The following is a 113,634-nucleotide window of genomic DNA, read 5'->3' on the forward strand; positions in this document are numbered from 1 at the left end:
AGGGCAAACTGTAGTCGCGCTGACTACGCCGCGCACGCGGCTCAAACTCGGTTTTCATGACACCTTTTGGAAAAGCTGTCAACATATTTCCGGACCCGACAATGACACAAAAAAAGCCCCGCCAATGCTGGCGGGGCTTTTTTTATGGGCTGTAGGGTCAACTACTCAATTTTGCTCATGCGGTCCTTCACGGCTTCCAGCGCCACGCGCATGTTCACAATGTCGGCGCGGGCCGCTTCCTGCTCTTTCAGGTTCATGTCAATCAGGTTGTTGTACTGCAGCAATTCGGCGGCGTTGGCGGCCAGCTGCTGCTGAATCTCCTGCTTCTTGACCTTGTTCTTCTCGATGTCCTTTTTGATCACATCGGCCTTCGAAATCACGGCCATGTGGTTGTTCTGCGACGATACCAGCGCTTTCTCAGCTTCCGATACCTGCACGGCCAAGTCTTCGCGGTAAAGCATGCGGGCGAAATCCTTCAGGTATTTCTCCGACGACTTCCACTGCACCGGCGTGGCGTCCTTGCTCAGGTAAGCGTTGCCCAGGTCAATCGACCACCACACCGTGGTGCCGGTTGGCGTGGCATCCACTTTGCTGATCAACCGGATCGGCGTCTTGGAAATGTCTTCGATAACTACGGCATCCATCGTGTAGACGCCTTTGTCGGACTTGAACTTGCTGCCGAACTTTTCGCTCAGCTGCTTCTGCCACGAGTCGTCGACCCGCTTGCTATCCAGCTGAATCGTCACACGCTGACCTTTGCGGGGAATGCCCTTGATGGCCATGTCCGTCTCGTCTACGGGCGACTTTTGGGCGTAGCCCGTCACCGTCATTACACAAACCAACAGTAGGGAGAGAAGTACACCTGGTTTCATATTACAATGAAAAGGTTGAAATGAAAGAATTTACAAAAGAAGGGGGGAAGTGCCGGTACGGACTATCCAACTCACCAAATTTAACCATACTCCCTGATGTTGGTACATGTGCCGATTGATTTTTTTGAAGAAAGCAATATTTTATTGAATTAGTCATATGCTATATAACTTTCCTGCAAGAAATGATTTATCTGCCCTTGGAGGCGGCTGAAAGATTTGCCTGAGCGTATTTACAGGCCCTCAACCGGGCCAAACAAAACCAGCGGCGTGCTGTTGAAAGTCGACTATGCCAATCACCGTCTGCCGAAAAGAACACTTCAATGCCGCCCATCGTTTGCACAATCCCTTGTGGAGCAACGAGCAGAACCAACAGGTTTTCGGCAAGTGCAACAACCCCCACTACCACGGCCACAACTACGAGCTGACGGTACGCCTGACCGGCGAAATCGACCCGGAAACCGGCTACCTCTACGACCTCAAGCACTTGAGCGACCTGATTAAGCGCGAGATTCTGGATACCTTTGACCACCGCAACCTGAACCTCGATACCAGCGAGTTTCGCGACCTGAACCCGACGGCCGAGAACATTGCCGTCGTTATCTGGAATCGGCTGCGCGCGCACCTGGCCCCGCACCTGGCCTTATCGGTTACGTTGTATGAGACGGACCGCAATTTTGTAGAATACCATGGATAAATCCGTGCCCGCGGCTATTGCCGCCGCCCAGGGCCCCGGCCTTCCCGACACCCACCTGTCGGCGGACCTGCGCGCTCCGCTCCGCCCCGATGCCTTTGCCCTCACCGACGAAGCCAAAATAGCGGGCATTGCCGAGCACTTCCGCGAAATCATGCAGCTGCTGGGCCTCGACCTGACCGACGACAGCCTGCAGGGCACCCCGCGCCGGGTGGCCAAAATGTACGTGCAGGAGTGGTTCAAGGGCCTCGACTCCAAGCACCGCCCCGACGTGAAGCTGTTTGAGAACCGCTACGCCTACAAGCAGATGCTGGTGGAGCGCGACATCACGGTTTTCTCCTGCTGCGAGCATCACTTCGTGCCCATCATGGGCAAGGCGCACGTAGCTTACCTGCCCGGCGAGCATGTGGTGGGCCTGAGCAAGCTCAACCGCGTGGTGCAGTACTACGCCCGCCGCCCCCAGGTGCAGGAGCGCCTCACCCGGCAGATTGCCGAGGAGCTGAAGCAGACGCTGCACACCGATAATGTGGCCGTACTGATCGAGGCTGACCACCTCTGCGTGATGAGCCGGGGCGTGAATGACACCAGCAGCAGCACCCTCACGGCCGAGTATGGCGGCGCCTTCGAAACCGACGAAGCCCTGCGCGCGGAGTTTTTGCGGCTGATCGGAAAGTAAAAGCTGTTAGCTATTGGCTGATAGCTATTAGCTTGCACTCCGTTTTCCAATAAAGCTCCCAAAAGCCAATGGCTGACAGCGTCCAGCTAGCAGCTCCCCCACCATGTCCCGAAAAGTCCTCATTACCGGTGGTACCGGCCTCATTGGCACCCGCCTGGCCGACATGCTCATTGATGCCGGCTTCGAGGTGGCCATCCTGAGCCGCCACCCCAGCCAGAGTCGCTACCGCAGCTTCCGCTGGGACCCCAGCGCCGGCACCATCGACGAGGCCGCCGTGCCGTATGCCGACTACATCATCAACCTGGCCGGCTCCAGCGTCTCGGATGGGAAGTGGACCAATGAGCGCAAGCGCGACATCCTGACCAGCCGTCTGCTGGGCACCAGCCTGATAGCGCGGGAATTGGCCAAAGGCAACCAGCACGTGCGCACGTTTTTGTCGGCCTCGGCCATCGGCATCTACGGCGACAGCGGCGACCGGCTGGTAACGGAAGAATCGGCGCCGGGCTCTACCGACGACTTTCTGGTGGATGTGTCGCAGCAGTGGGAAAAGGCCGGCCAGCAGGTGCAGGCGCTGGGTATTCGCACCGTGCTGATGCGCATCGGCATCGTGCTCAGCCCCGAGGGCGGGGCCCTGGTGCCCCTGGCCCGCACGGTGAACATGATGGCCGGCGCGCCCCTGGGCTCGGGCAAGCAGTTTATGTCCTGGATTCACCTCGACGACCTGTGCCGTCTGTTTATCCAGGTTTTGGAGGAGCCGCAGTGGCAGGGTACCTACAACGCCGTGGCCCCGAACCCGGTAACCAACCAGCAGTTCACCGAAACCCTGGCCGAGGTGATGCACCGCCCGCTGGTGCTGCCCAAAGTGCCGGCTTTCGGGTTGAAGCTGATGATGGGCGAGATGAGCGAAATCGTGCTGGGCTCCCAGCGCGTGAGTGCCGAGAAAGTGCTTAAGCAGGGCTTCCGGTTTGAATACCCTGAGCTGAAGGCGGCGCTGGAGTCATTTTACGGACAGGAGGAATAAGGTGACCCGGCTATGCTTTGCTGGCCTGCTGCTGGCCACGGCCTGCACTCAGGAACCGAAGTTGCAGGCCCTGCCAGCCGCCGGGGCCTACATAGGCCTGGAAAGCATGGGGCCCAGTCACGACGACATCACGCCCGACGACACCACTGACCGGTGGTACCACGAAAACCGGCTGCTGATTCGCGGCGACTCGGCCTTCCTGGAGAAGATGCCCGTGGTTATCAAAGACGGGGAAAAGGGTTACTCCGCTTCCGACGGAGGCTTTTATACCTACAAGGGCCGGATCAACGCTTACCCGGACTCGTTGGTAACCCGCTTCCGGCTGGTCAACCATGACTACATGCTGACAAGGTTCCGGTACTTGCGCCCGCCCGGCAAGGACTCGACCCTGAGCCTGGGGGAAATGGTAGCGCGCGGCATAGCCGAAGTGGATTCCAGCCGGTTTAAGGTGTCCTACCAGCTCACAACTTCGCCCGGCGGCCTCAGCATGGACGGCGTGACGTACGAGCTGAAGAAATAGGATTTCCTTCTGAAATAGCCGCCGGACTGCCTTCAGCGCCAATGGCCAGAAAGCCGCGTTGCTGACTCAGAAGTAACTTCGGCTATGCTCAACAAGTCCATCAGCTCAACAACTACTCTATGAGGCTCCTGCTGCGCCGGCTGCTTGTGCTGCTCACCGCCGGAATGCTGCTGGTACTGGGCTATCTGAACTACCAGCTTTACTACGCTCCGCCGACGGAGCCCGCAAACCAGGAAGTGGTGCGGCAGCTCCGGTTTCTGCGCGCAACCCTGCATAACGGAGCCGGGCAGCGGATGCAGGAGCTGTATCCCGAGGGCTTCGTCTACCTCAATGCCCTCTACGCGCTGACCTGGTTGGAGCTGCTGCCGCGGGTGCCGGCCAACTCCCGGCTGGGCCTTGATGCCCGTGCGGAAGCCCGCTGGGCGCTGCGGGAAATTCAGTCTCCGGCGGCACAGAGCATTTTTGAGCCGGACCTGCCGCTGCCCCTGGGCGCGTTTTACCAAGGCTGGTCGGCGTACGTGCTGGGGCGGTATCTGGCCGCGCTGCCGCCTGCCGAGCGGGATTCGGCCGATGTGCGGCAGCTACGCCGGCAGTGTACGCTTATTGCCACCGCGCTGGCCGACGGCAACAGTCCTTACCCGGCTTCGTACTCCGGCGCGGCCTGGCCCGCTGACGGGGTGATGGCCCTGGCGGCCCTGGCTTGGCACGACCGGCTGCAAGTCCCGCGCTACCAGCCCCTCATCCGGCAATGGCTCCGGGCGGTAGATGCACACCTGGACTACAATGGTCTTATTCCGCACCAAGTGAGGGTTGGCAGCGGCGCCATGCTGGAGGCGGCCCGCGGGTCGTCGCAGAGCCAGTTGCTCAACTTCCTGTTCGAAATCGACTCGACCTACGCCCGCCGGCATTTTCAGCGCTACCGACCGCTGTTTCTGACCAGCCGTCTGGGGCTGCCGGGTATCCGGGAAGCAGCTTTGGGAGCCCCGCCAAGTGAGGACATCGATTCCGGCCCCGTTATCTGGAGCGTGGGTGGGGCGGCTTCCCTGGTGGGGCGGCGCACCATGCAGCGCTTCGGCGACAGCACCACCGCCCTGGGCCTGCGCAACAGTATTGAAGCCTTTGGCCTGCCCTGGCACGCCGACGGTGGCAAATATTACCTGCTGGGCAAGCTCCCCATTGCCGATGCCTTCATTGCCTGGGGCAACAGTCTGAATCCTCACCGCCCGCTTACCAGCTCTGCTTCCTGGCGCACTCCGTTTCAGCTGCTTTCGGCCCTGCTGGCCATTGGCTTGCTGGGGCTATTGCGCCGGCTGTAAGCCGGGCCGGCATCCTCCGGCTTTCGCAATGCATCATGCCCGACGCTAAGGATGACAAGAACTCTTCCGCAAGAGTTGTCCGACTGTTGCGGAGGAGTTGGGTAACTCTTCCGCAACAGTTGGCCTACAGCTTCAGGCTATCGGGCACCGCGGACCCTTCGTTGTTGAGCTGCTCCAGGAGGTTATCGGTGGCAATGGTATCCACGGCCTCCTCGCGCCGCCGCCGGGGCTCCGACTCCGACACGCAGATGTACTTCTTGCTGATCTTGGAAGTCGGCTTCGGAAACGGGCCCATGGTGATGTCCAGCTCGGGGTCCTGGTAGAGCTTTTCCATGTAGGCGCCGTAGATGGGCAGGGCCATGCGGCCGCCTTCGCCCTGCTGGGAGCCCTGGAAGTGGATGCTGCGGTCTTCGCCGCCCACCCACACGCCGGTCACGAGGTCTTTGGTCACGCCCATGTACCAGCCGTCGGAATAGTTGGAGGTGGTACCGGTTTTGCCGCCGATCTGGTTGTCCTTCTTCCACAGCTCGTAGTCCCACAGCGCCTGGGAGGTGCCGCCGGGCTCGTCCATGCCGCCGCGCAGCATGTAGAGCATCAGCCAGGCCGTTTCCGACGGAATGGCGCGCCGCTGCTTGGGGTCGAACTGCTTTATCACGTTGCCGTTGCGGTCCTCGATGCGGGTCACGAACTGGGGCTCACTCTGAAAGCCGCTGTTGACGAAAGTACTGTAGGCATCCACCATCTCGTACACGCTCACGTCGCCGCCCGAGCCCAGACCGATGCTGGGCACGCCGAGCAGCGGGGAGGTGATACCGACCTTGTGGGCGTATTTGGCCACGTTGTCCCACCCTACTTTCTCCGTCAGCTGGGCCGTCACGGAATTCACCGAGCGGGCCATGGCGTGGCGCAGGGTCATGTTGATGCCGGTGTACTCCCGGGTCACGTTGTCGGGCTTCCACTCCATGGGCTGGCCGTTCTCCACGTAGTTGATGGTCACGCGCTGGTCGCGGATCCGGTCGCAGGGCGTGTAGCCGTTGTCCAGCGCCGTCAGATACACGAAGGGCTTGAAGGTGGAGCCGGCCTGGCGGCGGCCCTGCTTCACGTGGTCGTACTTGAAGAAGCGGTAGTTGATGCCGCCCACCCAGGCCTTCACGTGGCCCGTGAACGGGTCCATGGTCATCATGCCCGCGTGCAGGAAGTGCTTGTAGTAGGCCAGCGAATCGAGGGGGGAAAGCACCAGGGTCGTGTCGCCGTCGCCTTTCCAGGTGAACACCTTCATGGGCCGCTTGGCGTGCAGGGCCGAGTCGAGGCGGGCGGGCTGGCCCTGGTAGCGGGCGGCCAGCAGCTTGTACTGGTCGGTGCGCTTCATCTGGGTTTCGATGAAGTTCGGAATTTCCTTGCCTTCGTCGTCCACCCAGGGGTTGCCGCCACGGTTGCGCCAGAAGGTATCGAAGTCGCGCTGCAGGCGCTTCATGCGGCTTTCCAGCGCCTCCTCGGCGTGGGCCTGCATGCGCGAGTCGATGCTGGTGTAGATTTTCAGCCCGTCGCGGTACATGTCGTAGCCGTTGGCTTCGCACCACTTGTTCACGTACTGGCTCACGGCCCCGCGGAAGTAGGTGTCGGGGCCGTCGATGTGCTTCTCGACGCGGTACTGCAGGGCAATGGGCAGCTGCTGCAACGAGTCGATGGCGGCGGCGGGCAGCACCCGCGACTGGCTCATGCGCTCCAGCACCACGTTGCGCCGCTTCAGGGCCGCCTCCGGGTGGAAGCGCGGGTTATAGGCCGTCGGATTGTTGAGCACGCCTACCAGCATGGCCGCCTCTTCGGGCCGGAGGCTGTCGGGGGAGGTATTGAAAAACGTCTTGGCCGCCACCTTGATGCCGAAGGCGTTGGAGCCATATTCGACGGTGTTGAGGTACATCCGCAGGATTTCCTCCTTGGTGTAGCGCCGCTCCAGCTCCACGGCCGTCAGCCATTCCTTGGTTTTGATCACCAGGATGTTGACCAGCGGAATATGGCCCAGCACGCCCTTGTCGCCGCGGCGGATTTTATACAGGTTTTTGGCCAGCTGCTGGGTGAGCGTGGAGCCGCCGCCGTTTTTGCCGCCGCCGGCCACGGCCCGGGCCAGCGCCGTCAGGTCGATGCCGGAATGCTCGTAGAAGCGCACGTCCTCGGTGGCAATGAGGGCCTTGATGAGCAGGGGTGAAATCTTGTTGTAGGCGACCGGGGCGCGGTTTTCGCGGAAGTACTTACCCAGCAGTACGCCGTCGGCGGTGTACAGCTCGGAAGCCTGCTCGACCCGGGGGCTTTCCAGCTCCTCCAGCCCCGGCGACTTGCCGAACAGGAACAGGAAGTTGCTCTTCACCAGAATTGGGTAGAGCAGGAAGATGCCCAGGAACACCACGAAAAAGCCCCAGACGGTGCGCGAAACGAGGTTGGGCCAGCGGCGCGGCGGGCGGGAGGCGGAGTCAGTTTTCAGCGGTTCGGGAGCGGACATTCGAAGCAGATTGAGTCGGGTGAGGCCGCAGCCCCGGCACCTGGCCCGCAAATATACCAGATAGGCGCGGCCCGGCCCGAACGAAAGTAGCAGCTCAGGCCGACTTGGCCGCCAGCCGGCTGCGCCAGGTAGCCAGCACAATCAGCAGGCCCTTGCCCGAATCGAGCAGCAGGTTGTCGAGGCGGCCGTAGCCAAAGTACAGCCCCAAGCCAATGCCGATCCACCAAAAACCCAGCAGATAGCACAGCGTGGCGTAGTGGGGCTGCCGCTGCCACACCTGCCACAGCGCCACGGCATCAACCAGCGACACGAACAGCAGCAGCCAGGCCAGGGCAAAGCCCATAAAGTGCGTGTCGTTGGAAATGCCCACGCCGAAGCCCGCCAGCAGCTTATCGGGCGCAAAAAATCCGCCGATGGTAAGGGTCAGCTCGATGATGAGGGCCAGAAAAAGCAGCGTAAGCAGCGCGGGGCGGGCCATAAAACGGAGGTCGGGAGGAGGCGTAAGCTAGCATAATTACCCCGCCCGGTTGGGTCGTCACCTTAGTTGCTGGCAATCCATTCGGTCCACATGAAGCCTATTGCCACCATGCCGCCCAGCAGGGAAAGCACTGCCCCGCCGTAGCCCGCCAGGGCCGCAAAGCGCCACACGGCTTTCCAGAAATAGCTTTCCACGGCATCGGACAGGCGCCAGGCGACGCGGGCGGCAATCCAGGGCAGCGTGAGCAGGCAGCCGAACAGCAGGGTCAGAACGACCGGCCGGGCCGCCGGCGTGCTGGGCCACAGCTCCGCGTGAAAGACGTTGTTGAGCAGGCTGAAGACCAGTCCGCCCAGGGCCCACCACAGCAGCGGCGGAACCAGGCGGAGTACCAGGCGCGCAAAGTGGAGCAGCGTTGTCATCCCCACGGCATCAGAAGGAGGCAGGCTGGTCGGCGTCGCCCAGCAGCGCCAGCCCGGCCAGCACCACGCCGCAGCCGCCGACGAGCAGATGAAACAGCAGGCCCAGGAGGAAGACGAAGGCGCCTTTCATCCCGCGCAGCTCCAGGCAGCGCCCCAGCCGCCACATGGGTCCGGTAGTGTAGCTACCCACCAGGATGTTGGCGGCCACAATCAGGACCAGCGCCGTCCATTCGTTGTACACCAGAGCGGTGAGCCACTGCCCGGAGTCGGGGGCGGCATGGCCGGCGCGGTACCAGGCGGGCAGCTGCAGCCAGAGCCAGAGTACGGCTACCACGGCAATCAGCACGCTCAGGCTGCGGCCGGCCGAGGGCCAGGCGGGTGGCGGGAAAGCGGACCGGGCGCTCATACCCGCTGGGCCTCGTAGAAGCCGATTTCCGCCCGTAGCGCTTCCAGGTTCCGGTCTGCCAGCGCCTGCAGGCTCCAGCGCAGCACCGGCAGGGTGCGGCGGCCGCGGCGGTAGTGTGCCCTCAGCTCCGGCCACAACTCGGGCGTGAGCAGGGCCAGGGCCAGAAACCCGAGGCAGGTGATGGAGCAGTCGCCGTTGCCGAACATGAAGGCTTTGAGCTTCAGCTCATCCTCCGGCGTCATGTCGTAGCCCAGCAGCACGTGCTTGAGGTCGTGGTTTTCGTAATGCGGAATCAGCTGCAGGTGATGGCGGCCCAGCAGGTCGGCCACGCCGCGGCCCAGGGTGCCGGGGGGCAGACTTTGCAGCGTTGCCAGCCGGTTCTGAACGTGCTGGGCCCCGTAGAGGCGCCAGAAAACAGGAATCAGCACCGAAGTGCGGGCGTGCTCAATGGTTTTGCGGGCCAGGCGCTGGTAGCGGTTCAGCGAAGCCGGCTGTTGGGAAGAAAGAAGCATCGACAGTTGGATTTGGAATGGCGAGGAAAAAGTGGCCTAGCGGCTGGCCAGCAGCGCTGCCCCCTGGGGCGACCAGACCATCAGGAGCAGAAATACGGCGCCCAGCATCAGGGCCAGCACGGCGCTGGCTACGGGCAGCACCAGCCGCAGCAGGCGGCGGCGGCGCAGGTCGGGGGCGGCGGCCCGCTCCTGCCAGGCCAGCACCAGGGCCAGCACGCCCACCCCCCCGGCGCAGAGCAGCACCATGGTCAGGCTAACGAACAGCTGCAGCATGGCCGGCGGCGGTAACGGGGTGAGCATCGAAGTAGCGGGCGGCCTGATAGTCGGCCCAGGTGTAGCTGGGCCAGTGGCGCCGGGCCTGCCGGGCGCGGGAGCCCCGGATGCGGGCGTGCAGCATTTGCCGGGCCGCCGGTTCGGGCAGCGGCACCCAGGTGTTGCTGCCGGCTTCCCGGTTCAGGGCGCGGCCGGTGAGGGTAGCTTCGCGGGCGGCCAGCTCGGGCAGTACCCGGTCGGGCATGGCGAGCAGGAAGCCGTAGTCGACTTGCCGGAAGCGCGGCTGCAGGTTGTAGCGGACAATCCAGATTTCCCAGTTGCCGGCCGCCAGCAGCAGCAGCACGGCGTAGGCGGCCAGCCCATTCAGCCGGAACAGAGCGTAAGCCGAGCGGCGCCGCCAGATTTTGAGCAGCACCGTGGCCAGCCCGAAGAAAGTCAGCAGCAGGAAGCCGTACACCCCGATACGCTTGTAGGCCAGGCCCGTGTGCTGGATGTAATAGTAGTTGCGCAGCCCCACCGACACGGCCAGCACCGCGTTTTGCAGCACCCACACCGTAGCCGCCCGGCGCAGCAGCGGCAGGCCGGGCTGGTAGAAGTTCAGGTTGCGGCGGAAAAACCACAGCACAATGCCCATAGCCACCAGAATGCTCAGGATCAGCACGTAGGTGCCCTCGTGCACAAACTGCGTCAGATCGAAGCCCGGGGTGGGCACGAAGCCAAACCAGATCCAGGAAATATCGATGGCATTGACCACCAGCAGCAGCACGTTCACCAGCCCGATCAGGCTCATAGCCATCAGGTATTCCTTGCGCAAATCGAGGACCCGAAAGCGGCGGACCCGGAAGTCGGGGCGGCGCACGGCGAAAGAGGCCACCTGGTCGCGGCGGCGGCGCACAAACTCCCCGAAGCGCGACTCGTGGTCGGCGAAGAAGTGCACCGGCATAATGAGGATGGCCCCGGCGGTGAGCAGCAGCCCCAGCCCGAAAAACAGCAGGTGGGGCACCGAAAGCCGGACAAACAGCCTCTCCAGCGCATCACCCAGCATTGTCAGCGCCCGGTCGGTCAGGGCGCTGTACCTCGGATTGGCCACCACGAACAGCAGGTGAAAAACCAGTAGCGCCAGCAGCGGCAGGCCCAGCAGGCGGCCGTAGTACCAGGTGCGGCTCACCCGGCTGCCCAAGTTCTGCGGCAGGCGCAGCAGCTGCGTCAGCCGCCGCACGGCCGGCAGCAGGTTGGCCAGACCGGTCAGCAGGGCGTGGCCGACCAGCTTCAGGTGCGCCTGGTTTACGTAGCCCAGCCAGATGGCCAACGACGCTACGCAGCTCAGCTGCGCCGCTCCCGAGCCGTGCACGGCCACCAGCAGGGCGCTGAGCAAAGTACCCAGCAGGGTGAGGCGGAAGTAGCCGGAGCGCCACACGGGAGAAGTGCGCGGCAGCCCGCCCAGCACGGCGCCCACCACAAACAGGGTGTAGAGCAGCATATTCAGGGCCGCCCGCTCCTGCCAGAACAGCCCATCGAACAAGATGGCACCCACCGGCAGCAGCAGCTTTTGCAGGGCCGTGAGCGGAACCGGCGGCGCGGCGGTAGCCCCGGCGGCCGGCCAGGCCGCGGCCGCGGCAGAAGGAGAAGTAGTCATATATTATTTTTGAAAGAACTTTGTATTTCAAAGTACAGGGGCAAAAAAAAGGCACCTCAGCCGCGCAGCAATTTTTCCAGGGCGCCCAGATGTTCCTGAAAGGCCGTTTTGCCTTCCCTGGATGCCTGGTAGGTGGTGTTCGGCTTCTTGCCCACAAACTGCTTGCTCACCAGCACGTAGCCCGCCTTTTCCAGCGCCGCCACGTGGCTGGCCAGGTTGCCGTCGGTCAGGTCGAGAGCCTCCTTGAGCTCGTTGAAGCTCACGGAGTCGTTGGCCATGAGCACTGCCATGACGCCCAGCCGCACCCGGTTGTCGAAAGCCTTATTAAGCGTATGGATGAGGTGTTTCACAGCGTGGGCCGGGGCGCGCGTTCGTAGCGATTGTACATGAGTAAGCCGTAGCCGATGTGGCCCAGCCCGAAACCCAGGGCGAAGAAAATCAGGCCCCAGCCGGGCAGCAGCACGGCTACCAGGCCCAGGGCCATCTGGGTGAGGCCCAGCAGGCGGATTTCGTCGAGGGTGTATTTGCTGGCGTTGAGCAGGGCCAGGCCATAAAACAGCAGCAGCCCCGGTATTACAAACGAAGCCGCGCCGCGAAGATACAACCCCAGGCAGAACAAGCCGCCCGCCGCCAGCGGCAGCGCCAGACTCCAGGCCAGCCGGCGCGCGGGCGCATCCCACAAGGGGCGGCCGGCCTGCACGGCCCGACGGCGCGTAAAGTAAAACGCCGCTGCCAGCGCCAGCACAATCATGCCCACGGCCAGGCCCAGCAGAAAGGGCAACGCAGCCTGCCGCTCGGCCACCGAGCCTTCCAGCAGCCGCAAGAAACCCTGGGCCTGGTAGTCGCCGGCGGGCAGCTGGGTGTCCAGGTACCAATGCCCCACGGCAGCGCCCGCCAGCGCCACCACGCCCGCCCCCACCCCGGACAGGCCGCTGAGCGATACAAAACGCGAGGACCGCTCCATGATAGCGCGAATCTCGGTGAGCTGGGCAAGCGGATCGGTGGCAGATTTCATATTTTTCAGAGCACTTTGTAATGCAAAGCTAATCTTAGTTAATCGACTTCCAAGCCCGCAGGGCAAAAAAGAATGTTCGCCCGCCAAGGCAGCCCCTGCCGCTGCCCCACCGGCCTGTCCCAAACCGGGAAAAGCCGTTTCATCCTGGGACGCAAATTCCCAAAAATACTTTGATTCCGGGCAATCTGAGGCGTTTTTCACTTCGTACATCTGGCCTCTCCCGCCCGCCCCCGACCTGCCTTGCCCTCCTATTGCTACTCTGCTGCCGTCTTTCATTTTTTCTTACTTCTGCTATTATGACCCACTCTTACGCCGCCATCTCGTCCACCATCAAGCGCACCTTCCAGCTGTGGTTTTTCAGCAATGTGGGCGGTACGCTGTTTCTGGCCGCCCAGTTTGCCCTCGACCGGCTCACCGACTACTCCATTGCCCTGATGGCGGGAGTGGTCGCGGCTATGATTTCGCTGTGCGTGGTGCCGCTGGTCATTCCGTTTTTCACCCTGATGGGCCGCTTTTATGCGGCCTGGTCGCGCCGCAGCATGGCCCTGGCCGGTGTGGGCCTGTTTTACGTGGCCGCCAACCAGCTCCTGCTCTTGTTCCTGCCTTTTGACTCACTGGGCAGCTTGCTGGGAATATCGTTTCCGTATCTGGCCGCCGCGCTGCTGACGGTTATGTGGCTGTACGGCCCGGCTTTGCACTCGCAGCCGCGCGCCTAAAAACCGGTCAACGCGGCTAACGGCGGGTTTTGTGCGTACTTACGCCCGTGAAATTCCGCCTCCAGCTGTTTGAGTTTGAAGACCTGCCCTGGTTTCCGAAAGTAATCCGGGCGGGCATGATGGACTACCTGCGCTTTACCATCTCGGTGCTGCGCATCTACCAGCCCATTGTGCCGCTGTTGCGCGCGGCGGTGCTCCAAGCCGGCCAGCCCAATCTGCTGGAACTGTGCGCCGGAGCCGGCGGCGGCACCGAGGGCGTGTGGCGCAGTCTGCGCGCGTCCGGGCTGCCGCTGGTGTCCGTTACGCTGTCGGACCTGTACCCGCAGCCCGCCGCCTGGCAGCTGCTGGCCGAGCGCACCGGGGGCGGCCTGCGCTACGAAGCGGCCCCGGTAGATGCCACGGCCGTGCCCGCAGCCCTGACCGGGTTTCGCACGGTTTTTTCCGCTTTTCACCATTTTCCGCCCGCCGCCGCCGAGGCCATGCTGGCCGATGCCGTGCGGCAGCAGGCCGGAATCGGCATTTTCGAGGGTGCCGGCAAGCACTGGTACGAGTTGCTGCTGGCCTGGCTGGTGCTGCCGGTGGTGCAGCTGCTGACCACGCCCTTCATCCGCCCCTTCCGCCTGAGCCGGCTGTTTTTCACCTATGTGGTGCCGCTGATTCCGCTGTGTACCATCTGGGACGGGACGGTGTCGGTGCTGCGCATGTACCCGCCGGAGCAGCTGCTGGCCCTGGCCCGCCGCGCCGATCCGTTGGGCCGGTTTGAGTGGCAGGCGGGCAAAGTCCGCAACCCGCTCACCCGCTCCGAGGTGACGTATCTGGTGGGAGTGCCAAAACGCAATTAGTGCTTAAGAATTAAGAGCCAGTAATTGCCGCCGCCACCGTTGGTACCGCAATCAGCCGCTTTTACCCACCTTTGGTCGTTCAACTTCCCATTCACCACCATTTCTGACGACTACTTGGTCATTACAAATTACAAAAAGGTGCTGCCGCTGCTGCGTATTCCGTTTTCGGTGTACCTGATGCCCATCTTCTGGTTTGGACTCAGCGCCCTGCGCGGGCCGGTTGACGGGTGGCGGGCGTTGGGCGTATTTGTGGTGCTCCACCTGCTGGCGTACCCGGCCTCCAATGGCTACAACTCCTACTACGACCGCGACGAAGGCAGCATTGGCGGGTTGAAGGCGCCGCCGAAAGTATCGGAAGAGCTGATTCACCTGGTCTGGCTGTTTGATGCGCTGGCCGTGCTGGGCGCCGCGCTGCTCTCGCCGCTGTTTGGGGCGCTGGTGGCGGTGTACCTGCTGGTATCGAAAGCCTACAGCTACGAAGGCATCCGGCTCAAGAAATACCCGTTTCTGAGCACTTTGGTAGTGGTGGTATTTCAGGGGGCCTTCACGTTTCTGATGACGCAGGTAGGGGTCGGCGCCAGCCAAGCCACGATGGCGGAGCCCACCAACCTACTGCTGGCGTTGGTAAGCACCTTATTTCTGTGCGGCTCCTACCCGCTCACCCAGGTGTATCAGCACCAGGAAGACCGGCAGCGCGGCGACCAGACGCTGAGCTTGTGGCTGGGGCTGCGCGGTACGTTCATTTTTGCCGGCCTGGGCCTGCTGCTGGGGGCCGGCGTGCTGGCCGCCACCTACTGGCTACGGGGCGAGCTGCGCAACCTGCTGATCTTCCTCGGGGCTACTGGGCCGGTGGTCTACCTATTCGGGCGCTGGGCCTGGGCCGTGTGGCAGAGTCCCGCCGCCGCCGACTTTGAGCACACCATGCGCATGAATCAGGTGTCGTCGCTGTGCCTGAGCGCGGCCTTTGTGCTGATGCTCTGGCTGGCGCACCGGTAGCCGCCCGGGCTCAACAGTTTGCCTCCGGTGTACGTATTGCTGCCCAATCTACTGCCTAACCCCAACCCCGTTGACCATGCGCTACGCTGCCCTGGCCCCTTTGCTGCTGCTTGCCAGCGCCTGCACCTCCCCCGAATCGGCCCAGACCACCACTGCCCCGGCAGCCGATACTACGGCGGCCCTGGAGCCGCTGGATACGGCCCGCGCCCCGGCTGTCACGGCGCAGTCGGATACGCTGAAGACGGTCCGGCGCCGCCACTTGTTTTCCTCCCCCACCGCGCCCGACCTGTTTATGCTGGTGCTGCGCGGTCCGGCCGTTACGGGCGGCGAAGTCACGCTTACCATCACCGACGCCGGCGGGCAGGTTATCTTCCGCGAGCTGCTGACCGCCGCCGACCTGGAAGCCTCGATGGTGTATGAGATGAAAACTACCACGGCCACGCCGGCCGAGCGCGAAGCGTTCATCCGGAAGCGCATGGACGAGTTTTTTGCCGATAAGAACTTCCGCACGCCGGCCCTCAGCGCCCGGGAAGCCTACCAGCCCGGTACGCTGGACCGGGCCACCTGGGACGACCTCCAACGGCAGCCCCGGGCCATCGGCTTTCACTACCTGGTGGGCAAAGAGGACGTACGCCGCGTGGTCTGGTTGCCCCGCACGAAGCAGGTGGTGCATTTGCCCGGTTTCGGCGGCTAATCGGCGTTACTTTCCCTGTTCTGCCCGGGCCTGCGCCAAGGCCTGCTCCAGGCCCTGGGCAAACTGCGCGTAGGGCTGGAAGCCGCGGGCCAGCAGGTAGCCCTGGTTGCCGACGCGCAGAATGCTGGTCGGAAAGCCCTGCACGCCGATTTTGGCGACGGCGGCAAATTCTTTTTGAGTAGCCGCGGCCGTTTCCGGCAACGCCCAGCGCCGCCCAAACTCAGCGGCATCGAGGCCGTAGCGGGTTATAAGGGGCAAGTACGTGGCCACGTCGTTCAGGTCCTGTCCGTCGCGGAAGTGGGCCTGCTGCAGGTCGTGGGCAAAGCTGGCGGCGCGGTGCTGCACGTCGTCGAGCTGGCGAAATACGGTGATGGCGCGGCAGGGCGGCTCCGAATCCTGGATGTTGCCGCCCGCGGCTCCCAACGCCCGGAACGCCGCGCCGAACTGCACGCCCGTCGCCTTTTCGACCTGCTGCAAAGCCCCGCTGATGTAGCCCCAGGCCTTGCCGATGGGCCCCACCCGCTCACCCGTCACCATGCCACCACACAGCACCGAAACCGTCACGCGGTCGGCGTATTCGGTTTGGATGCGCTGGATTACGGGGCTCATGCCGTAGCACCAGCCGCAGAGCGGGTCGAAGAGGTAGAGGATTTCGGGGAGGTCGGGGTTTTGTGCCATAAGCCGCAAAATACGCAGCCCCGGGCTTTGCGTTGGCCGGGCCTGCCTGGGGTACCGGAAATTTCGCCAAATTCCGCTACCAACTGACCCGCACTCCGATGGAAACTGTTTCTCCCACTGTATTGCCAGTGCCTGAGCCGGCAGTACTGGTTGGGGCGCCGGCAATTCCGGCCTGCGTCAGCTGCGGCACCGCGCTGGCCGGCCCGTATTGCCACATCTGCGGTGAAAAGCGCCTGCACCGCCACGACTATGCCCTCAAACATTTTCTGGAGCATGCCGTCGATACCGTCACCCACTTCGACCTGCGCGACCTGTGGCAGCAGCTGCGGCGCCCGGGCTGGTTGGCGGCCGAATGGCTGCGGGGCCGCCGGGTACGACACGCGCCCCCCGTGCAGCTGTTTCTGATTACGAACCTGCTGTTCTACCTGCTGGCCAGCGTGTCGCACTTCAGCCCGTTTGATACCCAGCTGCAGTATCATTTCGCCTCCAACAACGGCTACGGCGGCCTGGCCAAGGCTCTGGTGGCCCAGCACCTGCAGGAAACCGGCATCTGGTACACCGCTTTTGCCCGGGAATTCGATGCGCTGGCCCACGGCTATTCCAAAAGCCTGGTTTTTCTGTTTATTCCGCTGCTGGCCGGGCCGCTGTGGCTGCTTTTCCGGCGGCAGCGGCGCTACTTCGTCGAGTGGCTCGTGCTCAGCACCTACCTGTTTGGTGGCATGCTGCTGGTCTTTGCGCTGATGGCGCTGCTGTCGATGTCGGCCCGGGTGGTGCGGCCGCTGCTGTTCGTGTTCACCAACGACGACATCATTGCCCCCTTCATGCTGGCTCTGACCATCGCCTACGCCGCCGGGTTTTTCCGGACCAGTCGGCCTGGCAGCGCTGGGGCAAAGCCTTGCTGTTCAGTCTGGGTTTCGGCGTAGCCCTGATTATCCCTTACCGCTTCGTGCTGTTTCTGGTGTGCTACTGGGCGGCCTCGTAGCAGCAGGCGCTGAACTGTCAGTTCCAGGCGAGAACCCGGGAAAGGCTGAGTGGGCTTTATATTTGATATTACGCAGTGCGAGGTAGGTTGCCGGGTGTGAGAAGTCAGGATTTAGGAGGCTAAGAACCAGGGGTTAAAGGAGGAAGGAACGAAACGGGTGCCAGGGCAGACGCGCCTTACTTCGGCAATCGGCTCTTATGCTGCCTTCTGGCTTCCAGCTCCTAACTTCTCAAACAGGGTTGCCGCAATGCCCCGCGTAACAGCAGTACATAACCGTGGCGGGCAGCGGCGGCCGAAAGTATTTCTCCCGACTCACCAAACCTTCGGGCCCCTTTCCTTACTCTACTCGGTATGCTCCCTCTCATTCCTTACGCCCTGGCGCTGCCGCTGCTGTGGGCCACCGGCCCGACGGCCCCGGACAGCCTGATTATCTTCAATGCCAGCCGGACGTATCACTACCAGGCCATTTTTATCAGCCCGGCCGGCGACACCTTATCGCGGGAGCGGATAACGATGCAGCCTTCCGGCCAGCCCTGGGTGGGGCAGCCCAAGCGCCAAACGGCCTGCACCATCCAGTATCGGTATAATCCCGGCGATTCGCTGACTTTCGCGGCCCGCCCCAACCCGCAAAACCAGCCCGGCCGCCAGCCTCAGGCCTACGAGTGGCGCAAGTCGACGGTGACCGGGGTAATCGAAAACCCGCAGGAAATCTGGATGCACCCCATCCGTAGCAACCAGTACGCCTACACGGAGGTGGCGCCTTTTCCACAGGTAAGACCGGCTGATCTGCACCCAGGCGGCAGCTGGCAGGCCAACCGGCTTTTCATCATGGGTGGCTGGGGCGCGTTTAAAGGCAGCGTACGCCCCTTCTACCAGGTAAAAGCCCCGGCAACCCGCCGCTACGGCAACCAGAATCTGGCCGGCTGCTGGCTGATTGAGTCGGTAGGCCAGCATAGCCGGTTGGGCAACAGCTACCTCGACTTCTACTTTCACCCTCGGTACGGGTTCACCGAAATGCACTACCGCTTCTACGACGGCACCCAAATTTCGCTGGTGCTGGAAGGCCTGCCGACGGGCAACAAGTAGCCGTACCGACGCAAAAAAGCCCGTTTCACAGCGGTGAAACGGGCTTTTCGTTGTAGCGTCAGGCTGATATCCTAGCCGTTCATCGACACCAGGAACTCCTCGTTACTCTTGGTATTCTTGATGCGGTCCTTCAGGAACTCCATAGCTTCGATGGCCGTCATGTCGGCCATGAACTTGCGGAGCACCCAGATGCGGTTCAGTTCTTCCTTGCCCATGAGCAGATCTTCGCGGCGGGTGCCGGAAGCCGGAATGTCGATGGCCGGGAACACGCGCTTGTTGGCCAGCTTGCGGTCCAGCTGCAGTTCCATGTTGCCGGTACCCTTGAATTCCTCGAAGATAACTTCGTCCATCTTGGAGCCGGTTTCAATCAGGGCCGTGGCGATGATGGTCAAAGAGCCGCCATTTTCCACGTTGCGGGCCGCGCCGAAGAAGCGCTTGGGCTTGTGCAGGGCATTGGCATCTACCCCACCCGACAGGATTTTGCCGGAAGCCGGCTGCACCGTGTTGTAGGCCCGGGCCAGGCGGGTGATGGAGTCAAGCAGAATCACCACGTCGTGGCCGCACTCCACGAGGCGCTTGGCCTTGTCGAGGGCAATGCTGGCAATCTTGACGTGGCGGTCGGCGGTTTCGTCGAAGGTGGAGCTGAGCACTTCGGCTTTCACCGAGCGGGCCATGTCCGTCACCTCCTCGGGGCGCTCATCAATCAGCAGAATGATGAGGTACACTTCGGGGTGATTTTCGCTGATGGAGTTGGCAATTTCCTGCAGCAGCACCGTCTTGCCGGTTTTGGGCTGGGCCACAATCAGCCCGCGCTGGCCTTTGCCGATGGGGGCAAACAGGTCCATGATGCGGGTGCTGAGCTGGGTCGACTTGGTAGTCAGCTTCAGGCGCTCCTCGGCAAACAGCGGGGTCAGGTTGCTGAACGGAATCCGGTCCCGGGCTTCTTCCACCGTGCGGCCGTTGATGCCCTCCACGTGTACCAGGGCGAAGTATTTCTCGCCCTCGCGGGGTGGGCGGATGGTGCATTTCACCGTGTCGCCGGCTTTGAGGGTAAACTGCTTCACCTGCGCCGGCGACACGTAAATATCGTCGGGGGAGGCCAGGTAGTTGTAGAACGGGCTGCGCAGGAATCCGTAGCCGCCGTCGGGCATCATCTCCAGGGTACCTTCTCCCGGAATAGTAATATCAAACTCCTGCCGGGCCGGACGCTGCGGCTGACTTTGCGGGTTCTGCTCGCCCCGCTCCGCCCGCTCACCCTGCCGGGCCTGGCGCTGCTGGTCGCGGGCGGCAAACCGCTCGTCGCGGCGGCTTTGCTCGCGCTGCTCCCGGTCGGGGCGGCCTTCGCGGCCTCCCTCCCGCGGTTCGCGCGCAGCATCCGTGCGCAGGGGCCGGTCTTCGCGGCGCGGCTGGTCGCGGCCTTCACGGGGGGCATCGTTGCGGAACTCGCCGCGGGGAGCATCAGTCCGGGGCTGGCCCTCGCGGGATTCGCGGCTTTCGCGCGGCTCCCGGCTGCCCTCGCGCTGGTCCCGGCCGGTACCGTTTTCCGGGCGCGGCTCCCGGTACACAAACGGGGCCATGGTAGGCGCGGCGGCCGGCGTCTCGGTAGCCGGCTCCGCGGTGGGTTCGGCGGCGGGGGCTACGGCCGGGGCTTCGGGCAGCACCACCGCCGGAGCATCCGCGGCTTCATCGGCCGGCGCGGGCGCGTCGGCGCGGCGCTGGTCAGTGCGGGTGCGGCGCTCGGGGCGCTGGTACACTTTTACGGGCCGGGCCGGGCTGTCGGGAGCCTCTTCGGCCACCAGCGGCGCGGGGGCCTCGGCGGTCAGCACCTCGGCGGTTAGCACCTCGGCTATCGGCGCGGCCACGGCAGCGGGCTTCAGCGGCTGCACTGCCACCGGCGCGGGCGGTGTGGTGCGGGCTGCCCGGGGGGCCGCCGGCTCGCGGCGGGCGGCGCGGGCAGCCGGAGCCGCCACGGCCGCGGCGGGTGCCACGTCGGAAAAAGCCAGCGGGGTGGCCGCCGGCAGGTCGTCGGCTGGCTTCACTTTACTGGGGATTTTGTCGGCTGGGGTGATGGCCTGCTGATCAAGGATCTTGTAAATCAGATCCTGCTTGCTGAGTTTTTTGAAGTTGCCAACGTTCAGCTTCTCCGCAATTTCCTTCAGCTCGGAAAGCAAACGGTCCTTCAACTCTTCAATATTGTACATACACTAAAACGGGGGGGGGGGGAGAAAAACGAGCGGGTACGAGGCCGACACGGAGCAACACAGGCCAATCCGGACAAACGGGGGGCAGCCGCGGGGCGGCGCGTAGCACTTGGGAATTCGGAACGAGAAACGGGGGTAGTTTGGGGCGGTGCTGGAGATAATTCGGACCGTAGGCGAGCAGAGACTAACTCGGGGCCCGGCATCAGCGGCCGGTTTACTTACGCAATGTTAGCGTAATACGCCGGAACTGCCAAACAGGATGCCGATTTTTTAAGCGGCTGACCGGCAGCCGCTCCGGCCGGCGGCCCGCCAGGCCCCAACACTTTGACTGCTAATCAGCAAGCTGGCTTCTGCCCTACCCTTCGGTACGCTGCCAAACGGCAACCCGGGCCACATGGTTCGCCACTTCAGGGCGGGAAGGCCTTTTTTGCCGGGGACGGGGGCTGATTTACCCGGCCCAGGGCCGGAGTCCAGGTTTTCTCCGGGACGCTTCCCAAAAAAACCTACTTTTGCCCTTGTTCAAATTCGCGTTTTCTGCCTTATGCTGCAAGTTTCCATTCTCAAAGAAAACCCCGCGCTGGTCTTGGCCGGGCTAGCTAAAAAGCACTATAAAACCGCCGAAGCCGACGTGGCGGCCATCCTCGGCCTCGACCAGCGCCGCAAGGAGCTGCAAACCACCCGCGACTCGGCTCAGGCCGAGGCCAACGAGCTGGCCCGGCAGATTGGCGGCCTGATGAAAAGCGGCGACAAGGCCGGCGCCGAAACCCTGAAAGCCCGCACCGCCGAGCTTAAGCAGCTCACCAAGGCGGCCGACGACGAGCTCAGCCAGGTGGAAGAGGGCCTGCAGCAGCTGCTCTACAAGCTCCCGAACCTGCCCCACAGCAGCGTGCCCGAGGGCCGCGCGGCGCAGGACAACGAGGTGGTGCGCGAAGGCGGTACCAAGCCCGAGCTGCCCGCCGACGCGCTGCCGCACTGGGAGCTGATCAAAAAGTACGACATCATCGACTTTGAGCTGGGCAACAAGATTACCGGCGCGGGCTTTCCGGTGTACAAGAAGCAGGGCGCCCGGCTGCAGCGGGCGTTGATCAACTTTTTCCTGGATGAGGCCCGCGATGCCGGCTACGACGAGGTGCAGCCCCCGATTCTGGTGAATGAGGCCAGCGGCTACGGCACCGGCCAGCTACCCGACAAGGAAGGCCAGATGTACCACGACGCGAAGGACAACCTGTACCTGATTCCGACTTCGGAGGTGCCCATCACCAACCTGTACCGCGACGAAATCATTGCCGCCGACCAGCTGCCGATCCGCAACACCGGCTATACGCCCTGCTTCCGCCGCGAGGCCGGCTCCTGGGGCGCCGACGTGCGCGGCCTCAACCGCCTGCACCAGTTCGACAAGGTGGAAATCGTGCAGATAACCCAGCCCGAAAACAGCTATGCGGCGCTGGAAGGCATGGTGGCCCACATCGAAGGGCTGCTGCAGAAGCTGGAGCTGCCCTACCGCGTGCTGCGCCTCTGCGGCGGCGACATGGGCTTCACCTCGGCCCTCACCTTCGACCTGGAAGTGTGGAGCGCCGCCCAGGGCCGGTGGCTGGAGGTTAGCTCGGCTTCCAATTTTGAGACCTATCAGGCCAACCGCCTCAAGCTGCGCTACCGCGGCGAGGGTGGCAAAACCCAGCTCCTGCACACGCTCAACGGCTCGGCCCTGGCCCTGCCCCGCATCGTGGCCGCGCTGCTGGAAAACAACCAGACGCCCGACGGCATCCGGCTGCCCAAGGTGCTGCACTCGTACTGCGGGTTTGAGAAGATCGGGTAAAGCCAACTACGGCGAATCAGTCAGAAAGGGCCGGCATAGCGCACTATGCCGGCCCTTTCTGTTTAATCCAGTCTATGAAAATCTCCTCTCAGTTAGTCGGTCTTCTAACCCTTCTCACTTCTTGTGCTGGCTTGAGCGAAAAAGAAATAAGCAGCCCTTACTATGTAGCTCAGGATCCGGCAGCATCTTATAAAACGCTCTATTATCACTGCCCGAAGGGTTTGGGATGCGAAAGAATCCGAAACGTGCAACGAGTTGGCGACACTGCCGATTACATTTTCATCGAGTCAATCAGCGGCTTTTATTATATCATCCGAGCCCAAGACCAACCGTCAGATAGTGGTAATCCGGCCGTGCAAAAAGCTATACATGGGCCATTGACCCAATCCAACCTTAGAGCAGTCATGGCTAGCTTGGATGTCGCCGATTTCACTTTTCAATACTCCGCCATCTGACTATCCACGCAGCACCAGGCCCATTGCTCGCCGGGTTCGGCAGAAATAACTACCGGGTGCGTTGTGGCTTGGAAATGCCGGGTGGCGTGCTTATTTCTGGAGGAGTCGCAGCAGCCGACGTAGCTGCAGGCCTGGCACACGCGCAGGTGCTGGCAGAGCGCCATGGCGTCAGGCCGGGGGCATGTTCAGCTTCTGCATCAGCTCGTCGTTGAGCGGCTCCGAATACGGCCCGTAGGCGCTGATCAGCAGGCCCTTCACGCCCTGATCCGACTCAATGGCGTACACCACGCTTTCGTCGCCGGGGTCGGTGTTGCCTTCGAAGCGGTAAAACTCGCGCACGTGGAAGTGCTGCGGGTGCAGCTGCATGTCGCGGCCGGCGCAGTGCAGGTGGCCATCCACGATGTTGAAATCGTCGGTGTAGCCGCGCTTCTGCAGGTCGCGGGTGGCCTGCGAGAGGGTATCGTAGAAAGGATGACTCATGGCCAGAAAGTTAGAATACCGCTAAAAGGTAGCGCTTTTTACGGCCATTCGCCAGCCGCCCGGCCCGGCTCCGGCGGCGGCTAGCGGCCGTCGTGCGCGGGCGGCAGCTCGAGGTCGAAGCGCAGGTCGCGCATGCAGCGGAAGTGGCCCTGCGGACACTGCTCGTAGCCGATCTTGGAGCAGGGCCGGCACGCGAGGCCCCGCACTTCCAGCACCCGAAACTCGCTGCGGTAGGGGTACATGCCAAACTCCGGCACGGTGTTGCCCCACACGCTGAAAATCTCCTTGCCAAACGCGGCGGCAATGTGCATCAGCCCGGTGTCGTGGCTGACCACCAGACGGGCCTGCCGCACCAGCGAAGCCGACTGGTTCAGGGTAAACTTGCCGCAGGCGTTGTAGATGCTGGTTTGGGGCGCCGGCGGACTGGACTGCGGAAAATAATAGGGACTGTCGGGCAGGCGGGGCACGGGCGGGGCCGTCGGGGCCGCGCCCTGGTCGAACGCCAGCTCGATGGTGTGGCCCGCGCTTTCGTCTTCGGGGCCGCCGAGCAGCACCACGGGCTGCCGCAGCTCCCCGCACAGCTCGATGAGGCGCTCCAGGGGCAGGCGCTTGGTGGCGTGCTGCGCCCCGATGGCAAAGGCCACGTAGCCGCGCTGAAAAGCGGGCGGCAGCGTGGCGGCCACGTCTACCTCGTCCTGGGCGGGAATAAAGTAATCCAGCCCCCGGCCGTCGTTTTTCACCCCCAGCGGGGCCGCGGCGGCCAGGTAGCGGTCCACGATATGCACGCGGGGCAGGCGGTCAATCCTGAGGTTGACCAGCAGCCATTTCTGCAGGTTCAGCTTGTCGAAGCTGCTCGACTTTACCCCCAGCTGCAGCTTGATCAGCCGGGTGCGCAGGTTGTGGTGCAGGTCGATGATGTAGTCGAAACGCTCGGCGCGCAGCTCGGCCACCAGCTCCGCCAGCGGGCCGCTCAGGCAGTGCACCTGGTCGACGTGCGGGTTGCTGGCCACAATGCCGCGGTAGGCGGGCTTGGTAGCAAAATGCACCAGCGCGCCGGGCACCTGCTGCTTCAGCGCCCGCACCACCGGCGTGGTCAGCACAATGTCGCCGATGGAGGAAAAGCGCAGAACGAGAATTTTCATAAGTACCAGCAAGCCATAAGCGGCCGACGGCCAGCTCCCACCGCGGAAGCAGGCGGCCGCGCCATTTTACCCGAACAGGGAGTCTTTAAACTCCAGAGGCGGCTTGATTGCCGCTTTGCGCCGGTCGAAGTAGGCCGCCATTTCCCCGGCGCTCAGCGCGTTGAAGGTCATGTCCTTGGTCAGCCCCCCTTTGCGGCCCATCATCACGCCGTAGCGCATGTCGGCGTAGCCGTCGGTGTGGTGGGCGTCGGGGTTGATGCTGAGCTGCACGCCCTGGTCGAGGGCGTAGCGCACCCAGCGCCAGTCCAGGTCGAGGCGCCAGGGGTTGGAGTTGATTTCGATGATAACGTTGTGCTGGGCGCAGGCGTCGATGATGGCCTTGTGGTTGATCGGGTAGCCTTCGCGGCGCAGCAGCAGGCGGCCGGTGGGGTGGCCGAGCATGGTAGTGTAGGGGTTGGCAATGGCCCGCAGCAGCCGCTCGGTGGCTTTGCGCTCATCCATGCGCAGATTGCTGTGTACCGAGGCCACGATGAAGTCGAAGCTTTCGAGCACGGCGGGCGCATAGTCGAGGCCGCCGTCGGAGAGAATGTCGCTTTCGATGCCCTTGAAGATGCGGAAGGGCGCCAGCTCCTGGTTGAGCTGGTCGATTTCGCGCTGCTGCTGCCGGACCCGCTCGAGGGGCAGGCCGTTGGCGTAGTGCGCGGCCTGCGAATGGTCGCAGATGCCGAGGTACTCGTAGCCCTGGTCGCGCAGGAACTCGGCCATCTGCCGCAGCGTGTGGTTGCCGTCGGAGTAGGTGCTGTGGTTGTGCAGGGAGCCGCGCAGGTCGGTGTCCTCAATAAGCCGGGGCAGCTTCTGCTCCTTCGCCAGCGCTAGCTCGCCCAGGCCCTCGCGCAGCTCGGGCTCCACGTACTGCAGGCCCGCTTTCCGGTAGATGGCGTCTTCCTGGTAAAATCGCTCCCGCTGCACCAGCTGCCGCAAAGAGCCCACGGCCCCGCCCAGCGGCTCGCTCAGGTGGGTTTCGGTGGCCGTGAGCAAAAACAGCTGATTAACGAAATCCTCCTGGCTCACCAGATTCACTTCCACCTTCACGCCCGAGGCCGTTGCGGTGCCGCGCCAGGCCAGCGGGCCGGAGCGGGCCGGGTCGGCGGTGAGGTCTTCCATGGTGTTGAGCCGCTCGTGGGCCTGCCAGGGCCGGGCGGTAGCGGCTACCAGCCGCACGGTTTCCACGGTTTCGAGGCGGCGGCGCACCTCGCCGGCCACGGCCACCTGCTCGGTTTGCAGCGCCTCCCGCAGGGGCCCGGCCAGGTCGTTGGCCAGGGTTTCGGCCTGGGGGTAGAGCAGCTTGCCCCGGCTTTCCTGGTTGAATTCCAGGGCCGCCAGAATCATGTCCTGGGTCTTTTTGCCGAAGCCCTTGAGCTTGCTCACCTCGTCGTTTTCGGCCGCCTCCCGCAGCTGCCCGATGCTTTCCAGTCCCAGCTCCCGCCACAAGGAGCGGATTTTCTTGGGGCCGATGCCTTTGATGCCGAGCATTTCGACCACGCCGGCCGGGGTGGTATCGAGCAGCTGCTGCAATTCGGCGAAGGTGCCGGTATCGAGCAGCTCGGCCACTTTGGCGGCGGCCGTTTTGCTCAGGCCGGTGCGGTCGGGCAGGCCGGTGCGGTCCATGTCGGCCACGGGTCTTTCGAGGCGTTCCAGCACGGCGGCGGTGCCTTCGTAGGCCCGGATCTTGAACGGGTTTTCGTCGTGCAGCTCCATGAGCGACGCGGTGAGGCGGAAGGCACGAATAAGGGCGCGGTTGTCCATTGATTTTTGGCTACTGGCTTTTGGCTCCTGCTCTATGGACGGCGGCCATAAACCAATAACCATTACCTAAAAACCCAAAAGGGGGCGGGCGGCAAAGGTACGGGCCAATGTCGTACATTCGCTGCTACGGTCCACGGATGGACCAGGTCCTGGTTTTGCCCCACTTTCTGCGTTCTGCCTTATGCGTTTGTTTCTGCTGTTGGCTTGCCTGAGCCCGTTTCTGCTGGCCGGTACCTGCACCCCCGACCCGCGCTCCTCAGCCGCTGCGGCTGCCACCTCCCCCCAGATGAAACAGCTTGAACGCACCTGGCTGCACTCCCAGGAAGAAGACCAGGGCGACGTGCGCGTGTACCGCCCCAACACCTACGCCTTCCCGCCGGCCCGGGGCCGCACGGGCTTCCAGTTCGACCACAACGGCTTGTTTACCCAGTTCGACATTGCCCCCACCGATGGCCTGGAAGGCCGCAAGGGGCAGTGGAAAGCCGACGGCAGCACCAGAGTCAGCATCACCCTCGACGACAAGCGCGACCCGGATTATCAGCTCGAAATCGTGTCCCTCGACAAGGACGTGCTCAAGGTGCGGCGCGTGGAGTAAAAGCCGCGCGGGAGCCCCGCGTGCAACCTTCGGCCGGCCGCTATACTCGCTATTTTATATTCTCCCTCCCTGTTCGTTTACGCTATGCGCCTTTTCCTTGCCGGGCTGACCGCCCTGGCCCTGCTGACTACCGGCTGCCAGAAAGAAGCCACCCTGCCGGCTCCAACCACGGTTCAGTCCCGGATTCTGGGCCGCCTGTGGCTGGAATCCTACGAGGAAGAGCAGCCGGGCACCAACACGAAAGTGTTTCGCACCCAGACCTACGCCTTCGCCGTGTCCCGCCCCCGGTTCGGGTTTCAGTTCGATGCCGGCAACGTGTTTACCGGCTACCAGGCCAGCCCCACCGATGGCCAGACCACCGTGCCGGGCCGCTGGCTCACCACGGGCCCCGACCTGTTTCGCATCACGCCCAACCACGAGCCAAGCACTTATACGCTGCACCTGATTTCGGTGCAGGACGACGTGCTGCGCGTGCAGATCCTGCCGTAGCGGCCGCGTTTTCCTGCGTAGCTTGCGCCCATGAATTACTGGCTCGTAAAATCGGAGCCCGGGGCGTATTCCTGGGCTGATTTCACCCGTGACGGCGGCACCGACTGGACCGGCGTGCGCAACTTTCAGGCCCGCAACTACCTGCAGCAGATGCACCCCGGCGACCTGGTGCTGTTTTACCACAGTGTAACCGACAAAACCGTGGTCGGCATTGCCCGGGTAGCCGCCGCCGCGGCTGCCGATGCCACCGCCGAAACCGGCAGCGGCTGGGTGGCCGTGGCCCTACGCCCGCAGCAGCCGCTGCCCCGGCCCGTCAGCCTGGCTCAGATCAAGCAGGATGCCCGCCTGACCCAGATTGGCCTGCTGCGCCAGTCGCGGCTGTCGGTGATGCCGCTGCGGCCCGAGGAGTTTGATACTATTCTGGAGCTGGGCAGCTAGCCGGCTCCCGGCCCGCGGCCGCTGTTTGTAGCTGGGTCGCGCTGACTTTGCCGCGGCTTCGTCGTATCTTACTAGGCGCCATCCGGTATATGGCTTCTCCTGCTATGAAACACGCCTTACTCGCTCTCCTGCTGCTGTGGCTGGTGGGGCCGGGCCCCAGCCTGGCCCAGCGCCGGGCACGCCTGCTTCAGCCGCCGGCCAATGCGCCGGCGCAGCCCCTGCGCCTGGAGCTTGCCCTGGAACAGTTTACCAGTGAAGTTCACGTGCAGGTTCTGCCCGAAGACAGCAGCGCCGTGCTGCTGGTAGAAAAGGAAAACACAGGGGCACGGCGCAGCCAGGTGTCGTTTCAGAAGCTGGACCGGAAGCTGCAGCTCAGCTGGATAAAGCAGCTGGACGTACCCGAAGGCTATGACTTTGCCGCCATCTGTGCCGAAGAGCCCATGGTGTATGCCCTGTTTCAGGACAACCTGCGCGAGCAGCGCCTCTGGACGGCGGCCCTGAACAGCCGGACCGGCGAAATCCTCACTACTTCCTTCGACACCAAAAGCAGCCGCGACATCTACGAGCTCAAGGCTCTGGCCGGCAACCTGTTCGTTACGGTGCAGGTCGAGCAGCACGTGACGGTGCTGCTGCTGAACCTGCGCACGGGCCAGCAGCAGTTTCTGCCCTCCGTGTACGAGGAAATTCCGGCTCAGCTTACCTTCCTGGCCGACTCCGTCAGCCAGCGGGCCAAGTTTGTGGTGAGCCAGACCAACGGGGTCAAGTCGCGCCTGCAGGTCAAGCAGCTCTCCCCCCAGGGCCAGCTGCTGCGCACCGAGTACGTGCAGGCGGCCAGCGACCGGGGCCTGCTCACGGCCCAGATGAGCCCCGGCGACACAACCGAGCGGCTGCTCACCGGCACTTACACTCTGCGCGACCCACGCTATTCCCAGGGCCTGTTTGCCACCGACCTGGCCGCGGGCGTCACCCCAACCGGCTCGCGCGAGTCGCTGCGCTTCTACGACTTTTTCAACTTCAAGCACTTCTTCGACTTCATGCACCCGGCCCGCGAGGCCCGGTTCCGGCAACGGGGCACCCGGCGGCGGGCGGCGGGCCAGTTCCGCCTCCACTACCGCCTGCTGATGCACGACCTGGTACCGTTTCAGAACGGCTACGTGCTGGTGGCCGAAGTGTATTACCCGCACTACCGGTTCAATGGCTACGGCTACGGCTACACCCGGTTTATGAACTCCACCCGGGGCTTCGATGGCTACACCACCACCCAGGCCATCGTGTGCGGCTTCGACCGGCACGGCGCCTTGCTCTGGGACAATACCTTCGTGCTGAAAGACATGCAGCAGAGTGAGCTGCTGCCCACCGTGCGCCTGTGCCCGCTGCCCGATGGGCAGCGCCTGGCCCTGGCCTACCTCGATGACGACGACATTCACTACAAGGTTGTTGACCGCACCGTGACTTCCCCCAACGACCTGAGCGTGCCGCTCAAAACGTCGCTGACCATGCCCGCCGAGCGGCCGACCTCGACCAGCAACGCGGGCATGGTGGCGTGGTACGGCAACCGCCTGCTGGCCTACGGCTACCAGCACGTGCGCGTGGAGCAGGGCACCGACCGGGAAGTATTTTTTCTGAATGCCATAGCCTTTGAATGAGCCGAACGGCGGGGCCGGATCTGCGTAAAGGAGAAATCTTCGCACTTTCCCCTTCTCTGCACGCCATGAAAATCCGCTTTTTAACCCTGCTGCTCGTAACCGCCCTGCTGGCCGCCAGCAGCTGCCGCAGCACCGGCCCGGGCCAGCCCGCCAAAACGGTCGACCAGTTTTTTCGCAAATACGAAGGCCGCTCCGGCTTCAACGTCACCGACTGGTCGGCGGGGCTCACGGCCCGGCTGCTGCTGCTGAAAGTCGGCAGCCTGGGCGGCGACAACTCCGTTACCCAGGCCCTGTCGGCCGTGCGCAGCGTGAAGGTGCTCACCTTTGCGCCCACCACGGGCAGCTCCCGCGCGCTGGTGGCCGAGGGCCTCAACAAGGAAGTCGACGGCCTGCTGGCCAGTGAGCGGTACACGCCCGTGCCAGTCACCGAAACGGGGACGGCCGTGCTGCGCTACTCGGCCCGCCAGCAGGGCGACCAGGTGCAGGAAGTAGTGGCCACCGGCAACGTGGAGGGCGCGCCCGAATCGTTTATGCTGGTAGCCATTTCCGGCAACTTCACCCAGGAGCAGCTGCAGCAGCTGATTAAGTTTCTGCCTAAGGTAAAAAACGAAATCGGCCGGTAAAGCTGGTGTGAGGCCCAACAAAAAAGAGGTTCTGCCCCGGGCAGAACCTCTTTTTTGTTGGCTGCTTCCCGGTAGCCTAGCGTCGGGCTTCGCGCATCAGCCGCTCGATGTCGTCGGCTTCGAGCGGAATGTTCTTCATCAGATCCTCGGGCTGGGAGCGGGTGATGAGCACGTCGTTTTCGAGGCGGATGCCCAGTCCTTCGGCCGGGATGTAGATGCCCGGCTCGCAGGTATACACCATGCCCGGCTCGAAGGTGCGGTACTTGGCGCCCACGTCGTGCACGTCGAGGCCGAGGTAGTGGCTGGTGCCGTGCATGAAGTACTTTTTGTAGAGCGGGGCGGCGGGGTCCTGGTGCTGTACGTCGCTGGCGTTGAGCAGGTCGAGCCCGATCAGCTCCTGCTCCATGGTGCGGCCTACTTCGGCGTGGTATTCTTCGATGTTGTTGCCGGCCACGAGGCGGGAGGTGGCAAACTTCATCACCCGCAGCACGGCTTTGTACACGGCGCGCTGCCGCTTGGTAAACGTGCCGTTCACGGGAATGGAGCGCGACAGGTCGGCGGCGTAGTTGGCATATTCGGCGCCGAAGTCCAGCAGCATCACGTCGCCGTCCTGGCACTGCATGTCGTTGCTCACGTAGTGCAGGATGCAGGCATTGGCGCCCGAGGCAATGATGCTGCCGTAGGCCGGCCCGCGGCTGCGGCTGCGCAGAAACTCGTGGTAGAGCTCGGCTTCAATCTCGTATTCCCACACGCCGGGCTGCACAAAGCCCAGCAGGCGGCGGAAGGCCTTTTCGGTGATGTTGGCCGCTTCCTGCATCAGCCGGATTTCCTCCGAGCTCTTGATGGCCCGCAGCTGGTGCATCAGGGGCGCCACGCGCCGGTACTGGTGCAGCGGATACCGGGCCCGCAGCTCCTTGCCCAGGCGAGCGTCGCGGGTTTCTACCTCCACCACCGCCCGGATGTGCTCGTTGGCGTTGAGGTACACGTTTTCGGCCTCGTTCATGAGCGCGGGCAGCACCTGCTGAAAGGAGTCGAGCCACAGGATGGTGGCAATGCCGGTTTGGGCCCGGGCCTGGTCCTTGGTCAGCTTGTAGCCTTCCCAGACCAGGATATGGTCGCTGGTTTCCTTCAGAAACAGGATTTCGCGGTGCTGGGGCAGCTTGGCATCGGGAAAAACCACCAGGATGCTTTCCTCCTGATCCACGCCCGACAGGTAGAACAGGTCGTTGTTCTGGCGGAAGGCCATGTGGCCGTCGGCATTGGTCGGCATCACGTCGTTGGAGTGGAAGATAGCCAGCGAGGCGGGCGGCAGCTGCTGGACGAAGTTGCGGCGGTTCTGAACGAACAGATCGGGCGAGATGGGACCGTAGCGCATAGAAGGGGCTTGGAGGTGAAAGACAAGGGACGCGGCGGGCGCGGGGGGAGCTGCAAGTTAAAAGAAAGCCCGGCAGCACGCCCGGGGCCTTTGCCGGCCGATAAACCGCGCTGCGCTACCATTAACCCACCGGCCTGCGTAGTTTTGGGGCCTTTGCTCCCGCCCATGCCCGCTGCCCCCTCCGCCTCCCGCGCCGTCCTGCTGATTCAGACCGCCTTTATCGGCGACGTGATTCTGGCGACGGCCCTGCTGGAGCGCCTGCACCACACCGAACCCGGCACGCCCGTCGACTTTCTGGTGCGCAAAGGCAATGAGGGGCTGCTCAAAAACCACCCCCACGTGCGGCAGGTGCTGATCTGGGACAAGAAAAAAGACAAGTACCCCGGCCTGTGGCAGCTGCTGCAGCACATCCGCGGCGCGGGCTACGACCGGGTCATCACCCTGCAGCGCTTCGCCTCCACCGGCTTCCTGACGGCTTTTTCCGGCGCCCGGGAGCGGGTGGGCTTCGACAAGAACCCGTTTTCCTTCCGCTTCACCCGCGTTGTGCCCCACGTTATCGGGGCCGGCGTGCACGAGGTGTCGCGCAACCTGCACCTGCTCGACCCGGCCGCCGAGCTGCCCCTCACCCCGCCCCGCCTCTACCCCACTCCCGCCGATGAGGCCGCGGCGGCCCAGGCCGCTGGCGCCGCTCACGGCGGGCCGTACGTCTGCATTGCGCCCACGTCGGTGTGGTTTACCAAGCAGTTTCCCCAGCAGCAGTGGGTGAAGCTGCTGCGCGCCCTGCCGCCCCACTACCCCGTGTTTCTCATCGGCGGGCCGCCCGACGTGGCGGGCTGCGCCCAGCTGCTCACCGACAGCGGCCGGGCGGGCGTGGTGAATCTGGCGGGTAAGCTGTCGTTGCTGGCTTCGGCGGCCCTGATGCGGGGCGCGGTGCTGAACTACGTCAACGACTCGGCGCCCATGCACCTGTGCTCGGCCCAGGGGGCGCCCACCTGCGCCGTGTACTGCTCCACGGTGCCGTATTTCGGGTTCGGGCCGCTCAGCCCGTTTTCGCGGGTGGTGGAGCTGGCCGCCGAGCTGGAGTGCCGGCCCTGCGGGCTGCACGGCTACCGCAAGTGCCCGCTCGGCCACTTTCACTGCGCCCACGGCATCGAAACGAGCCAGCTGCTGGCCGCGCTGGTTGAGGCGGAGGTAGCGGCTGGCTAAACTTGCCATGGCGAGCATTCTGCGCATCAAGCAGAGCCGAAGCAATCCGTCCGCTGAAATGTGAAAGGCCCGGCTAACCCCCAAAGCCTCAATACAAAGCCGATGGCGGGGCTTTATGGGGGACCGAGGCTTCACTCATTGCCCGGGACGGGTTGCTTCGTTGTGCCTCCGCGCAATGACAGCTACCTCGTCGTACCTTTGCAACTACCTACCGGCTGGCCGGTTATACCGGGCCGGGACTTTGGATTCCAAGACCCTACGTCCCCAAGACCCCAAGACCCCACTCAATGTCTGAATACGATTTTCACGAATATCCCAACGGCATCCGGCTGCTGCACAAACAGGTGCCCCACACCAAGATTGCGCACTGTGGCTTTCTGCTCGACATTGGCTCCCGCGACGAGCAGCCCCACCAGCAGGGACTGGCCCATTTCTGGGAGCACATGGCTTTTAAGGGCACCGAGAAGCGCCGCTCCTTCCACATCCTGAACCGGCTGGAAACGGTGGGCGGCGAGCTGAACGCCTACACCACCAAGGAAAAAATCTGCTTTTACGCCTCCCTGCTCAGCACCCACTTCGAGCGGGCCTTCGAGCTGCTCACCGACCTGACCTTTCACTCCGTATTTCCGGAGCGCGAAATCGAGAAGGAGCGCACCGTGATTCTGGAGGAGATGAGCATGTACCAGGATGCCCCCGAAGATGCCATCATCGACGAATTCGACACGGTCGTGTACGGGCAGCACTCTTTGGGCCACAACATTCTGGGCACCCGCCAGAGCGTGACCGACTTCCAGCAGGCCGACTTCCGGCAGTTTCTGGCCGAAAACGTGCGCACCGACCAGCTGGCGTTTTCCTCGGTGAGCAACCTGCCCTTCGCGGAGGTGAAGAAGCTGGCCGACAAGTACCTGGCCCCGCTGCCGGCCCGGCTGGGCCCGCGGCCCCGCACCCCGTTTGCCAACTACCAGCGCACCGAGCAGCTGGAGCGCCGGCCCATCACCCAGGCCCACTGCCTGATCGGGGGCCCGGCCTACGCCATCCGGGACGAGCGGCGGGTGCCGTTCTTTATGCTGAACAACATCCTCGGCGGCCCCGGCATGAACTCGCGCCTGAACCTGGGCGTGCGCGAAAAGCACGGCCTGGTGTACTCCATCGACTCGACCTACAGCCCCTACACCGACACGGGCCTGTTCGGCATTTACTTCGGCACCGAGAAAAACCAGGTGAAGCGTACCATCGGGCTGGTGCAGAAAGAGCTGAAGCTGCTGCGCGAAAAGCCGCTCGGCACCAGCCAGCTGCACACGGCCAAGGAGCAGCTGATGGGCCAGCTGGCCATGGCCGAGGAAAGCAACGGCGGCCTGATGCAGCTGCTGGGCAAAAGCACCCTGGACCTGGGCCGCGTGGAATCCATCAATGAAATCTTCGCCCAGATCCGGCAGATTACGGCCGCCCAGCTGGGCGACCTGGCCAACGAGGTGCTGCACGAGGACAACCTGAGCGTGCTGCAGTATCTGCCCGAGTAGCAGGATGGCGCAACGGATTTTTGGCCACGTAGGCGGCTACCGACCCGGCGACTTATTTGCCGGACGGCTGGACATGAGCCTTACGCGGATACACCCGCCGCCGCGCAGTGGCGTGAGCGGGGCCCAGGCCGAAGGCGTGGACTCCATTGTGCTGGCCGACCAGTACGAGGACGACGTCTTTACCGAAGCCGAAATCTGGTACACCGGCCACGGTGGGCGCGATGCTAAGTCCGGCCGGCAGGTAGCCGACCAAACCCTGACCAGCCGCAACCGAGCTTTCCTGAAAAGCCTGAACACAGGCTGGCCGGTGCGCGTCCTGCGCAAGGTTACCGACGAGGTACGCGGCGAAGTCTATCGGTACGAAGGGCTCTATACCGTGGTCGACTCCCGGTATGGCCCGGGCAAGTCCGGCTTCAAGGTGTGGTTGTTTCTGCTCAGGCCTTTTAGACGGCTGTCATCCTTCATCTGACGTACGCCTGCGAAGGACCTTCCTCTTTCTGTCTACCAACACTTTTCAGAACCCAAAGCCCTTTCCCGCGCCAGCGGAAAAGGGCTTTGCTCATTTCACAAAGCTTGCGCTTTACGCTGACGAAGGTCCTTCGCGCTGCTCAGGATGACAGACAGATTCGAGGCAGACTACGCCGGGCTGATGCCGTTCAGCGTTGCCGTACCCTGGGCGGAAAACCGGATGGCGGCGGCTTTCCGGTTTTCCGCCCAGGTGCCGGACCTGGGAAGTGCCGGGAATGAGCAGGATGTTGGGCGAGTGGGGCAGCAGCCAGCTCAGGGCAATCCGGCAGTGGTACGCGGCGGCTCCCAGGTCGCGCAGGCGGCTTTTTTGCGGTATTATTAGGCCCGCCTTTCTCCCTACCCGTGCCTTTCACCCCCGCCCACCCGGCCCTGATTCTGCCTTTGCTCCGTCCCTGCCGGCGGTGGCTGTCGGCCACGGGGCTGGTGCTGGGCGCCATGGCACCCGACTTCGAGTACTTCCTGCGCCTGCGCCCCGACGGCATCTACGGGCACACGCTGGCCGGTATTTTCTGGCTGGATTTGCCGCTGATTATCCTGTTTACCGCCTTATTCCATAGCCTGGTGAAGCAACCTTTGGCGGCCTGCCTGCCCGCCTTGCTGCGCCGCCGCCTCGGCCCCCTCACCCGGCCACCCTGGCCGCTCCGGCGGGCTGTATCCGCGCCGGTGCTGCTGGGTGGCCTCGTAGGCACGGTGTCGCACCTGTTCTGGGATGCCTTCACCCACGAGGATGGCTTCGTGGTGCTGCGCTGGCCGGCCCTGCAAGTGCCGCTGCACCTGCTCCACGGCAGCTTCCCGATCTACACCTGGCTGCAGCTGGGCAGCACCCTGCTGGGCCTGCTGGTCATCCTGGGCTACCTGCTGCAGCTGCCCACCTTCCCCGAGCGGGCCGGCGTGCCCCCGAGCGTCCGGCTGAAGTTCTGGCTGGTGACGGCCGCGGGCCCGGCGCTGCTGTGGGGACCGTTTGCCAAGATTTCGGCGCACATCTGGCCCTTCAGTGTCAGCTCCCTGGTCGTGACGGGCATGAGTGCGGCGCTGGTAGGACTGCTGACCGCGGCCGCGCTTTTCCGGCAGCGGTGGGCCGGCGCGGCCGGGTAGCGCCCGGCGCGGTACCTTTGTCCCGTCCTGCCTCTTCTGCCCGTGCCACTCAACGACGACGAACTTCAAACCTACGCCGAGGCCCACACCAGCCCCGAAACCGACCTGCTGCGCCGCCTCAACCGCGAAACTCACGTGCAGGTGCTGGCGCCCCGCATGCTCTCGGGCCAGCTGCAGGGTCGCCTGCTGAGCATGATCAGCCACATGGTGCGCCCCGCCCGCGTGCTGGAGCTGGGCACCTTCACCGGCTACTCGGCCCTGTGCCTGGCCGAGGGCCTGCAGCCCGGCGGCGAGCTGCACACGGTAGAGCAAAACCCCGAGCAGGAAGACCGGATCCGGCGCTACGTGGCCGCGGCGGGCCTCACCGCCCGGGTACACCTGCACATCGGCGACGCGGCGGCCGTGGTGACGGCGCTGCCCGGCCCCGCCTGGGACCTGGTGTTTATCGATGCCGACAAAATCAACAACGCGGTGTACTATGAGCTGGTGCTGCCCCGGGTGCGGCCCGGCGGCTTTATCCTGATCGACAACGTGCTGTGGAGCGGCAAGGTCCTGCCCTCCTGCCTGCTTAAGCCCTCCGATAAGGATGCCCACGCGGTGCGGGCCTTCAACGACCTGGTGCAGCAGGATTCCCGGGTGGAGAATGTGTTTCTGCCCCTGCGCGACGGGCTGCTGCTGGTGCGCAAGCGCTAACGCCGGCAGCCACTCCCCGGATTCCTTTGTCAGCGCTTGAACATTCCCGTTGGCCCCGCGTCTAACCGCGTTATGTATCCTTCAAAGTTGGTTGTTATGAGGAAAGCACTGTGGCTGCTATTCTGCGTGTGTTCGTTTTCCGGGGCCCTGGCTCAGAATTTATCGGTGCGGGGCCGGATTGTGGATGGCAAGGACCAGGCTCCGCTCATTGGCTCCAACGTGCTGCTCATTCAGCTGCCCGACTCGGTGCGCCAGGGTACGGCGGCCGACGGGCAGGGTGCCTTTGCCTTTGAGGGCCTGACGACGGGCCGCTACGTGCTGTCCGTTTCGTTTCTGGGCTACACCACCCTGCGGCGGACGCTGGAGCTGAACAGCCAGTCGCTGAGCCTGGGCGCCGTGGCGCTGCAGAGCGGCGGGGCCGTGGCCCTGAAGGGCGTGGAGGTAGTAGGGCAGGCCGCCGCCTCGGTGCAGAAGGGCGACACCACCCAGTTCGACTCGCGCGCCTTCAAAACCAACCCCGACGCCAGCGCCCAGGACCTGATTACCAAGCTGCCCGGCGTGGTCGTGACCGACGGCAAGGTGCAGGCCCAGGGCGAGCAGGTGCAGCGCATTCTGGTGGATGGCAAGGAGTTTTTCGGCTCCGACCCGGATGCCGTGCTCAAAAACCTGCCCGCCGAAGCCATCGACAAAATCCAGGTGTTTGACCGCCGCAGCGACCAGTCGCAGTTCACCGGCTTCAACGACGGCAACACCGAGAAAACCATCAACATCACCACCAAGCCCGCCTTCCGCAACGGGCAGTTTGGGCGGCTGCTGGCCGGCTACGGCCCCGACCACCTCAACAGCCTGAGCAGCGGCAAGTACCGCCTGAGCGGCAACCTGAACTCCTTCAAGGGCACCCAGCGCCTGTCCGTGGTGGCGCAGTCCAACAACGTGAACGAGCAGAACTTCGGCACCGAGGACCTGCTGGGCGTCATCGGCACCTCGGCCCAGGGCGGCGGCGGGGCCCGCGGGGGCGGGCGGCCGGGCGGCGGACGGCCGGGCGGGCAGCAGGGCGGCGGCCAGCAGGGCGGCGCGGCCGGCAACTTCCTGGTCAACCAGACCGGCGGCATTTCCACCACCCACGCCGTGGGCCTGAACTACTCCGATACCTGGCGCAAGAAAACCGACGTGCAGGCCAGCTACTTCTTCAACCTGAGCGACAACACCACCCAGACCAGCACCAACCGGCTCTATAACGTGCTGGAGCAGGGCCGCAAGCTCGGCTACGACGAAAACTCCGACGCCACGGGCCGCAACATCAACCACCGCTTCAACCTGCGCCTGGAGCACAAGTTCGACACGGTCAACTCGGTGCTCTGGCAGCCGCGCTTCACCCTGCAGCGCAACACGAGCAACAGCAGCCTCGACGGCCGCACCTTCCTGGCCGGCTCCTCCGACGAGCCCCAGACCATCCAGAGCCTGAACAACAGCCGCTATACCTCGGCCCAGGACGGCATCACGCTCACCAACCAGGTGCTGTACCGCCACCGGTTTGCCCGGCGGGGCCGCACCTTCTCGCTGGGCGTCAATACCACCTACAACCGCCGCAACGCCGACAACTACCTCACCTCCCGGAACTACGACTTCGTGCGCGCCGACACCAGCGCCACCGACCAGTACTCCCGCCTCGACCAGCTGGGCTGGAACTGGAACGGGAGTGCCAACTACACCGAGCCGCTCAGCCTCAAGGCCCAGCTGCAGGCCAACTACACGGTGTCCTACGCCCCCAACGACTCCGACAAGCGCACCTTCGACCAGCTCGACGGGCGGCGCACGCCCAACGACGCGCTCAGCAACGTGTTTCGCAGCAACTACCTCACGAACTCGGCGGGCCTGACCTACCGCTACCAGTTCGAGAAGGTGGAGTGGGCCGTGGGTGCCGCCGTGCAGCAGGCCCAGCTGCACAACGAGCAGACCTTCCCCCGCGACCTGACCACCCGGCGCACTTTCTACAACGTGCTGCCCAACGCCCAGCTGCAGTATAAGTTTTCGCGCCAGCAGAACCTGCGCCTCAACTACAACATGCGCACCCAGAACCCCAGCATCAGCCAGCTGCAGGAAGTGGTCAACAACTCCAACCAGCTCCAGATCCGCACCGGCAACCCCAACCTGGTGCAGGAATTCTCCCACAACCTGTTTCTGCGCTACTCTGCCGCCCAGCCCGAAACGTCGCGCTCCTTCTTTGCCCTGATCGGCGGCTCCTATACCGACAACTACATCGGCAACAGCACCACCGTGCTGCAGCGGGCCCAGGACTTTGGCGGCGTGACCGTGCCCGCCGGCGGCCAGATTACCCGGCCCGTAAACCTGAATAAGCAGTACTCGCTGCGCTCCTTTGCCAACTATACCCTGCCGCTGAAGGTCATCAAGTCGAACCTGAACCTGAACGCCAACGCCACCTTCTCCCAGACGCCGGGCATCGTGAACCAGGGGCTCAACTACAACCGCGCCCCCAGCCTCGGGCTGGGCGCGGTGCTGAGCTCCAACATCAGCCCCGAGCTGGACTTCACGCTCTCGTCGAACTCCAGCCAGACCTACGCCCGCAACACGCTGCTGAGCCAGAACAACAGCAACTACTTCCGCCAGACCAGCACGCTACGGCTGAACTGGATTCTGGTGCGGGGCATCACCCTGCAGTCCGACGTGAACCACGTGGCCTACCGGGGCCTGACGGCGGGCTTCAACCAGAGCTACGTGCTCTGGAATGCCAGCCTGGGCAAAAAGCTCTTTGCCAAGCAGCAGGGGGAGCTCAAGCTCTACGCCTTCGACCTGCTGGGCCAGAACAACAGCATCAGCCGCAGCATCACCGACGCCTACACCGAGGACGTGCGCACCAACATCCTGCAGCGCTACCTGATGCTCATGTTTACCTACAACCTGCGCAGCTTCAGCGGCGCCGGCCCCGCCGATGTGCCCCGGGAAGGCGGCGAGCGGCGCTTCGGCCCGCCCGGCGGCGGCGGCAACCGGCCCGGCGGCGGCGGCGGCGGGTTCGGCGGCTAGAGCTCCGGGTCGGCGCTCCGGGGCAGCGGAGCCGCCCGTCGGCAGCTTGCCACTCCGTCCGGTGCGGCCTAACCCAAGCGTCCCCCAGTCGGTCCCATGTGCCCGGGGCACCTTGCACCTTTTCCACCGGCTCTGGTTTGTGACAACTTTAGCTGTGACAAAAAATATTGTCACAGCTAAAGTTGTCACAGCGCCTGCGCTCCAGCCGGCTACGATATACTTCCGGGCCTTGGCTGCCCGCATCCCCCGATTTTTCGCCTACTTTGTAACGGCCGAAAACGGGTTAGCCTCAGCCTTGAGCCCCGGCACGCGGCCTTGCCCAGTATGAAACGACTTTTGCTCACGCTGCTCTGTGTGCTGCCGCTGCTGGCGGCGGCCCAGCATGCCGCCGTCCCCAGCGACCTTTATTTTGCCGGCCTGCACCTGCGCCTCACCGAAGGCGGCCGCCGGGCCGTGCAGCAGAAGGCCGATGCCCTGCGCAGCCACCCGGCTTCCTTCCAGGCCCGCGTGGCGCTGGCCGATGCCTATTTCCCGCTGATTGACCGCACCTTCCAGGCCGAGGGCCTGCCGCTGGACTTCCGCTACCTCGTGCTCCAGGAAAGCGGCCTGCAGGGCGATGCCCAGTCGATTCACGACGCGGTGGGCTACTGGCAGTTCAAGCGCGGGTCAGCTACGGAGCTGGGCGTGCTGGTCAACGACGTGGTGGATGAGCGTAAGCACATTGTGGTAGCCTCGCGGGCGGCGGCCAAGTATTTTCTACGCAGCAACGCCACGTTTCACAACTGGCTCACCTCCCTGCTCAGCTACAACCTGGGGCTGACCGGCGCCAAGCCCTACACCCTGCCCACCGACTTCAACGCCACCGAAATGGAGATTTCGGAGCAGACCCACCCTTACCTGCTCACCTTTCTGGCCCACAAGGTGGCCTACGAGCCCGTGTGCGGCCAGAACCCCCGGCCGGCCCTGCTGCTGCAGGAGTTTCCGGCCCCGGTGGGGCAGCCCCTGGCCACGATGGCCACGGCCCTGCAAACCGACCCCACCGAGCTGGCCCGGCACAACCGCTGGCTGCTGCCCAACACGGTGGTGCCGGCCGATAAGGCCTACACCGTGCTGGTGCCCATCACCGACCCGATTCAGCTGACGGCCCTGGCGGCCCTGCAGAAGACCACCGCCGCCACCCAGCTGATTCATGCGCCCGTGGCCGACCCGCAGAACGCCGAGTTTGTGCAGGTCAATGGCCTGCGGGCCGTTATTGCCCTGCCCGGCGACACCAAGGAAACCATGGCCCAGCGGGCCGGGCTGAAGGTGCGCAAGTTCATGCAGCTCAACGACCTGTTTCCCTTCGACAACATCGTGGTGGGCCAGCCCTACTTCGTGCAGAAAAAGCGGGATAAGGCCGCCGTGGAGTACCACATTGCCCAGCCCGGCGAGAGTGTGGCCACCATTTCGCAGAAGTACGGGGTGCGCGCCAAAGCCATCTGGAGCAAGAACCGCATGCCCCGCAACGAGGAGCTGCGCACGGGCCGCATTCTGTGGCTGCAGCACACCCGCCCCCGGGAAGTAGCCATCGAGTACGCCCCGGGGCAGGATGCCGGCACCGTCGCCGCCTTCGAGCGGCCCGCCGCCGCCCCGGTAGCCGCTGCAGCGCCCGAGCGCAAGAAGGTGGTCAAGGTGAAAGCCAAGGATGAGGCCGAGCCCTACACCGGCCGCACCGCCGCCGACTCCCGCATCATCGAGGACGCCGGGGAAGCCGACTCGGTGATGACCACCACGACCACCTCCACCGTCACCCAGACGGCCCGCGCCACCGACGAGCACCTGGACAACCTCAACGAGCTGCCTGCCGCGCCCCGGACCCCGAAGGCCACCACCCGCCCCGCACCCGTCGCCTCCGCTGCCGACCGGGCCGCACCCACCCTGCAGCCCGCCAGAAAGATACTGCCCACCGCCTCCGCCATTGCCGATGAGCCCAATGACGAGTCCGAGCCCGTTGCGGCAGCGCCCCTCAGCAAGCCCGCCCCCGCGACTCCCGTAAGCCCGCCGGCGCCGGCCAAAGCGGCTCCGGTCCGTCCGGAAGCGCCCGTCCGGGTCCAGGAAGTGGTGAAAGCCCCGGCCGCCGCCGCTCCGCCGGCCCCGGCCCCGCTGCCCGCCCCACGCCCGGTGCCGCCGCCGCCCGCCGCCCCGGCCACGGAGCCGGTACCGGCCAGCGGCCTGCACATCGTGCAGAAGAGTGAGAGCCTCTACGCCGTGGCCCGCCGCTACGGTCTGCGCCCCGCCGACCTGATTGCCTGGAACAACCTGCCCGCCAATCCGTCGCTGCGCTTGGGCCAGAGCCTGCGCGTAGCGGCCCCCGCTGAGGCGGCAGCTGCGGCCAAACCTATGGCGGCCGCCGCCGACCCGGCCCTGCCGGCAACCGTGCAGCATAAAGTGGCCGTGGGCGAGTCGATGTATGGCATTTCGCGCCGGTATGGCGTTACCATCAAGCAGATCATGGAGTGGAACAGCAAAGCGGACTTCAACGTGAAGCCCGGGGAAGTGCTGACCATCACGCCGGCCAAGTAAGTTTCTATTACCCGTTTCGTTTTTTATGCGCTTCTTTTTTTGCGGCTCCCTGCTGGGCGCCGCCCTGCTCACGGCCGCCCCCGCCGCCCAGGCCCAGCAGCCGGTTCCCGTCCCGGCCCTTTCCGATGACTCCGTCCGGGTGATGGCCACGCTGGTTCAGTCCAGCGTGCGGCAGCTGCGCGGCATCTACTTTGAGCCCAACGACGCCCGGGCCGCCCAGCTCATCGACGCGGCACTGGTGGAGATACCCGGGCTCAACCAGCGCCTGAGCCGCTACACGGCCAGCCTGCCCCGGGAGCAGCAGCTGCTGCTGGCCCAGCGCCTGCGCCAGCAGCCCTGGCAGATCGAGCTGCAAACCCTGATGCGCAGTCCGCAGGTGCGCGGCTTCGACGCCCGCGCGGCCAAGCACCCCGAGCTGAAGGTGGCCGCCGAGCGGCTGCACGCCTCCGGCTTTGCGGGGACGGCCAAAGTAGCCCCTCCCGCCCCCGCGGCGGCCGAGCCGGTGGGCACCATCGTCTTCGCCCCCGCCAAAGTCCGCACGGCGCCCCCCGCCGGCGCCGTGACGGCCCCCAAAGCCCCCGGCCGTCCTCAGCCGACGACTGCCCCGCCCGCCCCGGCGCCGGCGGCCGCTGCGGCGGCCCGCCATACGGTGCAGAAGGGCGACACGCTGTTCGGCATCTGCCGGCAGTACGGCGTAACGCCGGCCCAGCTCCGCACCTGGAACAGCAAGCAGAATGACGCCGTCCGGATCGGGGAAATCCTGGTGCTCAGCGCCCCGCAGTAGCCTTGCCCGACTTACTGGCCACCCGGCCGGACATAAACACAAAAAAGGGCGCCCGGCGGGCGCCCTTTTTTGTGTTTATGTCCGGCCGGGTCCCGCGGCAGGCTAGGCCGCCTGGGCCAGCTGCACCGGCCGGCGGATGCGCCGGGTACGGGACTTTAGCAGCGCTATCACGGCCGCGTCATCGGCGTAGCGCCCGTCCAGGCTCACGAAGTTCTTCGCCAGCAGGTCGTAGCGCTTGGTCATCAGGTAGGCGAAGATGTGCAGGAAGTGGATGCCGTCGAAGACGATGGCCTCGTTCTGGGCGTACTGCGCCAGGTTCTGCCGGAAGTGGCCCGGGTGCTCAGTCCAGTGCATGGCCGGCTTCAGGTGGTGACTGATGTGGTAGCCGTCGTTCCAGCACTTGTGGTTGTAGTTGGTGTTGATGCAGGTCACGCTGTTGGTGTAGCAGTTGTCCGGCGTTTCGGCCGCAATAAAGGCGTGCTGGCTCCAGTTGCCGAGCATCATCACCACCCGGCCCATAATCACCGGAAACACGAACACGGCCAGCGTGGCGGGCAGGTTCACGAAGCAGAGCCCGAAGGTGACGACCAGGTACACCAGCTCGCCGCGCATGAGACGGTGGCGCAGGGTGAGCTTGTTGCGGCTGTGCAGGTAGCGCGCCAGGTTGGGCAGGCCGCGCACGAAAAAGTCGCCGAGGTAGTGCAGAAAGCTCCGCAGCGAGTCGCGCTGAAAGAACATGGTGGAGCTTTCGTCGTCGGGCAGGTTATTCTCCGGGTGGTGCATGCCCAGGTGGTGGGTGAAGTAGGTTTCCGGCGTCTGCCCAAACAGCGGCCCGATCACCCAGGGCAGGTAGTGGTTGAGGTAGCCGTACTTCTTCCTGAAAAACACCCGGTGGCTGGTGCAGTGCTGCATCAGCCCGTACGGCCCCCGGAAGCGGGCATTGCTCAGGCCCATGTACACGGCCAGCACCGCCCACCACAGCCAGCCCGTCAGGGCCGGCACAAACAGCAGCACGGCCAGCGGCAGCAGCGTGACGGATATCTTCAGGGTAAGGTAGGCGAAGGGCAGGTCCCGCTTGTCCTGGATATACTTCAGGAAAAAGGAATCGAGGCGGGAGGGGTTTTCGACGGCGGTATACTCCGGGTCGGTGCAGGCGGCAAGGTGTTTCATGGGCAAGTCCGGGCTTTTCACGTTGCCCACTACTGATGAGTATTCTGCCATACCCGCCTGACGGCCGCGAAATGGCAGAATTGAGGGGGAGGACAACGCCAGCCGGCGCCTGCAGTACCCGCCCCTGTAAAGAATCGGCAGGCCACTAATGTTCAATCAACGAGGCACAAGGTAACTAGTTCCCCGGGTTTGCTGCCCGGCTTACCAACGGCGCCTTTAATTTACCGTGCCCACCAGTAGAGTCAGGCGCGCGTACTTCCGTTGGCCTTTCCGGTTTCTCCCATGATTCTGCCCCCGGCCCGCCCCTACCTCTGCACCCGCCGCACCTCTGCCGGCCGCATCATGTTGGGAGCCGCGCCGAGGTCATCAGGCAGCTTACCTTTCAGAATATCCTGTCCGAAACCAAGGCCGACACGCTGGAAAAGCAGTTCCGGGCGCTGTTCGACCAGCCGATTCCCCTCACCCGCGACTTTGCCTGGGGCGTCTTCGGCGAAACCGCCGACAGCCTGCCTTACGTCGGCCAGCGTAAGGATTTCCTGCGGGCCTGGGCTATGACGGCCACGTTACTACCTCCAGTGTGCTGGCCGCCGAAATCATCTGCGCCGCCCTCCCCGCTACGCCGGCCCCTTCGGCGTCGACCGGGTCGGGGCCGCGCCGGAACCAAAGCAGCTGGCGTTGCCGTCTGGTCAGCAGACATTTCTTATCACCACCGCCATGAAATACCTTCTGCTTGCTGCCGGTCTGCTGCTGACCCCGCCTCTTTGGGCCCAAACCAGGCTGGCCGCCGGCAAACCGGCCCCTGCCCGCTTCGATGCCAGCGTGGAAGGCCGCGTCAACCAGTACTTCACCGACCTCAACCAGCGGCTGCGTGAAGTGTACCGGGCCCCCAGCGACGGCCGGGCCATTGCCCTGCTCAGCAGCACCATCACCGAATTCACGGCCCGCAAAAAGAGCCTGCTGCCCGAGGCCGGACAGCTGTACAAAAGCCTGAGCGCCGCTGACCGCCAAAAAGCCCGGACCCGCCTGCAAACCTCGGCCTGGACTACTGACCTGCAGGCCATCCTGGCCAGCAGCGCGGCTACCCAAATGACGGGCCGCCGCCAGCGCAACCCCGCCCTGGAGTATGCCTTCCGCCGCTTCGACGAGGCCCAGCTCACCAGCCTGGCTGCGCTCAAAGCGTTGGCTAACTAGTCCTACACCCGGCAAAGCGCAATTTTACCAGGCAAAAAAGGACGGCTCCCGTAGCTGGCCTTCTGCTGTCAATACGCAAAAATCCTTTGCCGCTCACTCTTTCCCGCCCGCTGTTTCGGCGGTAACTTTACTTATCGGTTCCGCTGTCATCACCCCTGCGCCGTGCCCCGCCCATGCCCGTCTTCTCGCACCTGCACTCCCACACCCAGTACTCCCTGCTCGATGGTCAGGCCAGCATTGCCGGGCTCATGAAGAAGGCGCAGGCCGACGGGATGCCCGCCGTGGCGCTGACCGACCACGGCAACATGTTCGGGGCGTTCAACTTCGTGGCCGAGGCCAACAAGTACAACGTGAAGCCCATCGTGGGCTGCGAGTTCTACATGGTGGAAGACCGCCACAAAAAGGCCTTCAGCCGCGAAAAAGGCGAGCGGGACAAGCGCTACCACCAGCTGCTGCTGGCCAAGGATCAGGCCGGCTACCACAACCTGAGCAAGCTCTGCTCGATGAGCTTCATCGAGGGCGTGTACAGCAAGTTTCCCCGCATCGACAAGGAGCTGCTGCTCAAGTACCACAAGGGCCTGATTGCCACCAGCTGCTGCATCGGGGCCGAGCTTCCGCAGGCTATCCTGTTTCAGAGCGAGGCCAGGGCCGAGGAGCTGCTCAAGTGGTGGCTGGATGTATTCGAGGATGACTACTACATCGAAATCCAGCGCCACGGGCTGATGAATTTCGACGGCACCGGCAAAAGCCAGGAAGACGTGAACCAGGTGCTGCTGAACCTGGCCCGCAAGTACAACGTGAAAGTCATCTGCACCAACGACTCCCACTACGTCGACCAGACCGACTTCGCGCCCCACGACATCCTGCTCTGCGTGAACACCGGCGAGGAGCACAGCATCCCGGTCGGCGACTTCCAGACCCAGTATTTCCGCCTGATTTCCCAGGACAGCAAGGTTCACTACGACCACATCGACAACCTGCGGCCCCTGGCCGGCCAGGATTCCTTTATCCGCCGCCAGCTCCAGCGCATCGACGAGGAAGCCCAGAGCCCCAAGCCCCGGGCCCGCTTCGGCTTCGCCAACGACCAGTTCTACTTCAAGACCCAGGCCGAGATGAACGCGCTGTTCGCCGACGTGCCGGAAAGCGTGGACAACACGAACGAAATTGTGGATAAAATCACGCCGCCCAAGCTGCAGCGCGACATCCTGCTCCCCAACTTCCCCCTCCCGCCCGAGCATCCCACCGCCGACGCCTTTCTGCGCCACCTCACCTACAAGGGCGCTTTTGAAGGCCCGAAATGCCGCTACTCCGACCGCACCCCCGAAATCGAGGAGCGCCTGGACTACGAGCTGCGCGTGATTGAGACGATGGGCTTTGCCGGCTACTTCCTCATCACCCAGGACTTCATCAACCACGGCCGCAGCATCGGCGTGGCCGTGGGGCCGGGCCGGGGCTCGGCGGCGGGCTCGGCGGTGGCCTACTGCGTGGGCATCACCAACATCGACCCGATTAAGTACTCGCTGCTGTTCGAACGTTTCCTGAACCCGGAGCGGGTGTCGATGCCCGATATCGACATCGACTTCGACGACGTGAACCGCCAGAAAGTCATCGACTACGTGGTGAATAAGTACGGCAAGACCCAGGTGGCCCAGATTATCACCTTCGGCACCATGGCCGCCAAATCGTCGATTAAAGACGTGTCGCGGGCTATGGAGCTGCCCCTGCAGCTGGCCAACGACCTGGTGAAGATGGTGCCCGAGCAGGTGGGCACCACCCTGGCCAAGGCCTTTGCCGAAAACCAGGAGCTGGACTCCATCCGCCGCGACGATGCGCCCGACAACCTGCGCGGCCACATCCTGCGCCTGGCCACCCAGCTCGAAGGGTCAGTGCGCAACACCGGCATCCACGCCGCCGGCGTCATCATCGCCCCGGACGACATCACCAAGTACATTCCCGTCTCCACCTCCAAGGACTCGGACCTGCTCATCACCCAGTTCGACGGCAAGGTGATTGAGAGTGCGGGGATGCTGAAAATGGACTTTCTGGGCCTCAAAACCCTGACCATCATCGTCGATGCCATCAACCTGATTGAGCGCAACCACGGCGTCAAAATCGACATCGACGAAATCCCGATTGACGACCTCAAGACCTACGAGCTCTACCAGCGCGGCGACACCATCGGCACGTTCCAGTTCGAGAGCGAGGGCATGCGCATGTACCTCAAGGACCTCAAGCCCACCAACATCGAGGACCTGATTGCCATGAACGCCCTGTACCGGCCGGGCCCGATGCAGTTCATTCCGAACTTCATCAACCGCAAGCACGGCCGCGAGGTGGTAGAGTACCCGCACGAGCTGCTGGAGCCGATCCTGAACTACTCCCAGGGCATCATGGTGTACCAGGAGCAGATCATGCAGACGGCCCAGATCCTGGCCGGCTACTCCCTGGGCGGCGCCGACCTGCTGCGCCGGGCCATGGGCAAGAAGGACATGAAGAAGATGGCCCAGGAGCGGGAGAAATTCTGCGAGGGTGCCAAAAAGCTGCACGGCATTGTGGCCAAGAAGGCCAACGACGTGTTCGACGTGATGGAGAAGTTTGCGGCCTACGGCTTCAACCGCTCCCACTCCGCCGCCTACTCGGTGGTGGCCTACCAGACCGGCTACCTCAAGGCCCACTACCCGGCCGAGTACATGGCCGCCGTGCTGACCAACAACATGGGCGACATCAAGAAGGTGACGTTCTTCATCGAGGAAGCCCGCAAGCAGGGCGTGGCCGTGCTGGGTCCCGACGTGAACGAATCCATCCTCAAGTTCAACGTGAATGCCCAGGGCCAGATCCGCTTCGGCATGGCGGCCATGAAGGGCTCGGGCGAGGCCGCCGTGGAGGAAATCGTGCAGGAGCGCGACAAGGGCGGCCACTACGCCGACATCTTCGACTTTGCCCGCCGCGTCAACCTGCGGGCCGTGAACAAGAAAACCTTCGAGAGCATGGCCCAGGCCGGTGCCTTCGACTCGTTTGAGCGCTACCACCGCCGCCAGTTTCTGGAGGCTCCTACCGGCGACCAGAACCTCATCGAGAAGGCCATGAAGGTGGGCCAGCAGCACCAGGCGGCCAAGGAATCGGCCCAGCAGAGCCTCTTTGGCGGCGGGGGCGGCGAGATGAGCATCCCGATGCCCAAGATTCACGACCTGGAGCCCTGGAGCCCCACCGAGAAGCTGCGCCGCGAAAAGGAAATCGTGGGCTTCTACCTCTCCGGCCACCCGCTCGACGACTTCAAGCTCGAAATCGACTCCTACTGCACCTGCGGGCTGGATAAGATTGAGACGTACAAGAACCGCGACGTGACCGTGGCCGGGCTGATTTCCAACGTGCTGTTCAAGACCACCAAGACCGGCCAGCCCTTCGTGTCGTTCAACGTGGAAGACTACGAGTCCAGCCTCAACCTGGCCCTGTTCCGCGACGACTACACCAAGTTTTCCAGCATCATCAACCCCCGCAACTACGACAAGGAGCAGGTACCGCCCATGTTCATCCGCGGCAAGTACCAGCAGCGCTTCCGCGACTCCGACCAGTTCGAGTTCAAGGTAATGACCATGGAGCCCCTGTTTCACGTGGCCGAGAAGCTGGCCAACGGCGTCCGCGTCCAGCTCGACCTGCGCACCATCACCGAGCCCTTCATGGACCGCTTCATGGAAGCCGTGGAAAGCGCCCCGGGCTCCAAGAAGCTCGAAATCAAGTTCGCCGAGCCCCACGAGCACCTCGCCGTCGACACCTATTCCCGCCGCTACCGCATCGAGCCCAAGGAGTTTATCCGCAAGATGCGCGAAATGGAAATCGATGCCTGCCAGCTGATTTAGACGGCGTCGGAAGTATTGCCGCAAACCCCGGAAAGCCCATCTGCTCATTCCTCAGGCCTGGGGAATGAGCAGATGGGCTTTCTGCTCATCAAGCCTCTTTTGAGAATGGCTTCTGCGCTACCAGCCGCACCAGCCGGTGCGTTTCTAGCGAAAAATCTGCCGGACCAATAGGTTCTTCGTAGCGAAGGATCTGAAAGCCGGCCGCGGCATAGTTGTCTTTCAGCTCCTCGCTGACAAAGCCAATGGCTTCGCCCGGCTTATTACCGCGGCTTTGGTTGATGTCGGCGTGAAGATTCTCGAACACGAGTAGTCCGCCGGGCTTGAGGGCAGCGTGTACCTGCCCTACGTGCATACTCTCATCCGCGTAGCAGAGCAGTAGCAGGTCCCATTGATTAATGCCCCAATCGAACGCATTCACGTCCTGCTCCACGGTGGTAAGACTGACTCCCAGTTGCCGGGCCTGTTGCTGAGCGAAAGCCAGGGCCTTGTCGGCAATGTCAATTCCCGTAACCCGCCACCCCTGTTGGGCCAGGTACAGCGCGTTGCGGCCCTCGCCCACGTTCACGTCCAGGGCCGTACCGGCGCGGCGGGTCTGCATCGTTTCCACGGGCAGCATATTGGGTGCCGCATTGAAGCGGGTGCGGCGCCAGATAGGGTCGAGCAGGTAGTGATTCCAGCGTGCCCGCTCCTGTTCTTGCCGCTGGGCGGGACTGACATCGTCAGGCAAAAGGAGAAGATTGGCACTCACTAGTCAACAGGTAACAGGAGCTGAGTGAAATGGCAGGAAACAGGGCCGGGAATAGGTCAGCAGTTTCGGCTAAAGGTATCCGAGGAAAGGGAAAACTGACCGGCAAAAATAAACTTTCATTTTTTATTGAAAGTTTGAAATACTCTCCTACATTTGAGCCATGCAACTCGACGAAGCCAAGCGCAGGTTCATTGAAGGCTGGGGCACCCTGGGCTCGGCCTGGGGCGTGAGCCGCACGATGGCGCAGGTGCACGCGCTGCTGCTGGTGTCGCCGGGGGCGCTGAGCACCGAGGATATCATGGACCAGCTCCAGATTTCGCGGGGCAACGTGAACCTGAACGTGCGCGCCCTGATGGACTGGGGCATCGTGCGCAAAGAGCTGCGGCCCGGGGAGCGGCGCGAGTTTTTTTCGGGTGAGAAGGACATTCATAAAGTAGCCACCCTCATTCTGCAGGAGCGGCGCAAGCGGGAGCTGCAGCCCATTATGCGCGTGCTGGGCGAAATCAGCCAGGTGGAACCCTCCGCTACCACCACGCCCGAGGAGGCGGCTGCCTTCAGCCACATGATTGGCAGCATCCAGAACTTCGCCGGCTTTGCCGACCGCGCCGCTTCCACCCTGATCAAGGCCGATGAGAACTGGTTTCTGAGCACTTTCATGAAGCTGATGCGCCCGGGACCGTAGACGCTTTTTTTTGCCTTGTATATTTCAATTATTATTGAAAGTTCTATATCCCCAAACTTTCGCTTTACGTCATGCCCGCTGCCTTTTCGCTCCTCCAACGATTTTCTGATTTTCTGATTATGCACAGCCACGCCAGTATTCCGCCCAAAATGGTCATTGCCGGGGGCAGCGGCTTTCTGGGCCAGCACCTGAGCCGCTACTTCCGGGCCCGGGGCTACCAGGTCGTCAGCCTGAGCCGCCGGCCCGCGGTTGGCCCCGACCACCGGCAGTGGGACGCCCGCACCCTAGGGCCCTGGGCGGCCGAGCTGGAAGGCGCCACCGTTCTGCTCAACTTGGCCGGCCGCTCCGTCGACTGCCGCTACACGGAGGCCAACAAGGGCGAAATTCTGGCTAGCCGGGTCGACAGTACTCTTGTGCTGGGGCAGGCCGTGGCGCAATGCCAGAACCCGCCGGCAGTGTGGCTGAACTCGTCCACGGCCACCATCTACGCCGATACCCGCGGCGACGCCCGCGCCAACACCGAAGCGGCCGGCACAATCGGCAGGGGCTTTTCCGTGGGCGTGGCCACGGCCTGGGAAGCCGCTTTGCAAGCTGCTGCCACGCCCCGCACCCGTCGGGTGGCCCTGCGCACCGCCATCGTGCTCGGGCCCGACGGCGGTGCCTTTCCGGTTCTCAAGCGGCTGGCTAAGCTGGGCCTGTGCAGCCCGCAGGGCCGCGGCGAGCAGTGGATCAGCTGGCTGCACGTGGAGGACTTCTGCCGGGCGGTGGAGTTTCTGGCCGTCGAAACCCAGGATAGCGGGGCCTTCAACGTGTGCGCGCCCAATCCGCTGCCCAACCGGGAATTCAACGCCCTGCTGCACCAGCGGCTGCGACCCTGGCTGCGCCTGCCCCAACCCGAATGGCTGCTGCGGCTGGGCGCCTTGCTCCTGCGCACCGAAACCGAGTTGATCCTGAAAAGCCGCAAGGTGGTGCCGGCGCGCCTGCTCGCGCTGGGTTTCGGGTTTCGCTACCCCACCTGCGCCCAGGCTCTGGATGCGCTGATCTGAGTTTTGTCCGGCTGCGCGGATGGAAGTCCGCGGGCTTTTTTTCCTTTTTTTTCCACTTTTCACCCCTTTCTGCCATGAACTACTATCTGCTGGTGTACGCCATTTACCTGCTCGTTTCGGTGCTGTTGACCGTGTGGGTGGCCCGCACGCTGTTTACCAACGGCCGCACCTTCCTCGTCGACATCTTTCACGGCAACGAGCCGCTGGCCGACTCCGTGAATAAGCTGCTGCTCACCGGCTTCTACCTCGTCAACATCGGCTACGCCACGCTCAGCCTGCGCACCACCGACGAAATTCACAGCTACCAGCAGGCGATGGAAACGCTCAGCATCAAGCTCGGCACCATCATCCTGACGCTGGGAGCCATGCACTTCTTCAACCTGTACGTGTTCTACAAGCTGCGCACCCGCGCCAAGGCCGAAGCCCGCACTCTGGATTTTGTGCTCGATAAATAAATAAATCTGGCCGCGGCCCGGCCGTCGGCGGACGGGTCCACGGGCTTAGGACGCAGAAACTTAGCCTGCTTCTGCCACTCTGTCTACTTTGAACTTTCCGGCCTGGGTCTTGTTGAACTCGCAATCTGCTACCTTGCGGCCCCGATGCTCGTAAGTAGCCGGATAACTCAACACACAAACCCCCTACTGTTATGGGACACAAAGCCATCGAAATCACCGATGCTAATTTTGACCAGATCATCAACTCCGGTAAGCCCGTGCTCGTGGATTTCTGGGCCGAGTGGTGCGGCCCCTGCCGCATGGTGGGCCCGGTAGTCGAGGAGCTGGCCGGCGAATACGAAGGCCGCGTGGTTATCGGCAAAGTAGACGTCGACTCCAACCCGCAGACTTCCGCCAAGTTCGGCATCCGCAGCATTCCCACGCTGCTCGTATTCAAAGACGGCCAAGTAGTCGACAAGCAGGTAGGTGCCGTTCCCAAGCACGTACTGGCCCAGAAGCTCGACGCCCAGGTTACGGCTTAAGCGAAGCCTCCAGGTCCGTAAAAAGCCCCGCTCCTAGCCGAGCGGGGCTTTTTGGTTGTAGCGGGCTGGTCGGCCCGGCGGCTTAGTAGGTATCGTCGGGGTTGCCGATCCGGGCTTCTGAGGGGGGACTCTGAGTAGCTTTCACCCCGCCGAAAATCTTGAAATTGGGGGCAAACATGATAGGCAGCGTGTAGGTCATAGCCGTGGGCACGTTGTACTCCTTGCCCGGCCGGAAGGCCGGCAAAGAGCCCACGACCCGGCGGGCCTCGGTATCTACCTCCGCCGACACGCCCCGGATGACGCGCACCTGGCTTACCCGCCCGTCTTCGCCCACCGTGTACGACACGTAGACCTTGCCCGTAATATTCTTCCGGCGGGCCGCCTTGGGGTAGATGGTATTGCGCGCCAGATACTGCAACAGGGCCGCTTCGCCCCCCGGAAACTGCGCGGACTGTCGCCGGTGGGGCAAACCGTTGTGAGCCGTGCCATCCGCATTGAAGAAGGTCACGCTCAGGCTCCGGCCCCGGTCGAAACGCTCGATGGCGCTGGTCTGGCCGGTATCGTAGTAGTAGCGCCAGTCGCCCTGCTGCTGCCCCGCCACATAATCACCGCGGGAGCGTTTCTGCCCGTTGCGGTGCACGCTGAGCCAGCGGCCGGTGCGCTGGCCATCCCCATATTCCCCGCGCTGGCTCACGTGCCCGTCTTCGTACCACGACACGTACACGCCGTCGGCCTCATCTTCGTGGTAATGCACCTGCCCGGCTTTGGCGCCGTTGGGATGAAACCAGGTCAGCGCACCGTTGCGCACGGGCGGGTCGATGGAAGAAAGCGTACCTCGCAGCAGCAGCGTCCCGGCCAGCGAATACTCGCGCATGGCATACCCACTTTCCCCTTTCTTCCGATCTACCAGGCGGTAATGAGTGGCGCTATCGGGTACCGTGGCTTCATCCCGGGCATTGAGGTATACCGCGGGCATACTCTGACTCTGGACGGCGGGTATACTAAGCGAAAGCAGTAGAAGTGCGACGAGACAGGCTTTCATAAGACGCTACGCAAGATATGATCGGCTCTAGGAAAGATACATACTTGCCTGCTGCCTGCCAAGCCAGAGCCATACTTTCTCCCTAAAAGTACCATATTCGATCAGTTGAGCATATTCCCTGAACCCGCTTTCCGTGCGCCGCCCGCAGCGACTGCAGCTGCCCGCACCGGCTCGAGCAAGCTCTATACACCGCGCTGGCTCCCTCAACGGATGAGGGAGCCAGCGCCTGTTTTTCTGCTTAGGTGAGTGGGTAGTCAGCTACTCGGTCGGCGCATCGCGTGCTGGTGGCTTATGCCGCCAGTCAGGGCCCGCAGGAGCTAAAGCAGCTGGACGGGACGGTTCAGGGCTTCTTCGAGCGAGATAAGCGTTTCGGTACGCTCAATGCCTTCAATGAGTTGCACGCGGTGGTAGAGCACGTCGCGCAGGTGCTGGGTGTCGCGGCACACCAGGCGGGCAAAGACCCCGTAGGCGCCGGTGGTGAAATGAATGCTGACCACTTCCGGGATTTCGCGCAGCTGTTCGGCTACACTGTTGTACACGGAGCTTTTGAGCAGGTAAATGCCCAGGAAAGCATTCACTCCGTAGCCCAGCTTCTGGTAATCCATCTTCAGGGTGGCACCCTTCACGATGCCCAGTTCTTCTAGCCGGGCCATGCGTACATGTACCGTTCCGCCGGAAACATGCACTTTTCGCGCTATTTCCGTGTACGGAATCTTGGCATCTTCTACCAAAAGGGCTAGGATTTTCCGATCGGTGTCATCAAGTTCGTAATTGCGAGCCATGTTTTAGTCTTTTGTTTGCCTATATTTCAATTAAAGGCGTATTAAATTAAAAGATTTGCAAATTTTTTCGTCATTGGCTGAAGATATTTTATTACTACGGCACAAATATTACATTTGTCATAATCCGACGCAAGCGGCGAGGGATATACTTTGTAGGATGATGGAACTGGCAGACATACCCTCCTCTCTCGGGGGTGGTGACTCGGGAGAAACTGGTCCGGCGGCCGGCTAACTGCACCGTGGAGGTTCGAACCCTTCTTCTACAGCTTTGGGTGGATAATGTGAGGAGGGAAAAACGGGAACGTATCTGGGTGGGTACGTTCTTATTGCTGAGTGGCTGTATCTGGGTGGGTACAGCCCTTCTATAAGAGGCTGCATCTGGGTGGGTGCAGCCTTTTTTTGTGCCTGCCCGACTGGTCCTGATAGTGTAAACTGAGCTGGCCACTGCTTTAATTTCGCGCAAAGAACGCCAATTTTGCCCATCTCTTTTAAGCTCAACCGTTAAATTCCCGGGGAGACACCTAGATGGGGCGGGGCAATTTAACGGCATAGTCTCGGCTTACTTGGCGGCCTGCACGGCCACCGGATTGCCTTGTTGCTGATACTGCCGCAGGCCCGCATCGAGAAAATTCACGAACTCCGTAACGGAAGGCTCATAGGCCAGGGGTGCCACCAGGGGTTGGTTCTGCCCCTCTTCCGGATTCAGCAGCACGTAGTAGGGCTGGGCATTCACGCCGTAGCGTGTCACCTGCAAATCGGCATTCTGCTTGCCTAGGGTGGTTTTCAGCTGCTGGTCCCGGGGCGAGGTATACCACTCGGCCTTGGGCAGCTCGGCCTTGTCATCCACGTACAGTGCCACCACCACAAATTTTTCGCGCAGCCGCTGTAGTACCTGCGGGTCGCTCCACACGGTGGCTTCCATCTTGCGGCAGTTCACGCAGGCGTGGCCCGTGAAGTCGATGAAGATGGGCTTGCGCTGCTGCCGGGCGCAGCGCTTGGCCTGCTCCAGGTCGAAGTAGCCCTGCAGTCCGTGGGGCAGCTCCAGAAAGTCGGCGTAGCGCGGCTCTTCGCACAGCGCGTTGCGCACGGGCAGCGGCCCGGCTTCGGCGCGGTTGAGGGAGAAGTCGTGGTTGCTCTGCGGGGGCAGGTAGCCGGCCAGCAGCGGCAGCGGGGCGCCGAACAGGCCGGGCACCAGATACACCATGAAGCCCAGCGCCAGCACGGCCATCATCAGCCGGCCCACGCTCAGGTGCCCCAGATCGGAGTCGTGGGAGAGGCGGTATTTGCCGAGCAGATACATGCCCAGCAGGCCGGAGAGCGTAATCCACAGCACGATGTACACGTCGCGGGGCAGCAGGTTCCAGTGGTAGGCCAGATCGGCCATGCTCAGAAACTTGAGGGCCAGCATCAGCTCAATAAAGCCCAGCACCACCTTCACCGTGTTCAGCCAGCCGCCGGAGCGGGGCAGGCCTTTCAGCCAGGAAGGAAAAATGGCAAACAGCGTGAAGGGCAGCGCAAAAGCCAGGGAGAAGCCCAACATGCCCACGACCGGCATCAGGGTCTGGCCGCGGGCCGCCAGTCCGAGCACGGTAGCCACAATGGGTCCGGTGCAAGAAAACGACACCAGCACCAGCGTAAACGCCATAAAGAACACTCCCAGCCAGCCACCCTTATCGGCCTGCGCATCGGCCTTGTTGACCAGCGCGTGCGGCAGCGTAATTTCGAACAGCCCCAGAAAAGACAGGCCGAAAACCACGAACACCACGAAGAAGATCAGGTTGGGCAGCCAGTGCGTGGCCATGAAGTTGGGGCCGTCTTCGCCCAGCAGCCGCGCCACGACCACGCCAATGATGGTGTAAATCAAAATAATGGACAGGCCATAGACCAGCGCTTTGAGGATGCCCTGCCGCCGGCTGTCGGAGCTGCCGGTGAAGAAGGAAACCGTCATCGGGACCATGGGAAATACGCAGGGCGTAATCAGGGCGGCCAGGCCGGAGAGAAAAGCCAGGAAGCCGAAGCTCCACAGGCCGCCGCCCTCCGGCGCGGCGCCGGCCGCAGTAGCCACGGCTACGGACGGCGGCGCAGCCGCTACGGCAGACGGGGAGGCCGGAGCCGCGGGGCTGGCCGGCTGAACTGCGGCGGCTGTCACGGCGCTATCCGCCGGGGCAGCCGGAGCCGGCGCAACGGCAACCGCTCCGGCTGGCGGAGCAATGGACTGCGCCGGGGCGGCCGGGGCGGCAACGGTACCCGTAGCTTGGGCCGGAGCCGCTACGGCGGTACCGGTCACGGTGAGCGGGCCGAAGCTCAGGGTTTCGGAGCCCGGCACGCAGCGGCCGTCCACGTCGGTGCAGGTCTGGTACTCGGCCTCGGCTTTGATGGTGAGCAAGCCGGGCTGCAGCACCCGGATGCGCTGGCGAATCTGGCCGGTTTTCTCGAAGTAGGTAATGTCGCCTTTGAAGACGTCGTCGTACTTTTTCCTGGTGCCCACGGACCTGGGCGGCCCCACCAGCTCGTAGGCGGGGCTTTTGGCAAAGGTCAGCGTGAACACCGTCGGCCCCAGGTCGGGGTCGAAGTCGGTGGCGTACAGGTGCCAGTTGGTATCGATGCGGGCATTGACCAGCAGCTCGACTTCCTCCCCCGCTTTGGCCGTAGGCTTGCTGAGCTCGACGCTGAGCTTGGTGGGCGTGAGCACCTGCGCCCCGACGACCCCGTGCAGCAGCCAGAAGAGAACGAGCAAAAGAATTTTTCTAGGAGCCAGCATACAGCAGCAAAAAGTCAGGGGGAAAGTCAGCAAACAAACAAAGTACGGCAGGAAGTGTCACAAACTTCGTACGCAGCCGATTTCGGGGGCTCCGCCAGCCGGGTTTTGGGGTCGGGCGGGCTGTGCATCGGCCCTATTTCTGACTCAGCCGGAACTGCTTGGCCGAAATCCCGTACTTTTGAGACACAAAGGAAGCTGTGCCGTCCGAGCCGAAGCTTCCGCACCTATGGCCTTAAAGATATTACTTACCGTTCTGCTGGTCTTGCTGAACGGGTTTTTCGTGGCAGCTGAGTTTGCCTTCGTCAAAGTCCGCATCTCCCAGATCGATATAAAGGCCCAGAGCGGCAATCGGCTGGCCAAGCTCGTGCAGAGCATGCTGCAGGACATGAACTACTACCTGTCGGCCACGCAGCTGGGCATCACGCTGGCGTCGCTGGCGCTGGGCTGGATCGGGGAGAGCGTGGTGGCCGAAGTGGTCATGGCCATCATCGCCAAGTTTGAAATTTCCCTGGCGCCGGCCACCGTGCACACCGTGGCGCTGGTCACCTCCTTCACCCTGATTACGGTGCTGCACATCGTGCTGGGCGAGCAGGCGCCCAAGGTGCTGGCTATTCAGAAGCCCGAGAGCATGAGCATGGCCATTGCCATTCCGCTGCGGGCGTTTGCCTTCATCACCTACCCGCTCATCGTACTGCTCAACACCCTGTCGAACATCGTGGCGGGCTGGTTTGGCGGACAGGTTACCCACGGTTCCGAAGCCCACTCGGCCGACGAGCTGCGGCTGCTGCTGGATCAGAGCAAGCAAAGCGGAGAAATTCAGGATTCGGAGCACGAGCTGATTGAAAACGTGTTTCAGTTCAACGACCGGATGGTGAAGCAGATTATGGTGCCCCGCACCAAGATTGCCGCCATCGACGTGCATGCGCCCCAGGAGCAGGTGCTCGAAATGGTGTACAGCGAGGGCTACTCCCGCGTGCCGGTCTACGAGGACAACATCGACAACATCGTCGGGATTCTCTACGTGAAGGATCTGCTGCAAATTATCCGGCGCAACGAGCCCATCATGCTGCCCAAGATTATGCGGCCGGCGTATTTCGTGCCCGAAACCAAGAAAATAAACCGCCTGCTGCGCCAGTTTCAGCGCAAGCACATGCACATTGCCATCGTCTCCGACGAGTTTGGCGGCGTGTCGGGTATCGTCACCATCGAGGACATCATCGAAGAGCTGGTGGGCGAAATTCAGGACGAGTACGATAATGAGGTGCCGGTGGTGGAGAAGGTGTCGGAAACCGAGTACCGCGTCAATACCTCCACCCCGATTCAGGACGCCAACGAGTACCTGCCCTTTCCCCTGCCCGAAGGCGGCGACTACGAAACCGTCGGCGGCCTGCTGAACGTGATTTACGGCAGTATCCCGGAAGTCGGCGACGTGGCCGTGCTCGACAACTACGAGTTCCGGGTGCTCAAACGCTCCCGTCGGGTGGTGGAGCTGGTGCAGGTGCGCGTCACCGACCAGCAGGAGCGCGAAGCCGCCGCCGCCGACGACGCATTGAATATGTAAAGCCCTGTTGGCTGCGCCAGGCAAAAAGGCCACCTTTTGCGGCCTCACCCATTTTTTCTCATGGAAGCTTCCAAAACCCGCCGGTTTCTCAATTGGCTGATTGACAGCATCGGGGTGTTTCTGCTGCTGACATTACTGGTCCGGTTCTGTAGTAGCCCCACTACCACCCGTCTTCAACTGCAGCTGGCGTCCATGAGCTTGCTGTTTGTGTATTATGCTGGGGCCGAGTTCTTCTTCCAACGCAGCGTGGGCAAGCTACTCACGCACACGCTAGTAGTGAGCCAAGACGACGAACGGCCATCACTGGGCGCGGTGCTGCTGCGCACAGTATGCCGCTTTATTCCTTTGGAACCTTTGAGCTTGCTGCTGACCGGCAAACGGGTCTGGCACGACACGCTTTCAGGGACGAAGGTTGTCTTTATAGACTATTAACTCTAGCTTTGGCTCATCTTTCCCTTTTTCTCTTCGTTTACCTTTTTCTCGTATGAAGCAATTCCGACAGTTTGTTATTATTGTCTTGGCTACCGCCACTTTGTCTAGCTGCGCAACCGTATTTGGCGGTCCGGTTACTACGTACCAGAAAACCAAACCTGCTGCCGGTCAGCCGAAGCGTGAACTCCGTGTGGGAGCCTTGGTGGCCGACATTCTGCTGTTCTCACCCGGTGCGATAGTGGATTTCGTTACTGGCGCGATTTATAAGCCGCAGGCCACTACCAAATAGTCATCTGCGCTACAACAAAAAAGGGCTTGCATCTACATGCAAGCCCTTTTTTGTTGTAGTCGGTTACTCAGGTCCCAAACCAGCTGGCATATTTCACATAGTTATCGGCCGTGCGCACCATGTTCTGCCGTTGCTCTTCCGTCACGGGTTTAATGCGGCGGGCTGGGACGCCGGCATACAGGTAGCCGGGCTCACAGATCGTGTTTTCCAGCACCACCGCGCCGGCGGCAATAAGGCAGCCCCGGCCCACCACCGCCTGGTCCATCACGATGGCACCCATGCCGATGAGCACGTCGTCTTCCACGGTGCAGCCGTGCACAATGGCCCGGTGCCCGATGCTGACCCGGGAGCCAATGGTGGTGGCCGCTTTCTGATAGGTGCAGTGCAGCACGGCCCCGTCCTGCACGTTGGTCTGGTCGCCGATGCGGATGCTGTTCACGTCGCCGCGAATCACGGCGTTGAACCACACGGTGCAGTCGGTGCCCAGCGTGACGTCGCCGATGAGGGTGGCATTGTCGGCCACGAAGCAGTTGGCGCCAAGCTGGGGCAGAACGCCGTGGACCGGCAGAATGAGGGCGGGCATCGGGAGAAAATGGTAGGGTGGTAAAATCGGGAAGCTTGGTTGGAGCCGGGCAATAAAGCGCGGACAACCGGCCTGGGGCAATATCTTTGGTCGTCTCTACCGCGTCAGCATCCGCTTCCAGGTGCCTTTGCTGAGGTTGTACTTCAGCGTGCTGGGCAACGCCTGCCAGAAGTACTTGTTGACTTCCACGGCGAAGCTGGGCTGCATGTAGCAGTTGATGGTGCAGCCCTCGCACTGGGGCAGCCGGCCTTCCAGCGCCACCAGCCGGCCGACTTCGGGCGCGTGGTAGAGGTCGAACAGCTGGCCGCCGATGGGGAATTTCTGCTCGCCCAGGTGGTAGCAGGGCAGCACCAGCTCGTTGGAGGGCGAAATAACCAGCGTGGTGCTGGCGGCCTTGCACACGGGCGCGGCCACGTGGTTGCCGCCGTCCTTGCGCAGCTGAATGAAGGCCTCGTTGAGGTACACGCCCTTGCGCTTGCCGAAGGCCGACAGGTAGTCCAGCTCGGCCGGGGTGAGCTGCTCCCCGGTTTCGACGGTGTTGTACTCAAAGGCCGGATTCAGAATCAGCACCAGGCCGTTGGGCCGGGCAATGTTGCGGTACACGGCTTCCAGGTCGTGCAGGTTTTCGCGAAATACGGTGAACAGAATGTCGGGCCTCTCGCCCAGCTCCTTGGCCACGCGGATGCTTTCCAGCACGAAGTCGTAGCAGGCCACGCCCCGGCCCTTGTCGTGGACTTCCTTCTCGGAGGCATCGAGGCTGAAGTGCAGCATGTCGACCTTGCCGCGCAGCTTTTCCGCGTACTTAGGATACAGCAGGCAGTTGGTGGTGAGCGTGGTGATAAAGCCCATGTCGTGGGCCAGGCCCACAAACTCGTGAATCTGCCGGTGCAGCAGCGGCTCTCCGCCGGTGAAGTCGACCACGCTCACGCCCAGGCGCTTCAGGTCGCGCAGGTTCTGCTCCACGTCGGCCAGCTGAATGTAGGGCGAGGGTTTTTCCCAGATGTCGCAGAAGGAGCACCGCGCATTGCACCGGTAGGTGACGTAGTAATTGCACAGAACCGGATGACGAACTAGACGCATAGTGGGTAAAGATAGGCAACGGTCCGGGACGGAACTGGAACATACCATGCAGCCCGGCGCGGCGTTGAAGGCTTCTACGGTCTAATGGACTCCTTTAACCACCTGATTATGCCTTCCTTCAAAATCCTGCTGACTATTACCGCCCTGGCGGCAGCCGTTCTCACCGGCTGTAAAGAGGAAAGGGTGATGCCGGGCCAGGACTACCTGGTTTTCGGCTGGTACCACGGCGCGTGTCAGGGGGAGGGCTGCGTTGATATCTTTAAGCTCGACAAAAACGCCGGCCTGCTGTACGAAGACAGCACCGACCGGTATCCGTCGTCGACGGCACCCTATGAAGGGCAGTTCGGGCTGACATCGGCGGCCCAGTACCAGCTGGTGCAGGATCTGCCCGCGCTACTCCCCCACCAGCTGCTCACCCAGCCCATTGGCACCATCGGCCAGCCCGACTTTGCCGATGGCGGCGGCTACTACGTGGAAATAACTAACAACGGGCAGCGCAAGTTCTGGCTTATCGACACCAACAAGGACAACATCCCAACCTACCTCTACCCGTTTGTCGACGCGCTGCAGGCAAAAATCATCCACCTGCAGTAGCCTGCGGGCGGCGGGCGCCGCCGTTAGTGCAGCAGTACGCCCCAGCTTTTCTGCCAGTGCGTGGGCGTGGCGGCCAGGGCTTCGAGAGTCGGCGGACCGTAGTGTTCCAGGTAATAGGTGCAGAAGCCTTTGAGCGGGCAGCGGCCACAGTCCGGCTTGGCAAAAAAGCAGATGTGCTGCCCGTGCCAGTAGTTGTGCTTGTGAAAGTTGAGCAGCACCACCGCGTCCTTGGGCAGCTGGGCCAGCAGCAGCTGGTGCGCCTTGTCCACCGACGTCTTGGCTCCGATCATGCCCACCCGCTGGGCCACGCGGTGCACGTGCGTATCGACGGGCAGCACGGGCTTCCGGAAGTTGAACAGCAGCACCAGGGAAGCCGTTTTCAGGCCGATACCGGGCATATCCGTCAGCCACGCCAGTCCTTTCTCCACGGGCCAGTCTGCCAGAAAGTCCAGGGTGAACGCGCCCTGCTCGGCTTGGATGCGCCGCAGAATCTCCTGAATGCGCGGGGCCTGGGTGTCGGGCCAGCGGGTGGTGCGAATGGTGTGGGCCAGGGCTGCCGTAGGCGCGGCCAGCACGCCTTGCCAGTCGCCGAATTCTTCCAGCATCCGGGCGTAGGCCAGCTCTTCGTCGGCGTGGGTGGTGCGGTGCGAAAGCAGCGTGGAAATCAGCTCCCGCATGGGCGGGCGGCGGGGCTCCAGGGGCAGCGGACCGTAGAACTCGTGCAGAAGCAGGTGGTTCTGCCAGGTTTTCTGCTCCGGCGTGAGCGTGGTGGCGGCGGTAGTCATGCCCGGGTGTACCGCCCGGCGCGGCGGCGGGTTGCGCACCTGCCCAAATTCAAGCTGCGTCTGGCTGGCCCGGATATCCAACAAAAAAAGGCGGCCCCCATCCGGGAGCCGCCTTTTCAGCTTTAGCATTTTGGGGCTTAGATGGTGCCTTTCTCAGCAGCCTTCTTCAGCTTCTCGTTGGCGTAGATGGCCACTTCCACGCGGCGGTTGGCAATGCGGCCGGATTCGGTCGAGTTATCGGCAATAGGCTGCTTGGAGCCGTAGCCGGATACCGTGAAGCGGGAAGCGTCCACACCCTGACCCTGGGCATAGTTGGCCACGGCCTGAGCCCGGCGCTGCGACAAAGGGTCGTTGATGGCGTCCGAACCGGAGGTATCGGTGTGGCCTTCTACCAGTACTTCCGTGTCCTGGTATTTGATGAGGGTCTTAGCCAGATCCGCAATGTTGGCCTGCGCCGACGAGGTCAAAGCCGAAGAGTTTTTGCCGAACAGCAAACCCGAGTCAAAGGTGATTTTGATGCCTTCACCAACGCGCTCTACGCGAGCACCCGACATTTCTCTCTTCAGCTCAGCCGCTTGCTTATCCATACGACGACCGATCAGGGCCCCGGCCCCACCACCTACGGCAGCTCCGATGATGGCTCCACCGGCGGTGCTGTTTTTGCCGCCGATTACGCGGCCCAGCACACCACCTACTACGGCACCGCCACCGGCACCGATAATAGCGCCCTTAGCGGTTTTGCTCCAGGGCTTCTTGGTCGTGGTAGTTGTGGTAGTCGTTTGCGCTTCCGCGGCGTTGGAGCCGAGCAACAGTACGGCCAGCATAGCGGCGAAATACGAACGGAGATTTTTCATGGGGTTTTACTTTTGAGGTTTTGGTCTGGGTAAGAGCAGTTGGTTGCGGCGCTAAACTATAGCAGAGTTTTTAGACCACCGTTACCGTTCTGTTGGAAGCAGAATTGCAACCACCTTGCCAAAACGATGAATACTGCGTTAAAATTGCCAAAAACTTCATTCCTGAGCTGTCTAGACCTATTTCTCAGGAAGAATTATTTTTGTTTTTTTCTTTCTGCCGCCGCCTGGGCCTGTTGAAAAGGCGGGCTGAATGCCTCTTCTCTTGCATGGCGCCCTTGCGGCCGGCAACAACCGCAAGCCGCTTGGAGCAGCCCCAAAAAAAAGGGCCATGCTACCAGCACGGCCCTTTTAAAGACTACAGCTCGAAAAGGCTTACAGACGGCCTTGCTCGGCAGCCTTCTTCATTTTCTCGTTGGCATAGATGGCAATTTCTACCCGACGGTTGGCCTGCTTGCCTTCCATCGTCGTGTTGTCGCCGATGGGCTGCGACGAGCCGTAGCCCTGGCTGCTTACGCGGCTGGCATCAACGCCCTGGGTAGTGGTGTAGTTGGCCACGGCCTGGGCCCGGCGCTCCGACAGCGGCTGGTTGATGGCATCGGTGCCGGAAGCATCGGTGTGGCCTTCAATCAGGACGTTGGTATCGGGGTATTTTTGCAGCACGGCGGCCATTTTCTGGATTTCCGACATCGAGGCAGCACGCAGCGTGGCGCTGTTGGTATCAAACAGGATGCCCGAGTCGAAGGTAATTTTGATACCCTCACCCACGCGCTCCACTTTGGCGTTCTGCATGTCGCGCTGCAGGTCTTCGGCCTGCTTGTCCATTTTACGGCCAATCAAAGCGCCGCCGGTACCACCTACGGCCGCCCCAATGATAGCGCCGTATGCCGTACCCGACTTGCCACCGAGCAGACGCCCCGCTACGGCACCCACAGCAGCGCCCGTACCGGCCCCAATCAGGCCCCCCTTAGCGGTTTTGCTCATGCCGGTTTTGCGGGCACCGGTGCCATTGGCATCCGGGATGTTGGGGTTGCGTGTAGTGGCACACGACCCAAAGATCAGGGTCAGGGCCATGAAAAAGGCGAGCAGAGAAGTGGAGGATTTCATCAGACTGAAATTAGTGAAAGGGAAAAGCTGAATTGCGTTTTGGGGTACTTACTGAACTTTCCGACAAAATGTTTGCCTAATATAGGTTTCTTGCTATACCCATTTGAGGGCGAGGCCGGTACTTTTGGGCGGTACTAATGAAAAGCCCGTTCATTGCGCCAGCTGCGCAGTGAACGGGCTTTTCCAAAAAGCTTGCCGGAAATAGCCGGAAATAGGCGGCCGGCTATTGGCGGCTGCGCTGAATCCGCACGGACTCGGCGGCGGCTACGGCCGCGGGCTGCAGCATCGTCAGCAGGTCAGTGAGTTGCTGCTTGAGGTCTTTGCGGTCCACAATAAAGTCCAGGAAGCCGTGCTCCAGCACAAATTCTGCGCTCTGGAAGTCTTTCGGCAGATCCTTACCGATGGTTTCCTTGATAACGCGGGGGCCGGCAAAGCCGATCAGCGCGCCGGGCTCGGCAATGTTGAAGTCGCCGAGCATGGCGAAGGACGCCGTGACGCCGCCCGTGGTAGGGTCGGTGAGCATGGAAATATACGGGATGCCCGCCTCGGAGAGCATGGCCAGCTTGGCCGAGGTCTTGGCCATCTGCATCAGCGAGTAGCCCGCTTCCATCATGCGGGCCCCACCCGACTTGCTGATCATCAGGAACGGAATGCGGTGCTGGCGGGCGTAGTCGATGGCGCGGGCAATCTTCTCGCCCACCACCGAGCCCATCGAGCCGCCGATAAACTTAAAATCCATGCACGACACCACCAGGTCCAGGCCGTTCAGGCGGCCGTGGGCCGAGCGGACGGCATCGGTGAGGCCCGTACTCTTCTGCGTGGCCTTCAGGCGCAGCGGATACGGCTTGGTATCCACGAAGCGCAGCGGGTCGGCGGAGCTCAGGTCGGCGTCGAGCTCGGTAAACTCGTTGCCGTCGAAGAGCAGCTCGAAGTACTCGGCCGACTCAATCCGGTCGTGGTGGTTGCACTTGGCGCAGGTGTAGCGCAGCCGCTTGTGCTCGGCCATCGTGGCCACCGTTTTGCACTCCGGGCACTTGTACCACAGCCCATCCGGCGTCTCCTTCTTCTGCTCCGTCGGCGTGACGATGCCTTTCTCTACGCGTTTAAACCAAGACATTTCTTATTTCGCTTTTAGCCAGCCGCCGGGGCCGCTGGCTGATGTTCCGTTGATTTTGGGGCTGGCCCGCCACTACTGCAGCAAACCGGCCAGCTTCATGACACAAAGCTAACAGCTAATAGCCATCAGCAAACGGCTTCCCTCACGCGACGGTAATGGAAGCGTCGAGGTAGACGTCCTGTACGGCGTTGAGCAGCTGCACGCCTTCGGCAAAAGGCCGCTGAAAGGCTTTACGACCCGAAATCAGGCCCTGGCCGCCGGCGCGCTTGTTGATGATGGCGGTACGCACGGCCTCGGCCTGGTCGGTGGCCCCGCGGCTTTCCCCGCCCGAGTTGATGAGGCCGATGCGGCCCAGGTAGCAGTTGGCCACCTGGTAGCGGGTCAGATCGATGGGGTTGTCGGAAGCCAGCTGGTCGTACATGGCCGGGAAGGTCTTGCCGAACTTGAGGGTCGAAAAGCCGCCGTTATTTTCGGGCAGCTTCTGCTTGATGATATCGGCCTGGATGGTCACGCCGAGGTGGTTGGCCTGGCCGGTGAGGTCGGCCGACACGTGGTAGTCTCTGTCCGTGGTTTTGAAGGCGTCGTTGCGGGTGTAGCACCAGAGCACCGTGGCCAGGCCCAGCTCGTGGGCCCGCTCAAAGGCCTGACTGACTTCCAGGATCTGGCGGTTGGACTGCTCGGAGCCAAAGTAGATGGTGGCACCGATGGCCGTGGCGCCCAGGTTCCAGGCTTCTTCCACCGAGCCGAACAGCACCTGGTCGAACTTATTGGGGTAGGTCAGCAGCTCGTTGTGGTTGATTTTAACCAGAAATGGGATTTTGTGGGCGTATTTGCGCGCCACCGTCCCGAACGTGCCAAAGGTGGTAGCCACGGCGTTGCAGCCGCCTTCCAGGGCCAGCCGGAGGATGTTTTCGGGGTCGAAATACATTGGATTGGGCCCGAAAGCGGACCCGGCGGTGTGCTCAATGCCCTGATCGACGGGCAGAATGCTCAGGTAGCCGGTGCCCCCCAGCCGCCCGTGCCCGTAGAGCTGCCCCAGACTGCGCAGCACCTGCGGCGAGCGGTTGGAAGGCCCGAAGCAGCGGTCCAGAAAGTCGGGCCCGGGCAGGTGCAGCAGCTCCTTGCCGATGGTTCGGCACTCGTGCTGCAGCAGGGCCTCCGTTTCGGCCGTCAGGTGGGGAAAGATGGAAGCCATTCGCGAGGTAGGGGAAAGACTGGGCCGGAAGGAAAGCAAATATAGGCCGAAAATCGGTGCGCCGCCGGGGCGTGGTTGCAAGTTGCGGCGGCGGGGCGCTACCTTGCCGCGGGATAGTGGGCCGCCCCGGGCCGCTGCTGCCCCTTCGCTTTTTTTAACCTCTGCCTCTCGTGAAGAAACAATCTATCTGGCTCCTGACCACGGCGGCCCTGGCGGCTTCGACGCTGCTGCCGGGCTGCGTGGCTTCCAAGAAATACGACGACCTGCGCGCCCGTCAGACCGCCACCGAGCAGGGCAAGGCCGAGGCCGAGCGCCAGCAGCGCCAGGCCGTGACGGAGCTCAAGAAAGCCAGCGACGAGCTGACCGAGCTGCGCCTGAACAACAAGCGGCTGATGGCCGACTCGACCCAGAACGGCAACGCCCTGCGCCGCACCCGCACGCTCTACACCCAGCTCACCGACAGCTACGACAAGCTGCTCCGAAACTCCGACCGCGCCATGGCCGATAAGTCGGCCGACTACAACAAGGTGGCCAAGGACCTAGCCCGCCGCGAGGCCGAGCTGGGCGAGCTGGACGCGTCGCTGAAGAAGAACCGCACTGAAATCGACAAGCTCAACGCTGACCTGCAATTCCGGGAAGCCAAGCTGACCGAGCTGACCAAGGCCTTGGCCGACAAGGACAAGGCCGTGAATGACCTGCGCACGAGCGTGAGCAACGCCCTGCGCGGCTTCCAGGGCACCGATCTGCAGGTGAAGATGAAGGACGGCAAGGTGTACGTGTCGCTTTCCGAGCAGCTGCTGTTTAAGTCGGGCTCGACCAAGGTGGACCCCAAAGGCCAGGAGGCGCTCAAGCAGCTGGCCGCCGTGCTCAAAACCCAGCCCGACGTGAACGTGGTGGTAGAAGGCCACACCGACAACGTGGCCTTCAGCCGCCCGGCCGGCGCCATGCAGGACAACTGGGACCTGAGCGTGCTGCGGGCCACCGAAATTGCCCGGCTGATTACGGCCGGGGGCGTAGAGCCCCAGCGCATCACCGCCTCGGGCCGCAGTCAGTACATTCCGGTAGCCGCCAACGACTCGCCGGCCAACAAGGCCCTGAACCGCCGCACCGAAATTATTCTGACGCCCAAGCTCAACGAGCTGTTCAAGATTCTGGACTCGAACTCGACAACGGCCACGCCGGGCAAGTAGCTATCCTTATCCGGGGCATCGGCCTCTATACCGTTGCCGGCAGCCATTCCGGCTGGTGGCAAGTCAATCCATTACCGTTTCCCTTCCCCTATTTTTTCCGATGATTCCATCTGCCTTTTCCCGTCTGCTGCCTCTACTGGGGCTGCTGCTGCTGCTTGCTCTCCCAACTCAGGCCACGCACATCGTGGGCGCCGAAATAAGCTACGCACCGGTGGCCGGTGACCACCGGCGCTATCTGGTCACGGCCAAAGTATACCGCGAAACCGTCAACGGGCAGGTGAATTTTGGGCCTGAAATAGAGTTGCATTGCCGCCTTAATGGCTGCAGTGCCGGTAACCCAACCAATTTCAAGGACCGGCTGACCCGGATCAGCACTTCCTTTCTGAGCTACACTGGGTGCACTGGAGGCCCCACGATAGAGCAGCAGGTATTTGTAGGGGAGGTGAACTTTCCGAATGTAGGCCTGTGGACGATGAGCCTGTTTGAAGCAAACCGCACGCGCAGCATTGTGAATCTAGTCAACTCAGATTTCTACACGATGTATGCCGAAGCCCAGGTGAATGTGCTGTCGGCCATGCCCGCCAATACGTCCCCGGTTTTTTCCTCTACGCTGCTGCCCTCCATCTGCGGCAGCCAGTTTCACCGCTTCAGCTTCGCCGCGTTTGATGCCGACGGTGACTCGCTGGTGTACCACATGACCGACCCGCAGGGTACGCCGGCCGGTGGTGTTGACTTCTGCCCGGCCCCCATTCCGGCTACGCCCTCGCCCCATTTCACCGTCAATAGTGCCTCCGGCGAGCTGGCTACGGGGCCCTTCACCCTGACCATTGGCAACTACATCATGGCCGTTCGGGTGGATGAATACCGGCGCGTGGCCAGCCAGTGGACGAAAATCGGCAGCGTGATGCGCGACATCATGTATCCGGTCCGGAGTAGTTCCGGCAACCTCAACCCGACCTTCACCACGCTCACCGTAAGCGGCACCACGCAACCCGTCGGCCAGCTGGTGCGCGTCAACCCGGGCCGGACAGTTTCGCTCACGCTGACGGCCACCGACCAGAACGCCGGGCAAGCGCTGCGCTTCAGCACCGACGCCCTTATTCCCGGGGTTACGCTGCAAACCCTGTCGGCCACCCAGGCCCGGCTGACGTGGCAGATACCGGCCAATCAGCCCCTGGGGCGGTATACCATTCCGGTGGTGGTAGCCGACAATGCCTGCCCGATTAACGGTACCGAAACCCGGACTCTTACCGTCCAGGTAACCAACCTGGTGTTAAGCTCCCAACCACCGCAGCCCCGCTTCGAGTTGTCGGCTTATCCGATGCCCTTCCGGGAGCAGGTGCGATTTCAGCTAGCGGGCCCGGGTGCCCAGCCCGTGCAGATTCTGGACGGCCTGGGCCGGGTAGTGGCCGAGTTGCGCAGCCAGGCCGACGGCACCGTGAGCTGGCGGCCGGCCGCTTCTTTGGCGCCGGGCCTGTACCTGGCCCGCACTCCCGACGGACGGCAGGTAGCACGTTTGCTGCGCGAGTAGCCGCCTACATTCCAAAAGCACAAGGGTCAACTCCGGTACTGGAGTTGGCCCTTGTGCTTTTCGAGCGAAGCCGATCCATCCGCTTTGATCCTGCCGGATGATTTACGGCTGCCACCACCCCGAGTCCAGGGCGCCGGCCGCTATGTCGGCCCGCTGCCCGGGGCGGGGCAGCACCAGGCGGATGCCCTGGGCGGCCGCGGCGGTGCGCAGGCGCTCCACGGGCTCAGTCCAGCCGTGAAAGGCCAGGTTGAACGTACCCCAGTGCAGAGGCAGCAGGAGCTTCCCGCCCAGAACCTGGTGGGCCACCAGCGCGTGGTCGGGCCCCATATGAACATCAGCCCACATTTCGTCGTAGGCCCCGATTTCGAGCATGGTCAGGTCAAACGGCCCGTAGGCCGCGCCGATTTCGCGGAAGCCGGATTCGTAGGGGCCGGAGTCGCCGCCGAAGAAGGCGCGGTGGGTGGGTCCCAGCAGGCACCAGGAAGCCCAGAGCGTGTTGTCGCGGGAGAGGCCGCGGCCGGAAAAGTGGCGGGCGGGCGTAGCGGCCAGCGTGTGCGTGGCGCCTACTGTTACCTCCTGCCACCAGTCCAGCTCGGTTATCTGGGCGGCTGGCACGCCCCAGCGCCGCAGGTGGCCGCCCACGCCCAGGGGGCAGTAAAACGGCACCCCGGTCCGGCTTAGCACCTTGATAGCAACCGGGTCGAGGTGGTCGTAGTGGTCGTGGGAGAGGATAACGGCATCCAGGGCCGGCAGCTGGGCCAGCGGCAGCGGGGCCGGGAAGAAGCGCTTGGGCCCAACCAGGGCCGAGGGCGAGGCCCGGGCAGCCCACACCGGATCGGTAAGAAACCGCTTGCCGTCCAGCTCAAGCAGGGTGGAGGAGTGCCCGAACCAGGTCACGCGCAGGGCTTCGGCGGGCACGGGCCGGGCCAGGGCCTGGGCATCCGCTTTGAACGGCCCCAGCGGCGGCTTGGGCTCCCGCTCTTCCGGGCCCGTGAGCCAGCGCCGGGCCATGCGGCCGTACTCGGCCGACATGCCCGTGGGCAGGGTGTTGAAGTATTTTTTACCGCTGAAGCGGGAAGGCGTTTTCATCAGCCAGGAGATGACAGGAAGTGGGCTAAGAGACAGATACCCCGTTAGCCAGGCTGCCAAATTCTTCCCCGGCAGACTTACCAGCGACGTACAGCCTGACGGGAAGAACGCGGCAGTGGCCACAATACTTTACGCCAGCGGCCTTTTCCCCAACAAAAAGCCGCCTGCTCCGGGCGGAACAGGCGGCCGCAACCCCAACCGATAAATTACCAGGGCATTCGTAGCGCGTCTTCCAGCTTGGTAAGCGCACTGAACCGGACTTTGGCCCGACCATAATGCAGCGTGCCCCGCGGTACGGCCCGGGCGGCGGCTTCTACTTGCCGAAAAGCAACTTTCGCCGGCGACCAGTCGAACCCGACAAACTCGGCCGGAAACGCGGTATGGCCATCAGCCAGCGCACTCCCAATAAGGTAGAGGCCCGTAAGCTTCCACCCATCGGCCACGCGCACCGCCCGGATTTTCATCTGCTCCTGCAGTATCTGCCCCGATTCCTGCACCTGGGTGGTGATTAGGCCCCGGGCCGGATCCAACGTATCAAGCATAAAGCCGTTGCTATCCAGATAATGGCGCAGCTCGGCCAGTACCGAATCCGGCCGGGCAGTAGTTTTTACCAGCACAACGTTGGCCCGGCCGAATGGTACCGTGGCCGCCGGGGGCTGCTGTTGGGCCGCGGCCGAAAGCGCCATGACCAGCAATGCGCTCAAGACGCCGGCAAGCTCACGGCCCCGCATTACCCGATGGCCTGCTGCAGGTCCTCAATCAGATCCTCCGCGTCCTCAATGCCCACGCTCAGGCGGATGAGCGAATCGGAAAGGCCGGCTTTGCGGCGCTCCTCGGCCGGAATGCTGGCGTGGGTCATGGTGGCGGGGTGGCCGCTGAGGCTTTCCACGCCGCCCAGGCTTTCGGCCAGCGAAAACAGCTGAAACTTCTCCAGCACGGCAATAGCGTCTTCCTTCACGTCGCCCTTCAGCACGAAGGAAATCATGCCGCCGAAGTCGTTCATCTGCTTGGCCGCCACATCGTGGTTGGGGTGGTCTGCGAAGCCGGGCCAGTACACTTTGCCCACTTTGGGGTGCGCCTTGAGGTACTCGGCCACTTTCCGGCCGTTTTCGCAGTGGCGCTGCATGCGGATGTGCAGGGTTTTGAGGCCGCGCAGCACCAGGAAGCAGTCCTGGGGGCCGGGCGTGCCGCCGCAGGCGTTCTGGAAGAAGCTCAGCCGCTCGTGCAGCTGGTCGTCGTTGACGACCACGGCACCCATCACGGTATCGGAGTGGCCGGCCATGTACTTGGTCAGCGAGTACATCACCATGTCGGCGCCCAGCGCCAGCGGGGTTTGCAGGTAGGGCGTGGAGAAGGTATTGTCGACCACCAGCAAAGCGCCGGCCTTTTTGGCCACGGCCGAGGCGGCGGCAATATCGATGACGTTGAGCAGCGGATTAGTCGGCGTCTCGACCCAGATAAGCTTGGTGCGCTCGGTCACGGCGGCTTCCACGGCCGTCATGTCGTGCATGGGCACGAAGTGAAATTTGATGCCGTAGGTGGCGTATACCTTCGTAAACAGGCGGTAGGAGCCGCCGTACAGGTCGTTGGTCGAAATCACCTCGTCGCCGGGCTGCAGCAGTTTCACGATGCAGTCGATGGCGGCCATGCCGGAGGCGAAGGCCAGGCCGTGCTTGCCGTTGTCGAGGGCGGCCAGGGCATCCTGGAGCTGGGTGCGGGTGGGGTTGTGGGTGCGCGAGTACTCGAAGCCTTTGTGGTCGCCGGGGGAGCGTTGCACGTAGGTCGAGGTCTGGTAGATGGGCGTCATGATGGCCCCGGTGGTGGGGTCCGGGTGCACGCCGGCGTGGATGGCTTTGGTACCGAATTTCATAGGAAGCGGGTGAAGAGCTGGGAAGGCGGGAACTTGGGGCCGCAAGTTAGGAATGTCAGAGAAGCTTTGCCGAACCGGGTTTGTTTGGAACTTGCGCGGCTGAACGTAAGACTGAAGCGTACGTTGAACCGGCTACTGCCGTCATTTTTCCACTGCCTATGGCTTTCCTGAAGGAACTGCTCCAAAAAAACGCTTCCACCCTGTTCTCCATGGTGCTGCTGGTGGCCCTGCCGGTGCTGGGCAGCTCGTCGCTGTCGTACATGCTCTACCGCAACCAGGCGCTGCTGCAAAATCTGTCCTTGGGGCAGGCGCTGGCGTATTTCGTGGTCATTGCCTTCACCATGGCCTTTGCCCTCACGCCCACCACCTTTGTGGCCCTGGCGACGGGCTTCTACCTGGGCTGGGCGGGCCTGCCGGGCATGGTGCTGGCCTACGCGCTGGCGGCCTTCGTGGGCTACGAGGTGGCCTGCCGTCTCGACCACGGCAAGATGACGACCTTCCTGCACCACTTTCCCAAAGCCGACGCCGTGATGCGGGAGCTGAAAACCGAAAGCTGGCAGCTCATCGTCCTCACGCGTATTTCCCCGGTACTGCCCTTTGCCCTGATGACGTTCGTGCTGGCCGTGATGCGCATCGACCGGCGGCGGTTTCTGCTGGGCAGCGTAGCCGGAATGCTGCCGCGCAGCCTGTTTTTCTACTGGCTGGGCACCAAAGCCCAAGACGTGTATGCCCTGCTCAACAACCCCGACTCGGGCACGGCCGGCAAGGTGCTGCTGATCGGGCTGGTGGTCGTGTCGCTGTTCGGCCTGTACTACATTTTCAACCGCGCGCTGCAGCGGGCCCTGGGCCGCAGCACCGGAACCAGCGAAAAAAATTAAAACTGACTTTCAGTCGCTTGCGTCCGTTTCGGGAGTTTTTTGCGGGAAAACCTGGCCCAAGGTTGGGCAACTGGAATGTTTGCCCCTATATTTGCATCTCCAAAACGGAAAAGATGGTTGTGTAGCTCAATTGGATAGAGCATCTGACTACGAATCAGAAGGTTTAAGGTTCGACTCCTTACACGACCACAGATTACTCCTGAAACACCCTGCAAGTCAAGCACTTGCAGGGTGTTTTCGTTTACAGGTAAAACAGCTGCAGGTTTCTCCTCAGGATGACGAAGTCAGCGGCCTGTTTGCTCCTTGTACGTTCAGCCCTGAGCCGGCTCTGTTGGGGCAGTTCAAAGCGATACCTGAATAATCTCCTCAGTAGCTGCTCAGCCCCTGACTGGAATCAGCGGTGTACGGGCGGTTTAAATCCAGCTTGACTCAGCAGCAAAAAGCGCCCCCGCCGGTAGGACGGGGGCGCTTTCACGGAGCAAAATACCGCGGCTACTGTCCTTTGTAGCGCAGCCGCCACACGGTACCGCCCGCGTCGTCGGCAATCAGCATGGAGCCATTGGCGCCTTGCACGAGCCCGAGGGGGCGCCCAAAAACCTGGGGCGTCCCGGGTTGGCCGGGGTTGACGTGCCAGCCGGTCACGAAGTTTTCGTAGCCGCCCACCGGGGCGCCCTGCGCGTTCATGCGCACCCGCACCACCTTGTAGCCCGTCCCGATTTTGCGGTTCCACGAGCCCCGGATGGCCACGAAGGCGTCGTTGCGGTACTCGGCGGGGAAGGTCGTCCCCCCGTAGAACATGACCCCGATGGCCGTTTCGTGGGCCTTAAACAACACCGAGGGCGTGCGCGTGGAGGCCGTGAGCGGGCTCGTAGCTTTCACCCGCGGGTCGCGTAGGGTGGGCGTGAGGTACACGTAAGGGTAGCCGTAGAAGTCGCCCGGGCGCACGGCCGTGAGGTAGTCCGGCACCAGCTCGTCGCCCAGGCCATCGCGCTCGATGCAGGTAGTCCACAACTGGTTCGTCACCGGGCTCAGGGCCAGGCCCTGCGGGTTGCGAATGCCGGCCGCGTAGGTGACGCGGCCCGTGCCGTCCAGGTTATACTCTTCAATCGTGGCCCGGCGGGGGCTGTCCTCCGGGCCGTGGTCGACGGCCGAGCCGATACCGACGTAGAGCTTGTTGGGACCAATGACCAGCGCGCGGGCCGCATGCTGCCCGCCCCCCAACAGCGGAGCCAGCACGGTGGGGGCACCGCTGGCCTTGGTCTGCCCCGACGTATACGGGTAGCGCAAAAGGGCATTGGTCGACGTGACGTAGAAGAAATTGTCTTTGAACGCCATGCCGTAGGGCACGAAGAGCATGCCGCCCACGTCCCAGACAAAGGTTTCGTCAACGGCGCCGTCGTTGTTGGTGTCGCGCAGGACGCTAATCTGATTCATGCCGCTTTGGGCCACGAATAGGTCGCCATTCGGGGCCACGGCCAGCGCGCGGGCATTGGGGACTTTGGCGAACAGGTTGATGGCAAATCCCTGCGGCACCTGAAAGCGGGCCCCGGCCGGCTGCTCCATGAGCACCTGCGGCCAGTTGACGGCCCCGGCCGTAGTGTCGGGGGCGGGCAGGTCGCTGACGCGCACGGTGACGTTGGGCGCGCTGATGACGTCGGTCGGCTGGTCGGCGTTGGTCAGGTCGGGCTCAGTAGGGTCGTCGTTATTATCGTTGCAGGCCGCCAGGCTCAGCAACAGGGAAGCGGTGAGGAAGTGGTTTCGCATGGCATGGGACGATAAGGCAGGCGTGAAAAACAACTGTTTAGTGCCCGGCCTCCTCTCCTTGAGCTGAAACAACCTTCGCCGGCAAAGCTTGCTTGCACTTACTTGGGTACGCCGGCCTACGGGAGAAAGTTGCCGACATTTCCGCCTGACAGCCTGGGTTTTACAGCCTGCGTCAGGCGGCCCCGGGTGCCCGGCAGCCAGCGGCGGGGCATCTCCCGTTGTGGCTCCGCCCCCGTTCCCCGTCTGTCTCTGGTGTTCTCGCTCGGGCAACCACCTCCGCTGACCGCCCTGGCCGCCCTGCTGAGCAAAAAGCAACCTGTACACTTTAGCCCCGAAGCTCACCTGGGCATCATCTCCGGCATGGAGGAGGCGTGGCGGCAAGGCAAGAAAACGGGCCGACCGCCGGGGGCCACGAAAGAGCAGGCGGCTTTTCTGAAAAAGCTATGCGGCAGTGGCCCGGCCGCTACCTTGCCGGTCATGGAGGACGGCGCGCCCGTAGTAGTGAGCTGAGGCCGGGCGCCCGCCCGAGCTGGCCCGTTTCTTCCCCACCGCGTTACCTCGCTCATGACCCTCGCGCTCCGCCCCGTGACCCCGGCCAACCTGGCCACGCTGCTGCCCCTGATGGCCGCCTTTTACCAGCACTTCGGCTACGCCCACCACCCCGCCGCGCAGCAGGCGCTGGCCGCCGAGTTCGTGGCGCACCCCGAGTGGGGGGCGCTGTATCTGCTGGACGAGGCCGGCCAGGCCGTGGGCTACGTGGCCCTTACCTACGGATTCACTTTTGAGCGGGGCGGGCGCTACGCCCTCGTGGATGAGCTTTATGTGGAAGGCGCGGCCCGCAGCCGGGGCGTCGGGCGCGCCGCGCTGCAGCTGCTGCAGCACCAGGCCTGGTCCGCGGGCCTGGTGGCCCTGTACCTGCAAACCGAGCCGTACAATGCCCGCGCGCAGCAGCTCTACGAGTCGGTGGGTTTCGTGGACGACGGGCGCCGCAACCTGGCCTGGTTTAGCGGATTAGGCTTATCCAAGGAGTGAGTACTCGTACCGCCGCTGCTTAAACCGGAAGATAGTTGTCTGTCGGCAGCGCAGGCTGCGCGTGAATTAACGGCCTTTGGGGCCAGGAAAACGCTCGTGAGGCGGGTAAAGAGGGCAAGCACCCGTTGCTGCAACCCGGTGAGCATGGTCAGGAGCCCGCACTTCGACCCAAAGACGGTTCGGCGGCCAGGGCCAGCTCCATGGGGTCGCCGATGTCGTGTACGACCGGGCTGCGGTAATACTCATACGGGACAGGGAAAGCGGGCGGGTAAGTTTAGGACTTGGGCAAATCGGGGCGCAGAGGCGTGTCCAGGTTCAGGCCCTGCTCCTGCTGGGCCGCGGGCGACGAGCCGGCGGGCGGCACGCCCAGGGCCATTTGCGCCGTGCGCCAGCCCAGCTTCACATCGGCCCAGAGGTGGCCGGGGGCCTCGTGGCCGTAGGCGCGGTAGCGGCCGGGCAGCACCGGCCCCTTGGCCTCCACGGCCTCGCGGATGCGGACGGCCCACTGGTCGAACTGCGCCATAAACGGGTCGTCCTGCACCATGTCTTCGGCCTGGTCGTCGGAATACTTTTTGCCGTAGCCGGTTTCGGCGTATTGCCAGAGCTGGTCGGGCACTTCCACGCCGCCGTAGCGGCACTGCCACACCAGGGGCGCGTAGGTATCGCGCATATTCTCGAAGGGTTCGTGCGCGGGGTCGAAGTACTTTTTGTGGCGCAGGATTTTGGGGCGGCCCGTCTCGTCCAGCTCGTCGCCGCCCCCGTCGCCGTAGCAGAAGAAAGCGGCCGTGCGCCCCTCCAGGTGATTGAGGCTGAGCTTTTCCCACTCCGGCGTGTGCTCCAGCGCCATGGCCTTTTCGGGGTTTTTGTGGTCGATGAGGCTTTCGTCGGGGTTGCCGCCGTTCATGCACACCAGCCTATCGAACATGAGCTTGAGCGTAGACGAAGGACCGTACCAGTTCACCGGTCCGATGATGCACCAGGCATCGGCCTGGTCGAGACGGCTGTACAGGTCCAGGTCCCACATCAGGTCGGGCTCGCGCCGGCTGTTTTTCTCGTAGCAGTTGCAGGGCCACACGCACAGGGCCATGCTGGTACTCACGCAGGCATTGCAGCTCTGAATTTTGGGCCGGCCGTACACGTTGCCCAGGTCTTCGGTGTCGATGTCCCAGGTGGCGGGCAGGCGGTCGGCCAGGCGGTTGAGCAGTGTACGGGCTTTGCTGTCCACGCCGGGGCAGTTGTACTCGCGGCGGTTGGAGCCGGCAAGGAGCAGCACACGCAGGCGGCGCGGCGGGGAGGCGTTCTGGTCAGTTGGGGTGGGCATGGGGCGAGTACAAGCTAAAAAATTAACGTGGGCCGCGCTAGTGCTCCGGTTGGTGGGCGGGGCGGGCAATCGGCTGGACTCCTGCTGTTACGGGCCGGCCGGAGCTGGGGCCGTAACTAGCATGGGTTTTATCAGGCGGCCGTCAAGTTGCCTGAAAAAGCACCCGCATTCGCGCCGTTTGGGCACCGTGCGGGGGTCAATTCCGGTATTTGGTGCAGCTTTGTTCGCTAGTTCAGCTATTCCTAAGACTCTCCTACCCGCCCATGTCCACTCCCCTCGTTGCTCCCCTGGCCGCCGATGCCAACCCCGAAGTCGCGCAGCTGGCCACTTTCTTCAACGAAACGCTGGGCTTCTGCCCCAATAGCGTGCTCACCATGCAGCACCGCCCGGCCATTGCCAAAGCCTTTATCGAGCTGAACAAAGCCGTGATGGCCAACCACGGCCGCGTGACCAGCGCCCTGAAGCGGCTTATCGGCTACCTCAGCAGCCATGCGGCGGGCTGCCAGTACTGCCAGGCCCACACCATTCTGGCCGCCGAGCGCTACGGCGCCGAGCAGGAGCAGCTCGACCACATCTGGGAGTTTGCCACCCACCCTGCGTTCAGCCCGGCCGAGCGGGCGGCACTGGCCTTGGCCGTGGCCGCCTCGGCCGTACCCAACGCCGTCAACGACGCCCTCAGCAATGACCTGCGGGCGCATTGGAACGAGGGCGAAATCGTGGAAATTCTGGGTGTGGTGAGTTTGTTCGGGTTTCTCAACCGCTGGAACGACTCGATGGGCACCAGCCTGGAAGACGGGGCCGTGGCGGCCGGCCAGCAGCATCTTTCCGGCCGGGGCTGGCTGCCCGGGAAGCACGCCTGAGGCGGCGTCTGTAGCGCGGGCAGGGGCTGGTTAGAGAGAGGGTGGCCTGCCGACAACCGGGCGCATGGCCGCCAAAAAAGACGAGGCCGACCGGCTGCGTCCCAGGCGGCTGCGTAAGCAGGCGGATGGTTACCCGCCGTTTTGTTTTATCCTCGCTCGCCCTGGCCGCTGCCGCCGTGGCCCTGCCCCTTGCCTTACCCGCCATGACTGCTGCGCCCATCCGCCCCAAGCTGCTGATTTTCGACGTCAATGAAACCCTGCTCGACCTGGGCAAGCTACAACAGGCCGTCAACCAGGAATTCAAGTCCGAAACGGCCTTTAAGCAATGGTTTGCGCTGCTGCTCCAGTATTCGCTGGTCGATACCGTAACCGGGAATTACCACAACTTCGGGCAGATTGGCGACGCGGCCCTCGACATGCTGGCCCAGGCCCTGGGCCAGCCGGCCCGCCCGGCCGGCCGCAAAAAAGAGCTGCTCACGCTCATCACCGAGCTGCCCCCGCACCCCGACGTCATTCCCGGCCTCACGACCCTGCAGAAGGCCGGTTTCCGCTTGGTCACGCTCACCAACTCGCCCGATGCCACGGTGCAGAAGCAGATGGCCTACGCCGGCCTCACCGGCTTTTTCGAGCAGCTGCTCAGCATCGACTCGCTCAAGCGCTACAAGCCCCACCCCGACACCTACCGCACCACCTGCGAGCGACTGAAGGTGGCCCCCGCCCAGACCATGCTGGTGGCTGCCCACGGCTGGGACACGGCCGGGGCCCAGCGGGCGGGCCTACAGGCCGCGTTCATTGCCCGCCCCGGCCAGCAAACTTACCCGCTGGCGCCCGCGCCCACCCTCACCGGCCCCACCCTGCCCGACATTGCCCGCCAGCTGCTAGGCTAAGCCCACCGGGCCGGAAAGCCCGCCGGGCACGGAATGGTTACCTTGCGGCCATGAACAACCGCCTGCTCCTACCCCTGGCCATGCTCGTGCTGGCCCTGCCCCTGGCCAGCCGCGCCCAGCAAACGCCGGCCCGCACGGCCTCGCCGCTGGCCGTGGGCACCGTGGCTCCGGCTTTCAAGGGCCTCGATGCCGCCGGCCGGCCCGTCGAGCTGAAGCAGCTGCTGAAAAAGGGCCCGGTGGTGCTCTACTTTTACCGGGGCCAGTGGTGCCCCTACTGCAGCAAGCAGCTCAGCCAGCTGCAGGATTCGTTGCAGCTGCTCACGGCCAAAGGGGCGCAGATAGTGGTGATTACGCCCGAAACCCAGCAAAATATCGGCAAGACCGTGGAAAAGACCAAAGCGGCCTTCCCCATCGTGTACGACCGTAACTTCGCCATCATGACGGCCTACCACACGGCCTTTACCGTGGACGCGCCCACGGCGCAGAAATACCGCGGCTTCGGCATCGACCTGCGGCAGGCCAATGGCGCGCAGGAAGACGTGCTGCCCGTGCCGGCTACCTACGTCATTGGCCGCAACGGCCGCATTAGATACGTGTACTTCAACCCGGATTATAAGCAGCGGGCCTCCGTGCGCCGCATTGCCGCCGCGCTGTAAGCGGCTGAAAATTGTATAACTCCTGAGCTGAATCCTGTATACCTCCCCCTTGACAGTCTCCGTACTTTTGTAAGCACCTAGGGGTGGTCCCTTTTAACTCCGCGTGAAACGCCTCACCAGCTTTTTCCTGCTCTTTGCCTATCTGCTGTCCAGCCCCGGGCTGGTGTACAGCATGCACTTCTGCGGGCAGGCGCTGACGGCCGTGACGGTGGCCGACGCCGCCGATAAGCACTGCTGCTGCCAGGACACGGGCACCCCCGACTGCGACTGCTGCCACGACCAGGAAGTAGTCAGTGCGGCGAAAGACCTCAAGCTCACGGCCACGCACTTTCTGCTGCAGGCGCCCGACGTGGCCCCGGCGCCCGCCGTAGTGCAGCTGGTGTGGCAGCTAGCCCAGCTTGCCTACCCGGCTAATGAGCCGGCCAGCCGCCTGGTAGCCCACGCGGCCCCGCCGCCCGAGTGCCCGGCCTACGTGCGCGGGCACGCCTTTCTGATTTAGTTGGTGGGATGACGCTCGTCTCCCCCGGCCAGTCGGCCGGGGGGCTTTGGTGCGTGCTGCTGCTTCCCGCGGCGCGCATCCGCGACAAGCCAACCGGGCCGCCGATGTCCCCGCTCGGGGTTTCCGGCGCCGCGGCGCTTCCCATATTCTTGCTGCTAATCAGCTATGATTGAGCGACTCATTTCCCTTTCCCTGCGGAACCGCTACCTCGTACTGCTGCTGGCCGCCGGTTTGTTTGCCTGGGGCGCCTATTCGGTGCGCGAAAGCAAAATCGATGCCATCCCCGACCTGTCCGAAAACCAGGTCATCGTCTTCACCGAGTGGATGGGCCGCAGCCCCCAAATCATGGAGGACCAGGTCACCTATCCGCTGGTGACCAACATGCAGGGCCTGCCCAAGGTGAAGTCCGTGCGCGGCACGTCCATGTTCGGCATGAGCTTCGTGTTCCTGATTTTTGAGGACGACGCCGACATCTACTGGGCCCGCGAGCGGGTGCTGGAGCGCCTCAACTACGCCCAGCGCCTGCTGCCCAGCGGCGTGACCCCCACCCTGGGGCCCGACGGCACGGGCGTGGGCCACGTGCTCTGGTACACCCTCAAGGCCCCCGGCCTGGACTTGGGCGAGCAGCGGGCCTTGCAGGACTGGTACGTCAAGTTCGGCCTGCAAAACGTGCCCGGCGTGAGCGAGGTGGCCTCTTTCGGCGGCTTCCAGAAGCAGTACCAGGTGACGGTAGACCCCACCAAGATGACCTACTACGGCATCACGCTGCCGCAGGTGCTGGCCGCCGTGCGCAGCAACAACAACGAGGCCGGCGGGCGCAAGTTCGAGCAGTCGGGCGTGGGCTACATCATCAAAACGACGGGCTACATCCAGGATATGGCCACGCTGGAAAACGTGCCGGTCATCACCAACGGCACCACGCCGGTGCGCATCCGCGACGTGGCCACGGTGCAGATGACGGGCGAAGCCCGGCTGGGCATCATGGACCTCAACGGCGAGGGCGAGGCTGTGGGCGGCATCGTGGTGATGCGCTACGGCGAAAACGCCGACGCCATGATAACGCGGGTGAAGGCCAAGATGGAGCAAATCCGCGCCGGGCTGCCCCCGGGCGTCTCGTTTCAACTGGTGTACGACCGCAGCGGGCTGATTCAGGATTCGGTGGATTCCATTAAGCACACCCTACTGGAGGAAATGGTGGTGGTGTCGCTGGTCGTGCTGCTGTTCCTCTTTCACTGGCGCAGCGCGCTGAGCATCCTGATTCAGATTCCCATCACCATCGCTACGAGCTTCATCTTACTCAACGCCTTTGACATTTCCTCCAACATTATGTCGCTCACCGGCATTGCCCTGGCCATTGGCGTCATCGTCGACAACGGCATCGTGATGACCGAAAACGCCTACCGCAACCTGGCCGAGTACCAGGCCGGGGAGGAAGCAGATGGCCCACCGGCTCCTCCAGCCACTCCCACCTGAACGTCATGCTGAGCTTGTCGAAGCATCTCTACCGCTTAGTTGAACGGCCTGACGAAGCGGTAGAGATGCTTCGACTCCGCGTTGCTTCGCTCAGCATGACGACCTTTTTCGGTTACCGATTAGCCGGAACCGACAACCAAAATCAACTCCCATGGATAACCAAAAGCGGCTCGAAATCATCGAGTCCTCCAGCAAGCAGGTGTCGCGGGGAATCTTCTTCTCGACCATCATCATCGTCACTTCCTTTTTGCCGGTGTTTCTGCTCACCGGGCAGGAGGGCAAGCTGTTCCACCCGCTGGCCTGGACCAAGAGCTTTATTCTGATTATCGACGCTATTCTGGCCGTGACGCTGGCCCCGGTGCTGATTTCCTTTTTTTTAAAGGGCAAGTTCAAAACCGAGGACCAGAACCCGCTCAACCGCTTCCTGGAGCGCGTGTACTCCCCCATGCTGCACTGGGTGATGCGCTGGCGCAAAACCACCATTGCCATCAACGTGCTGGCTTTGCTGGTGAGTATTCCGCTGGTGATGAGTTTGGGCACCGAGTTCATGCCGCCGCTCAACGAGGGCTCCATTCTGTTCATGCCCGTGGCCCAGCCCGACGTGTCGAACACGGAGATGAAGCGCATCCTGCAGGTGCAGGACAAGATTATCAAGCAGGTGCCGGAGGTGCTGAGCGTGCTGGGCAAGGCCGGCCGGGCCAGCTCGGCTACCGACAACTCGCCCATCAACATGATTGAAACCATCATCCTGCTCAAGCCGCGCGAGCAGTGGCGGGCAGGGATGACCAAGGCCAAGCTGATTGAGGAGATGAACGGCAAGCTCCAGATTCCGGGCGTGGTGAACGGCTGGACCCAGCCCATCATCAACCGCATCAACATGCTGAGCACCGGCATCCGCACCGACGTGGGGGTGAAGGTGTACGGCCAGAACCTGAATACCATCAACACCGTGGCCAACCAGGTGAACGCCGCCCTCAAAGGCGTGCCCGGCGTGGAAGACCTGTACGTGGAGCCCGTGACGGGCGGCAAGTACCTGGAAATCGACATGAACCGCCCCGAGCTGGCCCGCTACGGCCTCACCGTGGACCAGGTAAACGAAGTCGTGGAATCGGCCATCGGCGGGGCCCCCATCGCCAGCACCGTGGAGGGCCGGCGCCGCTTTGCCATCAACGTGCGCCTGGCCCAGGACTACCGCAACAGCCTGGCCGACCTCAAGCGCATTCCCATCCAGACGGCCAGCTTTGGGCCGGTGCCGCTGTCGGCCGTGACGACCATCCGCTACGCCGAGGGCCCGCCGATGATAAGCTCGGAAAACGCCCAGCTGCGCGGCGCGGTGCTCTTCAACGTGCGGGGCCGCGACCTGGGCAGCACCGTGGACGCGGCCATGCAAAAGCTGCAGAGCCTAGAAAAGAAGCTGCCCCAGGGCTACTACCTGGAGTGGAGCGGGCAGTACGAAAACCTAATTAGCTCGCAGCGCACGCTCAAGCTGATTCTGCCGCTGGTGCTCGTGGTGATTTTCGGGGCGCTGTACTTCGCGTTTCACTCCGTGCGGGAAGCGTTTATGAGCCTCATCACCATTCCCTTCGCCCTGATTGGTGGCGCCTACATGGTGTATTTCTACGGCGTGAACCTGTCGGTGGCGGTGGCCGTGGGCTTCATTGCCCTGTTCGGGCTGGCCGTGGAAACGGGCGTCATCATGGTCATCTACTTGAATGACGCCATGCAGAAGCTGGTGGCGCTGAAGGGCAACTCCCGCGAAACCATCAGCAAGGAAGACCTGCAGGAAGCCGTGTTTCACGGCGCGGCCAAGCGCCTGCGGCCTAAGCTGATGACCGTTTCGGTGTCGCTGTTCGGTCTGGTGCCGGTGCTCTGGGCCACCGGCACGGGCTCCGACGTGATGCTGCCCATCGTGCTGCCCATGATAGGCGGGGTGTTCACCTCGGCCACCCACATTTTGCTCGTCACGCCGCTCATCTTCCTGTACACCAAGGAGTACGAGCTGCGCAAATTCGGAAAAATCGATGTTCTCGAAGTCTCACATTAACAGTTGGATGCAGCCTCGGCTCCGTCCCGTTCGCACTATGAAACACTGGCTTCATATCTCCCTGTCTTCCCTGGCTTTGCTGGTTGCCGGCCGGCCGGCCGCCCACGGCCAGGCCATGAGCAAGGACATGCACATGGCGGCCCCCGACGGCCCGGTGCTGCCGCTCGATTCGGTGCTGCAGCTCGTGGAGCGCCGCAACCCGGCCGTGCAGCAGTACGCCTACCAGGCGCGGGCAAAGGAAGCGGCGGTGGCCGGCGCCAGCAGCTGGGAAGCGCCCAAGCTCAGCGCCGGCTACTGGATGACGCCCTACAACCAGCGCCCTATTAAGGAGATGAACAACGGGCAGGGCGAGGGCATGCAGATGGTGTCGGTGGAGCAGATGCTGCCCAACCCGGCCAAGCAGCGCGCCCGCCGGGAGTTCCTCAGCAGCCAGGCGGCCGTGGTGCAGGCCGACCAGCAAAACACCGTGGTGCAGCTGCGGGCGCAGGCCAAAACCCTGTACGTGGAGCAGGCCGTGCTCACCAAAAAGCTGGCCGTGCTGGACGAGAACGAGGAGCTGCTGCGCTTCCTCATCAAGCTGGCCGAGGCGCGCTACCCCTACAACCTGGCCACGCTGCCCAACATCTACGACGCCAAGGCCCGGCTGGAAATGCACCTCAACGACCACCGGCAGGCCGCGGCCCGGGCCGTGCAAAACCAGATTGCGCTCAACACGCTCATGAACCGGCCGCGCGGCCAGGCTTTTGCCGTGGACACCGCCGTGCTCACTGCCCCAACCCTCGCCCTGGCGCCGTTGGATACGGCCACGCTGGCCGGCCGGCGCAGCGACATCCGCCGCCTGGACCGGGCTCTGACCACCGTGCGCCTGAGCCAGAACCTGGAAGCGAGCCGTCGCCGGCCCGACTTCGGGGTGCGCTACGACCACATGCGCGGGCTGGGCCGGACTCCCAACCAGTTTACCGTGATGGGTATGGTTTCCATTCCGCTGGCTCCGTGGGCCGCCCGCGAGTACAAAGCCAACACGGCGGCGTTGGGCTTCGAGGCCCAGGCCCTGCGCAAGCAACGTGAAGACGTGCTCAACGAAGCCAGCGGCCGGCTGGCCAGCCTGCAAACCGACCTGACGCTGCGGCGCGAACAAACCCGGGCCTTCGAGCGCCGCATTCTGCCGGCCCTGCGCCGCAGCTACCAGGCCACGATGCTGGCCTACGAGCAGAACACCGGCCAGCTGTTTCAGGTGCTTGAAGCCTGGACCACCCTCAAGCGGACCCGGCTGGAATACCTGGACAACCTTCAACAGCAACTCACTCAGCAAATAGCGTATGAAAAAGAGCTGGAACAATAGCCCGCTGCGAGCCCGGCTCGTGCGGGCTGCTTTGCCGCTGGCCCTGCTGCTGGGCGCCTGCCAATCGGATAAAAAGCCGGCGGACGCCACCGGTAAAACGGAGGCCCCGGCCGCCGATGCGCACAACCACGAAACGGCGGGGGACCTATTCACCTGCCCCATGCACCCGCAAATCATTCGGGACCAGGCCGGTGACTGCCCCATCTGCGGCATGGACCTCGTGAAAAAGCCCAAGGCGGGCGGCACCCAGGCCCCGGCCAGCGCCAGCCTGCAGAACCTGCTCCGCTCCCCCGACGCCACGGTGGTCTCTACCCAGGCCACCGTTTACCCAACCACCGGCGCGCCTGACCTCACGCTGACGCTGACCGGCCGGGTGGAGTACGACACGCGCCGCACCGAGGTCATTGCTGCCCGCTTCGGGGGCCGCATCGAAAAGCTGCTCATCCGCTACAACTACCAGCCCGTGACCAAGGGCCAGAAGCTGCTGGAGCTCTACAGCCCCGAGCTGGTGACGGCCCAGCAGGAGCTGATTTTTATTCTCACCCACGACGCCCAAAACCAGACCCTGCTGCGGGGTGCCCGCCAAAAGCTGCGCCTGCTGGGCCTGACCGACGCGCAAATAACCCGCACCAGCGCCACCCGCAAGCCCGCGTATTCGGTGGCCATCTACAGCCCATACACCGGCTACGTGGTGGAGCAGCCCGCCCAACCCGGGGCGTCCCTGCCGCCGCCCCCCGCTCCGGCCGGGGGCGGCATGAGTAGCGGCGGCGGTGACCCCATGGGCGGCGGCGCTCCCGCGGCGAGTAGTATGCCCGCCGCCACTCCAGCCATGCCAGTCGAAGCCGGACTCACCCTGACCGAAGGCGCTTACGTGACGGCGGGCCAGACCCTGTTTCGGGTGGTGAATACCCAGCAGGTGTGGGGCGTGTTCGAGCCCCGGCCCGACGAGCTGGCTGCTCTGCAGGTGGGCCAAACCATCCGGGTGCTGCCCGAAAACAACCCGGCCCGCGCCCGGACCGCCCGCATCGACCTGATAGAGCCCTTCTTCCGCGAAGGCGCCCGCACCGGGGCCGTGCGGGTGCACCTCAGTAACCCTGGCGGTCAACTGCGCAGCGGTGCCCTGCTCACCGGCACCGTTAGCGTGACGGCCGCGGGCGGGCTGTGGCTGCCCCGGGCCGCAGTGGTAGACTTGGGCAACCGCGAGGTAGCTTTCGTGCGCCGCAGCGACGCTTTCCAGGCCGTGCCGGTGCAGACCGGCCGGCGCAGCGCCGACCGGGTGCAAATCCTGCAGGGGCTGAGCGAGCGGGACGCGGTGGCCACCAACGCCCAATTTCTGGTCGACAGCGAAGGGTTTGTGCAAACCGCCCGAGCCCCGGCCTCCACCCTACCCCCGACATCGACCCCATCCAAGACCGATTACCGTGATGAATAAGCTTCGTAAGCTGCTCCCCCGCTGGACCCGGGGGCCCCTGCTGGCCTTGGCGCTGCTGGCGGGCCTGCTCACCTTCGGGGTCGGCGCGTGCCAGAAATCCGCGCCCGAAGAAGCGCACGCCCACGAAGGTGCCAGCACCCACTTCACCTGCCCCATGCACCCGCAAATTGTGCGCGACGAGCCGGGCAAATGCCCCATCTGCACCATGGATTTGGTGAAAGCGACCAAGCAGGCGGCCCCCGCTAAACCTGTTGCGGGCCCGGCCACCGCGACGGCGGCGCTTACGCATTACACCTGTCCCATGCACCCGCAAATCAGCCGGGAGCAGCCCGGAAAATGCCCCATCTGCAGCATGGACTTGGTAAAAACGGCCAAAGCCGCGCCGGCGGCTACTCCCCCGGCCGGGGAAGTAGCCGCCGCGCCGGAAGTGATGCTAAGCGCGCAGCAGCGGCAGCTCGCCAATATTGGGGTGGCCGCCCTGGGCACCGGCAACAGCGGGTCGGGCAGTGGCACCGTGCTCACGGGCACCATCACGGCCAACGCCAACCAGACCCGCACGGTCAGCAGCCGGGTGGCCGGGCGCGTCGAGCGGCTGTTTGTGCGCCAGACGGGCGAATCCATTCGAGCGGGAGCCCCACTGGTGGCCATCTACAGCGAGCAGCTGCAGGCCCTGCAGCAGGAATACCTGCTCAGCCTGGCCCAGCTACGGGCCGTGGGCACGAGCGTGAACCAGTACGGCCGCTTAGTGGCCAGCGCCCGCCAGAAGCTGCGCCTGCTCGGCATGACGGACGAGCAGCTCCGCACCCTGGCCGCCACGGGCCGCCCCACTTCTTCGCTGACGTTCTACAGTCCGCAAGCCGGGCTGGTGCAAGCAGTTGGCGTGACAGAAGGCCAGTACGTGGGCGAGGGCGCGCTGCTTGTGTCGCTCACCAACCTTTCCTCGGTGTGGGTGGAAGCTCAGCTTTACCCCGGGGAAGTAGCCGGCATTCAGCTGGGCCAGTCGGTGCAGGTGCAGGTGGCCGGCCTGCCAGATACCTACCCTGGCCAGGTGGTCTTTCTCAGCCCCGAGCTGCAGGCCAACAGCAAGGTGACGCTGCTGCGCGTGCAGCTGACCAACCCCGGCGGGCGCCTGCAGCCCGGCATGCAGGCCAACGTGCGCCTGGCTGCTAGCCGGGGTACAAGGACTCAAACGCTGACCCTGCCCCAGGACGCGGTGCTGCGCGACAGCCGCGGCAGCTACGTGTGGCAGCAGGTGGACCCCGCCGGCCGCTTCCGCCGCCTCAAGGTCACCACGGGGGTCGAAACCGACGAAACCGTGGCCATTACCGGGGGCGTGGCCGCGGGGGCGCAGGTGGTGGTCAGCGGGGCTTACCTGCTGGAAAGCGAATACGCCCTCTACCAGGGCACCGCCCCCATGGCTGGCATGGACTCCAATATGCCGGGCATGGACATGCAGAAAAAGCCGGCCCCCGCCCAGCCCGCGCCGGCCATGGACCCCAACATGAAAATGTAATCAGCGGGCTGCTCACCCTTATTAGGTATCTATGAGCAACCTGGACGACAAGCGAGCAGAGACGTAGACCACGTCAGACTCAATGGGAGTGTTAGCTTAATAACTGAGGTGCTCCCAATTACTGGACCGGCGTGGAGTAGAAAAAAAGCGTTTTCGGAGGCGTTAGAAGGGGTCGAAAAATCCTCCAATACCCAGGCGTTTACTGCAGGGCAGTCTAGCCGCTAATGCCGCCATTGTTCACTCTCTTGGAGCGTGTCTGGGAAGGGAGTAAACGCTACAAGAAAGCGCGCGAGCAAGCTACAAGAGGATCTACCAGGCTCCTTCCTGCTTATGATTGAGGGCTATCAACCCCTTACTGACTCGCAGTGGCAAGTTATGGAGTTGCTGCTCCCGATGCATTGGCGGCGGCGCTTGTGTTTGCGCTGGGTGCTCAACAGCTTACCTCATCGTGTGGCGCACGGGCTTCCCGCGGCGGCGGCCGAACAAAAAAAGGCGGCCTTTTACAAGACCACCTTTTTTTATTCTCTCCTGCTGCCGGCATTTACAGCCTGCCAGGCTGGGCTGTGGTTAGGCTCGGTCGAAACGGCCGAGATTCATCATCTTGCTCCACACCGCCACGAAGTCCTGCACGAACTTGTCCTGGGCGTCGGAGCAGCCGTACACCTCGGCCAGGGCCCTCAGCTCGGAGTTGGAGCCGAAAATCAGATCCACGCGGGTGCCGGTCCACTTTACCTCACCGGTCTTACGGTCGCGGCCCTGGAAGGCGTTTTGCGCGTCGGTCGTTCCTTTCCAGGTGGTGCCCATAGCGAGCAGGTTCACGAAGTAGTCGTTGGTCAAGGCACCCGGACGGTCGGTGAAGACGCCGTGCTGCGAGTGGTCGAAGTTGATGTTGATGGCCCGCAGGCCGCCAAACAACACCGTCAGCTCGGGCGCGGTCAGCGTCAGCAGCTGGGCTTTGTCAATCAGCATCTCCTCGGCCGCCGCCTGGTGGTGGGACTTCAGGTAGTTGCGGAAGCCGTCGGCGGCCGGCTCCATGGCCGCAAACGACAGCACGTCGGTTTGCGCCTGGGAAGCATCGGCGCGGCCGGCAATGAACGGAACCGTCACCTGATGCCCGGCCTGGTGCGCCGCCTGCTCCACGCCGACGCCGCCCGCCAGCGCAATCAGGTCGGCTATCGAAACCTGCTTGCCGGCAGTCTGGGCGCCGTTGAACTCCCGCTGAATGCCTTCCAGCTTCTGGAGGACCTGCGCCAGCTGCGCCGGGTTATTTACTTCCCAGTTGCGCTGTGGGGCCAGGCGCAGGCGTCCCCCGTTGGTGCCGCCCCGCATATCGGAGCCGCGGTAGGTGGAGGCGGACGCCCAGGCCGTGGAAACCAGCTGGGATACCGACAGGCCGGCAGCCAGAATCTTTTCTTTCAGGGCCGCGACATCCTGCTCATCAACCAAGGCGTGGGTGACGGCCGGAATGGGGTCCTGCCAGAGCAACTCTTCCGTGGGCACTTCCGGGCCCAGGTACCGCTCTTTCGGACCCATGTCGCGGTGCGTGAGCTTGAACCAGGCCCGGGCGAAGGCATCGGCGAACTGGTCGGGGTTCTCGTGGAAGCGGCGGGAAATGACCTCATACGCCGGGTCTACCCGCAGGGCAATGTCGGTGGTGAGCATGAAGGGCGCGTGCTTCTTGGCCGGGTCGTGGGCATCGGGAATGGTGCCGGCGCCGCCGCCGTTCACCGGCCGCCACTGGTGCGCCCCGCCGGGGCCCTTGGTCAGCTCCCACTCGAAGCCGAAGAGGTTGTCGAAGTAGTCGTTGCTCCACTGGGCGGGCGTACGGGTCCAGGCGCCTTCGAGGCCGCTGGTGATGGTGTCGCCGCCGTGGCCCTGGCCGAAGCTGTTGCGCCAGCCCAGGCCCAGCTCTTCCATGCTGGCGCCGGCGGGCTCCTTGCCCACGTGCTCGCCGGGGTTGGCCGCCCCGTGGGTTTTGCCGAAGGTGTGGCCGCCGGCAATCAGCGCCACCGTCTCTTCGTCGTTCATGGCCATGCGGCCGAAGGTTTCGCGGATGTCGTGGGCGGAACGCACCGCGTCGGGCTCGCCGTTCGGGCCTTCCGGATTCACGTAGATCAGACCCATCTGCACGGCCGCCAGCGGGTTGTCGAGCTCCCGCTTGTCGGTGTAGCGCTTGTCGCCGAGCCACTCGGTTTCGGGGCCCCAGTAAATGTCCTGCTCGGGCTCCCACACGTCGTCGCGCCCGGCGCCGAAGCCGAAGGTTTTGAAGTTCATCGACTCCAGGGCGCAGTTGCCGGCCAGCACAATCAGGTCGGCCCAGGAAATCTTCTGGCCGTACTTCTGCTTGATGGGCCACAGCAGCAGGCGGGCCTTGTCCAGGTTGGCGTTGTCGGGCCAGCTGTTGAGGGGCGCAAAGCGCTGGGCGCCGGAGCCGCTGCCGCCGCGGCCGTCGCCGATGCGGTAGGTACCGGCGCTGTGCCAGGCCATGCGCACGAAAAACGGGCCGTAGTGGCCGTAGTCGGCCGGCCACCAGTCCTGCGAGTCCGTCATCAGCGCAAACAGGTCCTGCTTGACGGCATTCAGATCCAGCTTCTTGAACTCGTCGGCATAGTTGAAATCCTTACCCAGCGGATTGGACATCTCCGCGTGCTGGCGCAGAATACTCAGCTTCAGCAGGTTGGGCCACCATTCGCGGTTAGTCCGGCCACCGCCGGCGCTTTGCTTCAGCGCCCCCGTGCTAAACGGACATTGGGCGGCCGGCTCGTTCAGTTCGTAGAGAATTGAATTTTCCGGGGGGAGGTTATGCAGGTTGTTGTCCATCTTGAAATTGGTTTTTATTCCGTGCCATTACAATGCATATGTACCTGAAAAGTTTGTGCTTTCACTTAGGAGGCTGGGCGGGCCCTGGCTCCTCTCCCGCGCAACCCGGACTTGCTGCGGCCGGCACCAGCAACCGGCACAATCCGTACTTTTGCCCCATGCGCCTGTTAGCTCTGTTTTTTGCCTTCTACTTCGCCGGCCTCTCGTGCCTGAGCTGCGCGGACGAAGTAGCAGCGGGCCAAAACCAGCGGCAAACCACGGTGGCCGCCAGGCCCCCCTCCGACTGCCGCCCTGCCGGGCCGGGCGACTGGTGTTCCCCGCTGTGCCAATGCCACTGCTGCGGTGGCGCGGTGCTGGCGCAGGCGCCGCTGCCGGCCCTGGCGGCAGCTTGCGCTGTTGGGTGGGGTAGTGCCGGGCGGCCCGGCCAGCTGGTGGTCGCCGCCCCCACGCGGGCATTCGGGGCCGTGTGGCAGCCCCCGCGGGCCTAGTCTTTCTTTTTTTTCCTGCCGACTGCCCTGCACCGGTAGCTTGGGGCGCGGCGCGCCGGGGCGGCCGGGCAACAGGCACCCCGGCGCCCGGCGAGCAGGATCCTTCCGAAAGCATTAGACCTAACCCCCACCCAGCGGATGTTTGACCGGCTGATTTATTTCTCCATTCACCACAAGCTCATCATCGGGCTGCTGACGCTGGCCCTGGTGGCCTGGGGCAGCTACTCCCTCCGGCACTTACCCATCGACGCGGTGCCCGACATCACCACCAACCAGGTGGTCGTGTACACCGTGGCGCCTTCCCTGGCGGCCAGCGACATTGAGCGGCTGGTTTCGTTTCCCGTGGAGCAGAGCGTGGCTACCATTCCGGACCTGGAAGAAGTGCGCTCCTTTTCGCGCTTCGGGCTGTCGGTGGTTACCATCGTCTTCAAAGACAACGTGGATATCTACTGGGCCCGCCAGCAAATCAGTGAGCGGCTGCTGGCGGCGCAGGAGCAGATTCCGCCCGGCACCGGCCGCCCCACCATGGCCCCGGTAAGCACCGGCCTGGGCGAGATTTATCAGTACGTGCTGCGCCCGGCGCCCGGCTACGAGCAGCAGCACGACGTGCGGGAGCTGCGCACGCTGCAGGACTGGCTGGTGCGCCGGCAGCTGCTGGGCACACCCGGCGTGGCCGACGTGTCGTCCTTCGGCGGCTTGCTCAAGCAGTACGAAATTGCCCTCGACCCTGCCCGGCTACGCTCCCTGGGCGTGACCATGGACCAGGTTTACCAGGCCGTGGTGCGCAACAACGCCAACTCCGGCGGGGCCTACCTGGACGTAAATCCGCAGTCCTACTTTATCCGCACCGAGGGCCTGGCGGCCACACCCGAGGATCTGGGCAACATTGTCGTGCGTCAGACCGAAAGCGGCCAGCCCGTGCTGGTGCGCGACGTGGCCCAGGTGGGGCTGGGGGCGGCCGTGCGCTACGGGGCCATGACCCGCAACGGGCAGGGCGAGGTGGTCGGCGGCGTGGTGCTGATGCTCAAAGGCGCCAACGCCAACGAGGTGATTGCCGCGGTGAAAACGCGTATGGCCACGGTGCAAAAGACGCTGCCCCAGGGCGTGCTGGTGGATGTGTACCTGGACCGCTCCGAGCTGGTGGGCCGCGCCATCGGCACCGTGACCAAGAACCTGGCCGAAGGCGCCCTGATCGTCATTCTGGTACTGGTACTGTTTCTGGGCAACTGGCGGGCGGGGCTGGTCGTGGCTTCGGTGATTCCGCTGGCCATGCTGTTTGCCATCAGCCTGATGCGCCTGTTTGGGGTGTCGGGCAATCTGATGAGCCTCGGCGCCATCGACTTCGGGCTGGTCGTGGACGGGGCCGTGATTATCGTCGAAGCCATTGTGCACCGCCTGCACGGCGGGCCGCGGGCCGCCCCGGACCGCCTGAGCCAGACGCAGATGAACGAGGAAACCTACCAGGCGGCTTCCGGCATTCGCTCCTCGGCCGCATTCGGCGAAATCATCATCCTGATTGTGTACCTGCCGCTGCTGGCCCTGGTGGGCACCGAGGGCAAGATGTTCCGCCCCATGGCCCAGACCGTCGCCTTCGCCATTCTGGGCGCCTTCATCCTGAGTCTGACCTACGTGCCGATGATGTCGGCCCTGGCCCTGAGCCGCAACACCCAACCCCGGGAAAATTTCTCGGACCGGATGATGGCCTTTTTCACCCGGCGCTACGAGCCCATATTGCGGTGGGTGCTGCGGCAGAAGGTACTGGTGCTAAGCGCGGCCGTAGCCCTGCTCGTGGGGGCCGGGCTGCTGTTTCGCACGCTGGGTGGCGAGTTTATTCCCACGCTGGCCGAAGGCGACTTCGCGGTGGAGATGCGCACTTTGGTGGGCAGCTCGCTGGGCTACACCGCCGACAAAACCCAGCAGGCCGAGCGTATCCTGCTCCGACAGTTTCCGGAGGTAAAAGAAGTCGTGGGCAAGATCGGGTCGGCCGAGATTCCCACCGACCCCATGCCGGTGGATGCGGCCGATCTGATGGTGGTGCTCGAAAAAGACCAGGCCAAGTGGACCTCCGCCACCACCCAGGAAGAGCTGGCCGAGAAGATGACCAGGGCCGTGAGCGTGATTCCGGGCGTCACCTTCAGCTTCCAGCAGCCCATTCAGATGCGCTTCAACGAGCTGAGCAGCGGCGTCAAGCAGGACGTGGTGCTGAAGATATTCGGCGAAGACCTGCGGCAGCTCGGCCGCTACGCCCGGCGGGCCGCCGCCCTGGCCCGCCAGGTGCCCGGCGCCGTAGACGTGTACGCCGAGGAAGCCACGGGCCTGCCCCAGATTGTGGTGACGCTGGACCGCAACCGCCTGGCGCAGTTTGGCCTGAGCGTGGAGGAGGTAAACCGCACCGTGCAGACGGCCTATGCCGGCCAGACCGCCGGGCAGGTGTTTGAGCAGGAGCGCCGCTTCGACGTAGTGCTGCGCCTGCGCGCCGACCTGCGCCAGGACCTCAACTCGGTGAAGCAGCTCTTCATTGCCACGCCCCGCGGCGAGCAGGTTCCGCTGGAGCAGGTGGCCACCGTGGCACTGGTCGACGGGCCGAACCAGATTCAGCGCGACGACGCCCGGCGCCGCATCACGGTGGCCTTCAACGTGCGCGGCCGCGACGTGGCAGGCGTGGTGCAGGACCTGCAGGCCCGCATCGACCGGGACCTGCGGCTGGCGCCCGGCTACTTCGTGACCTACGGCGGGCAGTTCGAGAATCTGCGCCAGGCCACCGACCGGCTGCTGGTGGCGGTGCCCGTGGCCCTGGGCCTGATTTTCGTGCTGCTGTTCTTTACCTTCAGGTCGCTGAAGCAGTCGGTGCTGATTTTTACGGCCATTCCGCTGTCGGCCATCGGCGGGGTGCTGGCGCTGTGGCTGCGGGGCATGCCCTTCAGCATCTCGGCCGGGGTAGGCTTCATTGCCCTTTTCGGCGTGGCCGTGCTCAACGGCATCGTGCTTATCGGCTGCTTCAACCAGCTCAAGGCCGAAGGCGTCACCGATCTGGTGGAGCGCATCCGGCGCGGGGCCGAAGTGCGCCTGCGGCCGGTGCTGATGACGGCCACCGTGGCCTCGCTGGGCTTTCTGCCGATGGCGCTGGCCCAGAGCGCCGGCTCGGAAGTGCAGCGGCCCCTGGCTACAGTGGTCATTGGCGGCCTGATTACGGCTACGCTGCTCACCCTGCTGGTGCTGCCGGTGCTGTATGCCTTGTCGGAGCGAAAGGCCCCTAAACCAGCGTTTCCGGACCAAGCGCCCACCCTAGCCAACGCCCGTATCCTGCACCAGACGCGGGGTGGCTTGGTCCTGCTCCTGGGGTTGCTGCCGCTCAGCAGCTACGCCCAGCAGGCACCGCTTTCCGCGACGCAGGCCGTCACCCAGGCGCTGCAAACCAACGGCACGGTGCAGGCCGCCCAGGGCGCGCTCGAAGCCCAGCAGGCCGTCCGCCGCGGGGCCGTCGACGTGCTGGGGCGCACCACCGTTCAGGGCACCTACGGGCAGTTCAACTCCTACCGCAACGACAATCAGATCAGCCTCACCCAGCCCCTGAGCCTTCCGGGCGTGTACCGCAGCCAGGCCCGCCTGGCCGACGCCCAGGTAGCCACCCGCGAGCTGGAGCTCACGCAGGTGCAGGCCGAGCTGCGCCGGCAGGTGCGCCTGAGCTACGAGCAGGCCGTGTACGCCCGCCACCGCCTGCGCGTGCTGGGCGGGCAGGACAGCCTCTACGCCGAGTTTCTGCGGGCCGCCAACCTACGCTTCAAAACCGGCGAAGTGGCCCGCCTGGAACCCGCCACCGCCCTGGTGCAGCAGGGCGAAACCCAGGCCCGGCTGCACCAGGCCCGCACCGACTACGCCGTGGCCCGGCGCCAGCTGCAGGCCCTGCTGCAGCTGCCAGCTCCCGTCGCCGTGGCCGACAGCCTGCTGCGCCCCCTGGCCCTGGCCACCGCCCCACCGACCGCCGCCGTCGATACGGCGCGGCCAGCTCAGAACGCGCAGGCCCGGGTACTGCAGCAGCAGGTACTGGAGCGGCAGGCTGCTACCCGCGCCGAGCAGGCCCAGGGCCTGCCTGGCTTCGCGCTCGGCTACTTCAACCAAAGCCTTATTGGCCCGCAGACCGTGGGTGGGGTGGGCGGCCCGGAGCGCTACTACACGGGTGGCAACCGGTTTCAGGGCGTAACGGCGGGCGTTGCGCTGCCCCTCTACCGCAAGCCCCAGCAGGCCCGGGTGCAGGCCGCCCGCCTGCAGGAGCAGGTGGCCCAAACCCAGGCCCAGCGCTACCTCACTGAGCTGGCCGCCCGCGTCGACGAGCTGCAGGCCCACCGCCGGGAGCTGGTGGCGCGGGTGCAGTTCTACGAGCAGACCGGCCTGCCCCAGGCCGCCGTAATCACGCGCCTGAGCACCCGCGCCTTCAAAGCCGGCGAAATGGGCTTCTCCGAGTACCTGCTCCATCTCGACCGGGCGTTGCAGCTGCGCACGGCCCACCTCGACGCGCTGCTGGCCCACAATCAAACCATCATCGAACTGGACTATCTGCTCGGCACCGCCGCGCCGTAAGCCCTTCTTCTGCCCCTCCCGGATGCGTACTTCCCATCTTACTCTGGTGCTGCTGAGCCTGACTCTGGCCGGCTGTGACTCCCGACCTAAAGCCGCCGCCCCGGCCGAAACCACCGGCGAAGCCGCCGAGGCGGCGGAAGCCGACCCCGAGCTGGTGCTCCTGTCCGCGGCCGAGCAGCAGGCCGGCGGCCTCGGCACGGGCCGGCTAACCACGCGGCCCATGGGCACGGGCCTGGCCGTCACGGGCACGCTGGACGTGCCGCCGGAAAGCTCGGTGGCCATTACGGCCCCACTGGGCGGCTTCGTGGAAAACACGACGCTGCTGCAGGGCACCCGGGTCAGCAGGGGCCAGCCGCTGGCCGTCATCCGCAACCCGGAGTTTGTGCAGCTCCAGCAGGACTACCTCGAAACGAGCAGCCGCCTGGACTACGCCCGCACGGAGCTGGCCCGGCAGAAAGAACTGTATGAGCAGGAAGTAGCGCCCCAGAAAAACTACCAGCGGGCCCAGGCCGACTACAACGCCCTGCGCGTGCAAACCAGCGCCCAGGTGGCCCGGCTGCGGCTGGCCGGCCTGCCCGTGGGGGGGCGCCTCGTGAGCACGGCCACCCTGCGCGCGCCCCGGGCCGGCTTTGTCAAGACCGTGAACGTGACCGTGGGCCAGAGCGTAACGGCGACGGAAACACTGTTTGAACTCGTGGACCCCGAGCACCTGCACGTGGAGCTCACCGTCTTCGAAAAAGACGTTGCCAGGCTTCGCAAGGGGCAGCTTATCCGTTTCACCCTGCCCGGCGACTCGGCCGGCGGGGGCCCCGAGCGCACGGCCCGCGTGTACCTGATTGCCCAGGCCATCGGTGCCGACCGCACGGTGCGCGTGCACGGGCACCTGGACCAGGAAAACGACCGGGCCCTGCTGCCGGGCCTGTACGTGCGGGCCACCATCGAAACCGGCCGCACCGACGTGTCGGCCCTGCCCGACGCGGCCCTGGTACGCTTTCAGGAGCAGACCTACGGCTTCGTGGTCGAAGCCCCGGGCCGCTACCACCTGGTGGCCCTGCCCACCGGCCGCAGCGAAGACGGCTTTACCGAAGTGCTGCTGCCCCCGGACCTGCCCGCTACTACCCTGTTCGTGACCGAGGGAGCCTACTCGCTGCTGGCCAAGCTGAAAAACGCCGCGCAGGAGGAGTAAGCCATAGTCGGGCAGGGGCCGGAAAACCGCGGGACGGCCGCCGCTGGCCACTGACCGGGCTGGCTACGAGGCACTTTTTGAAGCTGGCAGGATTGGCCGGAGCAGCCGGCTGGGGAAGTAATTGTGATTTATATGTTTGTTATTGCCCGCACCGGCTGGGCGTGCCGGCTTTATCCTTTGCTCCGTTATGTCTGCTTCCCCCTCCCCGTCTTTTGCCCCTGCCCTGCCGCTTACGCTGGAGGCCGCCCACCAGGAAATTCAGGCGCTGAGAGCGGCGCAGGAGCAAGCCGGGCCCGCCCCGGCCGGGGACGCCGCCAGCCAGACCTACCTGGCGGTGCTGCTGGGCTCGCTGCACGAGGGGTTCCTGCTGCTGGATGCCGCCAACTGCGTGGCGCTGGTCAACGAGTCCTTCGGCCAGCTGCTCGGCCTGCCGGAGTCCGCTATTGCGGTCGGCATGCCGAGCCCCGAGCTGGTGGCGCTGGTGGCTTCCTGCCTGACCGACCCGGCCCCGCTGCATACCACCATTGCCGCGCTGCGGCAAACGGCCCCGCTGGCGCCCGCGTACGGCATTCCGCTCTTTACCCACCGGGGCCTCATTCTGGAGCTTGATTTCATTCCCTGGCAGGATGAGGCGGGGCAGGAGTTCAAGCTGCTGCACTGCTGCGACGTGACGGAGCGGCACCGCACGGCGGCCCAGCTGCTCACCTTGTCGCGCTTTCCGGAGCAGAACCCCAACCCGGTGCTGCGCTACGGCCGGCAGCGCCAGCGCCTGTACGGCAACCCGGCGGCCAACCGCCTCGCCGCCGAGCTGCCGGAAGCGGAGCGCCTGCGCCTGCGCGAGCTGGTCCACAGCTGGTCGGCCCAGGCCCTGGCCAGCACCGAAACGGGCCGCTACGAGCTGCAGGTGCTGAACCGCTACTTCAACACCTGCCTGGTGCCCAACGTCGCCGAGGACTACGTGAGCATCTACATGGTGGAAGTCACGGACCTGAAGCAGATCCAGCAGGTGCTGACCGACCGCGAGAAGCGCTACCGCGACCTGCAGCACTACACCCAGGCCCTGATTTGCACCCACACCCTGGACGGCACGGTGCTGAGCCTGAACCCGGCGCTGGTGAACCTGCTGGGGTATTCGGAGCAGGAGCTGGTGGGCCGCTACATGGCCGCGGTGATGCCCCTGGACGAGCAGCAGCCCTTTAAAGGCTACCTGGAGCGCATTGCCCGCGAAGGCGAGGTGCAGGGCGTGCAGCGCATTCAGCCCCAGGGCTCCGACGCAATCCACTATTTCCTCTACCACAGCGTGCTGGTGCGCGAAACCGGGCAGACGCCCTACGTGATTGTGCACTCCCACGAGATTTCGGAGCGCGTGGAGGGCGAGCGGGCCCTGCGCCAGGCCAAGCGCGAAGCGGAGGATGCCGCTCGCGCCCGCACCAACTTTCTGGCCAACATGAGCCACGAAATCCGCACGCCGCTGAACGGGGTGCTGGGCATGGCCGCGCGCCTGACCAAAACGGCGCTGAACCCCCAGCAGCACGAGCTGGTGGGCATCATCCGCTCGTCGGGGCAGCACCTGCTCACGGTTATCAACGACGTGCTCGACATTGCCAAAATCACCTCGGGCAAGCTGGAGCTGAACCTGGAATCGTTTAACCTCTGCGACTCCATGGCCCAGGCTGTGCAGCCGCTGGCGCTGCAGGCCGCCGAAAAGGGCCTGATCTTCGAGGGCACGCCCCTGCGCGACAGCTGCCCCTACCCCTGGGTGCAGGGCGACGCGCACCGTCTCAACCAGATTCTGATCAATCTGGTCAGCAACGCCATCAAGTTTACGCCCGCCGGGGGCCGGGTGCGGGTGGTGGGCGAAATGCTGAGCGAAACCGCCGACACGCTCACCGTGGAGTTCCGCGTGACGGACAGCGGCATCGGTATTGCCCCGGAAAAGCTGGACCATATCTTCGAGAACTTCACCCAGGCCTACACCGACACGGCCCGCAGCTTCGGCGGCACGGGCCTGGGTCTGAGCATCAGCAAGGCTCTGGTAGAGCACATGGGCGGCACGCTTTCGGTGCGGAGCCAGCAGCACCAGGGCAGCACGTTCGCCTTCTGCCTGACGCTGCCCCGCACCAGCGCCCCGGCTACTGCCCTGGCCGCCGCGGAGTACGACACCGGCGCCCTGCACGGCCGGCAGATGCTGCTGGTGGAAGACAACGAAATAAACCGCGTGGTGGCCCGCATGCTGCTCGAGGAATGGGGCATTGCCCTGGATGAAGCCGAAGACGGCCCGGCGGCGCTGCGCTGCCTCGAGCTGAAGTACTACGACCTGGTGCTGATGGACATTCAGCTGCCCGGCATGAACGGCGTGGACGTGACGGCCGCCATCCGGCAGCACCCGGATCCGCGCCGGGCGGCCGTGCCCATTGTAGCCCTCACCGCCAACGCCTTTTTAGCCGATGCCGAGCAGTACCTGGCGGCCGGCATGAACGACTGCGTAGCCAAGCCCTTCGACGAAACCATCCTGTTTGCCAAGCTCCGGCGGCTGCTCACGCCCGCGGCCCCGCTCTACGACCTGGTCCAGCTGCGCGCGTTGTCCCGCGGCAAGCAGGCTTTCGTGCACACCATCGTCCGCTCGTTTCTCACCAACATCCCGGTGACGCTGACCGAGCTGCAGGCCGCCGCCGCCGCCGCACACTGGCCCGAAGTAGCCCGGCTGGTGCATCATATGAAGCCCAACCTGGTGGCCTTCGGGGTTAGCCAGGCCGAGCCGCTGGTGGCCGAGCTGGAGCAGCTGGCGGGCGCCGGCACCGCCCCGGGGGCGGCCCCGCGGGCGCAGGCTGTGGTAGCCGAGCTGGCCCACCTGATGCAGCAGGTGCTGCTGGCTTTGCCCCAGGAGCTGGAAACTACGGCCCTGTAAGCGGCGCCGGAAGTCGGAAGTCGGCCGGAGGCCCGGCCTGAACCCGGCTTTTGGCCCGGCCTGCTGCTTCGGCCCGCGGAAGCAGCCGCGGCGGCGTTTCACCTGGCCGCTTACTGCAGTGGAAAGGACGAAACGGCGCCAGAACGTACCCGGCTTGTGTGTATCTTTGCCGGCCGCCGGGCGTTTTCCGGCGTCAACCTCTGCCCGGCCGGGCGGCGGGCCTGCTCCTGGGCAGCTAATCTGGCCGGGTCAGCCAACGTTTCGGGTGGGTTGGCTGTTATCCATCCGTCTGAGGCTGCTCATTTTTTTGTTTTCTGCATGTCCAATTCGATTTCCACTGATATCTGCATTATCGGCGCCGGGCCGGTAGGTTTGTTCGCCGTGTTTGAGGCTGGTTTGCTGAAGTTGCGCTGCCACGTAGTGGACGCGCTGCCCCAGGTGGGCGGTCAGCTTTCCGAGATTTATCCGAAGAAGCCGATTTACGATATTCCCGGCTTCCCCGACGTGCTGGCCGGCGACCTGGTCCGCAACCTGATGCGGCAGATTGAGCCGTTTCACCCCACGTTCACGCTGGGCGAGCGGGTCGAGCATTTCAAAAAGCTGGCGGATGGCACCTTCTCGCTGACGACGGCCGACGGCACCGAGATTCTGTGCAAGGCCATTGCCATTGCCGGCGGCCTGGGCTCGTTCGAGCCCCGCAAGCCCGCCATCGAAAGCCTGGAAACCTACGAGGCCGGCAAGGGCGTGTACTACATGGTGCGCGACCCCGAAACCTTCCGCGACCAGCGCCTGGTTATTGCCGGCGGCGGCGACTCGGCCCTGGACTGGACCATTTTCCTGGCCGATGTGGCCAAGGAAGTCACCCTGGTACACCGCGGCACCACCTTCCGCGGGGCCGCCGACTCGGCCGAGAAAGTCAAAAACCTGCACGACGCCGGCAGAGTACGCCTCGTGCTGAGCAGCAACGTCACTCACGTGCACGGCCCCGAGGCGCTGGAGTCGGTGACCATCACCGCCAACGGCGGGGAAACGGAAAACCTGCCGGTCGACTCGTTTATCCCGCTGTTCGGCCTCACGCCCAAGCTGGGCCCCATCGGCGAGTGGGGCCTGGAGCTCGAAGACGACGCGGTGAAAGTCAACACGCTGGACTACTCCACCTCCGAGCCCGGTATCTTCGCCATCGGCGACATCAACACGTATCCGGGCAAGCTCAAGCTGATTCTGTGCGGCTTCCACGAGGCCGCCCTCATGGCCCAGGGCGCCTACAAGCACATCTTCCCCGACAAAAAGTACGTGCTGAAATACACCACGGTCAACGGGGTACCCACTCTCTAGTTTTTGGTGATTGGTTTTTGGTCGTTGGTATCTGTGCGGTACCGAAGACCAAAAACCAAAAGCCACAAACCACAAACCAGCCAAATGACCGAAGAAGTACGCGTATATGTGGAGGAAGCGCCCGGCCAGCGGCGCGAGGTAGTGGGCCCGACCGATATGGGGCTGAGCCTGATGGAGCTGCTCAAAGCCGATGGCTACGACATCCAGGCTACCTGCGGCGGCATGGCCCTGTGCGGCACCTGCCACGTGGAAGTGCTGGCCGGCCCCGAGCTGCCCGAGCCCTCCGACGATGAGCTGGCCATGCTCGAAAGCCTGCCCGTGATGAGCCAGGGCAGCCGTCTTTCCTGCCAGATCCGCCTGTCGGAGCGCCTCGATGGGCTGGTGGTGCGCCTGATGCCCCAGGGCACGTAGGCTAGGCACAATTCACCAGCTCATACCGCGTTAAGGCGGCATGACTATTTCTACTTCTTGTGCTTGTCTCTTTTACCGCGGCCTGTGGGGCTGCGTTTTTTTGTTGGCCGGCGGCCTTGCACCGGCATACGCCCAGCGGGGTGCCGAGCTGAGCTTGAGCGGCGGGGCCGTGCTAAGCCGCGCCGCCCTGACGCGGTACAACCTGCCCGATAATTTTCGTACGGTGGCCGGGTTCAATACCGGAGCCGCGTTGCGCCTTACGCTGCCCGTGCGCCCCTGGCTGGGCCTGGGCTTCGAGCAGCGCATAACCGGGCTGGCGCAGCAGTTTACTTACCGCTCCGGAAACAGCCGCCGGGGTGCCGGTATAGGCAGCCAAACCTTGTACCAATACGGCGTGCGGGCCGTGCTCTACGATGTGTGGCTGCCCGGGCCGCGCTGGGCCCTGGATGTGGCCCTGACCGGCTCCTACGCCCTGCCGCTCTATGGGTCATACCAATACACTGGTCTGCTTTGGCATACTGCCGCTGACACCCGCCCCACCCCCACTCATCCCCTGATAGCCGTGACCGAAGCCCAGCGCGGCGGCACACCCATGGCCGGGCTGGAAGCCCTGCTACGCTACGAGCTGAGCCCAAGACAGACCCTGTTGCTCACGGCTACTTACCAGCGCGGCCTGCGTCAGTTCAGCGAAGTCCGCTCAACCCAGGCCGACTTCCTCGATGATACCGGGACCGTGCAGCAGGGCAGCTTCGTAGCCAGCACCCGCGGCTCTTACGCTACCGTGCAGCTCGGTTACGGCCTGTGCCTGGGCCGCTCGGAAGACCAACCAAATCTTCCCACCCGGCGTAACCCAACACCCCGTTACAGCCACGACGCCTCCGAAACTGACCCTGCTCAACCAGACCCAAGCGAGTAGCTCCCGGCCACGAGGCAAGGACCAGGGAGTTGGTCAGCTCCTAAAACAAGGAGCCGCAACCCGACCGGGCGCGGCTCTTTGCTTTAGGAGCTTTATCCGGTAGCTAGCGGCGGCTGGTCTTGTGCACCACTTTCTTTTTGGCAGTACCCGATTTGCTGGTTGCCTTGCGCTTGCTGCTCGCACGGCGGTGGGCAGAGCTGGCACGGTGGTAGGTGCGGCGGACGGCCGGCTTGGCGGCCGGCGCGGCGGCTTCTTCCACCTCGGGCTCCTTGGGGCCCACAAACGAGGCCTCGGCCGTGGCCTGCTGCTGGGCTTCTTCGTGGGCCGCGCGCAAAGCAGCATCCTGCTTGCGGCGCACCGGCATCAGGAAATCCCGCTCGGCCCGCTCCCGGACGGAAAGCTTTTCCTCCCCGGGCAGGGCCGTTACCGACACGGCCGCGGGGCCTTTAGCGTCGGCTGAGGATATGTTTTTTTCTTCCTGCGCAAAAGCCGGGGCGCTGCCCAGCAGCAGACCGGCGAATAAATAGAGGCTTTTCATCAACTGCGTTGCAAAAGATCGGAAGGCGCAAAAGTACGCCCGTTGAGTTCCCGCCGCAAGACCACAATTTTGTTCAGTCGTCCAAACGGCCTGCCCGGCGCGTGGCCCCGGCCCGCCGCCCGAAAAATCCTGCTTTTTCCTACTTCTCCCCTAGTGCGCTGATTTGCACCCGCGTACCGGCCGAGTGGGCCGCAAATTCCGGCGCGTACAGGCACTGCAGCTGGGCCAGGCCACCGGAAAAATCGCCGCTCTGGGCGGCCCGCAGGCGGTATTCGAAAGTGTGGGTGCCCTTGGGAAAGAAGCCGATGAAGAAGTTGGTGGCCGCGTCGCGGGGGCTTTCGTAGTAGCCCAGCCCGCCCTGGTAGCGGTAGCCCGAAGTCTGGCCGATCAGCTCCAGGCCGGCGGCGCGCTGGTCCTTGAGGTGCACGTATTCCAGGTCCCGGTCGGCGCGCAGCACCAGGCGCACCACCAGCACGTCGCCCACCCGCAGGGGCGTGGCGGCGGTGAGGCGCGCCAGCACGGGGCCGCCGGCGGTGCGCTGCTCCCGATACAGCTGCCGCTCCAGCTGCAGGCCGGTGGTGGCCGCCGTTATCTTATCAATCTGCTCGAAATACTGCCAGTGCAGCGCGCCCCAGGCCACGCCGGCGTCGGTTTTCTGCACCGTCACCCGGCCCTGGGCCGGCTGCACGGCGGCCGCGGCCCAGGTGGTTTTGGAGTAGCCGGTGCCGGCCTGCCGGGCGGTGGGCGTCACCTTTTCCCCAGCCACCGTCACCAGCACGGGCTGGGTGGGTCGGAGCCAGTCGGAGCCGCGCAGCAGCAGGGCATAGCAGGCATCGGCGGTGGCGCGGGTGCTTTCCCAGTTCTGGACTTGCTTCTGCTTGAGCAGCCACAGCTTCATCTCATCCACCGATTTCTGGTCGTGCAGCACCTCGTCGTAGGCTTCGATGAGCGTGGCCTGGGTTTCGGTGGGCGCCTGGTGCCAGTAGTAGCCGCCGCGTACTTCCTTCCAGTACATGCCCAGCTCGGGGCTGTGCAACGCATTCTCGCTGAGGGCCGTCAGGATATCCTTCGCCGCGGCGGGCTGGCTTTTCTGGCGGTGCAGGGCCAGCGCCAGCTGGGCCTGCAGATAGCGCGACCGGGTGGGCCAGAAGGCGGCGGCCTGCTGCTGGTAATAGCTCTGCGCGGGCTGCGCCGACTTGGCCACGGCCGGCGCGGGCCAGAAGCTGCGGGCGTACAGCGCCTGAATCTGAACAGGCGCCAGGTGGTCTTTTGTCAGGTCCACGCCTTTCACCTGGCGCAGCTCGGCGTAGTCGCGCTGCAGCTGCTCGTCGAGGTAGCGCAGGGCGTTTTCGAGCAGCGGGCGGGCCTGCGCATCCTGGCTGGCATCGAAGGCGCCGAGCCGGCGCAGCTTGCCGAAGCCGGCCACGACGAGCTGGGTGATGTAGCGGTCGGCGGGCATCTTCTCAAACCACGGAAACGCGCCGTCGGGCTGCTGCAGCTGGGCTAGCGCGGTGAGGGCGCGGCTGGTTTCGGCCCGCAGGCGGGGCTCGTCAAACAGCTCGGCCAGCCGCCGCAGCCGCTCGGTTTCGCTCTGGGCATCGCGCACCCAGGGCGTTTCCTGCAGCAGCAACGCTTTCAGCTCCTGGTTCTGCTCCAGCTTGCTGGTGAGGGTGGTTTTGTCGCCACTCTGGGCGGTGCGCTGCCACTCGGCCAGCACCGTTTTCAGGCGGGGGTTGCTCTGCAGGATTTTGGCGGCCATCAGGTTGGCGTAGAGGCGGCTGAAGACCTGCTCGGAGCACTCGTAGGGGTACTCCATCAGGTGGGGCAGGGCCTGCACGGCGTACCAGGCGGGGTTGTCGGTCATTTCCAGCGTCAGCGAGTAGTGGCGGCGCGTGGCGGAGGTGGTAGTCGTCAGCTTCTTCAGCTCAAACTCCCGGGTGGCCGGCCCCACGATGGGCAGCGGCAGGCTTTCGGTGATGAGCAAACGGTTGGGCAGCACCGGCAGCGTGTTTTCCTCGCCGTCGGAGAAGGTAGCGACTGGTTGGTTTCTCGTTTTCCGCTTTTCGTTTCTGGTCTTCTTGCCTTCCGCTACGGCTTGACCTTCGGCTACCACCCGGTAGGTCAGGGCTTCCAGCGGCAGCTGGCCCTCGGCGGTTTCCGGAATGCGCAGCTCCCAGCTCAGGGCCGCGCTCTGGTTGGCGCCCAGGTCGAAGGGCACCTGGCCGGGGCTCCTGAGCAGCTTCGGGTCGAGGGGCTGCTGGGTGCGGGCATCGAAGAGCAGCAGCTGGGCAGTGCCGCGCAGAGGCTGGGCGGTGAGGTTGCTGAGCTTGGCGCTAAGGGTGAGCTGGTCGCCTTCGCGGAAAAAGCGCGGGGCGTTGGGCGTCACCTGCAGCTGCTTCTGGGTCACCAGCTCGCGCCGGAGCAGGCCGGTGTGCAGCCGCTGGTCGTGGGCCAGGGCCAGCAGCTGCCAGCGCGTGACGGCTTCGGGCATCTGAAACTCGAGCACCGTTTCGCCCTGGGCATTGGTGCGCAGCTCCGGCAGCCAGAAGGCCGTTTCGCGGAAGTCGGTGCGGGCCTGCACGGCGCTCAGGTCGGGCGGAGCAGTGGGGCGCGGACTGGCCGCGCCCGCCAGGCCGCTCAGATCCGCGGGGTTGTCGGTGTTGCTTTGCACGGTTTCACTATCCATCATCTGGCTGGCGGCAGCTTTGCTCACGGAGCTGCGCATGGCGCGCGGTGCGGCCATCACCGCCTGCCCCGACGAGGCGGACATCTCGTAGAGCATGCCGCCGCCACGGCCCGCTTCGAAGGCTCCCCAGGTGTTGAGCAGCGGGTACAGCAGCTCCGGCGGGTAGTCGCTCAGCTTGCGCAAAAACAGCACCCGGGAGCTCAGCGGCCCAAACTCGCCCTGCCAGACAAAGCGCATCGGCGCGTAGCTGCTGCCAAAGGCCGGCGGCTCGAAGGCGTGGGGCCGAAAACTATCCAGGGACTGATCATAGAGCGTGGCCAGCAGCTCGGCCGCGGCGGGCTTGCCGTCGGCCTGCCGAATGGTGATGCGCCAGGTTTCCTGCTGGCCGGGCTGCAGCTTGTCGCGGAAAGTAGCGATGCTCAGGCGCAGCGGCGCGGGCGGCACTACCACCTGCACAGTGGCCGTGTGGCGGTACACGCGGTTGTCGCTCACCTGGGTGGTATGGATGTAGAGCGGGCGGGCCTGGGCCGCCGTATCGGCCGGCACGCTGACGCGGCGCTGCTCGTTGGCGGCCAGCGTCAGCCATTCCTTGCGCAGCAGCTTACCGCCGGCTTCCACCTCCAGCAAAATCCGGGTGTCGGCATTGCGGCTGCCCAGCAGCACGGCTGCCACCTGGCCGGGGGCCACGGTGTCCTGCAAGCTCACAAACCAGTTGGGCGTGCTGTAGGGAATGGTAGCCGCCGCCGAGTCGAACAGGGTGAAGCGCGCGGCGGTCTGGGCCGAGTCGGCGGTGGCGGCGCGCACCTGCAGCTCGTAGCGGCCGGTGGGCAGCGTGGCCAGCACCGCCCCCAGGGCCGGCAGCGCGGAGCCGGGGCCGGTATCGAAGGGCAGCTCCCGCAGCAGCGTCGGCACCAGCTCCTGGTTTTCATCGGCCGCGGGCAGATTTTCCGGTACGCCGGCGGGGCGGGACTTAGGGGCCAGCGCGTACAGGCGCACCACCCCGGCCACGGGGCGCGGCTCCCCGGTGGCGCCGGTGCTGAGCAGGCGCAGCGGCGGCAGGCGCTGCCGGTCGAGCTGGGCCGGCACGTCGAGCTGCAGCTGCACGGGCTGGTTGCCCAGCAGCACCGTCTGCTGACCGGTGCGGGTTTCGCCGGCGGCATCGGTTACGTCGGCGGTAGCTTCAAACAGGGAACCAGGCTGCCAGCGGTAGCCGCTGCCCACCGCGCCGGGAGTTGCCCGGAAGGTGATGCTGAACCGGCCTTCCGCGTCGGTCTGGGCGGTGCCGTGGGCTATTTCCGCCTGCCCGGCCTCCCCCCGGCCGTAGCCGTCGGCGCTGAACAGGGGCAGCAGCACCCGGCGCGTCACCCGGTAGCTTACGGTGGCCCCATCCACGGGCTGGCCCGCGTAGGCCAGGGCCCGGCCGCGCAGCGTCAGCTCCTGCCCGATTTGCGGCGTAACGCCCACGGGCTCGAAGATGACGGCAAACGAGGGCCGCTTGTAGTCTTCCACCGCGAAGCTGCTGCTGCCGTGGTCGGTCTGCAGCTGCATCTGGCCGTTGAGCAGGCCGGTGGGCAGCACCAGGGAGCCGTGAAAGCTGCCGAAGTCGGAGCTGGTAAACGGCAGGGTCTGCACGGTCTGCCCGTTCACGTCGAGCAGGCGGACCGAGCTGTGCTGCCGGGTGAGCAGCCGGGCTTTGCCGCCCCGGCTTTCGGTCAGGATGCCCTTGAAGTACAGCGTCTGGCCGGGCCGGTAGATGGCGCGGTCGGTGAACAGAAACGTCTGCCGGGTTGCCTGGGCCGGGCGCTGCTCATAAGACGGCGAGTGGTAGCCGCCCAGGCCGCCCACCTCCAGCGTATCGGCCCCGCGGATGATCTGCACCTGGTCGAGGTATTCCTGGCCGGCGGCCACGACGCCGGGCTCCACGGCGGGAAAGTGCAGCTCGCCCTGGGCATCGGGCTGCTGGGCCGGACCGGGGCGGTGGCTGGTCAGCCGGGTTTTGGCATCGTAGCGCGCAAACAGGGGCACCACCCGCGCCGCCGTGAGCAGCTGGCCGCTCTGGCGGTGCAGCAACAGCAGGCTGGTGGTGCGCCGCTGCTCATCGAAGCGCGTCAGGGCGCTTAGCTCGCTTACCGACAGCACCGCGTAGCTCGTGACGCCTTCGGCCTGGCGCTGGTCGGGCGTGGTGGTCTGGTTGCTCAGCAGCAGCAGGTAATGCCCTACCGGCAGCGCCGGACCCGCGCCTTCCAGATTCTGGGTGGCGTACGGCTCCGGCGCTTTCGGCACCGGCACCGCCCAGGTGGCCACCGGCGCAGTGGCCAGGGCCCGGGCGTAGCGCCGCGAAAAAGGCACTTCCTGCCGCTGCCGGTAGTCCTGATAGCTTTTCCACTCGGCCAAGGTGAGGCGGTAGGCCCAGCCCCGCAGCGCCGTCACGTTGCGCACCGAGGCGCCCAGGTGCCAGGGCTGGTTGGGCAGCACCACGGCATCCGCTCCGAAGCCCAGCGCCGGACTCTCGATTTCCTCCCGAATCCGCCGGGCCGTCTGCGCCCCGCGCGACCTGGGGAAGCGGCTTTCGGCGGTGCGGGCCAGGGCTACGGCCCGTACCGGGTTGCTGCCCCGCCACACCTCTACCTGCCGGGCCACAAACTCGGTGCCGATGGGCAGCGCGGCGTACTCCGCCGCCAGCCGCTCCAGTGCGGGCGCATACTGCGCCTGGGCTTCGTTCGGGGCGTTGGTGTGCAGATAATCCACGCGCAGCAGGTCGACGGCGGCCAGCGCGGGCCGGTTTTTCCCATCCTGCAGCCGGAAGGCCGTCAGCTCCTGCAACATGCGCAGCGCGTGCCAGCGGCCATTGAGCGAATCAGCCGCCGGCACGGACAGCTTCAGCCCGACAAATGCCGCCGCCGGGCCGTACAGGGCCGGGTCGGCGGGTTGAAACTGCTCGGCGGGCTTGGTGACGTAGTACTCTTCGTTTTGCAGGGCCTCGATGGCGCGGTGGGCCAGCAAGTCGTAGAGGGTGGGGCGCAGGGCCCGGCCTTCGGCGTCGCCGCCGGTTACGGCGTAGCCCAGCGCGGCCAGCCGGAGCTGCTGCTGGCGCCGGGGCTCGTCGCCTACCGAGGCGCGGTAGTGCTGCACGATGGCGCTGCCCAGGCGGGCCGCGTCCCAGGTGCCGATGTCGGCGGCGCTGGCGTCGGTGGTGTCGGGGCCGACGGCGCGAGTGCGGCTGTAGAGCTGGTAGCGGTGCTGCTGGTAGTAGCTGGCGTAGAGCTGCCCGAGCAGGCTGTGCAGAATGGGCCGGGCCGGAAACTGCGCGGCTTTCAGGTCGGCCTCCACCAGGGCAATGGCTTTTTCGTCCGCCTCTTCCTCCCTGGCTTCGAGCAGGCGCAGCTTGTAGAGCAGGGCCCGCAGGTATTCGGGCGCATCCTGCCGCTGCCGCGCCGCGCGGTAGACCTCATCGACCAGCCTGGCGGCCGAAGCCGTCTGGTTCTTCTTCAGCAGCGCATCAATCTGCCGCCACTTGCCGGGGTCGGGGCCGGCGGCGGCAGGAGTCGACTGGGAAGAACCGGGGGTGAGCAGCATCAGTAGGGCAAACAGGCTTAGCAGGAAGACGCGCATAGGACGAAAGCGGGTGGGGTGGCAAGTTGGCAAAATTCAGATGCCCCGCCCAGTCCGATTCCACGCGGCCCCGCTGGTTTATTTCGGGCTGAATCATGCCGCCGCCCCGGAAGTTTCGATGAGCTCCGGCCAATTCGAACTGCCGGCCCTGCCTTGCGCACTCAAGCCCTTTTATTATTTTTTCTCCTGTATATATGAACAAGAATCTACAAATCGGTTGGCTGGCAGTGCTGCTGTCGGCTGGGGCAACCACCGCCCACGCCCAGGTGAGCTTTGGCCCGCGCGTGGGCCTGAACCTGGCTGACATCTCCCAGGACTACAAAGACCTCAACGACGAGCCTGATACCAAGCTTTATCTGGGCGGGCAGGTGGGTCTGAGCCTGCATATGCGCTTTGGCAACCTGGCCCTGCAGCCGTCGGTACTGTTGTCTCAGAAAGGCATTAAGCGGGACGACTCGCAAACCGCTTTTGGCATCACGGTTAAGACCACCGGCACCGAGCGGCTCAACTACCTGGAAGTACCGGTAAACCTGGTGTATACCACCGGGGGCAAAGAAGGCTTCCAGGTGTTTCTGGGCCCCTATGCCGGCCTCGGACTTGGTGGCAAATACGACGTTACCCGTACGGCCGTCAGCGGAGCTACCGGTAGCTACACAGAAGCCGGCGAGGTCAAATTTGCCAGTAAAGCCGGCACGACCGCCAAAACTGATTACGTCCGCAGCCTGGATTTCGGCCTGAATGCCGGTGTTGGCTACAAAGTCGGGCCGGTACAGATGCAGCTTGGCTACGGCCTGGGACTGTCGAACCTGGTGCCCAACGACTCTAATGACAAAGCCCCGGAGGATGAAATCAACAACCGGGTGATCCAGCTCAGCGTCGCCTATTTCTTCGAATAGCCTTTCGTCAGCTACCCCTCAAAAAAAGCGTCGCCTGCTCAGGCGACGCTTTTTTTGAGGGGTAGCTGCGCCCGAAGGGCCGGAAGCTCAGAGCCCGGCCGGCGGCGGCTTAGTCGATGACCATGCCCACGCCGTCCAGTACCTTTTCAGCCTGCAGCACGTGGCGCTTGAGGTGCACCACCAGCAGCTCCAGCTGGTCGGTGAGGCGCAGGTAGAGCAGCGGAATAACGGGGTTCGGAATGCGGATAGTGTTGGCATTGACCTTGCGGGCCTGCTCCACAATGCTGGTCAGCTCGTCGAGCTGGCGGCCGAATACCTCGACCACGGTGCGCGGCAGCCGGCTGCCGCTGGGCGCGTACTGCTGCGGCGACTGCATGGGCTTCTCGCTGGCCGGCGTCTGCATGGCCACAATCATCTTGTGACCGATGAAGCCCGACTTCACGGTTTCGGCCGGCTTGGTGCCGCTGACCTGCGCCTCGCGCAGCTTGCGCGCTATGATGGGCAGCACCAGGCCGCCGGTGATGTTGAGATGCTCCAGGCACTGGCCGATGCTCCACTTGCCGGGCGCGGGCCGGCGGTTCAGCTGGTCGTCGGACAGGGTGCGGAAGCGCTGCACGGTGATTTCGCGCAACGCGCGCAGATCGGCGGCGAGCTGGTCTAAAAATTCGGTGGTGCGCGGGGCAGTCTGGCTCATAAGGAGGGCGGCAATGGATACTCGGGCGGGCAACTAACCGTAATAATACGGCCTCTGGCTGGTATCATGGCAATTACGCGGGGTCGGCGCATTCAGTTTCCGTCCGATTCCCGGCAACTTGTCCGCACGCACCGAACCCGATTCCTGCGGTTTCTGCCGCTGGCCCCGTTTTACCCGCTTTCGCCGCCACCCGCCCAGGCCATGCCCAACCCCGGCGAAACATTGCCGCCCCGGTGGCTTTCGGTGCCCCGGGCAACCCGGGCCGGGGCGACGATAACCACCCCCAGACGGACGTGAATGACCGCGTGGTGAGTAGCCGGCAAATCAACTTCGACCTCGACGGCGACGACACCGGCACCGGCGACAACCGGTGGGCGCCGAGCGTACATGCCATCAGCGCCCGGGACCAGGGCCTATCCCTGGATCTGCAGCTCACCCCGCTTTCCACAGCCGTCAACAACTTGGGATTCTGCGTCATCGACCAGTACGACGCAGACGTGAAAATCCGGCGGTAGGCCAGGCACTTTTTTCCGGTTGATTCTTTTCGGTTTAGCTCACAATTATCTATCTAGCAGGGCTAACCAGATCTATTATTATGGCTACCATCACCAAAAAGCCGCCGCCGGCCTGGCGCCGCTACCTGCGCCGGACCTTCGGCTTTTCGCGCCGCGAAACCTCCGGCTTTGTCGTCCTGTTCGGGCTGCTGCTGCTGGCGCTGCTGGCCCCCTGGCTGCTGCGGCCCACGCTGCCCGCCTACGACCCCGCTCCCGACCGGCGCACCCTTGATGCCGCCGCGGCCACGCTGGCCGCCCAGCGCCAGCCGCGCACCTTCGTTTCGCGCTACCCGCGCTTTGCCCGCCGGCCTCCGGTGCCGCAGGTCCCGCTCGTCCCTTTCGACCCCAACACGCTTTCGGCTACCGACTGGCAAGCCCGTGGTCTGCCCGCCTATGTAGCCCAGCGCATCGTCCGCTTCCGCGACGTTATCGGGGGCTTCCGCGCCAAGGAGCAGATCCGGCGCACCTACGGCCTGCCCGACTCGGTGTATGCCCGGCTGGCGCCCTACATCCAGCTGCCCGGCCAGCTGCCGCCCCGGCCGGCGCGGCCGCGCCAGCAGTACGCCACCTACCAAAGCCGCTACCCCGACAAGCCCTTCGCCCCGGCGGCACCCGGCAAGTTTGCGCGCAAGCCCCGGCACCTGGTAGCCTTCGACCTGAATACGGCCGACACCACCCAGCTGATGCAGATTCGCGGCATCGGGCGGGGCTTGTCGGGCCGCATTGTGGAGTATCGGCAGCGGCTGGGCGGCTTTCTGGGCGCCGGGCAGCTCAGCGAAATCTACAGCCTGCGCGACGCCCCGGACCTGGTCGACAGCCTGCGCAAATACACGTTTGTAGCCCCCGGCTTTGCGCCGGCGCCGATTGACGTGAACAATGCGCCGTTTGAGATGCTGCAGCTCCATCCTTATATGGGTAAGCGGCTGGCCCGGGTGGTGGTGGCTTTCCGCCAGCAGCACGGGCCCTTCCGCCAGGCCGACGACCTGCGCCAGATCCGGATTCTGGACGCCGAAACCCTGGAAAAGCTGCGGCCCTACCTGCGCTTCTAGCGGCCCGGGCGCACGGCCAGCACCAGCCCCACAGCCCCGCCGGGCGCGTAGGTGGGCAGCAGCAGCAGCTTGTGGGCCAGCCGGGTCGGCAGCAGCCGGGCTGCGTACGGATACGCCCGCCACGCTACCTCCGCCGACAAAAACCCGACCCCGGCCCCGGCCACCACGTCCGTGACCCAGTGCTTGTTGTGCAGCACGCGCATGGTGCCCGTTGCCGCCGCCATGGCGTAGCCGCCCACGCTGATCCAGGGACTGGTTTTGCCGAACTGCTCGTGCAGCAGCGTGGCCGTCATGAAGGCCTCACTGGTGTGCCCCGAGGGAAAGGAGCTGAAGTCCGCGGGGTTGTCGGGGCGGGGGGCCCGGCACAGGCGCTTGAGGTTGCTGGTGGCGCCGGCGTTCAGGTGGTGCGCGGCCAGGTAAATCAGGGTGAACGGCACCAGGCCCCGCGCCGGCTTCACCCCGGCCAGCTGCAGCGCGTAGGCGGCCACTACCGGCACGCGGCGGGTGTAGTCGTCGAGGGTCGTATTGAACGTGGGAAACTGCTCCCGGGCTTCCTCCTGGATTTCCAGCCGGGCCTCCCGAATCAGCCGCTGCTCCCGCCCAAAGTAGCTGACGCCAATCAACGTAAGCGGCACCCCGACCCGGAGCGCGGCGGGGCTGGTCAGCAGGCGCAGCGGCCGGAACGGAGCGGCCGGCCCCGACGGAAGCGCAGCAGCAGATAAACGGCTGGAATCGGGCGGGGCAGCCACTGGCGGCTGCGCCCGGGCCGAAATAGTCCCGAAGCTGGCCGCCAGACCGAGCAAAGCGTAGCAAAACTTCATGAAGCCGGCTGAATAGGAAGGAGTTGAGCACAGCAATGTATCGTTTCTGCCGGGAAGGCCCGCGCAATTCCTTCCCCAAGCGGCCCTTTT

General features: G+C 64.1%; 98 protein-coding genes and 1 tRNA gene. 60 read left to right on the forward strand and 39 right to left on the reverse strand.

Annotated features, from left to right (window positions below):
* Positions 1-161: 161 nt before the first annotated feature.
* Positions 162-872: a hypothetical protein gene (locus ABD842_RS20040; RefSeq protein ID WP_345117768.1), complete on the reverse strand. Its 711-nt coding sequence runs from the start codon at positions 870-872 to the stop codon at positions 162-164.
* Between the two features lie 286 nt (positions 873-1,158).
* Between ABD842_RS20040 and ABD842_RS20045 the strand changes: the two genes are divergently transcribed.
* The 5 genes from ABD842_RS20045 to ABD842_RS20065 all read left to right on the forward strand — a co-directional run bounded on the left by ABD842_RS20045 (position 1,159) and on the right by ABD842_RS20065 (position 5,096).
* The gene (locus tag ABD842_RS20045) at positions 1,159-1,566 is read left to right on the forward strand and encodes a 6-pyruvoyl trahydropterin synthase family protein (protein ID WP_345117770.1); all 408 of its coding nucleotides are present in this window, start codon (positions 1,159-1,161) and stop codon (positions 1,564-1,566) included.
* Positions 1,559-2,239 (forward strand): GTP cyclohydrolase I FolE, encoded by a 681-nt coding sequence (gene folE, locus ABD842_RS20050; RefSeq protein WP_345117772.1) that lies wholly within the window; start codon positions 1,559-1,561, stop codon positions 2,237-2,239. The genes ABD842_RS20045 and folE overlap by 8 nt, the downstream gene beginning before the upstream one ends.
* A 103-nt stretch (positions 2,240-2,342) precedes the next feature.
* Positions 2,343-3,260: a TIGR01777 family oxidoreductase gene (locus ABD842_RS20055; protein ID WP_345117774.1), complete on the forward strand. Its 918-nt coding sequence runs from the start codon at positions 2,343-2,345 to the stop codon at positions 3,258-3,260.
* 106 nt (positions 3,261-3,366) lie between these two features.
* Complete coding sequence (locus tag ABD842_RS20060) at positions 3,367-3,780, forward strand: hypothetical protein (RefSeq protein WP_345117776.1); 414 nt, start codon at positions 3,367-3,369, stop codon at positions 3,778-3,780.
* A gap of 119 nt (positions 3,781-3,899) precedes the next feature.
* Positions 3,900-5,096 carry a hypothetical protein gene (locus ABD842_RS20065; protein WP_345117778.1) on the forward strand — a complete coding sequence of 399 codons (1,197 nt, stop codon included), beginning with the start codon at positions 3,900-3,902 and terminating at the stop codon, positions 5,094-5,096.
* Between the two features lie 124 nt (positions 5,097-5,220).
* Here the strand turns inward: ABD842_RS20065 and ABD842_RS20070 are convergent, their stop codons facing one another.
* From ABD842_RS20070 to ABD842_RS20110, 9 genes are all read right to left on the reverse strand, one after another.
* A complete protein-coding gene (locus tag ABD842_RS20070) occupies positions 5,221-7,593 on the reverse strand; it encodes a transglycosylase domain-containing protein (RefSeq protein ID WP_345117780.1) in 2,373 nt (790 codons plus the stop codon).
* 94 nt (positions 7,594-7,687) lie between these two features.
* The gene (locus tag ABD842_RS20075; RefSeq protein ID WP_345117782.1) at positions 7,688-8,071 is read right to left on the reverse strand and encodes a hypothetical protein; all 384 of its coding nucleotides are present in this window, start codon (positions 8,069-8,071) and stop codon (positions 7,688-7,690) included.
* Between the two features lie 62 nt (positions 8,072-8,133).
* On the reverse strand, positions 8,134-8,490 hold the full coding sequence (locus ABD842_RS20080; protein ID WP_345117784.1) for a hypothetical protein: 357 nt from the start codon (positions 8,488-8,490) through the stop codon (positions 8,134-8,136).
* A 10-nt stretch (positions 8,491-8,500) separates the two neighbouring features.
* Positions 8,501-8,896: a hypothetical protein gene (locus ABD842_RS20085; protein WP_345117786.1), complete on the reverse strand. Its 396-nt coding sequence runs from the start codon at positions 8,894-8,896 to the stop codon at positions 8,501-8,503.
* Positions 8,893-9,408 (reverse strand): Coq4 family protein, encoded by a 516-nt coding sequence (locus ABD842_RS20090; protein ID WP_345117788.1) that lies wholly within the window; start codon positions 9,406-9,408, stop codon positions 8,893-8,895. The genes ABD842_RS20085 and ABD842_RS20090 overlap by 4 nt, the downstream gene beginning before the upstream one ends.
* Before the next feature lie 36 nt (positions 9,409-9,444).
* On the reverse strand, positions 9,445-9,681 hold the full coding sequence (locus tag ABD842_RS20095; RefSeq protein WP_345117790.1) for a hypothetical protein: 237 nt from the start codon (positions 9,679-9,681) through the stop codon (positions 9,445-9,447).
* Positions 9,662-11,317: a DUF4153 domain-containing protein gene (locus ABD842_RS20100; RefSeq protein WP_345117792.1), complete on the reverse strand. Its 1,656-nt coding sequence runs from the start codon at positions 11,315-11,317 to the stop codon at positions 9,662-9,664. Before ABD842_RS20100 ends, ABD842_RS20095 begins: the two co-directional genes overlap by 20 nt.
* A 56-nt stretch (positions 11,318-11,373) precedes the next feature.
* Positions 11,374-11,667 (reverse strand): winged helix-turn-helix domain-containing protein, encoded by a 294-nt coding sequence (locus ABD842_RS20105; protein ID WP_345117794.1) that lies wholly within the window; start codon positions 11,665-11,667, stop codon positions 11,374-11,376.
* Positions 11,664-12,332, reverse strand: a complete 669-nt coding sequence (locus tag ABD842_RS20110) for a hypothetical protein (RefSeq protein WP_345117796.1) — start codon at positions 12,330-12,332, stop codon at positions 11,664-11,666. The genes ABD842_RS20105 and ABD842_RS20110 overlap by 4 nt, the downstream gene beginning before the upstream one ends.
* Positions 12,333-12,628: 296 nt before the next feature.
* On the opposite strand from ABD842_RS20110, the gene ABD842_RS20115 reads away from it, so the two are divergent.
* The 4 genes from ABD842_RS20115 (at position 12,629) to ABD842_RS20130 (ending at position 15,580) form a co-directional block, all read left to right on the forward strand.
* Positions 12,629-13,048 (forward strand): hypothetical protein, encoded by a 420-nt coding sequence (locus ABD842_RS20115; RefSeq protein WP_345117798.1) that lies wholly within the window; start codon positions 12,629-12,631, stop codon positions 13,046-13,048.
* Positions 13,049-13,095: 47 nt separating this feature from the next.
* Positions 13,096-13,890: a class I SAM-dependent methyltransferase gene (locus tag ABD842_RS20120; RefSeq protein ID WP_345117800.1), complete on the forward strand. Its 795-nt coding sequence runs from the start codon at positions 13,096-13,098 to the stop codon at positions 13,888-13,890.
* Between the two features lie 114 nt (positions 13,891-14,004).
* Positions 14,005-14,886, forward strand: a complete 882-nt coding sequence (locus ABD842_RS20125) for a UbiA family prenyltransferase (protein WP_345117802.1) — start codon at positions 14,005-14,007, stop codon at positions 14,884-14,886.
* Between the two features lie 76 nt (positions 14,887-14,962).
* Positions 14,963-15,580: a hypothetical protein gene (locus ABD842_RS20130; RefSeq protein ID WP_345117804.1), complete on the forward strand. Its 618-nt coding sequence runs from the start codon at positions 14,963-14,965 to the stop codon at positions 15,578-15,580.
* A gap of 6 nt (positions 15,581-15,586) precedes the next feature.
* Here ABD842_RS20130 and ABD842_RS20135 read toward each other — a convergent pair whose 3' ends face one another.
* The gene (locus ABD842_RS20135; RefSeq protein ID WP_345117806.1) at positions 15,587-16,258 is read right to left on the reverse strand and encodes a DsbA family protein; all 672 of its coding nucleotides are present in this window, start codon (positions 16,256-16,258) and stop codon (positions 15,587-15,589) included.
* A gap of 98 nt (positions 16,259-16,356) precedes the next feature.
* Here ABD842_RS20135 and ABD842_RS20140 point away from each other — a divergent pair, with 98 nt between their 5' ends.
* Complete coding sequence (locus ABD842_RS20140) at positions 16,357-17,181, forward strand: DUF3667 domain-containing protein (protein ID WP_345117808.1); 825 nt, start codon at positions 16,357-16,359, stop codon at positions 17,179-17,181.
* A gap of 410 nt (positions 17,182-17,591) precedes the next feature.
* Positions 17,592-18,326, forward strand: a complete 735-nt coding sequence (locus tag ABD842_RS20145) for a hypothetical protein (protein ID WP_345117810.1) — start codon at positions 17,592-17,594, stop codon at positions 18,324-18,326.
* Between the two features lie 71 nt (positions 18,327-18,397).
* On the opposite strand, the gene rho is transcribed toward ABD842_RS20145, so the two are convergent.
* Positions 18,398-20,527, reverse strand: coding sequence for a transcription termination factor Rho (gene rho, locus ABD842_RS20150; protein WP_345117812.1), 2,130 nt, complete (start codon positions 20,525-20,527; stop codon positions 18,398-18,400).
* Between the two features lie 541 nt (positions 20,528-21,068).
* Here rho and serS point away from each other — a divergent pair.
* Positions 21,069-22,343: a serine--tRNA ligase gene (gene serS / locus ABD842_RS20155; RefSeq protein ID WP_345117814.1), complete on the forward strand. Its 1,275-nt coding sequence runs from the start codon at positions 21,069-21,071 to the stop codon at positions 22,341-22,343.
* 74 nt (positions 22,344-22,417) lie between these two features.
* Positions 22,418-22,798 (forward strand): hypothetical protein, encoded by a 381-nt coding sequence (locus ABD842_RS20160; protein ID WP_345117816.1) that lies wholly within the window; start codon positions 22,418-22,420, stop codon positions 22,796-22,798.
* On the opposite strand, the gene ABD842_RS20165 is transcribed toward ABD842_RS20160, so the two are convergent.
* The 4 genes from ABD842_RS20165 to ABD842_RS20180 form a co-directional block, all read right to left on the reverse strand.
* Positions 22,780-22,962, reverse strand: coding sequence for a UBP-type zinc finger domain-containing protein (locus ABD842_RS20165; RefSeq protein WP_345117818.1), 183 nt, complete (start codon positions 22,960-22,962; stop codon positions 22,780-22,782). The genes ABD842_RS20160 and ABD842_RS20165 overlap by 19 nt on opposite strands.
* A 4-nt stretch (positions 22,963-22,966) precedes the next feature.
* Positions 22,967-23,278: a phosphoribosylpyrophosphate synthetase gene (locus ABD842_RS20170; RefSeq protein ID WP_345117820.1), complete on the reverse strand. Its 312-nt coding sequence runs from the start codon at positions 23,276-23,278 to the stop codon at positions 22,967-22,969.
* 80 nt (positions 23,279-23,358) lie between these two features.
* A complete protein-coding gene (locus ABD842_RS20175; RefSeq protein ID WP_345117822.1) occupies positions 23,359-24,420 on the reverse strand; it encodes a glycosyltransferase family 9 protein in 1,062 nt (353 codons plus the stop codon).
* Between the two features lie 66 nt (positions 24,421-24,486).
* Entirely contained in the window at positions 24,487-26,226 is a 1,740-nt protein-coding gene (locus tag ABD842_RS20180) for a DNA polymerase/3'-5' exonuclease PolX (protein WP_345117824.1), read from the reverse strand.
* A gap of 286 nt (positions 26,227-26,512) precedes the next feature.
* Here ABD842_RS20180 and ABD842_RS20185 point away from each other — a divergent pair, with 286 nt between their 5' ends.
* From ABD842_RS20185 to ABD842_RS20205, 5 genes are all read left to right on the forward strand, one after another.
* On the forward strand, positions 26,513-26,821 hold the full coding sequence (locus ABD842_RS20185; RefSeq protein ID WP_345117826.1) for a hypothetical protein: 309 nt from the start codon (positions 26,513-26,515) through the stop codon (positions 26,819-26,821).
* Between the two features lie 84 nt (positions 26,822-26,905).
* Positions 26,906-27,310 (forward strand): hypothetical protein, encoded by a 405-nt coding sequence (locus ABD842_RS20190; RefSeq protein WP_345117828.1) that lies wholly within the window; start codon positions 26,906-26,908, stop codon positions 27,308-27,310.
* Positions 27,311-27,340: 30 nt separating this feature from the next.
* The gene (locus ABD842_RS20195; RefSeq protein ID WP_345117830.1) at positions 27,341-27,748 is read left to right on the forward strand and encodes an EVE domain-containing protein; all 408 of its coding nucleotides are present in this window, start codon (positions 27,341-27,343) and stop codon (positions 27,746-27,748) included.
* A 104-nt stretch (positions 27,749-27,852) separates the two neighbouring features.
* Complete coding sequence (locus tag ABD842_RS20200; RefSeq protein WP_345117832.1) at positions 27,853-29,394, forward strand: hypothetical protein; 1,542 nt, start codon at positions 27,853-27,855, stop codon at positions 29,392-29,394.
* 65 nt (positions 29,395-29,459) lie between these two features.
* A complete protein-coding gene (locus tag ABD842_RS20205) occupies positions 29,460-30,017 on the forward strand; it encodes a DUF4252 domain-containing protein (RefSeq protein WP_345117834.1) in 558 nt (185 codons plus the stop codon).
* Positions 30,018-30,093: 76 nt separating this feature from the next.
* Here ABD842_RS20205 and ABD842_RS20210 read toward each other — a convergent pair whose 3' ends face one another.
* Positions 30,094-31,392 (reverse strand): aminopeptidase P N-terminal domain-containing protein, encoded by a 1,299-nt coding sequence (locus tag ABD842_RS20210; RefSeq protein WP_345117836.1) that lies wholly within the window; start codon positions 31,390-31,392, stop codon positions 30,094-30,096.
* Positions 31,393-31,557: 165 nt separating this feature from the next.
* On the opposite strand from ABD842_RS20210, the gene ABD842_RS20215 reads away from it, so the two are divergent.
* From ABD842_RS20215 to ABD842_RS20250, 8 genes are all read left to right on the forward strand, one after another.
* The gene (locus tag ABD842_RS20215) at positions 31,558-32,598 is read left to right on the forward strand and encodes a glycosyltransferase family 9 protein (protein WP_345117838.1); all 1,041 of its coding nucleotides are present in this window, start codon (positions 31,558-31,560) and stop codon (positions 32,596-32,598) included.
* 287 nt (positions 32,599-32,885) lie between these two features.
* Complete coding sequence (locus tag ABD842_RS20220; RefSeq protein WP_345117840.1) at positions 32,886-34,118, forward strand: M16 family metallopeptidase; 1,233 nt, start codon at positions 32,886-32,888, stop codon at positions 34,116-34,118.
* Between the two features lie 4 nt (positions 34,119-34,122).
* Positions 34,123-34,587: a YDG/SRA domain-containing protein gene (locus tag ABD842_RS20225; RefSeq protein WP_345117842.1), complete on the forward strand. Its 465-nt coding sequence runs from the start codon at positions 34,123-34,125 to the stop codon at positions 34,585-34,587.
* 401 nt (positions 34,588-34,988) lie between these two features.
* Entirely contained in the window at positions 34,989-35,741 is a 753-nt protein-coding gene (locus tag ABD842_RS20230; RefSeq protein WP_345117844.1) for a DUF4184 family protein, read from the forward strand.
* 42 nt (positions 35,742-35,783) lie between these two features.
* Positions 35,784-36,434, forward strand: a complete 651-nt coding sequence (locus ABD842_RS20235) for an O-methyltransferase (RefSeq protein ID WP_345117846.1) — start codon at positions 35,784-35,786, stop codon at positions 36,432-36,434.
* A gap of 96 nt (positions 36,435-36,530) precedes the next feature.
* Positions 36,531-39,476, forward strand: a complete 2,946-nt coding sequence (locus tag ABD842_RS20240) for an outer membrane beta-barrel protein (protein WP_345117848.1) — start codon at positions 36,531-36,533, stop codon at positions 39,474-39,476.
* 324 nt (positions 39,477-39,800) lie between these two features.
* A complete protein-coding gene (locus ABD842_RS20245) occupies positions 39,801-42,038 on the forward strand; it encodes a LysM peptidoglycan-binding domain-containing protein (RefSeq protein ID WP_345117850.1) in 2,238 nt (745 codons plus the stop codon).
* Positions 42,039-42,063: 25 nt separating this feature from the next.
* Positions 42,064-42,822 carry a LysM peptidoglycan-binding domain-containing protein gene (locus tag ABD842_RS20250; protein ID WP_345117852.1) on the forward strand — a complete coding sequence of 253 codons (759 nt, stop codon included), beginning with the start codon at positions 42,064-42,066 and terminating at the stop codon, positions 42,820-42,822.
* Between the two features lie 102 nt (positions 42,823-42,924).
* On the opposite strand, the gene ABD842_RS20255 is transcribed toward ABD842_RS20250, so the two are convergent.
* Positions 42,925-43,992 (reverse strand): fatty acid desaturase family protein, encoded by a 1,068-nt coding sequence (locus tag ABD842_RS20255; RefSeq protein ID WP_345117854.1) that lies wholly within the window; start codon positions 43,990-43,992, stop codon positions 42,925-42,927.
* A 714-nt stretch (positions 43,993-44,706) separates the two neighbouring features.
* Between ABD842_RS20255 and ABD842_RS20260 the strand changes: the two genes are divergently transcribed.
* On the forward strand, positions 44,707-45,183 hold the full coding sequence (locus tag ABD842_RS20260; RefSeq protein ID WP_345117856.1) for a hypothetical protein: 477 nt from the start codon (positions 44,707-44,709) through the stop codon (positions 45,181-45,183).
* Between the two features lie 173 nt (positions 45,184-45,356).
* On the forward strand, positions 45,357-49,040 hold the full coding sequence (gene dnaE / locus ABD842_RS20265) for a DNA polymerase III subunit alpha (RefSeq protein ID WP_345117858.1): 3,684 nt from the start codon (positions 45,357-45,359) through the stop codon (positions 49,038-49,040).
* 88 nt (positions 49,041-49,128) lie between these two features.
* On the opposite strand, the gene ABD842_RS20270 is transcribed toward dnaE, so the two are convergent.
* On the reverse strand, positions 49,129-49,767 hold the full coding sequence (locus tag ABD842_RS20270; RefSeq protein WP_345117860.1) for a class I SAM-dependent methyltransferase: 639 nt from the start codon (positions 49,765-49,767) through the stop codon (positions 49,129-49,131).
* Positions 49,768-49,948: 181 nt separating this feature from the next.
* Between ABD842_RS20270 and ABD842_RS20275 the strand changes: the two genes are divergently transcribed.
* The 4 genes from ABD842_RS20275 to trxA all read left to right on the forward strand — a co-directional run bounded on the left by ABD842_RS20275 (position 49,949) and on the right by trxA (position 52,492).
* Positions 49,949-50,470: a GbsR/MarR family transcriptional regulator gene (locus ABD842_RS20275; protein WP_345117861.1), complete on the forward strand. Its 522-nt coding sequence runs from the start codon at positions 49,949-49,951 to the stop codon at positions 50,468-50,470.
* Between the two features lie 71 nt (positions 50,471-50,541).
* On the forward strand, positions 50,542-51,516 hold the full coding sequence (locus ABD842_RS20280) for a TIGR01777 family oxidoreductase (RefSeq protein ID WP_345117863.1): 975 nt from the start codon (positions 50,542-50,544) through the stop codon (positions 51,514-51,516).
* 74 nt (positions 51,517-51,590) lie between these two features.
* Entirely contained in the window at positions 51,591-51,971 is a 381-nt protein-coding gene (locus ABD842_RS20285) for a hypothetical protein (RefSeq protein ID WP_345117865.1), read from the forward strand.
* A gap of 191 nt (positions 51,972-52,162) precedes the next feature.
* Entirely contained in the window at positions 52,163-52,492 is a 330-nt protein-coding gene (trxA, locus tag ABD842_RS20290; protein WP_345117867.1) for a thioredoxin, read from the forward strand.
* An 82-nt stretch (positions 52,493-52,574) separates the two neighbouring features.
* Here the strand turns inward: trxA and ABD842_RS20295 are convergent, their stop codons facing one another.
* The 3 genes from ABD842_RS20295 to ABD842_RS20305 all read right to left on the reverse strand — a co-directional run bounded on the left by ABD842_RS20295 (position 52,575) and on the right by ABD842_RS20305 (position 57,053).
* Complete coding sequence (locus ABD842_RS20295; protein WP_345117869.1) at positions 52,575-53,468, reverse strand: TonB family protein; 894 nt, start codon at positions 53,466-53,468, stop codon at positions 52,575-52,577.
* A 383-nt stretch (positions 53,469-53,851) separates the two neighbouring features.
* Entirely contained in the window at positions 53,852-54,316 is a 465-nt protein-coding gene (locus ABD842_RS20300) for an AsnC family transcriptional regulator (protein WP_345117871.1), read from the reverse strand.
* Between the two features lie 559 nt (positions 54,317-54,875).
* Complete coding sequence (locus tag ABD842_RS20305; RefSeq protein ID WP_345117872.1) at positions 54,876-57,053, reverse strand: protein-disulfide reductase DsbD family protein; 2,178 nt, start codon at positions 57,051-57,053, stop codon at positions 54,876-54,878.
* Between the two features lie 250 nt (positions 57,054-57,303).
* On the opposite strand from ABD842_RS20305, the gene ABD842_RS20310 reads away from it, so the two are divergent.
* From ABD842_RS20310 to ABD842_RS20320, 3 genes are read left to right on the forward strand one after another with little or no spacing between them, the layout of a single operon-like run.
* Positions 57,304-58,638, forward strand: coding sequence for a hemolysin family protein (locus ABD842_RS20310; RefSeq protein ID WP_345117873.1), 1,335 nt, complete (start codon positions 57,304-57,306; stop codon positions 58,636-58,638).
* Positions 58,639-58,698: 60 nt separating this feature from the next.
* A complete protein-coding gene (locus ABD842_RS20315) occupies positions 58,699-59,070 on the forward strand; it encodes an RDD family protein (RefSeq protein ID WP_345117874.1) in 372 nt (123 codons plus the stop codon).
* 52 nt (positions 59,071-59,122) lie between these two features.
* Entirely contained in the window at positions 59,123-59,359 is a 237-nt protein-coding gene (locus ABD842_RS20320) for a hypothetical protein (protein WP_345117875.1), read from the forward strand.
* 67 nt (positions 59,360-59,426) lie between these two features.
* Here the strand turns inward: ABD842_RS20320 and ABD842_RS20325 are convergent, their stop codons facing one another.
* A complete protein-coding gene (locus ABD842_RS20325) occupies positions 59,427-59,942 on the reverse strand; it encodes a gamma carbonic anhydrase family protein (protein ID WP_345117876.1) in 516 nt (171 codons plus the stop codon).
* 96 nt (positions 59,943-60,038) lie between these two features.
* Complete coding sequence (locus ABD842_RS20330) at positions 60,039-61,022, reverse strand: radical SAM protein (protein ID WP_345117877.1); 984 nt, start codon at positions 61,020-61,022, stop codon at positions 60,039-60,041.
* A gap of 84 nt (positions 61,023-61,106) precedes the next feature.
* Between ABD842_RS20330 and ABD842_RS20335 the strand changes: the two genes are divergently transcribed.
* Positions 61,107-61,616, forward strand: a complete 510-nt coding sequence (locus ABD842_RS20335) for a hypothetical protein (RefSeq protein WP_345117878.1) — start codon at positions 61,107-61,109, stop codon at positions 61,614-61,616.
* 23 nt (positions 61,617-61,639) lie between these two features.
* On the opposite strand, the gene ABD842_RS20340 is transcribed toward ABD842_RS20335, so the two are convergent.
* From ABD842_RS20340 to ABD842_RS20360, 5 genes are all read right to left on the reverse strand, one after another.
* Positions 61,640-62,485 (reverse strand): endonuclease III domain-containing protein, encoded by an 846-nt coding sequence (locus tag ABD842_RS20340; RefSeq protein ID WP_345117879.1) that lies wholly within the window; start codon positions 62,483-62,485, stop codon positions 61,640-61,642.
* Between the two features lie 53 nt (positions 62,486-62,538).
* Positions 62,539-63,255: a YiaD family glycine zipper/OmpA-like lipoprotein gene (locus ABD842_RS20345; protein ID WP_345117880.1), complete on the reverse strand. Its 717-nt coding sequence runs from the start codon at positions 63,253-63,255 to the stop codon at positions 62,539-62,541.
* Between the two features lie 372 nt (positions 63,256-63,627).
* Positions 63,628-64,359 carry a YiaD family glycine zipper/OmpA-like lipoprotein gene (locus ABD842_RS20350; protein ID WP_345117881.1) on the reverse strand — a complete coding sequence of 244 codons (732 nt, stop codon included), beginning with the start codon at positions 64,357-64,359 and terminating at the stop codon, positions 63,628-63,630.
* A gap of 223 nt (positions 64,360-64,582) precedes the next feature.
* Entirely contained in the window at positions 64,583-65,476 is an 894-nt protein-coding gene (accD, locus tag ABD842_RS20355) for an acetyl-CoA carboxylase, carboxyltransferase subunit beta (protein WP_345117882.1), read from the reverse strand.
* A gap of 142 nt (positions 65,477-65,618) precedes the next feature.
* Positions 65,619-66,671 carry a class I fructose-bisphosphate aldolase gene (locus tag ABD842_RS20360; RefSeq protein WP_345117883.1) on the reverse strand — a complete coding sequence of 351 codons (1,053 nt, stop codon included), beginning with the start codon at positions 66,669-66,671 and terminating at the stop codon, positions 65,619-65,621.
* A gap of 170 nt (positions 66,672-66,841) precedes the next feature.
* Between ABD842_RS20360 and ABD842_RS20365 the strand changes: the two genes are divergently transcribed.
* On the forward strand, positions 66,842-67,861 hold the full coding sequence (locus ABD842_RS20365; protein ID WP_345117884.1) for an OmpA/MotB family protein: 1,020 nt from the start codon (positions 66,842-66,844) through the stop codon (positions 67,859-67,861).
* Between the two features lie 100 nt (positions 67,862-67,961).
* Complete coding sequence (locus ABD842_RS20370) at positions 67,962-69,392, forward strand: hypothetical protein (RefSeq protein ID WP_345117885.1); 1,431 nt, start codon at positions 67,962-67,964, stop codon at positions 69,390-69,392.
* A 102-nt stretch (positions 69,393-69,494) separates the two neighbouring features.
* On the opposite strand, the gene ABD842_RS20375 is transcribed toward ABD842_RS20370, so the two are convergent.
* The 3 genes from ABD842_RS20375 to ABD842_RS20385 all read right to left on the reverse strand — a co-directional run bounded on the left by ABD842_RS20375 (position 69,495) and on the right by ABD842_RS20385 (position 72,351).
* Complete coding sequence (locus ABD842_RS20375) at positions 69,495-70,481, reverse strand: MBL fold metallo-hydrolase (protein WP_345117886.1); 987 nt, start codon at positions 70,479-70,481, stop codon at positions 69,495-69,497.
* 206 nt (positions 70,482-70,687) lie between these two features.
* On the reverse strand, positions 70,688-71,185 hold the full coding sequence (locus ABD842_RS20380) for a hypothetical protein (RefSeq protein WP_345117887.1): 498 nt from the start codon (positions 71,183-71,185) through the stop codon (positions 70,688-70,690).
* 26 nt (positions 71,186-71,211) lie between these two features.
* A complete protein-coding gene (locus ABD842_RS20385) occupies positions 71,212-72,351 on the reverse strand; it encodes a cystathionine gamma-synthase (RefSeq protein WP_345117888.1) in 1,140 nt (379 codons plus the stop codon).
* A 158-nt stretch (positions 72,352-72,509) separates the two neighbouring features.
* Between ABD842_RS20385 and ABD842_RS20390 the strand changes: the two genes are divergently transcribed.
* Together ABD842_RS20390 and ABD842_RS20395 are read left to right on the forward strand one after the other, a co-directional pair.
* On the forward strand, positions 72,510-73,229 hold the full coding sequence (locus tag ABD842_RS20390; protein ID WP_345117889.1) for a TVP38/TMEM64 family protein: 720 nt from the start codon (positions 72,510-72,512) through the stop codon (positions 73,227-73,229).
* Positions 73,230-73,344: 115 nt separating this feature from the next.
* Positions 73,345-73,418: transfer RNA gene (locus ABD842_RS20395), tRNA-Arg, on the forward strand.
* Positions 73,419-73,721: 303 nt separating this feature from the next.
* Here the strand turns inward: ABD842_RS20395 and ABD842_RS20400 are convergent.
* Positions 73,722-74,993 carry a PQQ-dependent sugar dehydrogenase gene (locus ABD842_RS20400; protein ID WP_345117890.1) on the reverse strand — a complete coding sequence of 424 codons (1,272 nt, stop codon included), beginning with the start codon at positions 74,991-74,993 and terminating at the stop codon, positions 73,722-73,724.
* A 564-nt stretch (positions 74,994-75,557) separates the two neighbouring features.
* Between ABD842_RS20400 and ABD842_RS20405 the strand changes: the two genes are divergently transcribed.
* Entirely contained in the window at positions 75,558-76,025 is a 468-nt protein-coding gene (locus tag ABD842_RS20405; RefSeq protein WP_345117891.1) for a GNAT family N-acetyltransferase, read from the forward strand.
* 274 nt (positions 76,026-76,299) lie between these two features.
* On the opposite strand, the gene ABD842_RS20410 is transcribed toward ABD842_RS20405, so the two are convergent.
* Positions 76,300-77,346: an NAD(P)H-dependent oxidoreductase gene (locus ABD842_RS20410; protein ID WP_345117892.1), complete on the reverse strand. Its 1,047-nt coding sequence runs from the start codon at positions 77,344-77,346 to the stop codon at positions 76,300-76,302.
* A gap of 263 nt (positions 77,347-77,609) precedes the next feature.
* Between ABD842_RS20410 and ABD842_RS20415 the strand changes: the two genes are divergently transcribed.
* The 9 genes from ABD842_RS20415 to ABD842_RS20455 all read left to right on the forward strand — a co-directional run bounded on the left by ABD842_RS20415 (position 77,610) and on the right by ABD842_RS20455 (position 88,052).
* Positions 77,610-78,206: a carboxymuconolactone decarboxylase family protein gene (locus ABD842_RS20415; protein WP_345117893.1), complete on the forward strand. Its 597-nt coding sequence runs from the start codon at positions 77,610-77,612 to the stop codon at positions 78,204-78,206.
* Between the two features lie 203 nt (positions 78,207-78,409).
* Complete coding sequence (locus ABD842_RS20420; protein WP_345117894.1) at positions 78,410-79,093, forward strand: haloacid dehalogenase type II; 684 nt, start codon at positions 78,410-78,412, stop codon at positions 79,091-79,093.
* A gap of 50 nt (positions 79,094-79,143) precedes the next feature.
* Positions 79,144-79,749 (forward strand): peroxiredoxin-like family protein, encoded by a 606-nt coding sequence (locus ABD842_RS20425; RefSeq protein WP_345117895.1) that lies wholly within the window; start codon positions 79,144-79,146, stop codon positions 79,747-79,749.
* A 103-nt stretch (positions 79,750-79,852) separates the two neighbouring features.
* Positions 79,853-80,248, forward strand: coding sequence for an HYC_CC_PP family protein (locus tag ABD842_RS20430; RefSeq protein ID WP_345117896.1), 396 nt, complete (start codon positions 79,853-79,855; stop codon positions 80,246-80,248).
* 165 nt (positions 80,249-80,413) lie between these two features.
* Entirely contained in the window at positions 80,414-81,721 is a 1,308-nt protein-coding gene (locus tag ABD842_RS20435; RefSeq protein WP_345117897.1) for an efflux RND transporter permease subunit, read from the forward strand.
* Positions 81,722-81,872: 151 nt separating this feature from the next.
* The gene (locus ABD842_RS20440; protein ID WP_345117898.1) at positions 81,873-83,765 is read left to right on the forward strand and encodes an efflux RND transporter permease subunit; all 1,893 of its coding nucleotides are present in this window, start codon (positions 81,873-81,875) and stop codon (positions 83,763-83,765) included.
* Between the two features lie 37 nt (positions 83,766-83,802).
* On the forward strand, positions 83,803-85,107 hold the full coding sequence (locus ABD842_RS20445; protein ID WP_345117899.1) for a TolC family protein: 1,305 nt from the start codon (positions 83,803-83,805) through the stop codon (positions 85,105-85,107).
* Positions 85,085-86,539, forward strand: coding sequence for a heavy metal-binding domain-containing protein (locus tag ABD842_RS20450; protein WP_345117900.1), 1,455 nt, complete (start codon positions 85,085-85,087; stop codon positions 86,537-86,539). The genes ABD842_RS20445 and ABD842_RS20450 overlap by 23 nt, the downstream gene beginning before the upstream one ends.
* Entirely contained in the window at positions 86,532-88,052 is a 1,521-nt protein-coding gene (locus tag ABD842_RS20455) for an efflux RND transporter periplasmic adaptor subunit (protein ID WP_345117901.1), read from the forward strand. Before ABD842_RS20450 ends, ABD842_RS20455 begins: the two co-directional genes overlap by 8 nt.
* Before the next feature lie 567 nt (positions 88,053-88,619).
* On the opposite strand, the gene katG is transcribed toward ABD842_RS20455, so the two are convergent.
* Complete coding sequence (katG, locus tag ABD842_RS20460) at positions 88,620-90,872, reverse strand: catalase/peroxidase HPI (RefSeq protein WP_345117902.1); 2,253 nt, start codon at positions 90,870-90,872, stop codon at positions 88,620-88,622.
* A gap of 158 nt (positions 90,873-91,030) precedes the next feature.
* Between katG and ABD842_RS20465 the strand changes: the two genes are divergently transcribed.
* The 7 genes from ABD842_RS20465 (at position 91,031) to ABD842_RS20495 (ending at position 102,694) form a co-directional block, all read left to right on the forward strand.
* Positions 91,031-91,360 carry a DUF6660 family protein gene (locus tag ABD842_RS20465; RefSeq protein WP_345117903.1) on the forward strand — a complete coding sequence of 110 codons (330 nt, stop codon included), beginning with the start codon at positions 91,031-91,033 and terminating at the stop codon, positions 91,358-91,360.
* Between the two features lie 138 nt (positions 91,361-91,498).
* Positions 91,499-95,938 carry a CusA/CzcA family heavy metal efflux RND transporter gene (locus ABD842_RS20470; protein WP_345117904.1) on the forward strand — a complete coding sequence of 1,480 codons (4,440 nt, stop codon included), beginning with the start codon at positions 91,499-91,501 and terminating at the stop codon, positions 95,936-95,938.
* Between the two features lie 22 nt (positions 95,939-95,960).
* Complete coding sequence (locus ABD842_RS20475; protein WP_345117905.1) at positions 95,961-97,124, forward strand: efflux RND transporter periplasmic adaptor subunit; 1,164 nt, start codon at positions 95,961-95,963, stop codon at positions 97,122-97,124.
* Between the two features lie 187 nt (positions 97,125-97,311).
* A complete protein-coding gene (locus tag ABD842_RS20480) occupies positions 97,312-100,032 on the forward strand; it encodes an ATP-binding protein (RefSeq protein ID WP_345117906.1) in 2,721 nt (906 codons plus the stop codon).
* A gap of 318 nt (positions 100,033-100,350) precedes the next feature.
* Positions 100,351-101,367, forward strand: coding sequence for an NAD(P)/FAD-dependent oxidoreductase (locus ABD842_RS20485; RefSeq protein WP_345117907.1), 1,017 nt, complete (start codon positions 100,351-100,353; stop codon positions 101,365-101,367).
* Between the two features lie 84 nt (positions 101,368-101,451).
* A complete protein-coding gene (locus ABD842_RS20490) occupies positions 101,452-101,778 on the forward strand; it encodes a 2Fe-2S iron-sulfur cluster-binding protein (RefSeq protein ID WP_345117908.1) in 327 nt (108 codons plus the stop codon).
* A gap of 103 nt (positions 101,779-101,881) precedes the next feature.
* On the forward strand, positions 101,882-102,694 hold the full coding sequence (locus ABD842_RS20495; protein ID WP_345117909.1) for a hypothetical protein: 813 nt from the start codon (positions 101,882-101,884) through the stop codon (positions 102,692-102,694).
* Between the two features lie 103 nt (positions 102,695-102,797).
* On the opposite strand, the gene ABD842_RS20500 is transcribed toward ABD842_RS20495, so the two are convergent.
* Together ABD842_RS20500 and ABD842_RS20505 are read right to left on the reverse strand one after the other, a co-directional pair.
* On the reverse strand, positions 102,798-103,232 hold the full coding sequence (locus ABD842_RS20500) for a hypothetical protein (protein WP_345117910.1): 435 nt from the start codon (positions 103,230-103,232) through the stop codon (positions 102,798-102,800).
* Between the two features lie 139 nt (positions 103,233-103,371).
* Positions 103,372-109,530, reverse strand: a complete 6,159-nt coding sequence (locus ABD842_RS20505; RefSeq protein WP_345117911.1) for an alpha-2-macroglobulin family protein — start codon at positions 109,528-109,530, stop codon at positions 103,372-103,374.
* Between the two features lie 194 nt (positions 109,531-109,724).
* Between ABD842_RS20505 and ABD842_RS20510 the strand changes: the two genes are divergently transcribed.
* A complete protein-coding gene (locus ABD842_RS20510) occupies positions 109,725-110,426 on the forward strand; it encodes a porin family protein (protein WP_345117912.1) in 702 nt (233 codons plus the stop codon).
* A gap of 109 nt (positions 110,427-110,535) precedes the next feature.
* Here ABD842_RS20510 and ABD842_RS20515 read toward each other — a convergent pair whose 3' ends face one another.
* Positions 110,536-111,120, reverse strand: a complete 585-nt coding sequence (locus ABD842_RS20515) for a DinB family protein (RefSeq protein WP_345117913.1) — start codon at positions 111,118-111,120, stop codon at positions 110,536-110,538.
* Positions 111,121-111,353: 233 nt separating this feature from the next.
* Here ABD842_RS20515 and ABD842_RS20520 point away from each other — a divergent pair, with 233 nt between their 5' ends.
* Complete coding sequence (locus ABD842_RS20520) at positions 111,354-111,635, forward strand: hypothetical protein (protein ID WP_345117914.1); 282 nt, start codon at positions 111,354-111,356, stop codon at positions 111,633-111,635.
* An 80-nt stretch (positions 111,636-111,715) separates the two neighbouring features.
* Positions 111,716-112,723: a ComEA family DNA-binding protein gene (locus tag ABD842_RS20525; protein ID WP_345117915.1), complete on the forward strand. Its 1,008-nt coding sequence runs from the start codon at positions 111,716-111,718 to the stop codon at positions 112,721-112,723.
* Here the strand turns inward: ABD842_RS20525 and ABD842_RS20530 are convergent.
* Complete coding sequence (locus ABD842_RS20530; RefSeq protein ID WP_345117916.1) at positions 112,720-113,544, reverse strand: phosphatase PAP2 family protein; 825 nt, start codon at positions 113,542-113,544, stop codon at positions 112,720-112,722. The two genes, ABD842_RS20525 and ABD842_RS20530, sit on opposite strands and share 4 nt — an antisense overlap.
* Positions 113,545-113,634: the final 90 nt, after the last annotated feature.

The sequence above is a fragment of the Hymenobacter algoricola genome (assembly GCF_039539525.1).
In the GTDB taxonomy this organism is placed as follows: domain Bacteria; phylum Bacteroidota; class Bacteroidia; order Cytophagales; family Hymenobacteraceae; genus Hymenobacter; species Hymenobacter algoricola.

What these genes read in the sequence shown, in the direction of transcription:
- ABD842_RS20040 (WP_345117768.1), bottom strand. Translation starts at nt 872, where the DNA reads ATGAAACCAGGTGTACTTCTCTCCCTACTGTTGGTTTGTGTAATGACG.
- ABD842_RS20045 (WP_345117770.1), top strand. Translation starts at nt 1,159, where the DNA reads ATGCCAATCACCGTCTGCCGAAAAGAACACTTCAATGCCGCCCATCGT.
- folE (WP_345117772.1), top strand. Translation starts at nt 1,559, where the DNA reads ATGGATAAATCCGTGCCCGCGGCTATTGCCGCCGCCCAGGGCCCCGGC.
- ABD842_RS20055 (WP_345117774.1), top strand. Translation starts at nt 2,343, where the DNA reads ATGTCCCGAAAAGTCCTCATTACCGGTGGTACCGGCCTCATTGGCACC.
- ABD842_RS20060 (WP_345117776.1), top strand. Translation starts at nt 3,367, where the DNA reads ATGGGGCCCAGTCACGACGACATCACGCCCGACGACACCACTGACCGG.
- ABD842_RS20065 (WP_345117778.1), top strand. Translation starts at nt 3,900, where the DNA reads ATGAGGCTCCTGCTGCGCCGGCTGCTTGTGCTGCTCACCGCCGGAATG.
- ABD842_RS20070 (WP_345117780.1), bottom strand. Translation starts at nt 7,593, where the DNA reads ATGTCCGCTCCCGAACCGCTGAAAACTGACTCCGCCTCCCGCCCGCCG.
- ABD842_RS20075 (WP_345117782.1), bottom strand. Translation starts at nt 8,071, where the DNA reads ATGGCCCGCCCCGCGCTGCTTACGCTGCTTTTTCTGGCCCTCATCATC.
- ABD842_RS20080 (WP_345117784.1), bottom strand. Translation starts at nt 8,490, where the DNA reads ATGACAACGCTGCTCCACTTTGCGCGCCTGGTACTCCGCCTGGTTCCG.
- ABD842_RS20085 (WP_345117786.1), bottom strand. Translation starts at nt 8,896, where the DNA reads ATGAGCGCCCGGTCCGCTTTCCCGCCACCCGCCTGGCCCTCGGCCGGC.
- ABD842_RS20090 (WP_345117788.1), bottom strand. Translation starts at nt 9,408, where the DNA reads ATGCTTCTTTCTTCCCAACAGCCGGCTTCGCTGAACCGCTACCAGCGC.
- ABD842_RS20095 (WP_345117790.1), bottom strand. Translation starts at nt 9,681, where the DNA reads ATGCTGCAGCTGTTCGTTAGCCTGACCATGGTGCTGCTCTGCGCCGGG.
- ABD842_RS20100 (WP_345117792.1), bottom strand. Translation starts at nt 11,317, where the DNA reads ATGACTACTTCTCCTTCTGCCGCGGCCGCGGCCTGGCCGGCCGCCGGG.
- ABD842_RS20110 (WP_345117796.1), bottom strand. Translation starts at nt 12,332, where the DNA reads ATGAAATCTGCCACCGATCCGCTTGCCCAGCTCACCGAGATTCGCGCT.
- ABD842_RS20115 (WP_345117798.1), top strand. Translation starts at nt 12,629, where the DNA reads ATGACCCACTCTTACGCCGCCATCTCGTCCACCATCAAGCGCACCTTC.
- ABD842_RS20130 (WP_345117804.1), top strand. Translation starts at nt 14,963, where the DNA reads ATGCGCTACGCTGCCCTGGCCCCTTTGCTGCTGCTTGCCAGCGCCTGC.
- ABD842_RS20135 (WP_345117806.1), bottom strand. Translation starts at nt 16,258, where the DNA reads ATGGCACAAAACCCCGACCTCCCCGAAATCCTCTACCTCTTCGACCCG.
- ABD842_RS20140 (WP_345117808.1), top strand. Translation starts at nt 16,357, where the DNA reads ATGGAAACTGTTTCTCCCACTGTATTGCCAGTGCCTGAGCCGGCAGTA.
- ABD842_RS20145 (WP_345117810.1), top strand. Translation starts at nt 17,592, where the DNA reads ATGCTCCCTCTCATTCCTTACGCCCTGGCGCTGCCGCTGCTGTGGGCC.
- rho (WP_345117812.1), bottom strand. Translation starts at nt 20,527, where the DNA reads ATGTACAATATTGAAGAGTTGAAGGACCGTTTGCTTTCCGAGCTGAAG.
- serS (WP_345117814.1), top strand. Translation starts at nt 21,069, where the DNA reads ATGCTGCAAGTTTCCATTCTCAAAGAAAACCCCGCGCTGGTCTTGGCC.
- ABD842_RS20160 (WP_345117816.1), top strand. Translation starts at nt 22,418, where the DNA reads ATGAAAATCTCCTCTCAGTTAGTCGGTCTTCTAACCCTTCTCACTTCT.
- ABD842_RS20165 (WP_345117818.1), bottom strand. Translation starts at nt 22,962, where the DNA reads ATGGCGCTCTGCCAGCACCTGCGCGTGTGCCAGGCCTGCAGCTACGTC.
- ABD842_RS20170 (WP_345117820.1), bottom strand. Translation starts at nt 23,278, where the DNA reads ATGAGTCATCCTTTCTACGATACCCTCTCGCAGGCCACCCGCGACCTG.
- ABD842_RS20175 (WP_345117822.1), bottom strand. Translation starts at nt 24,420, where the DNA reads ATGAAAATTCTCGTTCTGCGCTTTTCCTCCATCGGCGACATTGTGCTG.
- ABD842_RS20180 (WP_345117824.1), bottom strand. Translation starts at nt 26,226, where the DNA reads ATGGACAACCGCGCCCTTATTCGTGCCTTCCGCCTCACCGCGTCGCTC.
- ABD842_RS20185 (WP_345117826.1), top strand. Translation starts at nt 26,513, where the DNA reads ATGAAACAGCTTGAACGCACCTGGCTGCACTCCCAGGAAGAAGACCAG.
- ABD842_RS20190 (WP_345117828.1), top strand. Translation starts at nt 26,906, where the DNA reads ATGCGCCTTTTCCTTGCCGGGCTGACCGCCCTGGCCCTGCTGACTACC.
- ABD842_RS20195 (WP_345117830.1), top strand. Translation starts at nt 27,341, where the DNA reads ATGAATTACTGGCTCGTAAAATCGGAGCCCGGGGCGTATTCCTGGGCT.
- ABD842_RS20200 (WP_345117832.1), top strand. Translation starts at nt 27,853, where the DNA reads ATGAAACACGCCTTACTCGCTCTCCTGCTGCTGTGGCTGGTGGGGCCG.
- ABD842_RS20205 (WP_345117834.1), top strand. Translation starts at nt 29,460, where the DNA reads ATGAAAATCCGCTTTTTAACCCTGCTGCTCGTAACCGCCCTGCTGGCC.
- ABD842_RS20210 (WP_345117836.1), bottom strand. Translation starts at nt 31,392, where the DNA reads ATGCGCTACGGTCCCATCTCGCCCGATCTGTTCGTTCAGAACCGCCGC.
- ABD842_RS20215 (WP_345117838.1), top strand. Translation starts at nt 31,558, where the DNA reads ATGCCCGCTGCCCCCTCCGCCTCCCGCGCCGTCCTGCTGATTCAGACC.
- ABD842_RS20220 (WP_345117840.1), top strand. Translation starts at nt 32,886, where the DNA reads ATGTCTGAATACGATTTTCACGAATATCCCAACGGCATCCGGCTGCTG.
- ABD842_RS20225 (WP_345117842.1), top strand. Translation starts at nt 34,123, where the DNA reads ATGGCGCAACGGATTTTTGGCCACGTAGGCGGCTACCGACCCGGCGAC.
- ABD842_RS20240 (WP_345117848.1), top strand. Translation starts at nt 36,531, where the DNA reads ATGAGGAAAGCACTGTGGCTGCTATTCTGCGTGTGTTCGTTTTCCGGG.
- ABD842_RS20245 (WP_345117850.1), top strand. Translation starts at nt 39,801, where the DNA reads ATGAAACGACTTTTGCTCACGCTGCTCTGTGTGCTGCCGCTGCTGGCG.
- ABD842_RS20250 (WP_345117852.1), top strand. Translation starts at nt 42,064, where the DNA reads ATGCGCTTCTTTTTTTGCGGCTCCCTGCTGGGCGCCGCCCTGCTCACG.
- ABD842_RS20255 (WP_345117854.1), bottom strand. Translation starts at nt 43,992, where the DNA reads ATGAAACACCTTGCCGCCTGCACCGACCCGGAGTATACCGCCGTCGAA.
- ABD842_RS20260 (WP_345117856.1), top strand. Translation starts at nt 44,707, where the DNA reads ATGAAATACCTTCTGCTTGCTGCCGGTCTGCTGCTGACCCCGCCTCTT.
- dnaE (WP_345117858.1), top strand. Translation starts at nt 45,357, where the DNA reads ATGCCCGTCTTCTCGCACCTGCACTCCCACACCCAGTACTCCCTGCTC.
- ABD842_RS20275 (WP_345117861.1), top strand. Translation starts at nt 49,949, where the DNA reads ATGCAACTCGACGAAGCCAAGCGCAGGTTCATTGAAGGCTGGGGCACC.
- ABD842_RS20280 (WP_345117863.1), top strand. Translation starts at nt 50,542, where the DNA reads ATGCCCGCTGCCTTTTCGCTCCTCCAACGATTTTCTGATTTTCTGATT.
- ABD842_RS20285 (WP_345117865.1), top strand. Translation starts at nt 51,591, where the DNA reads ATGAACTACTATCTGCTGGTGTACGCCATTTACCTGCTCGTTTCGGTG.
- trxA (WP_345117867.1), top strand. Translation starts at nt 52,163, where the DNA reads ATGGGACACAAAGCCATCGAAATCACCGATGCTAATTTTGACCAGATC.
- ABD842_RS20295 (WP_345117869.1), bottom strand. Translation starts at nt 53,468, where the DNA reads ATGCCCGCGGTATACCTCAATGCCCGGGATGAAGCCACGGTACCCGAT.
- ABD842_RS20300 (WP_345117871.1), bottom strand. Translation starts at nt 54,316, where the DNA reads ATGGCTCGCAATTACGAACTTGATGACACCGATCGGAAAATCCTAGCC.
- ABD842_RS20310 (WP_345117873.1), top strand. Translation starts at nt 57,304, where the DNA reads ATGGCCTTAAAGATATTACTTACCGTTCTGCTGGTCTTGCTGAACGGG.
- ABD842_RS20315 (WP_345117874.1), top strand. Translation starts at nt 58,699, where the DNA reads ATGGAAGCTTCCAAAACCCGCCGGTTTCTCAATTGGCTGATTGACAGC.
- ABD842_RS20320 (WP_345117875.1), top strand. Translation starts at nt 59,123, where the DNA reads ATGAAGCAATTCCGACAGTTTGTTATTATTGTCTTGGCTACCGCCACT.
- ABD842_RS20325 (WP_345117876.1), bottom strand. Translation starts at nt 59,942, where the DNA reads ATGCCCGCCCTCATTCTGCCGGTCCACGGCGTTCTGCCCCAGCTTGGC.
- ABD842_RS20330 (WP_345117877.1), bottom strand. Translation starts at nt 61,022, where the DNA reads ATGCGTCTAGTTCGTCATCCGGTTCTGTGCAATTACTACGTCACCTAC.
- ABD842_RS20335 (WP_345117878.1), top strand. Translation starts at nt 61,107, where the DNA reads ATGGACTCCTTTAACCACCTGATTATGCCTTCCTTCAAAATCCTGCTG.
- ABD842_RS20345 (WP_345117880.1), bottom strand. Translation starts at nt 63,255, where the DNA reads ATGAAAAATCTCCGTTCGTATTTCGCCGCTATGCTGGCCGTACTGTTG.
- ABD842_RS20350 (WP_345117881.1), bottom strand. Translation starts at nt 64,359, where the DNA reads ATGAAATCCTCCACTTCTCTGCTCGCCTTTTTCATGGCCCTGACCCTG.
- accD (WP_345117882.1), bottom strand. Translation starts at nt 65,476, where the DNA reads ATGTCTTGGTTTAAACGCGTAGAGAAAGGCATCGTCACGCCGACGGAG.
- ABD842_RS20360 (WP_345117883.1), bottom strand. Translation starts at nt 66,671, where the DNA reads ATGGCTTCCATCTTTCCCCACCTGACGGCCGAAACGGAGGCCCTGCTG.
- ABD842_RS20370 (WP_345117885.1), top strand. Translation starts at nt 67,962, where the DNA reads ATGATTCCATCTGCCTTTTCCCGTCTGCTGCCTCTACTGGGGCTGCTG.
- ABD842_RS20375 (WP_345117886.1), bottom strand. Translation starts at nt 70,481, where the DNA reads ATGAAAACGCCTTCCCGCTTCAGCGGTAAAAAATACTTCAACACCCTG.
- ABD842_RS20385 (WP_345117888.1), bottom strand. Translation starts at nt 72,351, where the DNA reads ATGAAATTCGGTACCAAAGCCATCCACGCCGGCGTGCACCCGGACCCC.
- ABD842_RS20390 (WP_345117889.1), top strand. Translation starts at nt 72,510, where the DNA reads ATGGCTTTCCTGAAGGAACTGCTCCAAAAAAACGCTTCCACCCTGTTC.
- ABD842_RS20400 (WP_345117890.1), bottom strand. Translation starts at nt 74,993, where the DNA reads ATGCGAAACCACTTCCTCACCGCTTCCCTGTTGCTGAGCCTGGCGGCC.
- ABD842_RS20405 (WP_345117891.1), top strand. Translation starts at nt 75,558, where the DNA reads ATGACCCTCGCGCTCCGCCCCGTGACCCCGGCCAACCTGGCCACGCTG.
- ABD842_RS20410 (WP_345117892.1), bottom strand. Translation starts at nt 77,346, where the DNA reads ATGCCCACCCCAACTGACCAGAACGCCTCCCCGCCGCGCCGCCTGCGT.
- ABD842_RS20415 (WP_345117893.1), top strand. Translation starts at nt 77,610, where the DNA reads ATGTCCACTCCCCTCGTTGCTCCCCTGGCCGCCGATGCCAACCCCGAA.
- ABD842_RS20420 (WP_345117894.1), top strand. Translation starts at nt 78,410, where the DNA reads ATGACTGCTGCGCCCATCCGCCCCAAGCTGCTGATTTTCGACGTCAAT.
- ABD842_RS20425 (WP_345117895.1), top strand. Translation starts at nt 79,144, where the DNA reads ATGAACAACCGCCTGCTCCTACCCCTGGCCATGCTCGTGCTGGCCCTG.
- ABD842_RS20435 (WP_345117897.1), top strand. Translation starts at nt 80,414, where the DNA reads ATGATTGAGCGACTCATTTCCCTTTCCCTGCGGAACCGCTACCTCGTA.
- ABD842_RS20440 (WP_345117898.1), top strand. Translation starts at nt 81,873, where the DNA reads ATGGATAACCAAAAGCGGCTCGAAATCATCGAGTCCTCCAGCAAGCAG.
- ABD842_RS20445 (WP_345117899.1), top strand. Translation starts at nt 83,803, where the DNA reads ATGAAACACTGGCTTCATATCTCCCTGTCTTCCCTGGCTTTGCTGGTT.
- ABD842_RS20450 (WP_345117900.1), top strand. Translation starts at nt 85,085, where the DNA reads ATGAAAAAGAGCTGGAACAATAGCCCGCTGCGAGCCCGGCTCGTGCGG.
- ABD842_RS20455 (WP_345117901.1), top strand. Translation starts at nt 86,532, where the DNA reads ATGAATAAGCTTCGTAAGCTGCTCCCCCGCTGGACCCGGGGGCCCCTG.
- katG (WP_345117902.1), bottom strand. Translation starts at nt 90,872, where the DNA reads ATGGACAACAACCTGCATAACCTCCCCCCGGAAAATTCAATTCTCTAC.
- ABD842_RS20465 (WP_345117903.1), top strand. Translation starts at nt 91,031, where the DNA reads ATGCGCCTGTTAGCTCTGTTTTTTGCCTTCTACTTCGCCGGCCTCTCG.
- ABD842_RS20470 (WP_345117904.1), top strand. Translation starts at nt 91,499, where the DNA reads ATGTTTGACCGGCTGATTTATTTCTCCATTCACCACAAGCTCATCATC.
- ABD842_RS20475 (WP_345117905.1), top strand. Translation starts at nt 95,961, where the DNA reads ATGCGTACTTCCCATCTTACTCTGGTGCTGCTGAGCCTGACTCTGGCC.
- ABD842_RS20480 (WP_345117906.1), top strand. Translation starts at nt 97,312, where the DNA reads ATGTCTGCTTCCCCCTCCCCGTCTTTTGCCCCTGCCCTGCCGCTTACG.
- ABD842_RS20485 (WP_345117907.1), top strand. Translation starts at nt 100,351, where the DNA reads ATGTCCAATTCGATTTCCACTGATATCTGCATTATCGGCGCCGGGCCG.
- ABD842_RS20490 (WP_345117908.1), top strand. Translation starts at nt 101,452, where the DNA reads ATGACCGAAGAAGTACGCGTATATGTGGAGGAAGCGCCCGGCCAGCGG.
- ABD842_RS20500 (WP_345117910.1), bottom strand. Translation starts at nt 103,232, where the DNA reads ATGAAAAGCCTCTATTTATTCGCCGGTCTGCTGCTGGGCAGCGCCCCG.
- ABD842_RS20505 (WP_345117911.1), bottom strand. Translation starts at nt 109,530, where the DNA reads ATGCGCGTCTTCCTGCTAAGCCTGTTTGCCCTACTGATGCTGCTCACC.
- ABD842_RS20510 (WP_345117912.1), top strand. Translation starts at nt 109,725, where the DNA reads ATGAACAAGAATCTACAAATCGGTTGGCTGGCAGTGCTGCTGTCGGCT.
- ABD842_RS20515 (WP_345117913.1), bottom strand. Translation starts at nt 111,120, where the DNA reads ATGAGCCAGACTGCCCCGCGCACCACCGAATTTTTAGACCAGCTCGCC.
- ABD842_RS20525 (WP_345117915.1), top strand. Translation starts at nt 111,716, where the DNA reads ATGGCTACCATCACCAAAAAGCCGCCGCCGGCCTGGCGCCGCTACCTG.
- ABD842_RS20530 (WP_345117916.1), bottom strand. Translation starts at nt 113,544, where the DNA reads ATGAAGTTTTGCTACGCTTTGCTCGGTCTGGCGGCCAGCTTCGGGACT.